115 protein-coding genes and 4 tRNA genes (2 of these 119 cut by a window edge) are annotated in these 112664 nt (G+C 62.5%); 36 read left to right on the plus strand and 83 right to left on the minus strand.

Annotated features, from left to right (window positions below; genetic code table 11):
- The 5 genes from BLT42_RS04060 to BLT42_RS04080 all read right to left on the minus strand — a co-directional run.
- Positions 1–1999, minus strand: the 5' portion of a protein-coding gene (locus BLT42_RS04060; protein ID WP_091767249.1) for an efflux RND transporter permease subunit. It extends 1085 nt beyond the left edge of the window; only the first 1999 of its 3084 coding nucleotides appear in the window; its start codon is at positions 1997–1999; its stop codon lies off the left edge, out of view.
- Positions 2000–2117: 118 nt separating this feature from the next.
- On the minus strand, positions 2118–2777 hold the full coding sequence (locus BLT42_RS04065; protein WP_091767559.1) for a CoA transferase subunit B: 660 nt from the start codon (positions 2775–2777) through the stop codon (positions 2118–2120).
- A 73-nt stretch (positions 2778–2850) separates the two neighbouring features.
- A complete protein-coding gene (locus BLT42_RS04070) occupies positions 2851–3414 on the minus strand; it encodes a hypothetical protein (protein ID WP_091767253.1) in 564 nt (187 codons plus the stop codon).
- Positions 3411–4115 carry a CoA transferase subunit A gene (locus BLT42_RS04075; RefSeq protein ID WP_091767255.1) on the minus strand — a complete coding sequence of 235 codons (705 nt, stop codon included), beginning with the start codon at positions 4113–4115 and terminating at the stop codon, positions 3411–3413. The genes BLT42_RS04070 and BLT42_RS04075 overlap by 4 nt, the downstream gene beginning before the upstream one ends.
- Positions 4116–4175: 60 nt before the next feature.
- Entirely contained in the window at positions 4176–5078 is a 903-nt protein-coding gene (locus tag BLT42_RS04080; protein WP_091767257.1) for a YihY/virulence factor BrkB family protein, read from the minus strand.
- Between the two features lie 87 nt (positions 5079–5165).
- Here BLT42_RS04080 and BLT42_RS04085 point away from each other — a divergent pair, with 87 nt between their 5' ends.
- A complete protein-coding gene (locus BLT42_RS04085; protein WP_091767259.1) occupies positions 5166–6158 on the plus strand; it encodes a helix-turn-helix transcriptional regulator in 993 nt (330 codons plus the stop codon).
- A gap of 4 nt (positions 6159–6162) precedes the next feature.
- Here the strand turns inward: BLT42_RS04085 and BLT42_RS04090 are convergent, their stop codons facing one another.
- A complete protein-coding gene (locus tag BLT42_RS04090; protein ID WP_091767261.1) occupies positions 6163–6414 on the minus strand; it encodes a hypothetical protein in 252 nt (83 codons plus the stop codon).
- 293 nt (positions 6415–6707) lie between these two features.
- Positions 6708–7802, minus strand: coding sequence for a CaiB/BaiF CoA transferase family protein (locus BLT42_RS04100; RefSeq protein ID WP_091767562.1), 1095 nt, complete (start codon positions 7800–7802; stop codon positions 6708–6710).
- A gap of 94 nt (positions 7803–7896) precedes the next feature.
- On the opposite strand from BLT42_RS04100, the gene BLT42_RS04105 reads away from it, so the two are divergent.
- A complete protein-coding gene (locus tag BLT42_RS04105) occupies positions 7897–9213 on the plus strand; it encodes a GGDEF domain-containing response regulator (protein ID WP_091767265.1) in 1317 nt (438 codons plus the stop codon).
- On the opposite strand, the gene mfd is transcribed toward BLT42_RS04105, so the two are convergent.
- Together mfd and BLT42_RS04115 are read right to left on the minus strand one after the other, a co-directional pair.
- Entirely contained in the window at positions 9210–12713 is a 3504-nt protein-coding gene (gene mfd / locus BLT42_RS04110) for a transcription-repair coupling factor (RefSeq protein WP_091767267.1), read from the minus strand. The two genes, BLT42_RS04105 and mfd, sit on opposite strands and share 4 nt — an antisense overlap.
- Before the next feature lie 45 nt (positions 12714–12758).
- On the minus strand, positions 12759–13052 hold the full coding sequence (locus BLT42_RS04115; protein ID WP_091767269.1) for a succinate dehydrogenase assembly factor 2: 294 nt from the start codon (positions 13050–13052) through the stop codon (positions 12759–12761).
- 76 nt (positions 13053–13128) lie between these two features.
- Here BLT42_RS04115 and recG point away from each other — a divergent pair, with 76 nt between their 5' ends.
- Positions 13129–15213: an ATP-dependent DNA helicase RecG gene (gene recG, locus BLT42_RS04120; protein WP_091767271.1), complete on the plus strand. Its 2085-nt coding sequence runs from the start codon at positions 13129–13131 to the stop codon at positions 15211–15213.
- On the opposite strand, the gene BLT42_RS04125 is transcribed toward recG, so the two are convergent.
- Positions 15210–15884 (minus strand): DUF502 domain-containing protein, encoded by a 675-nt coding sequence (locus BLT42_RS04125; protein ID WP_091767273.1) that lies wholly within the window; start codon positions 15882–15884, stop codon positions 15210–15212. The two genes, recG and BLT42_RS04125, sit on opposite strands and share 4 nt — an antisense overlap.
- Positions 15885–16033: 149 nt before the next feature.
- Between BLT42_RS04125 and BLT42_RS04130 the strand changes: the two genes are divergently transcribed.
- Positions 16034–17230 carry a DUF3089 domain-containing protein gene (locus BLT42_RS04130; RefSeq protein ID WP_233342306.1) on the plus strand — a complete coding sequence of 399 codons (1197 nt, stop codon included), beginning with the start codon at positions 16034–16036 and terminating at the stop codon, positions 17228–17230.
- 9 nt (positions 17231–17239) lie between these two features.
- On the opposite strand, the gene kdsA is transcribed toward BLT42_RS04130, so the two are convergent.
- Positions 17240–18133, minus strand: coding sequence for a 3-deoxy-8-phosphooctulonate synthase (kdsA, locus tag BLT42_RS04135; RefSeq protein WP_407657283.1), 894 nt, complete (start codon positions 18131–18133; stop codon positions 17240–17242).
- A gap of 82 nt (positions 18134–18215) precedes the next feature.
- On the opposite strand from kdsA, the gene BLT42_RS04140 reads away from it, so the two are divergent.
- Positions 18216–19691, plus strand: coding sequence for a cryptochrome/photolyase family protein (locus tag BLT42_RS04140; protein WP_091767279.1), 1476 nt, complete (start codon positions 18216–18218; stop codon positions 19689–19691).
- On the opposite strand, the gene BLT42_RS04145 is transcribed toward BLT42_RS04140, so the two are convergent.
- Complete coding sequence (locus BLT42_RS04145; RefSeq protein ID WP_091767281.1) at positions 19688–20254, minus strand: DUF6134 family protein; 567 nt, start codon at positions 20252–20254, stop codon at positions 19688–19690. The genes BLT42_RS04140 and BLT42_RS04145 overlap by 4 nt on opposite strands.
- A gap of 325 nt (positions 20255–20579) precedes the next feature.
- On the opposite strand from BLT42_RS04145, the gene BLT42_RS04150 reads away from it, so the two are divergent.
- Together BLT42_RS04150 and metC are read left to right on the plus strand one after the other, a co-directional pair.
- Complete coding sequence (locus BLT42_RS04150; protein ID WP_176780248.1) at positions 20580–21422, plus strand: sulfurtransferase; 843 nt, start codon at positions 20580–20582, stop codon at positions 21420–21422.
- A complete protein-coding gene (gene metC, locus BLT42_RS04155) occupies positions 21419–22567 on the plus strand; it encodes a cystathionine beta-lyase (RefSeq protein WP_091767285.1) in 1149 nt (382 codons plus the stop codon). Before BLT42_RS04150 ends, metC begins: the two co-directional genes overlap by 4 nt.
- A 78-nt stretch (positions 22568–22645) precedes the next feature.
- Here metC and BLT42_RS04160 read toward each other — a convergent pair whose 3' ends face one another.
- Positions 22646–23068: a Fur family transcriptional regulator gene (locus BLT42_RS04160; RefSeq protein WP_091767286.1), complete on the minus strand. Its 423-nt coding sequence runs from the start codon at positions 23066–23068 to the stop codon at positions 22646–22648.
- Positions 23069–23192: 124 nt separating this feature from the next.
- On the opposite strand from BLT42_RS04160, the gene BLT42_RS04165 reads away from it, so the two are divergent.
- Entirely contained in the window at positions 23193–25298 is a 2106-nt protein-coding gene (locus tag BLT42_RS04165; protein WP_091767288.1) for a TonB-dependent receptor, read from the plus strand.
- Positions 25299–25421: 123 nt separating this feature from the next.
- Here BLT42_RS04165 and BLT42_RS04170 read toward each other — a convergent pair.
- From BLT42_RS04170 to BLT42_RS04215, 10 genes are all read right to left on the minus strand, one after another.
- Positions 25422–25498: transfer RNA gene (locus BLT42_RS04170), tRNA-Arg, on the minus strand.
- 23 nt (positions 25499–25521) lie between these two features.
- Entirely contained in the window at positions 25522–25827 is a 306-nt protein-coding gene (locus tag BLT42_RS04175; RefSeq protein WP_091767290.1) for an ETC complex I subunit, read from the minus strand.
- 49 nt (positions 25828–25876) lie between these two features.
- A tRNA-Pro gene (locus BLT42_RS04180) sits at positions 25877–25953 on the minus strand.
- Positions 25954–25992: 39 nt separating this feature from the next.
- Positions 25993–26616, minus strand: coding sequence for a DUF192 domain-containing protein (locus BLT42_RS04185; protein WP_091767292.1), 624 nt, complete (start codon positions 26614–26616; stop codon positions 25993–25995).
- Between the two features lie 74 nt (positions 26617–26690).
- Positions 26691–27215 carry a cold shock domain-containing protein gene (locus BLT42_RS04190; RefSeq protein WP_091767294.1) on the minus strand — a complete coding sequence of 175 codons (525 nt, stop codon included), beginning with the start codon at positions 27213–27215 and terminating at the stop codon, positions 26691–26693.
- A 312-nt stretch (positions 27216–27527) separates the two neighbouring features.
- Positions 27528–28052: a 6-pyruvoyl trahydropterin synthase family protein gene (locus tag BLT42_RS04195; protein WP_091767296.1), complete on the minus strand. Its 525-nt coding sequence runs from the start codon at positions 28050–28052 to the stop codon at positions 27528–27530.
- Between the two features lie 119 nt (positions 28053–28171).
- Positions 28172–28246: transfer RNA gene (locus BLT42_RS04200), tRNA-Glu, on the minus strand.
- Positions 28247–28312: 66 nt separating this feature from the next.
- Positions 28313–30127 (minus strand): single-stranded-DNA-specific exonuclease RecJ, encoded by a 1815-nt coding sequence (gene recJ, locus BLT42_RS04205; protein ID WP_091767299.1) that lies wholly within the window; start codon positions 30125–30127, stop codon positions 28313–28315.
- A 25-nt stretch (positions 30128–30152) separates the two neighbouring features.
- On the minus strand, positions 30153–31109 hold the full coding sequence (gene glpX / locus BLT42_RS04210; protein ID WP_091767302.1) for a class II fructose-bisphosphatase: 957 nt from the start codon (positions 31107–31109) through the stop codon (positions 30153–30155).
- Between the two features lie 66 nt (positions 31110–31175).
- Positions 31176–31514 (minus strand): hypothetical protein, encoded by a 339-nt coding sequence (locus BLT42_RS04215; RefSeq protein ID WP_143024041.1) that lies wholly within the window; start codon positions 31512–31514, stop codon positions 31176–31178.
- Between the two features lie 83 nt (positions 31515–31597).
- Here BLT42_RS04215 and phaC point away from each other — a divergent pair, with 83 nt between their 5' ends.
- Positions 31598–33640 carry a class I poly(R)-hydroxyalkanoic acid synthase gene (phaC, locus tag BLT42_RS04220; protein ID WP_091767308.1) on the plus strand — a complete coding sequence of 681 codons (2043 nt, stop codon included), beginning with the start codon at positions 31598–31600 and terminating at the stop codon, positions 33638–33640.
- 127 nt (positions 33641–33767) lie between these two features.
- Here phaC and rpsI read toward each other — a convergent pair whose 3' ends face one another.
- Together rpsI and rplM are read right to left on the minus strand one after the other, a co-directional pair.
- Positions 33768–34262, minus strand: coding sequence for a 30S ribosomal protein S9 (rpsI, locus tag BLT42_RS04225; protein WP_091767311.1), 495 nt, complete (start codon positions 34260–34262; stop codon positions 33768–33770).
- 1 nt (position 34263) lies between these two features.
- Positions 34264–34728 (minus strand): 50S ribosomal protein L13, encoded by a 465-nt coding sequence (rplM, locus tag BLT42_RS04230; protein ID WP_091767314.1) that lies wholly within the window; start codon positions 34726–34728, stop codon positions 34264–34266.
- 215 nt (positions 34729–34943) lie between these two features.
- On the opposite strand from rplM, the gene BLT42_RS04235 reads away from it, so the two are divergent.
- Together BLT42_RS04235 and BLT42_RS04240 are read left to right on the plus strand one after the other, a co-directional pair.
- Positions 34944–36359 (plus strand): alkaline phosphatase PhoX, encoded by a 1416-nt coding sequence (locus tag BLT42_RS04235; RefSeq protein ID WP_091767317.1) that lies wholly within the window; start codon positions 34944–34946, stop codon positions 36357–36359.
- Positions 36260–37345 carry a hypothetical protein gene (locus tag BLT42_RS04240; protein WP_091767320.1) on the plus strand — a complete coding sequence of 362 codons (1086 nt, stop codon included), beginning with the start codon at positions 36260–36262 and terminating at the stop codon, positions 37343–37345. Before BLT42_RS04235 ends, BLT42_RS04240 begins: the two co-directional genes overlap by 100 nt.
- Before the next feature lie 84 nt (positions 37346–37429).
- On the opposite strand, the gene BLT42_RS04245 is transcribed toward BLT42_RS04240, so the two are convergent.
- The 7 genes from BLT42_RS04245 to BLT42_RS04275 form a co-directional block, all read right to left on the minus strand.
- Positions 37430–38452: a COX15/CtaA family protein gene (locus BLT42_RS04245; RefSeq protein ID WP_091767323.1), complete on the minus strand. Its 1023-nt coding sequence runs from the start codon at positions 38450–38452 to the stop codon at positions 37430–37432.
- Between the two features lie 168 nt (positions 38453–38620).
- Positions 38621–38697 (minus strand) — tRNA-Pro (locus BLT42_RS04250).
- Positions 38698–38803: 106 nt separating this feature from the next.
- Positions 38804–39250 carry a MerR family transcriptional regulator gene (locus BLT42_RS04255; RefSeq protein ID WP_091767326.1) on the minus strand — a complete coding sequence of 149 codons (447 nt, stop codon included), beginning with the start codon at positions 39248–39250 and terminating at the stop codon, positions 38804–38806.
- A 35-nt stretch (positions 39251–39285) separates the two neighbouring features.
- Positions 39286–39591, minus strand: coding sequence for an integration host factor subunit alpha (locus BLT42_RS04260; protein ID WP_091767329.1), 306 nt, complete (start codon positions 39589–39591; stop codon positions 39286–39288).
- A gap of 97 nt (positions 39592–39688) precedes the next feature.
- Positions 39689–40669 (minus strand): beta-ketoacyl-ACP synthase III, encoded by a 981-nt coding sequence (locus BLT42_RS04265; RefSeq protein WP_091767332.1) that lies wholly within the window; start codon positions 40667–40669, stop codon positions 39689–39691.
- Positions 40666–41721 (minus strand): phosphate acyltransferase PlsX, encoded by a 1056-nt coding sequence (gene plsX, locus BLT42_RS04270; protein ID WP_091767334.1) that lies wholly within the window; start codon positions 41719–41721, stop codon positions 40666–40668. Before plsX ends, BLT42_RS04265 begins: the two co-directional genes overlap by 4 nt.
- Before the next feature lie 95 nt (positions 41722–41816).
- On the minus strand, positions 41817–42350 hold the full coding sequence (locus tag BLT42_RS04275; RefSeq protein ID WP_091767337.1) for a ubiquinol-cytochrome C chaperone family protein: 534 nt from the start codon (positions 42348–42350) through the stop codon (positions 41817–41819).
- Between the two features lie 100 nt (positions 42351–42450).
- Between BLT42_RS04275 and BLT42_RS04280 the strand changes: the two genes are divergently transcribed.
- A complete protein-coding gene (locus BLT42_RS04280; protein WP_091767340.1) occupies positions 42451–42948 on the plus strand; it encodes an outer membrane protein assembly factor BamE in 498 nt (165 codons plus the stop codon).
- Between the two features lie 109 nt (positions 42949–43057).
- Here BLT42_RS04280 and BLT42_RS04285 read toward each other — a convergent pair whose 3' ends face one another.
- From BLT42_RS04285 to glyA, 10 genes are all read right to left on the minus strand, one after another.
- On the minus strand, positions 43058–45145 hold the full coding sequence (locus tag BLT42_RS04285; protein WP_091767343.1) for a sodium-translocating pyrophosphatase: 2088 nt from the start codon (positions 45143–45145) through the stop codon (positions 43058–43060).
- A gap of 190 nt (positions 45146–45335) precedes the next feature.
- Complete coding sequence (locus BLT42_RS04290) at positions 45336–45863, minus strand: hypothetical protein (protein WP_091767345.1); 528 nt, start codon at positions 45861–45863, stop codon at positions 45336–45338.
- 12 nt (positions 45864–45875) lie between these two features.
- The gene (gene thiL / locus BLT42_RS04295) at positions 45876–46844 is read right to left on the minus strand and encodes a thiamine-phosphate kinase (protein ID WP_091767347.1); all 969 of its coding nucleotides are present in this window, start codon (positions 46842–46844) and stop codon (positions 45876–45878) included.
- A 3-nt stretch (positions 46845–46847) separates the two neighbouring features.
- Positions 46848–47330: a transcription antitermination factor NusB gene (gene nusB / locus BLT42_RS04300; protein WP_091767350.1), complete on the minus strand. Its 483-nt coding sequence runs from the start codon at positions 47328–47330 to the stop codon at positions 46848–46850.
- Positions 47327–47758, minus strand: coding sequence for a 6,7-dimethyl-8-ribityllumazine synthase (gene ribH / locus BLT42_RS04305; RefSeq protein WP_091767353.1), 432 nt, complete (start codon positions 47756–47758; stop codon positions 47327–47329). The genes nusB and ribH overlap by 4 nt, the downstream gene beginning before the upstream one ends.
- On the minus strand, positions 47758–48876 hold the full coding sequence (ribB, locus tag BLT42_RS04310; protein ID WP_091767356.1) for a 3,4-dihydroxy-2-butanone-4-phosphate synthase: 1119 nt from the start codon (positions 48874–48876) through the stop codon (positions 47758–47760). Before ribB ends, ribH begins: the two co-directional genes overlap by 1 nt.
- Positions 48873–49484, minus strand: coding sequence for a riboflavin synthase (locus BLT42_RS04315; RefSeq protein ID WP_091767359.1), 612 nt, complete (start codon positions 49482–49484; stop codon positions 48873–48875). Before BLT42_RS04315 ends, ribB begins: the two co-directional genes overlap by 4 nt.
- Entirely contained in the window at positions 49484–50062 is a 579-nt protein-coding gene (locus tag BLT42_RS04320) for a RibD family protein (RefSeq protein WP_091767362.1), read from the minus strand. The genes BLT42_RS04315 and BLT42_RS04320 overlap by 1 nt, the downstream gene beginning before the upstream one ends.
- Positions 50059–50562, minus strand: coding sequence for a transcriptional regulator NrdR (gene nrdR / locus BLT42_RS04325; protein ID WP_091767365.1), 504 nt, complete (start codon positions 50560–50562; stop codon positions 50059–50061). Before nrdR ends, BLT42_RS04320 begins: the two co-directional genes overlap by 4 nt.
- Before the next feature lie 9 nt (positions 50563–50571).
- Positions 50572–51879, minus strand: coding sequence for a serine hydroxymethyltransferase (gene glyA, locus BLT42_RS04330; protein ID WP_091767367.1), 1308 nt, complete (start codon positions 51877–51879; stop codon positions 50572–50574).
- Positions 51880–52152: 273 nt separating this feature from the next.
- On the opposite strand from glyA, the gene BLT42_RS04335 reads away from it, so the two are divergent.
- A complete protein-coding gene (locus BLT42_RS04335) occupies positions 52153–52575 on the plus strand; it encodes a Ros/MucR family transcriptional regulator (RefSeq protein WP_091767369.1) in 423 nt (140 codons plus the stop codon).
- Positions 52576–52594: 19 nt separating this feature from the next.
- Here BLT42_RS04335 and BLT42_RS04340 read toward each other — a convergent pair whose 3' ends face one another.
- From BLT42_RS04340 to BLT42_RS04380, 9 genes are all read right to left on the minus strand, one after another.
- The gene (locus tag BLT42_RS04340; RefSeq protein ID WP_091767372.1) at positions 52595–52831 is read right to left on the minus strand and encodes a DUF6898 family protein; all 237 of its coding nucleotides are present in this window, start codon (positions 52829–52831) and stop codon (positions 52595–52597) included.
- A gap of 13 nt (positions 52832–52844) precedes the next feature.
- Positions 52845–54068 carry a 5-aminolevulinate synthase gene (hemA, locus tag BLT42_RS04345; protein WP_091767375.1) on the minus strand — a complete coding sequence of 408 codons (1224 nt, stop codon included), beginning with the start codon at positions 54066–54068 and terminating at the stop codon, positions 52845–52847.
- A gap of 125 nt (positions 54069–54193) precedes the next feature.
- The gene (locus BLT42_RS04350; RefSeq protein WP_091767378.1) at positions 54194–54685 is read right to left on the minus strand and encodes a MarR family winged helix-turn-helix transcriptional regulator; all 492 of its coding nucleotides are present in this window, start codon (positions 54683–54685) and stop codon (positions 54194–54196) included.
- Between the two features lie 66 nt (positions 54686–54751).
- Complete coding sequence (gene mmsB, locus BLT42_RS04355) at positions 54752–55645, minus strand: 3-hydroxyisobutyrate dehydrogenase (protein WP_091767381.1); 894 nt, start codon at positions 55643–55645, stop codon at positions 54752–54754.
- Between the two features lie 44 nt (positions 55646–55689).
- Positions 55690–56751: an enoyl-CoA hydratase/isomerase family protein gene (locus tag BLT42_RS04360; protein ID WP_091767383.1), complete on the minus strand. Its 1062-nt coding sequence runs from the start codon at positions 56749–56751 to the stop codon at positions 55690–55692.
- Positions 56748–57182: a type II toxin-antitoxin system VapC family toxin gene (locus tag BLT42_RS04365; RefSeq protein ID WP_091767386.1), complete on the minus strand. Its 435-nt coding sequence runs from the start codon at positions 57180–57182 to the stop codon at positions 56748–56750. The genes BLT42_RS04360 and BLT42_RS04365 overlap by 4 nt, the downstream gene beginning before the upstream one ends.
- Positions 57170–57433, minus strand: coding sequence for a type II toxin-antitoxin system Phd/YefM family antitoxin (locus BLT42_RS04370; protein ID WP_091767389.1), 264 nt, complete (start codon positions 57431–57433; stop codon positions 57170–57172). Before BLT42_RS04370 ends, BLT42_RS04365 begins: the two co-directional genes overlap by 13 nt.
- A gap of 52 nt (positions 57434–57485) precedes the next feature.
- Positions 57486–57890: a hypothetical protein gene (locus tag BLT42_RS04375; RefSeq protein ID WP_091767392.1), complete on the minus strand. Its 405-nt coding sequence runs from the start codon at positions 57888–57890 to the stop codon at positions 57486–57488.
- 71 nt (positions 57891–57961) lie between these two features.
- Positions 57962–59098, minus strand: coding sequence for an isobutyryl-CoA dehydrogenase (locus BLT42_RS04380; RefSeq protein ID WP_091767565.1), 1137 nt, complete (start codon positions 59096–59098; stop codon positions 57962–57964).
- A 109-nt stretch (positions 59099–59207) separates the two neighbouring features.
- Here BLT42_RS04380 and hemB point away from each other — a divergent pair, with 109 nt between their 5' ends.
- From hemB to BLT42_RS04405, 5 genes are all read left to right on the plus strand, one after another.
- Entirely contained in the window at positions 59208–60191 is a 984-nt protein-coding gene (hemB, locus tag BLT42_RS04385) for a porphobilinogen synthase (RefSeq protein WP_091767395.1), read from the plus strand.
- A gap of 42 nt (positions 60192–60233) precedes the next feature.
- Complete coding sequence (locus BLT42_RS04390) at positions 60234–60755, plus strand: hypothetical protein (protein WP_091767397.1); 522 nt, start codon at positions 60234–60236, stop codon at positions 60753–60755.
- Positions 60752–61918 carry a trans-sulfuration enzyme family protein gene (locus tag BLT42_RS04395; protein WP_233342310.1) on the plus strand — a complete coding sequence of 389 codons (1167 nt, stop codon included), beginning with the start codon at positions 60752–60754 and terminating at the stop codon, positions 61916–61918. Before BLT42_RS04390 ends, BLT42_RS04395 begins: the two co-directional genes overlap by 4 nt.
- Before the next feature lie 155 nt (positions 61919–62073).
- Positions 62074–62400 (plus strand): hypothetical protein, encoded by a 327-nt coding sequence (locus BLT42_RS04400; RefSeq protein ID WP_091767400.1) that lies wholly within the window; start codon positions 62074–62076, stop codon positions 62398–62400.
- A 245-nt stretch (positions 62401–62645) separates the two neighbouring features.
- The gene (locus BLT42_RS04405; protein WP_091767403.1) at positions 62646–63122 is read left to right on the plus strand and encodes a GNAT family N-acetyltransferase; all 477 of its coding nucleotides are present in this window, start codon (positions 62646–62648) and stop codon (positions 63120–63122) included.
- A 56-nt stretch (positions 63123–63178) separates the two neighbouring features.
- Here the strand turns inward: BLT42_RS04405 and BLT42_RS04410 are convergent, their stop codons facing one another.
- From BLT42_RS04410 to BLT42_RS04425, 4 genes are read right to left on the minus strand one after another with little or no spacing between them, the layout of a single operon-like run.
- Positions 63179–63808 (minus strand): trimeric intracellular cation channel family protein, encoded by a 630-nt coding sequence (locus BLT42_RS04410; protein WP_091767406.1) that lies wholly within the window; start codon positions 63806–63808, stop codon positions 63179–63181.
- Positions 63805–64359, minus strand: coding sequence for a hypothetical protein (locus BLT42_RS04415; RefSeq protein WP_091767409.1), 555 nt, complete (start codon positions 64357–64359; stop codon positions 63805–63807). Before BLT42_RS04415 ends, BLT42_RS04410 begins: the two co-directional genes overlap by 4 nt.
- Entirely contained in the window at positions 64356–65378 is a 1023-nt protein-coding gene (locus BLT42_RS04420; RefSeq protein ID WP_091767413.1) for a TIGR00341 family protein, read from the minus strand. The genes BLT42_RS04415 and BLT42_RS04420 overlap by 4 nt, the downstream gene beginning before the upstream one ends.
- 4 nt (positions 65379–65382) lie before the next feature.
- Complete coding sequence (locus tag BLT42_RS04425) at positions 65383–66312, minus strand: NAD(P)-dependent oxidoreductase (RefSeq protein ID WP_143024045.1); 930 nt, start codon at positions 66310–66312, stop codon at positions 65383–65385.
- Between the two features lies 1 nt (position 66313).
- Here BLT42_RS04425 and BLT42_RS04430 point away from each other — a divergent pair, with 1 nt between their 5' ends.
- The gene (locus BLT42_RS04430; RefSeq protein ID WP_091767419.1) at positions 66314–68641 is read left to right on the plus strand and encodes a penicillin acylase family protein; all 2328 of its coding nucleotides are present in this window, start codon (positions 66314–66316) and stop codon (positions 68639–68641) included.
- On the opposite strand, the gene BLT42_RS04435 is transcribed toward BLT42_RS04430, so the two are convergent.
- The gene (locus BLT42_RS04435) at positions 68623–69036 is read right to left on the minus strand and encodes a flavin reductase family protein (RefSeq protein WP_233342311.1); all 414 of its coding nucleotides are present in this window, start codon (positions 69034–69036) and stop codon (positions 68623–68625) included. The two genes, BLT42_RS04430 and BLT42_RS04435, sit on opposite strands and share 19 nt — an antisense overlap.
- 138 nt (positions 69037–69174) lie before the next feature.
- On the opposite strand from BLT42_RS04435, the gene BLT42_RS04440 reads away from it, so the two are divergent.
- From BLT42_RS04440 to BLT42_RS04470, 7 genes are all read left to right on the plus strand, one after another.
- Entirely contained in the window at positions 69175–70089 is a 915-nt protein-coding gene (locus BLT42_RS04440; protein ID WP_091767426.1) for a flagellar motor protein MotB, read from the plus strand.
- Between the two features lie 134 nt (positions 70090–70223).
- Positions 70224–72056: an SLC13 family permease gene (locus BLT42_RS04445; RefSeq protein ID WP_233342312.1), complete on the plus strand. Its 1833-nt coding sequence runs from the start codon at positions 70224–70226 to the stop codon at positions 72054–72056.
- Positions 72057–72126: 70 nt separating this feature from the next.
- On the plus strand, positions 72127–72900 hold the full coding sequence (locus BLT42_RS04450; RefSeq protein WP_091767432.1) for an arginyltransferase: 774 nt from the start codon (positions 72127–72129) through the stop codon (positions 72898–72900).
- A gap of 22 nt (positions 72901–72922) precedes the next feature.
- The gene (locus tag BLT42_RS04455; RefSeq protein ID WP_091767571.1) at positions 72923–74050 is read left to right on the plus strand and encodes a TRAP transporter substrate-binding protein; all 1128 of its coding nucleotides are present in this window, start codon (positions 72923–72925) and stop codon (positions 74048–74050) included.
- A gap of 5 nt (positions 74051–74055) precedes the next feature.
- Positions 74056–74838, plus strand: a complete 783-nt coding sequence (locus tag BLT42_RS04460; protein ID WP_091767435.1) for a TRAP transporter small permease subunit — start codon at positions 74056–74058, stop codon at positions 74836–74838.
- Position 74839: 1 nt separating this feature from the next.
- Positions 74840–76435, plus strand: coding sequence for a TRAP transporter large permease (locus tag BLT42_RS04465; RefSeq protein ID WP_091767438.1), 1596 nt, complete (start codon positions 74840–74842; stop codon positions 76433–76435).
- Positions 76436–76683: 248 nt separating this feature from the next.
- Complete coding sequence (locus BLT42_RS04470) at positions 76684–77820, plus strand: AI-2E family transporter (RefSeq protein ID WP_091767441.1); 1137 nt, start codon at positions 76684–76686, stop codon at positions 77818–77820.
- Positions 77821–77832: 12 nt separating this feature from the next.
- On the opposite strand, the gene BLT42_RS04475 is transcribed toward BLT42_RS04470, so the two are convergent.
- From BLT42_RS04475 to folK, 14 genes are all read right to left on the minus strand, one after another.
- Positions 77833–78861 carry a M48 family metallopeptidase gene (locus BLT42_RS04475; RefSeq protein ID WP_091767444.1) on the minus strand — a complete coding sequence of 343 codons (1029 nt, stop codon included), beginning with the start codon at positions 78859–78861 and terminating at the stop codon, positions 77833–77835.
- Positions 78862–78872: 11 nt separating this feature from the next.
- A complete protein-coding gene (locus tag BLT42_RS04480; RefSeq protein ID WP_091767447.1) occupies positions 78873–79424 on the minus strand; it encodes a LemA family protein in 552 nt (183 codons plus the stop codon).
- A 55-nt stretch (positions 79425–79479) separates the two neighbouring features.
- Positions 79480–81756: a DNA topoisomerase IV subunit A gene (gene parC / locus BLT42_RS04485; protein WP_091767450.1), complete on the minus strand. Its 2277-nt coding sequence runs from the start codon at positions 81754–81756 to the stop codon at positions 79480–79482.
- A gap of 164 nt (positions 81757–81920) precedes the next feature.
- Entirely contained in the window at positions 81921–83258 is a 1338-nt protein-coding gene (locus tag BLT42_RS04490; protein WP_091767453.1) for a S41 family peptidase, read from the minus strand.
- A 157-nt stretch (positions 83259–83415) separates the two neighbouring features.
- The gene (gene recO / locus BLT42_RS04495) at positions 83416–84147 is read right to left on the minus strand and encodes a DNA repair protein RecO (RefSeq protein WP_233342313.1); all 732 of its coding nucleotides are present in this window, start codon (positions 84145–84147) and stop codon (positions 83416–83418) included.
- A 20-nt stretch (positions 84148–84167) separates the two neighbouring features.
- On the minus strand, positions 84168–85118 hold the full coding sequence (era, locus tag BLT42_RS04500) for a GTPase Era (RefSeq protein ID WP_233342314.1): 951 nt from the start codon (positions 85116–85118) through the stop codon (positions 84168–84170).
- Positions 85105–85794, minus strand: a complete 690-nt coding sequence (gene rnc / locus BLT42_RS04505) for a ribonuclease III (RefSeq protein ID WP_091767461.1) — start codon at positions 85792–85794, stop codon at positions 85105–85107. Before rnc ends, era begins: the two co-directional genes overlap by 14 nt.
- Positions 85787–86200, minus strand: a complete 414-nt coding sequence (gene acpS / locus BLT42_RS04510) for a holo-ACP synthase (RefSeq protein WP_091767464.1) — start codon at positions 86198–86200, stop codon at positions 85787–85789. The genes rnc and acpS overlap by 8 nt, the downstream gene beginning before the upstream one ends.
- Positions 86197–86559 (minus strand): hypothetical protein, encoded by a 363-nt coding sequence (locus BLT42_RS04515; RefSeq protein WP_233342315.1) that lies wholly within the window; start codon positions 86557–86559, stop codon positions 86197–86199. Before BLT42_RS04515 ends, acpS begins: the two co-directional genes overlap by 4 nt.
- Before the next feature lie 17 nt (positions 86560–86576).
- The gene (locus BLT42_RS04520; RefSeq protein ID WP_091767470.1) at positions 86577–87323 is read right to left on the minus strand and encodes a pyridoxine 5'-phosphate synthase; all 747 of its coding nucleotides are present in this window, start codon (positions 87321–87323) and stop codon (positions 86577–86579) included.
- On the minus strand, positions 87323–87907 hold the full coding sequence (gene pyrE / locus BLT42_RS04525) for an orotate phosphoribosyltransferase (protein ID WP_091767473.1): 585 nt from the start codon (positions 87905–87907) through the stop codon (positions 87323–87325). The genes BLT42_RS04520 and pyrE overlap by 1 nt, the downstream gene beginning before the upstream one ends.
- On the minus strand, positions 87904–90132 hold the full coding sequence (locus BLT42_RS04530) for a RelA/SpoT family protein (RefSeq protein ID WP_091767476.1): 2229 nt from the start codon (positions 90130–90132) through the stop codon (positions 87904–87906). The genes pyrE and BLT42_RS04530 overlap by 4 nt, the downstream gene beginning before the upstream one ends.
- Positions 90133–90138: 6 nt before the next feature.
- Positions 90139–90510, minus strand: a complete 372-nt coding sequence (gene rpoZ, locus BLT42_RS04535; protein ID WP_091767478.1) for a DNA-directed RNA polymerase subunit omega — start codon at positions 90508–90510, stop codon at positions 90139–90141.
- 84 nt (positions 90511–90594) lie between these two features.
- A complete protein-coding gene (folK, locus tag BLT42_RS04540; RefSeq protein WP_091767480.1) occupies positions 90595–91116 on the minus strand; it encodes a 2-amino-4-hydroxy-6-hydroxymethyldihydropteridine diphosphokinase in 522 nt (173 codons plus the stop codon).
- A 36-nt stretch (positions 91117–91152) separates the two neighbouring features.
- Here folK and BLT42_RS04545 point away from each other — a divergent pair, with 36 nt between their 5' ends.
- Positions 91153–91704: a LabA-like NYN domain-containing protein gene (locus tag BLT42_RS04545; RefSeq protein WP_091767483.1), complete on the plus strand. Its 552-nt coding sequence runs from the start codon at positions 91153–91155 to the stop codon at positions 91702–91704.
- The gene (locus BLT42_RS04550; RefSeq protein WP_091767486.1) at positions 91701–92351 is read left to right on the plus strand and encodes a uracil-DNA glycosylase; all 651 of its coding nucleotides are present in this window, start codon (positions 91701–91703) and stop codon (positions 92349–92351) included. Before BLT42_RS04545 ends, BLT42_RS04550 begins: the two co-directional genes overlap by 4 nt.
- A gap of 85 nt (positions 92352–92436) precedes the next feature.
- Here BLT42_RS04550 and BLT42_RS04555 read toward each other — a convergent pair whose 3' ends face one another.
- A complete protein-coding gene (locus BLT42_RS04555; protein ID WP_091767574.1) occupies positions 92437–92649 on the minus strand; it encodes a glutathione S-transferase in 213 nt (70 codons plus the stop codon).
- A 53-nt stretch (positions 92650–92702) separates the two neighbouring features.
- Here BLT42_RS04555 and BLT42_RS04560 point away from each other — a divergent pair, with 53 nt between their 5' ends.
- Together BLT42_RS04560 and BLT42_RS04565 are read left to right on the plus strand one after the other, a co-directional pair.
- Positions 92703–93704 carry a GlxA family transcriptional regulator gene (locus BLT42_RS04560; RefSeq protein ID WP_091767489.1) on the plus strand — a complete coding sequence of 334 codons (1002 nt, stop codon included), beginning with the start codon at positions 92703–92705 and terminating at the stop codon, positions 93702–93704.
- A 146-nt stretch (positions 93705–93850) separates the two neighbouring features.
- A complete protein-coding gene (locus BLT42_RS04565) occupies positions 93851–95905 on the plus strand; it encodes a hybrid sensor histidine kinase/response regulator (RefSeq protein ID WP_176780251.1) in 2055 nt (684 codons plus the stop codon).
- Here the strand turns inward: BLT42_RS04565 and smpB are convergent.
- Together smpB and dapA are read right to left on the minus strand one after the other, a co-directional pair.
- Positions 95902–96366: an SsrA-binding protein SmpB gene (gene smpB, locus BLT42_RS04570; RefSeq protein ID WP_091767493.1), complete on the minus strand. Its 465-nt coding sequence runs from the start codon at positions 96364–96366 to the stop codon at positions 95902–95904. The two genes, BLT42_RS04565 and smpB, sit on opposite strands and share 4 nt — an antisense overlap.
- A complete protein-coding gene (gene dapA, locus BLT42_RS04575; protein WP_091767495.1) occupies positions 96363–97244 on the minus strand; it encodes a 4-hydroxy-tetrahydrodipicolinate synthase in 882 nt (293 codons plus the stop codon). Before dapA ends, smpB begins: the two co-directional genes overlap by 4 nt.
- Before the next feature lie 145 nt (positions 97245–97389).
- On the opposite strand from dapA, the gene BLT42_RS04580 reads away from it, so the two are divergent.
- Complete coding sequence (locus BLT42_RS04580) at positions 97390–99441, plus strand: lytic transglycosylase domain-containing protein (RefSeq protein ID WP_091767497.1); 2052 nt, start codon at positions 97390–97392, stop codon at positions 99439–99441.
- A gap of 55 nt (positions 99442–99496) precedes the next feature.
- On the opposite strand, the gene BLT42_RS04585 is transcribed toward BLT42_RS04580, so the two are convergent.
- From BLT42_RS04585 to BLT42_RS04595, 3 genes are read right to left on the minus strand one after another with little or no spacing between them, the layout of a single operon-like run.
- Complete coding sequence (locus BLT42_RS04585) at positions 99497–100807, minus strand: alanine racemase (protein ID WP_176780252.1); 1311 nt, start codon at positions 100805–100807, stop codon at positions 99497–99499.
- The gene (locus BLT42_RS04590) at positions 100800–102227 is read right to left on the minus strand and encodes a D-arabinono-1,4-lactone oxidase (protein ID WP_091767501.1); all 1428 of its coding nucleotides are present in this window, start codon (positions 102225–102227) and stop codon (positions 100800–100802) included. The genes BLT42_RS04585 and BLT42_RS04590 overlap by 8 nt, the downstream gene beginning before the upstream one ends.
- On the minus strand, positions 102228–102647 hold the full coding sequence (locus BLT42_RS04595; protein WP_091767577.1) for a c-type cytochrome: 420 nt from the start codon (positions 102645–102647) through the stop codon (positions 102228–102230).
- A gap of 88 nt (positions 102648–102735) precedes the next feature.
- Here BLT42_RS04595 and BLT42_RS04600 point away from each other — a divergent pair, with 88 nt between their 5' ends.
- Positions 102736–103341: a TetR/AcrR family transcriptional regulator gene (locus BLT42_RS04600; RefSeq protein WP_176780253.1), complete on the plus strand. Its 606-nt coding sequence runs from the start codon at positions 102736–102738 to the stop codon at positions 103339–103341.
- A 7-nt stretch (positions 103342–103348) separates the two neighbouring features.
- On the opposite strand, the gene BLT42_RS04605 is transcribed toward BLT42_RS04600, so the two are convergent.
- Positions 103349–104341 carry a threonine ammonia-lyase gene (locus BLT42_RS04605; RefSeq protein ID WP_091767580.1) on the minus strand — a complete coding sequence of 331 codons (993 nt, stop codon included), beginning with the start codon at positions 104339–104341 and terminating at the stop codon, positions 103349–103351.
- 164 nt (positions 104342–104505) lie between these two features.
- Here BLT42_RS04605 and BLT42_RS04610 point away from each other — a divergent pair, with 164 nt between their 5' ends.
- Together BLT42_RS04610 and BLT42_RS04615 are read left to right on the plus strand one after the other, a co-directional pair.
- Positions 104506–106149 carry a long-chain-fatty-acid--CoA ligase gene (locus tag BLT42_RS04610; RefSeq protein WP_091767505.1) on the plus strand — a complete coding sequence of 548 codons (1644 nt, stop codon included), beginning with the start codon at positions 104506–104508 and terminating at the stop codon, positions 106147–106149.
- A 160-nt stretch (positions 106150–106309) separates the two neighbouring features.
- A complete protein-coding gene (locus tag BLT42_RS04615) occupies positions 106310–106513 on the plus strand; it encodes a superinfection immunity protein (RefSeq protein WP_091767507.1) in 204 nt (67 codons plus the stop codon).
- A 7-nt stretch (positions 106514–106520) separates the two neighbouring features.
- On the opposite strand, the gene BLT42_RS04620 is transcribed toward BLT42_RS04615, so the two are convergent.
- Genes BLT42_RS04620 through BLT42_RS04630 form a run of 3 tightly spaced genes read right to left on the minus strand, consistent with a single transcriptional unit; the run spans position 106521 to position 108976 of the window.
- Complete coding sequence (locus BLT42_RS04620) at positions 106521–107210, minus strand: nitroreductase family protein (protein ID WP_233342316.1); 690 nt, start codon at positions 107208–107210, stop codon at positions 106521–106523.
- Positions 107207–108241: an L-threonine 3-dehydrogenase gene (gene tdh / locus BLT42_RS04625; protein WP_091767509.1), complete on the minus strand. Its 1035-nt coding sequence runs from the start codon at positions 108239–108241 to the stop codon at positions 107207–107209. The genes BLT42_RS04620 and tdh overlap by 4 nt, the downstream gene beginning before the upstream one ends.
- Positions 108242–108265: 24 nt before the next feature.
- The gene (locus BLT42_RS04630; protein ID WP_091767512.1) at positions 108266–108976 is read right to left on the minus strand and encodes a hypothetical protein; all 711 of its coding nucleotides are present in this window, start codon (positions 108974–108976) and stop codon (positions 108266–108268) included.
- A gap of 245 nt (positions 108977–109221) precedes the next feature.
- Between BLT42_RS04630 and BLT42_RS04635 the strand changes: the two genes are divergently transcribed.
- Positions 109222–109695 (plus strand): hypothetical protein, encoded by a 474-nt coding sequence (locus BLT42_RS04635; protein ID WP_091767515.1) that lies wholly within the window; start codon positions 109222–109224, stop codon positions 109693–109695.
- Positions 109696–109821: 126 nt separating this feature from the next.
- Positions 109822–110859: a hypothetical protein gene (locus tag BLT42_RS04640; RefSeq protein WP_143024044.1), complete on the plus strand. Its 1038-nt coding sequence runs from the start codon at positions 109822–109824 to the stop codon at positions 110857–110859.
- Positions 110860–110986: 127 nt separating this feature from the next.
- Here the strand turns inward: BLT42_RS04640 and BLT42_RS04645 are convergent, their stop codons facing one another.
- The 3 genes from BLT42_RS04645 to BLT42_RS04655 form a co-directional block, all read right to left on the minus strand.
- Positions 110987–112108 (minus strand): NAD(P)/FAD-dependent oxidoreductase, encoded by a 1122-nt coding sequence (locus BLT42_RS04645; RefSeq protein WP_091767521.1) that lies wholly within the window; start codon positions 112106–112108, stop codon positions 110987–110989.
- Positions 112109–112179: 71 nt separating this feature from the next.
- Entirely contained in the window at positions 112180–112620 is a 441-nt protein-coding gene (locus BLT42_RS04650; protein WP_091767524.1) for a DUF1330 domain-containing protein, read from the minus strand.
- A gap of 40 nt (positions 112621–112660) precedes the next feature.
- Positions 112661–112664, minus strand: partial view of an amidohydrolase family protein gene (locus BLT42_RS04655; RefSeq protein WP_091767527.1) — the 3' portion only. 1421 nt of this gene lie beyond the right edge of the window; only the last 4 of its 1425 coding nucleotides appear in the window; its start codon lies beyond the right edge, outside the window; it ends in the stop codon at positions 112661–112663.

Below are 112664 nucleotides of genomic sequence, written 5' to 3' on the forward strand. Positions count from 1 at the left end.
CGGAATCGGCGCTCTGGACATTGACCTGGATATTGCCGCCCTGAGCGAATCCACCAAACAGATCGCCCTGCTGGGCAAAGCCCATCACATCGGGGATCCCGGTGATGATCTCCTCGCGGACGATCCGCTCAAGCTCGCCGACCCGACTCTGGTCAAGCACCCGAATCCCCGCCGTCGCACCGCCACCACCGGGGAAGGTCCCGAAATAATAATTGCGCAGCGCCGGCTCGCGTTCGCCAGACATGTACGGAGCCAATCGCTCAATGATCGTCGCAGCGACCTCAGTCTCGATCCAGTCCATATTGGAGCCTGGCGGAAAAATGAAAAAGGCATCGACCGCATCGCGCTTGACGGGCGGCAAATAGTCCATCTGCGGCCGGATCGTCCAGGTCGTGGCGATCGGAATCGCGATCAGGCCCGCGATCACGCCAAGGCGAATACGCGGATTATCGCTCAGCGACAGGATGGCATCGGCGATGCGGTTGAGGATTGGCTGACGGGTCGCTGCCGGGCGATCCCGGATCCAGTATTTGGCGGCCACGGGCAGGATCGTGACCGCAACAATCATGGAAATCGCGACCCCGACGGCGATGGTGATGGCAAGATCGGCGAATAACTGCCCCTCGACATCACGGATGAAGATGATCGGCAGAAAGATCGCAACCGTAGTGACGGTGGAGGCCAGCAGGGCACCCCAGACCTGGGTGGCACCCTTCTCCGAAGCGGTATCGGCATCCTCCCCCATTTCACGGCGCCGGATGATGTTTTCCAGCACAATAATCGCCGCATCCATCACCATGCCGGTGGCAAAGGCGAGGCCCGCCAGAGAAATCACGTTCAGGGAACGATTGAACAGGAAAAGCACGATCAGGGTCGAGAGCAACGAAACCGGGATCGCCAGCGAGATGATCAGCGTGGCCCGCGAACGCCGCAGGAACAGCCAGAGCCCGAAAATCGCCAGCCCGACACCGAGCAGTAAATTGGTCCGCAGCAGATCGATCGCCCGCATGATGAACACCGAAGCGTCGAAGGACGGTGCCATGACGAGCTGTTGTTCAGCCAGGATGTTCTCATTGATTTGCGCGACTTCGGCTTTCACGGCATCGAGGGCCGCCAGTACATTGGCGCCAGGCTGGCGGCGCACTTCGATCCCCATTGCGGGATTGCCGTTCTGGTAGGTGAAATTCGTCCGCTCACCGTAATTGATCTCGACCGTGGCGAGGTCGCCGAGCCGGACCGGGTTTCCATCACGCCAGACGACCACCAGCTCGTCCATCTCGGCCGGTTCGAACTCGCCCTCGAAGCGCATCTGATAGGAGCGCCGGCCGATTTCCGCATTGCCGCCGGAGACATCCTGGTTGTTGACGATCGCCGCGGATATTTCCGGCAGCGTCACGCCCAGTGCGGCAGCGCGGTAGGGATCGACGGTGATTTGAAGCTCTTCGGGCTGCTGCCCCCATCCAATCTGGACGCTGGCCACGCCGGGGATCGCTTCCAGCCGCGGCACGACCTGGTCTTCGATCAGACTGGAGTAATCATTGATAGCGCGCGGATTGCCTGGCAGCGCCTGAACGAAGAACCAGATCAGGCTTTGCTGGGCATCGCCGCCAAAGCCGCCAATATTCGGCCCGACCGCATCGCGGGGCAGAGGCGGTAATTGCGAGAGACGATTCGAGATCTCGATCGCCGTTTGCGTCATGTCAGTTTCAAGCGCGAAGGTGAGATTGACGAAGGCGGAGCCCTCCCCGACGAAGACGCGCATCTCCTCCATGCCGGCCAGGCCGGCCAGCGCCTGCTCCTGCGGCTCGATGATCTCTGATTCCATTTCCTGCGGTGAGGCCGAGCGCCAGAAGGTCGCGATATTGACCTGCGGCTGCTGGGTGTCCGGAAATAGCTGGATCGGCAGGCGCGTAAAGGCGACCAGGCCGAGAACCACAATCAGGGCAATGCCGACAAAAACGGCAGCAGGATTGTTCAGTGACAGTCGTGTAAGTGGCATGTGCGTCTCCCTCGCACTTACCTCATACCCGTCGCGAACGTGCTAGAACGATGTAACAATGATTAAATATTGCTAAGGCGGCTCACAGTACAGTGAGCCGCCTCAATAATCAGCAGCGTCAGGCTGCTTCGTGCTTGAGAACATGGTCGCTGACCGAGTATTTCGCCTCGGTCTGGCCGGCAACAAGCTCCAGCGATGCGCCCGGTGCCAGTTCGATCAGCACCAGACCGTCCGGTGTCACGTCAAACACGCCCAGTGTCGTGATGATGCGGTCGACACAGGCCTGACCGGTCAGTGGCAGCGAACACGCCTTGAGGAGTTTGGATTCGCCGGCCTTGTTGGCGTGGTCCATGATCACGACGACGCGCTTGACGCCGGCGACCAGATCCATCGCGCCGCCCATGCCCTTCACGAGCTTGCCCGGGATCATCCAGTTGGCGATATCGCCATTTTCCGACACTTCCATCGCACCCAGGATGGACAGATCAATATGGCCACCGCGGATCATCGCGAAACTGTCGGCGGACGAAAAATAGCTCGTCCGGCGTAGCTCGGTAATGGTCTGCTTGCCGGCATTGATCAGATCGGCATCAACCTCGTCATCATAGGGGAAAGGCCCCATGCCCAGCATGCCGTTTTCCGACTGCAGGGTGACGTCGATATTTTCGGGAATGTAATTGGCAACCAGGGTCGGGATGCCGATCCCCAGATTGACGTAGAAACCGTCTTCCAGCTCTTGTGCGGCGCGGCGTGCCATTTCATCGCGTGTCCAGGCCATCTTCAGTCTCCAGTTCTGTGCCGCGGGGCGGCCGGTATCATTGTGTTCGTGCGGTTCCACAGGCAGCGCAGTCTCATTGCGGCCGCCCGTCGCTCATGCATTCGGCAGAATAGGCCCTGGCATATCCCTCGCCATAACAGGCCAGAAAACCGTCCCCGACATTGAGATTGGGGATCGCACCATTCTCTAATGGCGTCTGCAGCAGCAGGCGGGCGTAGGCGGAATCGAGGGCATCGCGGTCATCTTCCAGGAACGCGATGGTCGCATCGACATAGCTGTTCCAGTCGAGGCGATCTCCGTCGTGGTAGGGCGCGCTATAGGAGGCGCGGAAGAATTCCAGAGCTCGCCCGGTTTCGCCGGCGAAAGCGAAGAGCTGGCCGGCATGGAAGCGCAATACCCGCACATTATAGGCCTCCAGCGAGACATGCGAGTAGAGCAGATAGTCCGCGACGAGAGCGCCTGCAGCTGAGTGGCAGGCCTCCATCTCACCCAGCGGGCGCCAGCCCTCGCCCGGCGTCTGGTCGAAATCCTCATAGCTCATCGCGAGATAGCCGGCGCGTTGATCTGCGGAAATTTCGCAAACCGTGGCGGCGGCTGGCTGGACCAGCGCGAACAGGAGCGCAGCGATCATGCTCACGCGCTCTCACGCTGACGGACGGTCCGCTGCTCGATACGTTTCTCAAACGAACCGACAAAGACGCGCTGCACGAAAATGCCCGGCGTATGGATGTGATCGGGATCGAATGAGCCCAGCTCGACGATTTCCTCGACCTCGGCGATCGTCACTTTACCGGCCGTCGCCATCATCGGGTTGAAATTGCGGGCGGTCTTGCGGAAGATCAGATTGCCTTGCGGATCAGCCTTCCAGGCCTTGATGATCGAGACATCGGCCGTCAGCCCGGTTTCAAGGATATAACGCTCGCCGGCAAAAGTGCGGGCTTCCTTGCCTTCGGCGATCAGGGTTCCGACACCGGTCTTGGTGTAGAAGCCGGGAATGCCGGCACCGCCAGCGCGAATGCGCTCCGCCAGCGTACCCTGCGGATTGAATTCCAGCTCCAGCTCGGCGGCCAGGTATTGCCGTTCGAATTCCTTGTTCTCGCCGACATAGGACGAGATCATTTTCTTGATCCGCTTGGCGTCGAGCAAGACGCCGAGGCCGAAACCGTCAACGCCGCAATTATTCGAAATCACCGTCAGATCCTTGACGCCGGTGGCGAGCAGCGCGGCGATCGAATTTTCCGGAATACCACAGAGGCCGAAACCCCCGGACATCACTGTCATGCCGTCAAAGACCAAACCGTCCAGGGCAGCCTTGGCGTCGGGAAATACCTTTTTCATCGGGACCTCAGTCGAAAGTTGATGTTCGGTTCATGTTTATATCGCAGGCGCAGCAAAATACTAGCCGCTTACATCCGGTTCGGGAATCGTCTGACGCCGCGCATCGATCTCGATCGCCAGGGCGCCGCCGAAGAAGACGGCATAGGCAGACCAGTAAATCCACAGCAGGAATACCACAAGCGCGCCCATCGAGCCGTAGATACCAAAATCGAGCACCCGGCTGACATAGATGGAAAACCCTTTGGACAGGCTCAGCCACAAGCCGCATGACACCGCCGCGGCAATCAGTGACGGCCCCCAGGCAATCGCATACTCACTGCGGCGCATCGTCATGTGATAGAGCAGCGTCAGCGCCGCGAACATGGTCAGTCCGGTCGCCGACCACTCATTGATCACCGAGCGGATATCGAGCGGTTCCAGGCCCAGTGCCTCGAATAATTGCCGCATGAAGACCGGGATCACCAGCACCGCCAGATTCGCCGCGGTGATCAGAGCTCCCCCGATCAGCAGCGAGGTGATGGCGAGGAAGTTGAAATGGATGACATTGCGGATATCGCGATCTTCCGCGAGGTGATTGAGACCGGCAATCAAAGCCTTGGCGCCCCGCGCGGCCGCAAACAGGGCGATCAGAAGGGCGACGGCACCATTGAAGGACAGCGCCGAGATTGGCGCTTCGGTGATCCGCCCGATCTGGCCCATGACAAAAACCTGCGCGCCTTCCGGCATGATCTCGGCAAAACGCGCGATCTGGGCTTCGGCGTCAGCGGTCGAGAAAGCCAGGCCATAAATCGAGATGCCCAGCGCGATGGTCGGGAAGAGCGCCAGCATTCCAAAGAAGGAAACACCGCCGGCGAACAGCATGACATCGCGGGCCATGGAACGGCTGATCGCGGCAATAATGATCTCCAGCCAGGGCGGGAGATCGAGTTTGATCTTCAACAAGCGCTTGATTGATTGCAGCATGATGGCAGGAATGGGTCCGGTTCAAAGGGTCGCGATGCCTAATACGCCAAGATGGCGGTTTGCGCACCCTTGCTGTGAGGAGAGATCATGTCATTCGGCAAAGCCGTCGATCTATTGCGCCTGGCGCGCCTGGCCAGCGGGCATGTCGGCATCACGCTGAGCGATATCGAGGCCGAGTTCGGCGTGGTACGGCGGACCGCCCAACGCATGACCGATGCCCTCGCCCAGACCTTTCCCGATACCGAGGACTATATCGATTCAGACGGCCGCAAGCGCTGGCGGGTGCCGCGGCGCCGGGTTGCCGAATTCTTTGCCCCGACACCGGACGAGATCGCGACGCTGGAACTGGCGTGCGCCACACTCGAGCACCAGGGCTTGCCGACGGAAGCGGGACGGCTGCGTTCCTTGCGTGAAACCATCAAAATCCTGACCCCTGACAAACGCCATGCCCGGCTCGAGGCCGACGAAGAAGCCCTGCTTGAGGCCATGGGGCATGCGGCGCGTCCCGGCCCTCGCCCGGCCAGCGATCCGGCCGTCGATGCCGCCATCGCCGAAGCACTCAAAGGCCCGTTCGCGCTGGAAATTCTCTATCGCGGCCGGCAGGACAGTGCCGCCATGAAGCGACGGGTCGAGCCTTATGGTCTTCTGCTCGGTGCGCGCCGCTATCTCGTCGCCCGCGACCCGTCCAAGCCTGACGGGCATTTACGCCATTTCCGGGTCGAGGATATCGAACACGCCAGCGTCACCGAGGACTGGTTCGCCCGCGATGAGGGCTTTGACCTGGAGACCTATACCCGGCAGGCCTTTGGTGTGTTCCAGAACCAGGCGGAGTTTGGCGAGGTGGTCTGGAAATTCACCGCCCGCGCGGCGCCGCACGCGGCCCGCTTCCGCTTTCACCCCGACCAGACCAGCGAGGAACAGGCGGATGGCTCACTGATCGTGCGATTCTCCGCCTGTGGTTATCTGGAAATGTGCTGGCACCTCTATGCCTGGGGCGATCAGGTCGAGGTGATCGCGCCGCCTGCCCTCGCCGACATGGTCGCCGGCCATAGGCGCGGGGACTTCCCGGGATTTCCATAACCTCTCAGCGCACGGCGATCCGCACTGATTCCGATGGCAGCCAGGACGGCATGGAGTGTCCGTCAGATGCCGACATTGCCAGTCGATAGCCCTTGTGCAGATAGCGGCAAACCGAGCGCAAATCCTCGACATGCAGGCAGCTGATATCATCGCCGGGCTGTTGCATGCGGAAATAACCGTCACGAAAACGGTGCGGGGCCATTGAGCGCAGTGCGCCGCCGGCGCCTTCGACATATGCATTGATCGCGATTGCCATGATTGTTCTCCATCCGATTGGCTCGTTGGACATCATCATGGATCGCGCGGACGACAAAAACAGTCACCCACCCCGCCGGGCAGTCTTCAACGTCTTCGATATCGTCCAAAAAAATAAGACGCCGGTCGTTGGGGGCGACCGGCGTCTCGGGGTATTCGTATCACTACGAAGAGAAGCGGACTTGCGAGGGACAAGGGTGTCCGCTGATCTCGAGGATGAGAATGCCCTTCAGGCCCTGAACCCGGCATGAACGCATTCAGTCATCTTCATGACGGGTGAAACAGTGCCAGGTTTCAGCCACTTGCATTCCAGTCAGCGAGAATGGCGTCACGATCGGCACCGGGTTTGGATGCCGCGCCCTGCACTGCACCCGGCGTGCGCGAGAAGCGCGGTGCCGGGGCGGCCTGGCGCACACCGTCGATTTCAACATAGACGCCGCGCTGCGCCATGTGAGGATGGTCCGGCGACTCTTCGTAATTCAGGACCGGCGCAAAACAGACATCGCTGCCCTCGAGCAGGGCGCACCATTCATCGCGTGTCTTGCCAAGGAATATCGCCGCCAGCCGCGCCTTCGCTGCCGCCCAGTCCTCGCTGGTCCAGCTGGGCGGCATTGAGGCCGGGTCGATCCCGAGCTTGTCCATCAATTGTGCGTAAAATTGTGGCTCCAGCGGGCCGATCGAAACATGGCCGCCATCGGCGCAGGCATAGACGCCGTAAAAGTGCGCGCCGCCATCGAGCAGGTTTTCACCGCGCCTTGTATTCCACAACCCCATCGCCGCGAGCTGGTGCTGTGACGCCATCAGCGACGTCGCCCCATCGACGATTGCGGCATCGACCACCTGACCCTCGCCCGTAGCGCGGGCGTGCAGCAGCCCGGCCAGGACGCCGAACGCGAGATACATGGCGCCGCCGCCGAAATCGCCCACAAGATTGAGGGGCGGCACGGGCGTCTGCGTCGTGCCGATCGCGCCGAGCGCGCCGGTCAGGGAGATATAATTGATATCGTGCCCCGCCGCCTGGGCGAGTGGCCCGGTCTGGCCCCAACCAGTCATGCGGCCATAGACCAGCGCCGGATTGAGCCCGAAGGCGGCATCCGGCCCGAGGCCAAGACGTTCCATCACGCCGGGCCGGAAACCCTCGATCAGGATTTCCGCCTTGCTGATCAGGTCACGACAGATCGCCAGATCGCCCTCATCCTTCATATTCAGCGAGATCGACCGGCGCCCGCGCGCCAACACTTCGCTGGCGCCGCCACCATGAGCGCCGGGCCGGTCGATGCGTACGACATCGGCGCCCATATCGGCGAGCATCATGGCGCAGAAGGGCGCCGGGCCCAGGCCAACAAATTCCAGTACTTTAACCCCTTTTAGAGGTCCTTGCGCTTTCATGGGAACTTCCTTGCGAATCGGCAGTTTCGAAAGCGTGGCACTTGTGACAAACTCAAGAAACACCAAATCATCGGTGTCAGCGGCAGGGGGACGCATGGGGCGCGAATTGAACGTCCTGTTATTCGGGCATCCCGACCGTGTGGACGGTCTGGGCCAGGCGCTCGACTCCTTCACGCTCAGCACCCGCACCATCCGCGGCGACAGCCCGCCAGCCCGCAATCCGCGCCATTGGGCCTGCGGCGTCATCCTCGCCGAGAACGACCGCGATGTTGCGGACGGTCTGGCCGCACTGCAAGGTTTTGCGCCCGGTCGGCGACCGGTGATCGTCGTCCATCCCGACACGTTGTCAGGCAATGACGCCGTCGATTCCTGGATCCGTGAACCAACTCTGCCGGTACAGATCGCAGCCCGTATCCGCGCCCTCACCCGGTTGCATGCGATGGAGGAAGTCGCCAAGCGACGCACCGCTGTCACCGCGCTGTATGGCGATCGCGGCCGAAGTCTTGATCCGGTCGATCCAATGCCCTGCGTTCTGTATGTCGGCGATGCCTCACCGCGTTTCATGGCATTGCAGCACACGCTCAGGGGCGCAGATGCCGAAGTGATTGGCGCTTTCTCATCCTATTCCGCCTTCGACTATTTGCATGAACGTCCCTTCGACGCCGTAGTGCTCAATGCCGCGGGCAAGCGCGATGTGGCTTTCACCATTTCCTCGGCCATGCGGCGCAATGCGCGTCTCTACCATACGCCCGTATTGTTGATGGACACCGAGGACGACCCGCAAAGCGCTGAAGAGGCCTATGCGCGCGGTGTGTCCGACATCATCTCGCCGAGCACCGGCGACGCCGAAATGCGCGACCGTATTCTCGCCCTGGCCGCCGAAAGGCGTCGTCGCCGCCGGGCCAAGGCCGCACTGGAAGCGTGCCGCGAACCCCGCACCCTGGATATCGAGACCGGCCTGTTCCATGCCGCCTTTGTGACTTCGCATCTGCAGGACCTGATTCACGCCGCCGCCCGCGACGAGCTTTCACTGTCGGTGCTGGCGCTCAAAGTCGTCTCACCCCTGTCCGGTGACACAGGCGATACCGGCGCGACCGAAAAGGCCAAGCGCCAGTTCGCCGCCATGTTGCGCCATCTTTTGCGCACCGAAGATGCCGCGGCCCGGATCGGACCAGACACGTTTCTGGCCATCCTCCCTTTCACCGATACTGCCGGAATCGATTGCGTCGCCAAACGGGTCGCCGCGATCGCCGATTGCACCGCATTCGAGAGCGAGGATCCGCTACAGCCTTTCCGGCTCAGCGTCCTTTCAGCCTCCGTCGATCTACGCCCTGACGAAGCCGCCGAAGGCCTGATCGAACGTGCCGTCGCCAAATTACGGCGCAATGATCCGCTGGCAGCGCTGGGCTAACCGGCTGCTGCGCCCTGGCTGGCGGCTCTCACCGCAATATCGGCCAGCGGTCCCATGGCCCGCTCGATGGCGCGCAGACGATCATCCGGTGCATCCCACTCAGCCCGCAGGACCAGCTTGTGGTCGGGGCGAACCTTGAACAGGCCCTGGTTTTTCGAGATATGCTCGACCAGTCCTACCGGATCGACGAATTTGTCCGCCCGGAAATGGATCACGGCGCCCTTCGGCCCGGCATCGACTTTCTCGACCCCCGCCCGTTTGCACAGCGTCTTCACCGCGACGACCCGCAACAGGGTCTCCACCTCTGACGGCAATGGCCCGAAACGGTCAATCAGTTCGGCGGCAAAGCTCTCGCGATCCGTCTTGCTGTCGAGGGAGGACAGGCGGCGATAGAGCTGCAGCCGGACATCAAGATCCGAGACATAATAATCGGGGATCAGCACGGCCCCGCCGGCATTGATTTGCGGCGTCCACTCGCCTTCATCATGCTCCTCACCACCCTCGCGCAGAGAGGCTACAGCCTCCTCCAGCATGGATTGATAAAGCTCGACCCCGACATCCTTGATATGGCCGGATTGTTCCTCGCCGAGCAGATTGCCGCCGCCGCGCAGATCTAGATCATGGGAGGCCAGGGTGAAGCCGGCACCCAGCGCATCGAGGGAGTGCAGGACTTTCAGGCGCTTCTCCGCGCCGTCGGAGAGTTTTTGCCGTGCCGGCGTGGTCATATAGGCATAGGCGCGCGTCTTGGAACGCCCGACCCGGCCGCGCAACTGGTAGAGCTGCGACAGGCCGAAACGGTCAGCACGGTGGATGATCAGCGTGTTGGCGGTCGGGATGTCGATCCCGGACTCAATGATCGTAGTCGAGAGCAGGACATCATACTGGCCCTCATAGAAGGCCGTCATGATGTCTTCCAGCTGTGTCGCCGCCATCTGGCCATGGGCGGCCACAAAGGAGACTTCCGGCACGGATTCGCGCAGGAAGGTGATGATCTCCTCAAGGTCGCTGATCCGCGGTACGACGAAGAAGGCCTGGCCGCCGCGATATTTCTCGCGCAGCAGGGCCTCACGGATCGTGACCGTATCGAAGGGCGCGATATAGGTGCGTACGGCGAGACGATCGACCGGCGGCGTTGCGATGATGGAGAGGTCGCGGATGCCGGTCAGGGCGAGCTGGAGCGTGCGCGGGATCGGCGTCGCCGTCAGGGTCAGAACATGCACATCGGCCCGCAATTCCTTGAGCCTTTCCTTGTGCTTGACCCCGAAGTGCTGCTCCTCGTCGACGATCAGAAGGCCGAGATCAGAGAATTTCACCGTCTTGGCCAGCAAGGCATGGGTGCCGATCACGATTTCCACCTTGCCGTCGCGCAATTCATCCTTGGTCGCACTGGCCTGTTTGGTGCCGACCAGACGCGACAATTGCCGCACCTTGACCGGCCAGCCGCGGAAACGATCGACAAAGGTCTTGAAGTGCTGGCGCACCAGGAGCGTTGTCGGCGCGACGACAGCGACCTGGCGGCCGCTCATCGCCACAACGAAAGCCGCGCGCAGGGCCACTTCGGTCTTGCCAAATCCGACATCACCGCAGATCAGCCGGTCCATCGGGCGGCCGCGCGAGAGATCGCCGAGCACGTCCTCGACGGCATTGAGCTGGTCATCCGTCTCGGCAAAGGGAAAGGCGGTGCAGAACTCGTCCCAGCTGCCATGCTCCGGCACGATCGGATCGGCGGTGCGCGCCAGGCGTTTGGCGGCGATCTTGATCAGCGCGTCGGCCATGTCACGCAGGCGTTTCTTGGCCTTGGCCTTGCGCGCCTGCCAGGCGACACCGCCGAGCTTGTCGAGCTGGGCCGTATCGCTGTCAGCGCCATAGCGCGAAAGGAGTTCGATATTCTCGACCGGGAGGTAGAGCTTGGCCGCGCCGGAATATTCCAGCTCGAGGCAATCATGCGGCGCGTCCTGCACCGGCAGGGTTTTCAGACCGATGAAACGGCCCAGCCCGTGATCGGCATGGATCACCAGATCGCCCGGCGACAAGGCACCGGCCTCGACGATGATATCGGAGGATTTACGCCGCCGGCGTGGCCGCGCCAGGCGGTCCCCGAGAATGTCCTGCTCGGAGAGAATAGCGATGGTCTCGGTCTCGAAACCGCGCTCGACGGGCAGAATTGCACGCAAGACGGCTTTCGGCGGAGCCTTGGCGACCTCGTCCCAGTGCTCGACAGCGATGATCTTGCCGACGCCATGATCATTGAGGACCGAGGCCAGACGATCGGACGCGCCCGCGCTCCAGGAGGCGAGCACGACGCGCTTGCCTGATTTGACCAGCGCCTGGACATGCCGGGCTGCGGCGTCGAACACATTGGTATTCTCGGCAGCCCGCTCGGCGGCGAAAATGCGGCCCTGCTTGCCACCGACATCAATCGTTTGCGGTCCCGCCTCGTTGAAAGCGGTGAAACGGCGCACGGTGCGCCCGCTCAAGGTCTTGGCCCATTCGGCCTTGGCGAAATAGAGCTGGCTGGGCGGCAGGGCGCGATAGGTGGGCGCCGACAGGCTGGACTGGTGCGCCGTCTTGCTCGCCTCCTGGCGGGCATCGAAATAATCGGTGACCTGTTTGGCGCGTTCCGCAAAGGCATCATCGGCAAGATGATCAATCGCGATCAGGGCCGTGTCGGGCAAATAGTCGAACGGCGTCGCGAGCGCGTCATGAAAGAGCGGCAGCCAGTGCTCGACCCCTGCCGGCCGGGATCCGGCGCTGACCGCTTCATAGATCGGGTCTCCGCCCTTGGCGGCGCCAAAACTGCGCACAAAGGCGGCGCGGAAATGCGAAATACTCTCTTCGTCCAGCAGGACCTCGCTGACCGGATTGAATTCGATCGCGTTCAGCTGGCGCAGGGAACGCTGGGTCTCCGGGTCGAAGGAGCGGATTGATTCCAGCGTGTCGCCAAAGAAATCCAGCCGTACCGGTTCCGGTGCGCCCGGTGGATAGACATCGATGACACCGCCGCGCACCGCATAATCGCCCGGCTCCATCACGGTGGCAGCGCGGGCATAGCCATTGATGGTGAAATGCTGTTTGAGCATCTCGACATCCACACGATTGCCGGGCCGGGCGATGATGCCGGCAAGCGCCAGCACATCTTTCGGCGGACAGCGCTGGGCCATCGCATTGACGGTGGTGACGATCAGGCTGGTGTCCGGCAAATCTCCCGAGGCCAGCCGCGCCAGCGTCGCCGCCCGGCGGGCCGCGACACGCGGCGATGGCGAGATGCGGTCATAGGGCTGACAGTCCCAGGCCGGCAGGCGCAGGATTTCCAGACCGGGCGCAAAGAATCCCAGCTCGGCGACGAAAGCCGCCGCACGGCTGTCATCGCGCGCGATGAAGACATTGACGCCGCGCCGCAGCCGCGCTGTATCGGCAAAGACCAGCGCGTCGAGGCCTTCCGGGGCCCCGCAGACAGTGGCGGGCCCCTGAACCCGGGCAATCATCTCAATTTCGGACATATCGCCTGTTTTCAGCTTTGGGTTGGCTTCAGTATGCGGTGGGCTTCAGACTTTGGGACCGTCGCCGAAGGCGGCATCGCGATCGACACGGAAGGATTTCAAGGCGTCCATCACCGGCGTGTCAAAGGCCGCTGGCGTTGGCGCGCTACCGATCACCCAGCTATAGATATCGGCATCAAGTTGATCGAGCAGGCGATCAAAATCGTCGACATCGGTTTCCGACATCGTTTCGAGCGCTTGGTCAGCATAGCGCCCCAGGATCAGGTCGGCTTCCTTGAAGCCGCGCCGCCAGGCCCGGATACGCAGTTTCTTGCGGCGATTCTCGAGTGTTTCGGTCATGGTGGCGGATATAGTCCGCGAATGAGGCCGCGTCGACCAGTGGCAGATGCAGATGTTGGCGATAGAGTGAAAAATAATGCGACCCGAGATTCTCTTCCCCCTGTTCCAGGACGTGATCGTCCTGCCCGGCATCGGCCCGCGACTGGCGGCGCTGCTCTCGAAGGCCGCAGGGCCGCGCGTCAAGGACGTCCTGTTTCAACTGCCCACCGGCCTGGTTGATCGCAGCCAGACCACCACCATCGCCGAGGCGCCCGACGGCCAGATCATCACCCTGACCGCCAAGGTGGAGGAACATTTCCCCAGCACGCGTCAGGGCAAGCCCTACAAGGTGCGACTGTTCGACGGCACAGCCTTTCTCCACCTGGTCTATTTCCACGCCCGCCGCGAATATCTCGAAAAACTCCTGCCCGTCGGCGAGACACGAATAGTATCGGGGCGGGCCGAACGTTTCGGGTCGGAGATCCAGATCGTGCATCCCGATCTGGTGATGAGCGAAGATGAGGCCGCCGACACGGCCCTGCTGGAACCGGTCTATCCGCTCACTGCCGGGCTGACAGCCAAGGTCATGCGCAAGTCCGCGGCCGGGGCCCTGAGCCTGCTGCCCGTGATGCCCGAATGGCAGGATGAGGGTTTATGCGTCGAGCACGCCTGGCCGGATTTCAAGGGCGCAATGGACCAGGCGCATCACCCGCAGACCGCCGCCGATCTCGAGCCCTTGCACCCGGCGCGCGAACGGCTGGCGTTTGACGAACTGCTCGCGCATCAGCTGGCGCTGCAATTGGCGCGAGCGCGGCGCAAGGCACTGCCGGGGCGAACCCTGGATGGCGATAATGCCAAGATCGACGCCGTGCTGGCGAACGCCCCGTTCAAGCCGACCGGTGCCCAGACACGCGCCTTTGAGGAAATCCGCGCCGATATGGCCCTGCCCTCGCGCATGACGCGGATGCTGCATGGTGATGTCGGCGCCGGCAAAACCTTTGTCGCAGCCCTCGCTGCTGCCAAGGCCGCTGAATCCGGCACCCAGACCGCCATCATGGCCCCGACCGAGATTCTCGCGCGCCAGCACGCCAGGACACTGGCAGAGCTTCTTGCACCGGCGGGGATGCGCGTGGCCATCCTCACCGGACGCGACAAGGGCAAGGCCCGTGCCGAAATCCTCGAACAGATGCGGACCGGCGTGGTTGATGTCGTCTGCGGCACCCATGCCCTGTTCCAGGACGGGGTCGAGTTCGCCGATCTCGCCCTGGTGGTGATTGACGAGCAACATCGTTTCGGCGTCTCGGACCGTATGCGGCTCACGGCCAAGGGGCATCGCCCCGATACGCTGGTGATGACCGCGACCCCGATCCCGCGCACCCTCGCCCTTGCCGTGCACGGCGATCTCGATGTCTCCAGGCTCGACGAGAAACCGGCCGGCCGCATCCCGCCCGATACGCGTCTGGTGCCGATGGAGCGGCTGGACGATGTCATTGAAGGTGTGCGGCGGGCGATCTCGAAGGGTGACCGCGTCTATTGGGTTTGCCCGCTGGTTGAGGAATCGGAGGTGTCCGAGCTTTCCGCCGCCGAGGATCGCTGGCGCCATTTGCGCGCCGCACTGGGTGATGAGCGTGTCGGGCTGATCCATGGCCGCATGAAAGCCGCCGAAAAAGAGAGCGTCGCGACGGCGTTCCGCGAAGGCAAGATGGATGTGCTCGTGGCGACAACGGTGATCGAGGTCGGCGTCGATGCGCCGGATGCGACGGTGATGATTATCGAGCACGCCGAACGCTTTGGCCTGGCGCAATTGCACCAGTTGCGCGGCCGGGTCGGGCGCGGTGAAAAGCCCTCTTCCTGCCTGCTCCTCTACAAGGGCCCGATCGGGGAGACCGCCAAGGCGCGTCTGGAGATGATGCGCGAAACCGATGACGGCTTCATTATCGCCGAGGAGGACTGGCGCCTGCGCGGGGCCGGCGATCCGCTGGGTTTGCGCCAGAGCGGCCTGCCCGATTTTGCCCTCGCGCGGCTGGAGGCGCACGGGCACCTCATTGCCCTGGCCAATGACACGGCCAAGCTGGCGGTCCACCGCGATGCCGAACTGACAACACCGCGCGGCGAAGCCCTGCGCACCCTGCTCTATCTGTTCGAGCAGGATCGCGGCATCAGACTGCTCAAATCCGGTTAGGGTGCGGCCTCAGGCGCAGCCGTCACGTCAGGCGGCAGGGTGTCACGGACCGTCTTGGGCAATTTGTCAGCCGTGACCATGCCGAAGGAAATGATTAGCTTGGCGGCCTCCTCGACCGACATGTCGACATGGATCGTATTGGCGCGCGGCGTGTAAAGCAGGAAGCCCGAAGTCGGATTGGGCGTGGTGGGAACGAAAAGCCCGATCACATCATCCCCGATCACCTCCTGCATCGCTCCGCGCCCTTCGGCCGATACGAAGGCGACCACATAGAGGCCCTTCATCGGATACTCGATCAGCACGACTTCCTTGAAGGAATTGGTCTTGCCGGAGAAGACCGTCTCGACGATCTGTTTAAGCGCACCATAGACATGGCGCACCAGCGGCACGCCATCGACCAGCCGCTCGCCCACCGAGATCAGGGTGCGGCCGAACAGATTGGCGGCCAGTGCACCGACCATGGTCAGCAAGACGACGGCAATCACCACGCCCAGGCCGGGAATGGTGTAATCACCCGGCAGATAATTTTCCGGGTTATAGCGCGCCGGGATCAACGGCTTGACGACATTGTCGACAAAACCGACGAAGCTGATGATCAAAAAGAGTGTGACACCAAGCGGGGTCGCGATGGCGATCCCGGTCAGAAAACTGTTGCGAAGCCATCGAAACATTGTGTTCGTGCACCCAATCTGCGCGGTTCACGCGCCCGGCCGCCCTGCCCTCAGACGGGGTCACAATACGTGAAGCATCCGACCGCGCCAACCGGTTGCACACCCGCAATGCGACAGAGATGATAGGGTGTCGTTTCGATGGAGCTATTGTGAGTTTGAACCTTATCGCCCGACACGCCTTCCTGCTCGCCTGCCTCGTCCTGGCCGCGCTGCTGCTCGTGGCCGCCTGGGTCTTGCGTGACCAGGTCTATCGCACGTTCCAGGATCCCGGGGTCCCGTTTCAGACCTATACCCCGCCCGAGGGCGCCGATTACGCCGAGGCCGCGGGCTGGTATGTCCGTGAAGCCTTCGCCAATGACGATGAGCCGGCGGTCTTCTTCGTCCATCCGACGACCTATTCCGGCGGCGGCAACTGGAATGGCCAGCTCGACAAGCCCAGCTCGGTCGAAGCCGTCACAGAGATCGTCCTGCCCAATTATGCCGCGCCTTTCGGCAATGCCGGCGCCCTCCATGCGCCGCGCTACCGGCAGGCCTCGCTCTATGCCTTCATGAATAACCGCGAAGACAGCGTCCGTGCCCGCCTGTTTGCCTATGAGGATGTCCAGCGCGCCTTCGATGCCTTCACCGCACAGATCGGCGATAGCCGCCCGATTATTCTGGCGGGCTACGGCCAGGGCGGACTGGATGTGCTCGGTCTCTTGCTTGACCGTTTTGCCGGGGATGCAGACCTGCAGACCCGTCTGGTCGCCGCCTATGTCATCGAATCGCCGGTCCCGCTCGACCTGTTCGCCGGACCGCTCAACCCGATTGCGCCCTGTATCACGCCGGAGGATGTGCGCTGCGTCTATGCCTTCACCTCGGCCATGGCCTCCGAAGAGGACCGGATCCATATCATCACCGAACGCGCCATGAGCTGGACACCGGATGGCCAACTCGATTTTGTCGATGGGCGCGGCCTGCTGTGCGTCAATCCGCTTTTGTCGGCGGTGAGCAATGAATATGCCTCGGCCCGCCAGCATCGCGGCGGCGTGGCCGCGGAGGGGCTCGACCCCGATGCCGTACCCGCTCCCATCCCGGCCCAGACCGGAGCCCAGTGCGCCGATGGCGTGCTGTTCTTCGAGCAGCCGCGCTCGCGCGCCCTGCACCGCCCGCGCCGCCTGGTCGAGGATTACCGGCTGCCGCCTTTCAATCTCTTCTATGAGGATCTGCGTTTCGATGTCGCGCGGCGAAGCCTGAACCTGGCGACCATCCTGCAGGATGAACGCCAATGGGCACCGGCCTTCGATGCGCCCGAGGCCATCGAGGACGCTCCGGTGATCGCCATCCCGGACCGGCGCCGTTACTGACGGGTCGACCTAGACGCGCTTGGCGATGGCGTCGAATTCCAGCAGGGTTTTCAGCAGGCCTTCAAACTCATGCAGCGGCACCATATTGGGACCGTCCGACGGCGCGTTGTCCGGATCAGGATGGGTTTCCATGAAGACAGCAGCGACACCAATGGCGACGGCAGCCCGCGCCAGGGTCGGAACGAATTCGCGTTGACCACCCGAAGTTGCGCCCTGCCCGCCGGGCTGCTGGACCGAATGGGTCGCGTCAAACACGACCGGCGCGCCAAAGCTCGCCATGATCGGCAGCGAACGCATATCGCTGACCAGCGTGTTGTAGCCGAAGCTGACGCCGCGCTCGCAGGCCATCACATTGGGATTGCCGGCGCCGGCGATTTTCTCGAGCACGTTCTTCATGTCCCAGGGGGCCAGGAACTGGCCTTTTTTGACATTGATCACCTTGCCGGTCTGGGCGGCGGCGACGAGCAGATCGGTCTGGCGGCACAGGAAGGCCGGAATTTGCAGCACATCGACGGCCTGGGCGGCAATCGCGGCGTGTTCGGCAGTATGGATATCGGTCAGGACCGGCAGGCCAATGCTCTCACGAATCTCGGCGAACACCGGCAGCGAGGCCTCAAGCCCCATGCCACGCTGGCTGTTGACGCTGGTACGGTTGGCTTTGTCGAAAGAGGTTTTGTAGATCAGGCCGATGTCGAGCCGGTCGGAGATGGCACGCAATTCCGACGCCACTTCCAGCCCATGCTGACGGCTTTCCAGCTGACACGGACCGGCAATAATGGTGAGCTTGCGGGCATTGCCGATCTCGATCGGGGTGCGGCCGGGTCTGGCGAGGGAGATGACGGCATTGAGCTGGCTCACGGAGAATTCCTCTTGCAGGGGTCGAACGGTGCGAGGCCGGCCGATGTGATTTCTGGCATGCGTGACTGATCCGGTATCTGGTGCGCCACGTACCCAATTCAACCCGTTATCTGACCACAGGGCATTCATGGCAACCATTTCCGCCACCGGCGCCGCGCTCGTCTGGTTTCGACGCGACCTGCGCCTCGCTGACAATCCGGCGCTGCACGCCGCCATCGAGACCGGCCGGCCCCTCATCCTGGTCTTTATTGACCAGCGGGATCGCGCCCTGGGCACCGCCCCCGGCGAGGCCGCGGACTGGTGGCTGCACGGCTCACTGGCCAGCCTGGCGCGGGACATCACCGCTGCGGGCGGGCGTTTGAGCCTGCTGCGCGGCGACCCGGCCGAACTCATCCCCGGCCTCGCACGCGAACACGGTATCGCGGAGGTATTCTGGAATCGCTCGGGCGAGCCGGGGATCGATGTCCGCGACCGCACCATCGCCGCCACCCTGCAAGGCTCAGGCACCAAGCCGCACGCCTTTGCCGGCACGACGCTGATCAATCCCGATGCCCTGCTGACCGGCTCCGGTACGCCCTATAAAGTGTTCGGCGCCTTCTGGCGCGCAGCGCTGCGCGATCTGGCACCGCGTCCATCCCTGCCCGTACCGCAGCGTCTGCCTATGGCTGCGACGTTACCGGCGGGAGCGGCGCTGGAGGACTGGCGCTTGCGCCCGGCAAATCCCGATTGGGCCCAAGGCTTTCATGACAGATGGCAGCCGGGCGAAGCCGGCGCCGCGCAGCGGCTGGAGCGCTTTCTCGATGACGCCCTGGATGATTATGCCGACGGCCGCGACCGGCCGGACAAGCCCGGCACCTCCATGCTCTCCCCGCATCTGGGGTTCGGGGAAATCTCACCGCGCCAGGTCTGGCACAGCGTGCAGGCCCGCCTTGCGGCGGGCACCGGCTTCCAGGCCGCCGAGCGTTTTCTCGCCGAGATTGGCTGGCGCGAATTCGCCTATTATCTCCTGCACCATTTCGATGATCTGCGGACCGCCAATTTCAACCGCAATTTCGACCATTTTTCCTGGCGTAGCGATGCCGACGGTCTGGCCGCATGGCAAGCCGGGCAGACCGGCATACCCATGGTTGATGCCGGCGTGCGGCAATTATGGGCGACGGGCTGGATGCATAACCGGGTGCGGATGGTGTGCGCCTCCTTCCTGGTAAAGCATTTGCGCTGCGATTGGCGCGACGGCATGGCGTGGTTTGAACACACCCTGATTGATGCCGACCGGGCCGTGAATGCGGCCAGCTGGCAATGGGTCGCCGGTTCCGGTGCCGATGCAGCGCCCTATTTTCGGATTTTCAATCCGGTCCGCCAGGGCGAGCGTTTCGATCCGGAGGGCCGTTATGTGCAGCAATGGGTGCCGGAACTGGCGCGGCTGCCGCTTCGCTGGATTCATCAGCCCTGGAAAGCACCGGCCATCACGCGCCAGACGGCCGGACTGAAGCTGGGGGCGGGTTATCCATTCCCGGTCTGTGACCTCGCGGCCGGACGCGATGCGGCCCTGGCCGCCTATAAGGACATGAAAACGGTGAGTTCCGATACGCCGCCAGACTAGAGCAGGACGTAACGGACCGATTGCCCGTCGACCTCAAACTCGCACCCGATCCATTCGCCGTCTTCATCATACCAGAGGTCGACACTGAGACTGCCCGTCATCCGCACCCCGCGGGCCTCGATCGGGCCACGGCCGGTGATGATTTCACGGCGATCCAGTTGTGTGATCGTGACGGCCATCGGCTCGCCGGTTTCCGTGTTGAGAATTTGCTCCGTGCCTGGCTCATAACCGCGCCAGTGACTTGAAGGGATCAGATCGGCGAAGGCGTTGTCCCGGCCCAGGTCGATCGTGTATTCGCGGCCATTTCGCAAGGTAGCGCCGGCCAGCGAAATCAGATCCTCACCATCCCAGGCTTCCTCAATGCTCTGCTCATAGCGAAACACGGTCAGCGGCCCGAAACGGACGGTCAGCTCAATCTCGGTATCAACCCTGAGCTCGCCGGTAGAGGTGCGTGTGAATCTGACCCGATGCACACCAAAGGGCGTTCCGTTGCGCAGGACCTGAAAATGGATATCTGACGGCTCGGGCGGGGTCGCTGCATCGGTAGTGCCGACGGCGAGCATGGCCACGCAAAAACCTGCTATCCTGAACACTTCGAATATTGATCTCATACCGGATATACGCAGCCTCCCCGCCACCGGATCACAATCGCCATCGACCACCTTGCGCCTCACACCGCGCACACCGGCAGACGGCCAATCCAGGGACAGACATCGTGATTGAAACACCCCGCTATCGCCGGGCCGGCCACGCCGGTCCGCATCCGTGTGACAGTATTGCGAAATCAAGGTTCCCGTTATCATCCAAAGCTCTATAATATCCCTCAAAGCTCTATAACCCGGATTTCCGAAACGAAAAGGGGCTCCCAGTGCCCGCATGGCTCGCCACATGACCGACCCGCTTATTACTGCCGCCGATGCCCTGACCCGCCTGGGTCAGCCCGGTACAATTTTCATCGATGCCAGCTGGACTTATGATGGCGGACCGGTGGTTGAGAGCGAAGGGTTCATCCCCGGCGCACTGGCCTTCGACATCGACACCGTCAAGGACAAGCGCTCCTCCCTGCCGCACATGCTGCCGGAGCCGGACGTTTTCGCGCGCCATGTCGAAACCCTGGGCATCGGCAATGATAGCGAGTTGATCGTCTATGACCGCATTGGTCTGTTCAGTTCGCCGCGGGTCTGGTGGACTTTCCGGGTGATGGGGCATGACAATGTCCGCGTCATGGCCGGCGGCCTGCCCGCCTGGATCGCCGCAGGCGGTCCGGTCGAGGATCAGCCCGGCGCCGAGGCCGAAGAGCCCGGCGTCTACACACCCAGCTATCGCCGTGAACTCGTCGCAACCGTGACCGACGTCAAGATCGCCAGCCGCAACGCCTCGCATCAGATCCTCGATGCGCGTTCGCTGAGCCGTTTTGCCGGTCTGGAACCGGAACGCCGCGCCGGTATGCGCAGTGGCCATATCCCGGGCTCGACCAGCCTGCCCTATGAAAACCTGTTCGATGACGACAATAACCTGCTCGAGATCGATGAGGACCTGGCCTATGATATCGGCCTCGATCCCGACCTGCCGCTGATTGCCAGCTGCGGCTCCGGGGTGACCGCCTGTATCCTCGCCCTGGCGCTGGAACGCGCCGGACGCACGTCGGCGGTCTATGATGGGTCCTGGTCGGAATGGGGCTCGCGCACCGATACGCCGATCGTCAAGGGCGGCGGGCGCAGACCACGATGAAGGACGAAACCCGGCTCACGCGTCTGGGACGTCCGCATGACGCGCGCGGCCTGGTCAATCCCGGCGTCGAGCGCGGCTCGACCATTCTCGCGCCATCGGCGGCACAACTCTATGATTTCCCGCCGGGGATGCCGCATTACGGCCGCGTCGGACTGGAAACACAGAGCGCACTGCGCGAGGCGCTGAGCGGGCTGCAGGGCGGTGCCGGCTGCGCCCTCACCTCCTCGGGCCTGCTGGCCAATACGCTTGCCATCATGACCGTGGTTGAAGCCGGCGGCAGCGTGCTGGCCGCCGACTGCATCTACGGACCGGTGCGCAGCTTCCTGCTCAATACCCTGCCGCGCTTCGGCGTCACAGCGCAGTTTTTCGCGCCGCGCATGGGGGCTGAAATCGGCGATCTGATCACCTCCGATACCCAGGCCATCCTGCTGGAATCGCCCGGCTCCCTGACGATGGAATTGCAGGACATTCCGGCCATTACCAAAGTGGCCCGGGACAAGGGCGTCGCCACGATTATCGACGATACCTGGTCGGCCGGGCTGACGATGAAACCGCTCGCCCTGGGCGTCGATCTCGCCGCCCAGTCACTGACGAAATATGTCGGCGGCCATTCCGATTTGCTGATGGGCGCAGTCATTGCGCGCGACGAGGCCATGGCCCAGCGGCTGCAGACGACCGAGTGCGCCTTTGGCATTCACACCGCGCCGGATGACGCCTATCTGGCCCTGCGCGGCTTTCGCTCCATGGCGCTGCGCATGCAGCGTAGCGAGGCCACCAGCCTGGTCCTCGCCGACTGGCTCGCCACGCGCCCGGAAGTGGGTGCCATCCGCCACCCGGTGCGCACGGACCATCCTGATCACGCGATCTTCAAACGCGACTTCACGGGCGGCTGTGGTCTGTTCGCGGTGGAGATGCCGGGCTGGGACGTGGCAATGAGCGAACGCTTCCTCGATGCGCTGGATATTTTCGGTCTCGGCTTCTCCTGGGGCGGCTATGAAAGCCTCGCCATCCATTGCGACCCGCAACTCAGGCGCAGCGCGACAGCGCACAAGCATGAGGGCGCCCTGATCCGTTTCTCCTGCGGGCTTGAGGCACCGGAAGATCTGATCGCGGATATGGAAAAGGGTTTTGCGGCGCTGGGTTGAGGCCCGAACGCAAGCTTCGCCCGCCCCGCGAGGCCCGGCCGCGCCCCCACATCGCAATGGCGATTGCCGCGAAATGCCTTACGACATCGATGCCCCACACGTGGCACAGGCACCATAGTACTCAGACACAGTGTGCGTGATCCGAAACCCGGAGGGAGGCTGGTGGACCGCCACATCGAGCGGCCTCGTCTCGACGCCGCTGCATCGCTCACAGATGAATAGCGACACCGGCCCGCACCGGTCATGATCGCCCCAAAGCATGTAGGCATTGAGCCGTTCCACCCGCCGGGCCAAACCGATTGCCTGCAGGAATTCGAGCGTGCGATATATGGAATAAGGATAGTTTCTGCCACCGTGGCCGCTCAATTCTTCCATCAAGTCATAGGCTTTCAGCGGCCGTCCGGCACGGATAAGGGCTTCGAGCGTGCGCCGGCGCAATGGCGTCAGCTCCAGGCCCTGCTCGCGGCAACGCGCCTCGGCCAAATCAACCATCTCATTCATCGCCACCGCCCTGTTCGTTGATTTCCTGGGCCTGCATCTCGTGCCTCGACCGGGCTTGACCTCACGAATGTTATAACGTTTCTTACACGCGTTACAATATAACATTTAGGCGAGGATTGAAGACATGAAAAGACCCTGGTTGAGTACCGCCTCCGGCTTCGCGCTGGCCATCGCACTGGCGGCAGGCGCAGCCGCGCAGGTCAATGCCGGCCCCGAAGACGTCGTCGTCGTCACTGGCACGGCTATCGAGACCCTTAGCGCAGAGACCCTGCAGTCCGTCGATGTCATTAGTCTGGACGATGTCGTGGACTCCTTTGACGGTTCGCTCGGCGCATCGCTCGCCCGGCTGCCCGGCATCTCGACGACCTCCTTCGGCCCGGCCGTCGGGCGTCCGATCATCCGCGGTTTCGGCGGGGACCGGGTCCGGATCCTCAATAATGGCGTCGGACTGGTCGACGCATCCGGCGTCAGCGTCGATCACGCCACCACCACCGAAGTCCTCGATGCGGAACAGATCATCATCCTGCGGGGGCCCGCGGCGATCGCCTATGGCGGTGGCGCCATTGGCGGCGTGATCAATGTCATCGACGGGCGCATCCCCACCCGGCCTGTCGACGGCCTGTTCGAGGGCCAGGCCTATGCCGGGTATTCCTCGGTCGATCGCGGGCATCAGGAAGCGGCGCGAATCCGCGCCGGCGTGGGCCCCCTCGTCTTCCAGCTTGAGGCTTCCCATCGCGAAGCCGGAGATTTCGACATTCCCGGCTATGCGGAATCCCCACGATTGCGCGCGCTGGAGGAAGCGGAACACGACGCAGAACACGGGGAGGAGGATCACGAGCACGAAGAGGAAGAAGAGGTCCGCGGCACCGTTCCCAATTCAGGTCTGACCTTTGACACCATCGGCGCCGGGGCCTCACTGATCGGTGACTGGGGTTTCCTGGGTATATCGGTGCGCAATTACGACGCGGAATACGGCCTGCCGGCCCATGAACACCATCACGAAGACGACGAACACGAAGAGCACGAAGACGACGAACACGAGGACGAGCACGAGGACGGCGACCCTAAAATCGCAATGGAACAGACGCGTTGGGACATTCGCGGCCAGTTCAATTTCCAGCTGGGCCCGTTCGATCACCTCGATATTTCGTCGGGGATCGCTGACTATCAACATGTCGAGCTGGAACCGGATGGCGAAATCGGGACCCTGTTCGAAAGTGATGGCTGGGAAGCGCGTGCGGCACTGGTGAATGGCCATGGCGAAAGCCGGTGGACCGGGTCAGTCGGGATCCAGATGCTGCAAACCGAGTTGTCGGCCTCAGGCGAAGAAGCCTTCATCCCGCCGGTCAGTACGCATGATGTCGGAATCTTTGCGGCCCAACGCTACGACCTCGAGGGTTATGGGTTCGACATGGGTGCGCGGGTGGAACGGCGCGAACTGGATACGGCGATCGGGCCCGACCGCAGTTTCGACACGGTCAGCCTGGCCGCCGGCGCGTTTCTGAGGCCGGCCGATGGCATGTTTCTCGGCCTCTCGCTGGCCCGGACCGAGCGGGCGCCAACCGATGCGGAGCTCTATTCCGACGGTCTCCACGCCGCTACGGGCACGGTCGAGATCGGGAATTCCAACCTCAGCAAGGAAACCGGATGGGCGCTGGACGGCACATTCCGCTGGAGCGGGAACGGCTGGCGTCTCGAGACCGGAGCCTTCTATTCCCACTTCAGCGACTTCATCTACCTGGCCCCGACAGGCCTGGAAGACCCCGATGAGGAAGCACCGATCTATCGCTATCTGCAGGACGATGCCACGCTCTGGGGCGGCGAGCTCTATCTCGAACGCGATCTCGCGCAGATCGGGCCATGGGCCCTGGTGGGCGATTTCACCCTGGAATATGTGCAGGGCGAAACGGACAGTTTCGGCAGTCTTCCCCGCATGCCGCCACTATCCACCACGATTGGCGCGGAATTCCAGCGGGAGGTGGTCGATCTGCGCGGTGAAATCGTCTGGGCTGCCGACCAGGATGACACGGCAGGCTCGGAACTGCCGACCGATGGCTATACAATGGTCAACCTGTCCGCAGTCGCCCATCCATTCGGATCGGACACCCGGTTGATCCTTGAGGCAAGAAACATCACCGATGAGGAAGGGCGTTTGCACACCTCGCAATTGAAGGACACCATCCCGCTGCCGGGTCGGTCCTTCCGCATTGCCATCCTCCAGCGGTTTTGATGACTGGCCGGTGATCGCTCGCGCGCCGCCTTGCCGGGGGCGAGCGATCACCGGTCTCATCACCGGACGAACACGCAAATCCGGGCACACAAAGCCGGGCACACGAGATAATCTTCAGAGAAATGGTGCCCCCGACAGGAATCGAACCTGTAACCGTCCGCTTAGAAGGCGGGTGCTCTATCCGGTTGAGCTACGGAGGCGACGCGACCGGCGGCCCGTCCGGTCAGTGCGACCAGGGCTGTTTGCGGTTCGTGGAGAAATTGTCGGAATAGGATTTGACGTAGCGCTTGGCTTTCTGCGGCGTCGTCACCTGATAGGGAATGCCCTGCTGGCGAGCATAGGCGACGGCTGCTTCCTGGCTATCAAAGCTCAGGCGAACCTGGGCGCGCATATCCGTGCTCGAAGTCCAGCCCATCAGCGGATCCGGACGCTCGGCCATTTCAGGCGTGAATTCGAGAAACCAGTGTTTGGAGAGAGCGCGGCCCGATTGCATCGCATTGCGGGCTGGCTGGTAAATCTTCGCAAACATGCGGTTCTCCCCATCATGCTGCGGCCCTGCCTGTTGCGGGCCTTGTAAATGGTCGGGGCGGCAAGATTCGAACTTGCGACCCTCTGGTCCCAAACCAGATGCGCTACCAGGCTGCGCTACGCCCCGAGAGCGCCCTTATGAAAGCGCTTTTGCCGTTAGGCAAGTCTACTGAGCTTCTGAAGGCGATTCAGGTGCAGCAGATGTGTCCTCAAGCGTGGTTTCAAGCGGTTCGACAGCTGCTGTCTCAACCGCGAGTGAACCAAAAGATTCATCGCGCAGGATCGCGCCGGGGCGAATCCCCAGCTCGGCCGCACGCCCGCCGGCGATTTCAAGCACGGCCGCGACGTCGAAATCCGACCCCAGGCTGCGATGCGAACCGGGTTGGGCATTGGCGATCAGTTTAACCACCACGCCGTCTTCGCGAATGAAGAGAAGATCGAGGCTAATCAGCGTATCCTCCATCCACATCGAGGCCCGCCGCGGCGGCATATAGACGAACAGCATCGCCGCATCGGGGTCGAGCTGTTCGCGCCCCATCAGGCCACGCGCCATCTGTTCCGGGGTCGTGGCGATTTCGGCCATGAAGACGTGTTGTGTCTCGCCGGTATCGATGGTCAGGGCTTCGGGACCACCAAATTCGATCGGCGGCAGAGCCAGACCGGCCTCAGAGCCCGTATCGGACATCGTCGTGGATTGGGCGGCATCAGCCATTTCGGCCGGCACGGTATCGTCCTGCGCCCAGGCGGGCGCGGCGAAGATCAGGGCGGAGATCAGGATCAGGTTTTTCATGACGGCAAGCTAGCCAAGCCGGAGCCGCGGCGCAATCACGCCGCGCCGTCCGTAACAGGGGGAATTCACCCGCTCTAGTCGGCGGCGCCGGCACGGATTTCAGCCGCCAGCGCTCCCTTGGGTCCTTCCACGCAGCGGATATGCAGCGTCTCGCCGGGCTGGACATCTTCCAGGCCGGCCCGGCGCAAGGTTGCCGCATGCAGGAAGATATCGCCATCCACCGCCTCGCAGGTCACGAATCCGTATCCGCGCAGGGCGTCGAACCATTTGACCACCGCGGCATGGAAGGGCGTGTTGAGAACGGCGTGCGGATGAAAGCGGCGAGGCCGAATCTCGGCTTCGTCATCGCCACCGGTCATTTCAAGAATCTCGACCGCTTGCCGGCCCTTCTCGCCCTTGACGGCGTGGCAGACCACTTTCGCATCCGGCAGTGCCGGGCCATGGCCGTATCGGCGCAGGCAGCTGGCGTGGATGAGAATGTCACCGGATCCGTCACTGGCATCAATGAAGCCATATCCCCGGGCCGGGTCGTACCATTTTATGCGCCCCTCAAGGCGGACAATCACGGTGTCTTCAATCACGTCATGCGCCAGAACCATCACATCACTCGCTTCAACAACCCTACATGAACGTTTTTACACAAATTCATTCATGAAGAGAAGTCTAATCGAACAATTGGTTGCGTAAACGATCCGCAATATCTTGCCATTGCGACCCAATGGCATAACTGAACTCACTACATCTTGTGGCTAACGCCCGAATAACCCGCAACCAAATGCGTCTTTTCTGTGACAGACGCGGCCTGCATTTTTCGCGTATCAGGCGAGTTTTTGACGTGAAAAACGGACCGATTCCGCCTGTTCCGGCCGGCGCTACAGCGTTTCGACAGCGTCAGCGAGGCCTGGAACGAATCAATCCGCGTCGCCGGAGTTTGATTCCAGTGCACGGCGCAGCCGATCCGACTCGGCGAGCCGTTCAATCGCCGGCTGGCTGCGATAGATGGCGCTATTGGCACCATGTTCGGAACACTCGACCGATTCGACCCAGCACCGCCCCTGGGTCGCGTCGCGCACAATCGCGTCGGCACGCCGGAAGGTGAGTTCGGCCATGCGCTCGCAACTCGTCCCCTCAACGACCCGGACACGGGCAATGCCGCTGGTCCCGAGCGCTTCGAGCGCCGGACGTTCCGGATCATCGCGCGCGACCAGCAGGGTGTGATCGAACATTTCGTGCAGCCAGTTGCGAATCAGCCCGAAACCGCCCCGGCCGAAATCGAGGACCCAGCCGCGGGCATCCAGCTGTTCGGCCGCAAACACGAAGTGAAAACCAAAGGAATAGCCGTGCAGGAGGTGGCAGTCGCTATCGGCGGCCCATTGCCGCGAGCAGCAGGACAGTCCGCGATCATTGCCATAGGTCTTGGTTGAAAGATGGGCCATGCCCGGCTCTCCCTGCCTGACGGCCTCGTCGAGGCCATTACCGATATGTCTGTACCCGATACACCATTCCGGTCCCCGGAAGGGGTGATTTTGCACACATAATCGGGTGGAAGATCGCGTGGTAGGCCCTAGGGGAGTTGAACCCCTCTTTCCAGGTTGAAAACCTAGCGTCCTAACCGATAGACGAAGGGCCCAACGCGATGAGGGCCGTCTAATACGTAAGCCCGGGGCGTGTGGCAAGACGTTGATGTGAAAAAACTTCAGCGAATTGCTGTTGCCATGTCCTCGAGCTGGAATTGGGCCCGGTTTCGACCGTTCCATTGATCAAGTTTAACACGCCCTGCAACATGCCAACGGCGCTCATCAGCCGCCAGCAGCGCCTCACCGATCGGTCCGTCGGCGGTGCGAAAAGATATCCCCTGCAGGGTCGCGCCACCGCTATCGGTCAGGGTGAAGCGGACATGATCCTTGCCGACTCGCTGGGCAAAGCTCACCCGCAGGTCGGCGAGCGCGAATCGAGGCTCCGAATTGCCCTGTCCGAACGGACCGGCGGCCTGGAAACTGCCGGCCAGTTCCGGCGAGACACCGGCCGCCGTCAAAAGCCCGTCGAGCCGCAGCGCCATCGCATCGGTCGCGGCGGCCAGCTCCGGGGCCAGCCGCTCGTCGAGAAATGCCACCAGTTCGTGAATGCGTTCGGCATCCACCGTCAGGCCGCCGGCCATGGCGTGGCCACCGCCGGAAATCAGCAGACCGGCCTGCCGTGCCGCCGAGATGGCACCGCCGAGATTGACGCCCGCGACTGAACGCCCCGATCCCTTGCCGAGGACGGGCGAGACGCCGGTATCGAGCCCGATAATGATCACAGGCTTGCCATAGCGTTCCTTGACGCGTCCGGCGACAACGCCAATCACGCCGGCATGCCAGCCCTCGCCGGAGGCGACGAGAATGGCGCGGTCCTGGCCCTGGCGTTCGATCTGGGCCAGCGCCTCCTCCATTACCTCGGCCTCAATGGCACGGCGTTCGGTGTTCAGCGCGTCGAGTTCGGCGGCGATCCCTGCGGCCTCCTCCGCGTCATCGGTCGCGAGCAGGCGCGCGCCCAGATCCGAGCGTCCGACGCGGCCGCCGGCATTGATTCGCGGCCCAAGCAGGAAGCCGGCATGATAGGTCGACGCCGTGTCTTCCTTGATACCGGCCACGAGCGCGAGCTGTCTCAGGCCCGGATTATGCCAGCGGCCCATCGCCTTGAGCCCCTGGGCGGTCAGGGCGCGATTAATGCTGGTCAGCGAGACCACGTCGCAAATCGTGCCCAGCGCTGCCAGGTCGAGCCATTGCATCAGGTCAGGTTCGGGCCGGTCATCGAATCGGCCACGCCGCCGCCCTTCACGGTTCAGGGCGACGAGGAAGACGAAAGTAACACCCGCAGCCGCCAGATGCCCGCAGCCGGATATGTCGTCGGGCCGGTTGGGATTCACTAGTGCCGCGGTTGGCGGCAATTCGCCGTCCATCAGATGGTGGTCGATTACAATCACGTCGAGACCGATCTCGCGCGCATGTTCAAGCGGAGCCTGGGAGGTCGCGCCGCAATCGAGCGTGATCACCAGCTCGGCGCCCTGCCCGTGCAGGATGTCAAAAGCCGCCGCGCTGGGCCCGTATCCTTCCGCGACACGATCGGGGACATAGAGCATGGCCTCATGGCCCACCGCGCGCAGCCAGCGTCGAAGCTGGGCTGACGAGGTTGCGCCATCGACATCATAGTCGGCAAACACGGCGAGTGACCGGCCGGCATCGAGCGCGTCCCAGACGAGGCTGGCGGCGCGGTCCATATCCTGGAAATCCGACGGATCGGGGAAGCTGTCCTTGAGGCGCGGACGCAGGAATTGCGCTGCCGCGCCCGGTTCGACACCGCGCCCGGACAGGACGCGGGCCAGGCTGTCAGAGATCTGCTGCTGGCGGGCAATGGCCGCGATGTCGGGCTCACTGACCGGCCGCGCAATCCAGCGCCGTCCGGTCAGCGAACGTTCAACGCCGAGATAGGCGGCGGGCACGTCCTCGCGAGGCTCAGTGTCCAGGCTCATACCGTCCGCGTCCCTCCCGGCCCGATCAGGCCTCCGGCCGGGCGCTGCGGACGCGGCGCACGGAATGGTCGGCCGAATCCAGGATCAGCGTGTGGGTGTGCACCATGCCGTCGGCGCGGCGCACCGCGTCGACCAGATCCCCCTGGGTCACGCCGGCGGCCACGAACAGGCACTGGCCCGAGGCCAGTTCATCGAGTTCATATTTGCGGTCAAGATCGGTCACGCCGATGCGGCGCGCACGTTCACGCTCGTCATCGGTGCGGAAGAAGAGACGGGCCTGCATCTGGCCGCCGATACAGCGCAGCGCCGAGGCCGCCAGAACGCCCTCAGGCGCGCCGCCGCGTCCGATATACATATCGACCCCGGTGCCCAGTCCAGCGGCACCCATAATGCCGGCAACATCGCCATCGCTGATCAGCCGCACCCGGCCGCCAACGGATTTGACGCCGTCGATAATGTATTGATGGCGCTCGCGCTCGAGCACACAGACCGTGATTTCAGACGGCGAGACACCCTTGGCGCGGGCCAGGTTGACGACATTGTCCTGGGGCGACGCGTCGAGATCGATGACACCGGCCGGCAGGCCGGGCCCGATGGCGATCTTGTCCATATAAGTATCCGGCGCATTGAGCAGACCGCCACGCGGGCTGAAGGAGACCACGACCAGCGCATTATTCATGCCCCAGGCGGTCAGCGTCGTGCCTTCGAGCGGATCGAGGGCGATATCAATCTCCGGCCCGGTTCCGGTGCCGACTTCCTCACCGATGAACAGCATGGGCGCTTCGTCGCGCTCGCCCTCACCGATCACGATGCGGCCCCGCATCGGCATCGCGTTGAGGCCGGTACGCAGGGCATCAACCGCAGCCTGGTCCGCCGATTCCTTTTCACCACGGCCAATCCAGGCCGAAGAGGCGATCGCCGCCGATTCGGCTGCATTGACCGCCATCAGGGCCAGATCGCTCAGGGCGCGCGTATCACTCATGCTAACTTCTCCCGTGGGGCGCCGGCTCGTTGCGGCGCATGGATGGTCTACAGACTAGAAACTGGATTATTGCGGCGGCGTGGTCCGGGTGCGGCCCTCGGAGACAAAATCGTCAACAGCGCGCCGTCCCTCGGCCTCGATCGCCGCGATCTCGGCGGCCTGGTCGGCGCGGCGGCGCAGGACTTCGGCCGCATCGCGGTCAAGCTGGTCAGCATCGCCGGCGGTCATGCTGTTGGCCGGAACGGCCGGCGGCGCCTTGCGGCCCTCGACATCATGAACCAGCCGTTCGCGCACCCAGCCCGGCGTAGAGCTCTGATCAGCCATCGGCTCAAAGCTCGAACAGGCCCCCAGGGCGAGGCACACTGTCACAACCGGCAAAACCGCCAAGCGAAGGGGCGAAGTCATGCTATCTCCTGACGCTGGACGCGTGTATGGCTTTCTATACGCTCATCATCTCCTGAGTCACCACTCGAACACAAGGAATCGGCATGACCCACGGCTCCGGCAGCGACGACAAGGGTGATCCCACCCATCCCTGGGCCAATCTGACGGCGGCCGAACTCGATGCGCTCGACACGGTGTCACGCAATCTGATGCAGGCCTCGCTGCAGTCGCAAAAGCTGATGTCCAATGTGATGCAGAAGGCGCTCGAGGGCGAGGCCGTGATGCCGCAGGCCGATCCCTTTCATGCCGCTCCGGAATTCAAGGAAGTCTGGCAACATATTGTCACCCAGCCGGATCTGATGATGAAGGCCCAGGCCGAACTGGCCAAGGGTTATCTCGATCTGTGGAGCAATACGACAAGGCGGGTGATGGACAAACCGGTCGAGCCCACCATCAAGCCGGAACCGGGCGACAAGCGCTGGCGCAGCGATGACTGGACGGAAAATCCGGTTTTCGACGCGATCAAGCAATCCTATCTGATGAACCAGCATTTCATGATGGGGCTGGTCCAGGGCGTTGAGGGCGTCGATGAGCGCACCAAGCGCAAGGTGGAATTCCTCACCAAACAGATGACCGACGCCCTGTCGCCGACCAATTTCGCCCTGACCAATCCCGATGTCCTGCGCGAGACGATGCGAACCCATGGCGCCAATCTGACCCAGGGGCTGGAAAACCTGGTCGAGGATCTGCAGGCGGGCGGCGGTGGCCGTCTGGCCCTGCGCCAGACCGATATGGATGGTTTTCGCGTCGGCATCGACCTGGCCACCACGCCCGGCAAGGTCGTGTTCCAGAATGAAATCATCGAGCTGATCCAGTATGCGCCGACCACCGAAACGGTGAAGCAACGCCCGCTGCTGATCGCGCCGCCCTGGATCAATAAATTCTACATTCTCGACCTGCGCGAGAAGAACTCCATGATCCGCTGGCTGACCCAGCAAGGCTTCACCGTCTTCCTGATCTCCTGGGTCAATCCGGGCACGGAATTGAAGGACAAGACCTTCGAGGACTACATGCATCAGGGCCTGCTGGCCGCGATTGATGCCATCGAGGACGCCACCGGCGAGACCTCGGTCAATACGGTCGGCTATTGCGTCGGCGGCACCCTGCTCGCCTCGACCCTGGCCTGGCTGGAGGCGAACGGACAGCCGGAGCGCATCGCCTCGGCGACCTTCTTTGCGGCCCAGACCGATTTCGAGCTGGCCGGCGAACTCCTGCTCTTCGTCGATGATGAATGGATCGCCGAGATTGAGCGCCTGATGGACGCCCAGGGCGGTGTCCTCGATGGCCGCACCATGGCGGACACGTTCAACCTCTTGCGCTCGAATGATCTGGTCTGGTCCTTCGTCGTCAACAACTACCTGCTCGGCCGCCAGCCACAGGCCTTCGATCTCCTGTTCTGGAATGCCGACCAGACCCGCATGCCCAAGGCGTTGCACCTCTGGTATCTCAAGAACATGTATCGCGACAACAAGCTGGCCAAGGGCGAGCTGGATTTCAACGGCGTCAAACTGGAGCTCGGCTCGGTCCGGACACCGGTCTATATGCAGGCCTCACGCGACGACCATATCGCGCCCTACCCGTCGGTTTATCGCGGCGCCAGACTGTTCGGTGGCCCGGTGCGTTACATGATGGCGGGCTCGGGTCACATCGCCGGCGTCATCAATCACCCCGACGCGCATAAATACCAGTACTGGACCAATGACGCCCTGCCCGGCACGGTCGAGGAATGGCTCGAGGGCGCGACAGAAACCCCCGGCTCCTGGTGGCTCGACTGGCGCGACTGGCTTTACCAGCGCTCCGGCAAGGATGTAGCAGCGCGCCAGCCAGGTGGCGGCAAGCTAACGGCTATCCGGGACGCACCGGGCAGCAATGTTCTGGTCAGGAGCGATGCGAAGGATGCGGGGAAGGCTGAGGCGGCTGCGCCGACGCCGGCGGCGAAGCCACAAACCAAGGCCAGGCCCAAAGCAGCGGCAAAGGCGAAGCCCGCCACAAAACCGAAAGCCAAGCCTAAGGCGAAAACCGCCACCAGAACGCCGGTCAAAAAACCAGCCAAGGCACGAGCCAAAACACCAAGCTCGCCCTCCTGATTCAAGTCAAAATGACAACGGACATGGCAGCGTCGTCCGAACGAACATCGCCCCATCTCCAAACGAAAAACGGGCGGCTCCCATAAGGAACCGCCCGTAATTCTGTAGCCGATAATCGCTGGTGCGATTAGCGCTTCGAGAACTGGAAGCTACGACGGGCTTTCGCACGGCCGTATTTCTTGCGCTCGACGACGCGGCTGTCGCGGGTCATGAAGCCACCGGCTTTCAGGACGCCGCGCAGGCCTGGTTCAAAGGCGGTCAGAGCCTTGGAGATACCGTGACGCACGGCACCGGCCTGGCCGGACAGACCGCCGCCCTTGACGGTGGCGATGACGTCAAACTCGTTGACGCGTTCGGCACATTCCAGCGGCTGCTGCAGCAACATGCGCAGAACCGGGCGGGCAAAATAGGTTTCCTGGTCGCGGCCATTGACCGTGATCTTGCCGGAACCGCGCTTGATCCACACACGGGCAATCGCGTTTTTGCGCTTGCCAGTGGCGTAGGCACGGCCGAGGGCGTCGATCTGGGGTTCGACAGGAGCGGTTTCAGCTTCAACCTGGACGGCATCGGCTGTTTTCATGACGACCTTCAGGTCGTCGAGCGAGCGGGCTTCTTCAGACATATCAGCCTCTCGAATTCTTGGAGTTCATGGATTTGAAATCGATCAGCTCGGGCTGTTGGGCCTCGTGCTTGTGATCGGTCCCGGCATAAACACGCAGCTTTGAGAATTGCTGACGCGCGAGCGGGCTATCCTTGGGCAGCATGCGCTTGATCGCATTTTGCAGAACGCGCTCTGGGAAACGGCCGTCCAGCAGTTTTGCCGGGCTCGTTTCCTTGATGCCGCCCGGGTGACCGGTATGGCGATAATAGCGCTTGTCTTCACGCTTCTTGCCGGTAAAGACGCACTTCTCGGCATTGACGATGATGACGTGGTCACCGGTATCGGTGTGCGGGGTGAAATCCGGGCGATGCTTGCCACGAAGACGGGTTGCAACGAAAGCGGCGAGACGGCCGACAACGACCCCCTCCGCATCAATCACGATCCACTTGTGGACGACATCCGCGGGCTTTGCGGAAAAGGTTTTCATAATTATCCTGCCTCATGCCTGCTGGCGTGGGTTTGGTTTCGAGCGCGCGGTGTAGGGCGCGTTTTGCACCCGGTCAAGCGGTACGCGAATTTCCGCTGCGTTTTTATACAGCTAGGCATGCGGTTATATAATACCGCATCACGCTGTGATCGTCATCTTCCCGTCGTGATGCGCTTGTATTAGCAAAGAATTCCTGATCGACCCGGAGCATCCTCATGTCCCTCACCCGCCGGCTTTTTCTGCGTAACTCCATCGCCACATCAGCTGCATTTACAGGGCTGGCTACACTGGCTGGCTGCCAGTCGCGCGAGGTGGGCGGCTATATCAACCAGGTCACCGGCTACGGCCCGTTGCAGGCGGATCCGGCTGAATTATTCGATCTGCCCCGCGGCTTTTCCTATCAGGTGCTCTCGACAGTCGGAGACGAGATGACCGACGGTCTTCTCGCGCCCGGTGACTATGACGGCATGGGCTGTTTCGCCCGCGATGACGGCCGCATCGTACTGGTACGCAATCATGAGCTCAATCCGGGACAGGTCGAGGTCTCCCCGTTCGGCCCGGCCAATGAGCGTCTCGATCTGATCGATCGGACGCGCGTCCATGACTGGACCGCCGATGGCCTGCCCAATCTGGGTGGCACCAGCCATCTCGTCCTCGATCCGCAGACGCTGGCCGTCGAGGAAGAATATCTCTCCCTGATCGGAACCTATAATAATTGCGCCGGCGGGATCACGCCCTGGGGCAGCTGGATCACCTGCGAGGAAACCACGGTGGGAATCGGCGATGCTGCCCGCGTCGAGCATGGCTATTGCTTTGAGGTACCCTCCTCGGCCACAGGTCTGGTCACGCCGGTCCCGCTCAAGGCGATGGGCCGTTTTCGCCATGAGGCCGTCGCCATCGATCCCGATACCGGCATCGTCTATGAGACGGAAGACGAATATGACGGATGCTGCTTCTACCGCTTCCTGCCCGATGTCCCCGGTCAGCTGAGTCAGGGCGGACGGCTACAGGCGCTGGCGATCCGCGGCCGGCCCGGACTGGATATTCGCAACTGGGCCGAGACGGGCCCGAATGTGGCCGTCGGCGACTGGATTGAGGTCGAATGGGTCGATCTCGACGACGTCGAATCGCCCAATGCCGATCTGTGGATCCGCGCTGTGGCCGCCGGCGCGGCCCATTTCAGCCGTTGCGAGGGCCTGTATTGGGGGGATGGCGAATGCTATTTCACCAGTACGGACGGTGGCCCGGCCCATATCGGCCAGATCTGGCGCTACCAGCCCAGCCCGCTTGAAGGCCAGCCGGGCGAAAGCGCCCACCCGGCACGCCTGCAACTCTTCGTCGAAAGCGATGACCCGCAAATCATGGAGAAATGCGACAATGTCTGCGTCGCACCCTGGGGCGATCTGATCGTTCTGGAAGACGGCAGTGACGACCAGTACATCCGCGGCGTGACGCCTGCCGGTCAGATGTATACGATTGGCCGCAACGCTGCCTCCGGCCCGGACGGCAATAAGAGTGAGATTACCGGTCCATGTTTCAGTCCCGATGGTTCAACCCTGTTCTTCAACATTCAACGCTATCCCGGCCGCACCTTCGCGGTGCGCGGCCCCTGGGGCGATCGCTCCTTGTAGCAGCGGCGCTCAGCGCGCTGGCCGCCTGTGGCCCGACGCCGGAACAGGCGATCGAAGAGGCCGCAGCGGTCGAAGCCGCCAATCGCGAAGTCCTGGTCACTGCGGCCTTTGTCCGTGTCCAGGGCGGCGCGGCGGCCCTCGCCTTCCTGCCCAATCCTGATGCCGCATCGCTCGGTCTGATCGCCTCCGCGCCGCGCGAAGGCGGGCTCGACCTGTTCGATGCGGACGGCGAGCTTCGCACCCGCCATGCCGGCGTGCGGCTCTCCGGTCTGGCGACAGCCCCGGGCTTCCAGTTGCGTGGTGAGAACCTGCCCCTGATCTTTGGTGCCTCAGCCGACAGCAATGCCGTGCTCGGCTATGCCGTTGTCACCGATGGCATTCGCGTTCTCGATCTCCCACTCGCAGAAACCACACCGACAGACGGCGTTGCCGGACTTTGCCTGCATCGCGAGGGTGTCGGCTATGTCGACCTGGTCATTTTGGGCAATGGCCCCACCGCCCAGATATGGCGGATCCGCGATGCCGGCGAAGATGTCCTGCATGTCGAGCAGCGTCAGAGCTTCGCCCTCACCGCGCCGGCACGCCAGTGCGCGACGCTCGATGGCGACATCTATTTCGCCAGCCCGGCCAGCGGCATCACCCGCATCGGACCGGACGGCGTCATCGAGGCGGAGAATAATCAATCGGTGGTCAGCCTCGCTGTCGGCGATTTCAACGGTTCACGGCTGGTCCTGGCGACCGACGGTTCGACCGGCCAGGTGCACACATTCTACGCTCTGGATCTGATGCCCGCCTCGGAATTGACGATTGTCGACGGTCTGAGCACGCCGGGGATCGAGCAGCCATCGGCGATCGCGATCACACCGGACTCCTATGGCTTTACAGCCTATGTTGCAGGAATGATTGCCGTCTTCGATCAGGAAGATCAACGCATCAAGGTCATCTCCCATGATGCAGCCAGCCGGGCCCTCGTCAGCGCAGATTGATCGGGCCGCCCGATCCCGCAAGGGCCTATTCTCCACGCAATCAGGGCCTGTCCGGATCGGACGGGCCCTTTTGCATGGCAGGCGCTACATGGCGCGGCGCGCTGTCCAGGTGGCAATGAGCGTCGCAATGAAGAGCAAAATCGCCCCGCCCTGGTGCGCCAGCGACAGGCCAAGCGGGACAACCGCCAGCAGGGCCGCAATGCCGAGCCCGATCTGCGCAATCACCAGAGCTGGTAGAATGACCATGAAGGGTTTGAGAGCGACACGCGGCTCACGCCAGATCGCGACTGCAAATCCCAGCACGGCCAGCGCAACGAGATAGCCGGTCCAGCGATGGTTCATCTGCACCGCGGCGTGGCTCTCGAAAATCGCCTGCAGGAAAGGCAAGCCGGCGAGATAGTCCTCAGGCACCAATTGACCGTTCATCAATGGCCAGGTGTTGTAGATGCGCCCGGCATCGAGGCCGGCAACAAATGCGCCCAGCATGATCTGGAGAAAGACCAGCACCAGCAGTGCGGCGGCGGCGCCAACGAGGCGGCCCTGGCGAACGGGCGGCGGCCCGGTGCGGGCCGTCAATCCAAACCAGACACAGGCGCCAAGGATCAGAAAGGCCATCCCCAGATGCACGGCCAGCCTGTACTGGCTGACATCAAGCCGGTCGACCAGACCACTGGCGACCATCCACCAGCCAATACCCCCCTGCAAAGCGCCCAGGCCCAGCAGGGCCAGCAGACGGGGTTTGAGATGGCCGCTGATCGAACCGCGCAGCCAGAACACCAGTAGCGGCAGGCCATACACGAGACCAATCATGCGGCCGAGCTGGCGATGCGCCCACTCCCACCAGAAGATGGTTTCATAGTCGACCAAGGTCATGGTCGAATTCTGCTCCTGGAATTCCGTCGTCTGCTGATAGAGTCGGAAGGAGGCTTCCCAATCGGCCGCAGTCAGGGGCGGGATCGCGCCGGAGAGCGGCTTCCATTCCGTGATCGACAGACCGCTATCGGTCAGGCGCGTCGCGCCACCGACAAGGATCATGCCGCACACCATCAGGGCGACGATGAAAAGCCAGTTCGAGACCGCCTGGCTGGATGTGGAGCGATAGGACATGGAGCCTCCTGCGATGGAAGGCTTGGTAACGCATCACACGCCGGGGACAAGACGAAATGGCGGCGGTTTGATGTCGCAGGGCCAGCCAAACCGACCCGCTGGCCCACCGGCACGGGGAAATCTTCAGACTGGGAAATGATAGGTCAGGGTAATGACAGGTCAGGGAAATGGTCGGAACGGCGAGATTCGAACTCGCGACCCCTCGCCCCCCAGGCGAGTGCGCTACCGGACTGCGCTACGCTCCGACTTTCCTTGATCAGGCGGGCCAGAGCCAGCCTTAGCGGGGAAGCCGGTTATAGGCACAGCTCCCCGCCTCCGCAACTGCGCGTTCAGCGCAAAGGCAGGACGTGACTATCGCGGCTCGAGAACGGATTTGAGCTTGGCCCGCGCCTCTTCCAGGTCGCGCAGGACATCGGCAATCCCGCGCTCCGGCTCGCCCGGTGGGAGCGGTGGGCGGGGCGGTGAAGCCGGCGCTTCGCTATCAGCGGCATCCACTGCAACCGGTTCACGCGTCACGCTGTGCGTGGCGGGGTCGAGCAGCGCAGCGACGCCGTTGTCGGCGATGAATTTGCGGGCACCCCTTATGGTGAAACCATCTTCATAGAGGAGACGTTTGATCCCGCGCAACAGCGCCAGATCGGCGGGGCGGTAAAAGCGGCGCCCGCCCGCCCGCTTGAGCGGGCTGATTTGCGGGAATTTGCTTTCCCAGAAACGCAAGACGTGCGCGGGCACTTCAAGCTCTTCGGCAGCCTCGCCAATGGTCCGGAACGCGTCCGGAGATTTCTCTGTGACCGACATATTTGTCTCGCGCCGGCCTTCGGCTCAAACCGTGACTAGTCTTTCGACAGAGCCGAGTCGACGCGCTCCTTGAGCACCTGGGAAGGCTTGAAGACCAGGACACGCCTGGCTTCGATCGGCACTTCAATCCCCGTCTTCGGATTGCGCCCGACCCGGCCACGCTTGTCGCGCAACAGGAAAGACCCGAAGGATGAGAGTTTCACCGAATGTCCCGATGCCAGGGTGTCCGACATCAAAGCGAGTACCGACTGCACCAGGTCTGCCGATTCCTGTCGGGACAAACCGACTTCCCGGTAGACGGCCTCAGCCAGATCTGCACGCGTTAAAGTTTTATCTGACATAGTAATCCCCAAATCAGAGTCCTGAGTTAAGCCCGCATTGGCTTGCGGGTCAACGCCAAGGTCTTGGTTAGGCGTGTGAAACCAGTAATAATTGATATCACACCCGCGCCAGCACGGCACCCCAGGTGAATCCACCGCCCAGTGCTTCCATCAAAACCAGGTCGCCAGGCTTGATCCGCCCGTCCTGTACCGCGCGGTCAAAAGCGAGTGGTACCGAAGCTGCCGACGTATTGCCGTGATCGGCAACCGTGGAGATGACCTTGTGCGTCGGGATGGAGAGGCGCCGGGCGACGCCTTCCAAAATGCGCTGATTGGCCTGGTGCGGGACGAACCAGTCGATATCGGCAATCTTGATCCCGGTCCGTGTCGCGATCGTGCTCATGGACTCCGCGATATTGGTCACCGCATGGCGGAAGACCTGATTACCCAGCATGCGCAGATGCCCGACCGTGCCGGTCGAGGATGGCCCGCCATCAACGTGCAGCAAATCCTTGAAGCGGCCGTCTGAACGCAGATAGGTCGCCAGGATACCGGGCTCGGTGGCGGCATCGCCCCCGGGCTCCTGCGCCTGCAGGACCATCGCTCCGGCGCCATCGCCGAACAGGACGCAGGTCGAGCGATCGGTCCAGTCGAGAATGCGCGACATGGTCTCCGCGCCGACCACCAACACGTTTTGAGCCTGGCCCCGGGCGATAAAATTATCAGCGATGGTCAGCCCATAGATGAAACCGGAACATACAGCCTGGACATCAAAGGCAGCGCCTCCGCTGACACCGAGTCGGGCCTGGAGCAGGGTCGCGGTCGAGGGGAATGTGAAATCCGGCGTCGTGGTCCCGACGATGATCAGATCGATATCATCCGGGGTCAGGCCAGCCTGCTCAATCGCACGGCGCGACGCGATTTCCGCCAGGTCGCAGGTTGTCTCGTCGTCGGCCGCGATGTGGCGCTGACGGATACCCGTACGCTCACGGATCCAGCTATCGCTGGTATCAACCATGTTCGAGAGCTCGTCATTGGACAAAATCCGGTCCGGCAAATAGGAGCCTACCCCGGCAATACGCGCTCTCAATTCACTCATGACGCCGCAGCGATATCCTGTTCTTCGAAGCTCGCAAACTTATCCAGATTCTTGCGAATCTGGCTCATGAAATCACTCTTCGCCATCACCTGGGCCAGACCGAGCGCCGAGGCAAAGCCCTCGCCATCGGCGCCGCCATGGCTCTTGACCACAATCCCCTTCAGCCCGAGCAGGACACCGCCATTGATATAGCGCGGGTCCATCCGCCGCTTCAGTCGGTCCAGCGCGCCCAGCGCCAACAGGCCAGCTGCCAGCTTGGCGAAGAACGAGCTCGTCAACGCTTCACGCACCCAGCCCGCAACAAGGCGAGCGGTGCCCTCGGCGGTCTTCAGCGCGATATTGCCGGTGAAGCCGTCGGTGACAACGACATCAATGATGCCGGCGCTGATATCATTGCCTTCGATGAAGCCCTTATAGGCCATGTCGAGACCGGAATTACGGATCAGGCCGTCGGCTTCGCGGACGATATCATTACCCTTGAGCTCTTCCTGGCCAACATTGAGCAGGCCGACACTCGGGTGTTCGCCGCCAAAGACGGCACGGTGATAGGCCTCGCCCATAATCGCGAACTCGACCAGCTGGGTCGCTCCGCACTGCACATTGGCTCCAACGTCGAGCACGACGGTATGCCCTTTGGGGGTCGGCCAGTTCGCGGAGATTGCAGGGCGATGAATGCCCTTTTTCATCCGCAGGATAACTTTTGAAATCGCCATCAGCGCACCGGTATTTCCCGATGAGACAACGGCATGGGCCTCGCCAGACTTGACGCTCTGGATAGCGTTCCACATCGAGGATCCGCGTGCCCGGCGCACAGCCTCGGCAGGCTTGTCGGTCATCTGGACCAGGGTATCTGAATGACGCAATTCACATACAGCGGCCACCTTGGGATGCTTTAACAGCAAGGGCCCAAGCGCCGCTTCATCGCCGTGGAGCAAATAACGGGTCTGGCGCTCAGGCCAGCGCTTGAGCGCGTACCCGATCCCCTCGACCACAGCCTTGGGACCCAGATCGCCACCCATGGCGTCTACGGAAATGATTATTTCAGCGTTCATAGACAAACAAATCTGTCCCAAACGACGGCTTCAGCCGCCGGACGATGGCGGAACTTAGCCGATGACCGATGAGATGCAACACGTGAACTCGGTTGTCAGGGAGCAAGCAAAGCCGGCAATTCGCCCTGCGCCAGTGCCACCCCGCCTGTTTCATCAAGGGCGGCGACCACTGTCCGGACATACCGCGCAAGCGCTGCGGCCCGCGGATCAACGGAGTCAGCGGCCAGAAGGTTGCGCGACAGGGCCAGCTCAAGCGCCGCCGGATCCGCGTCGTCCAGTGCGCTGGCATAGCTTTGCGACCGACCATAAAAACCCTCGGCCATGAATCGCACCTTCTTGCCGACACCGGAATCACCGACACCGAGTTCGCGCATGGCGATATCGAAATCCTCGAACATGGTGTCAAACGCGATCTGGCTCACCGCCCGCCCGGCCTCACCGCCATCCCGTCGCAGGATTCGGATCGCCAGTGCCGTATGCAGCAGGATGAGTTCCAGCCGTCCTTCAAGCGTATCGGGCACACCCGCCTCGCCATACAAGGCCGGCTGCCGCGCCGCCTGTACAAGGGCAAGGTAGAGTGCCTTCCCGATCGCCTTTTCAGGCCGCCGCCTGAACCAGTTCCGCCACATGTGATCGGGGCTCCCTAATCTTCGGGCTTGAAGCTAAGCTGCACCTTGTTTAGGTCAAGGTTGGCATACAGACCGCCGGTGCGGTCTCGAGGAGTGTTTCATGAGCCGTCGCGTTCGCCTGTCCATTTTGATTGCCGCCTGCGCCCTGGGCGCTTCGGCATGCAATCCGATCCTTCGTTCCCACGGCTATCGCTACACGCTCGGCCAGGAACCCTCGATCATGCCCGACGAGGACTCGCGCGATTCGGTCATGCAGCGGCTTGGCAATCCATCCATGCGCGGTACTTTCGACGAGAACACCTGGTTCTATGTCTCGGCAACACGCGAATCCCTGGCTTATCTGCGCCCGGTGACACGCGACCGCCGTATCGTCGCCATCCGCTTCAATGACGAGACCGGCATGGTGACCGATGTCGTCGAATACACGCTCGAAGACGGTCGCATGGTTGATTATGTCAGCCGCGAGACCCCGACCCGGGGCCGTGAGCTGAGCCTGCTCGAGCAATTGCTCGGCAATATCGGCCGCCTGCCCGGTCAGCAATTCGGCGGCGAGGAAAACCTCCCCGGCGGCGCTGGCGGACCACGCCGCAACCAGTAACGGGTTCCAGAACCAGACATGAGAAAAGCCCCGGTCCTGCGACCGGGGCTTTTCTCTGTGTGATAATGAGCGTGCGGGCAGGACGCAAAGCGCCCTGCCCGGATCCGCTCTAGCGGGCCAGGAAGGCCAGCAGCAAGAGTGCCACGATATTCGTGATCTTGATCATCGGATTGACCGCAGGACCGGCTGTATCCTTGTAAGGATCGCCGACGGTGTCACCGGTAATGGCGGCCTTGTGGGCTTCAGAGCCCTTGCCGCCATGATTACCGTCTTCGATGTATTTCTTGGCATTGTCCCAGGCGCCGCCGCCAACAGTCATCGAGACTGCAACGAAGAGACCATTGACGATCACACCCATCAGCATGGCGCCGACAGCTGCGAGGGCCTGTTCCTGGCCGGCGAGCGCGTCGATCGCAAAGTAGAGCACGATCGGCGAGAGCACTGGAAGGAGGGACGGCACGATCATTTCACGGATCGCGGCCTTGGTCAGGATATCCACGGCGCGGCCATAATCAGGCTTTGCCTTGTATTCCATGATCCCCGGAATTTCCCGGAACTGGCGACGAACCTCGGCGACAACGGCACCTGCAGCCCGGCCAACCGCCATCATCGACATGCCGCCGAACAGGTAAGGCAAAAGCCCACCGAACAGGAGGCCGACGATGACATAGGGGTTCTTCAGGGAGAAGTCGGGTGCGAGGTGGAGCAGGTGTTCCACATCGGTCGTATAGGCCGCAAACAGCACCAGCGCGCCAAGGCCGGCGGAACCAATGGCATAGCCCTTGGTCACGGCCTTGGTGGTATTGCCGACCGCATCAAGCGTATCGGTGGTGTTGCGCACGCTTTCATCAAGCCCGGCCATTTCGGCGATACCGCCGGCATTGTCCGTGACAGGACCAAAGGCATCGAGTGCCACGATGACACCGGCCAGAGCCAGCATGGTGGTGACCGAGATCGCAATGCCGAACAGACCGGCCAGCGAATAGGTCGCGATAATACCGGCAATGATGATCAATGCCGGGATTGCCGTGGCTTCAAGCGAAACGGCCAGACCCTGGATGACATTGGTACCGTGACCGGAAACCGAGGCTTCCGCCACCGAACGCACCGGGCGGTATTCCGTGCCGGTATAGTATTCGGTGATCCAGATGATCGCGCCGGTGACGGCCAGACCAACGAGGCCGGAGAAGAACAGGTTCTGCCCCGTAATCATCAGGCCGGAGACTTCGGCGATATCACCCATCCCGTTTGGCAGGAAATAGTCAGTGACCAGCCACAGGCCGCCAACCGACAGAACACCGGCGGCGATCAGGCCCTTGTAGAGGGCGCCCATCACATTGGTGCCCTTGCCCAGGCGGACAAAGAAGGTGCCGATGATCGAGGTCACAATGCAGATCGCTGCGATGGCGAGCGGGTAAAGCATCATGATGACGCCGAGCTCGCCGGTGAAGAAGATCGAGGCCAGAACCATGGTCGCGACGATGGTCACGGCATAGGTTTCGAACAGATCCGCTGCCATACCGGCACAATCGCCAACATTGTCGCCGACATTATCGGCAATCGTGGCCGGGTTGCGTGGATCGTCTTCAGGGATACCTGCTTCAATCTTGCCGACCATGTCGCCGCCGACATCCGCACCCTTGGTGAAGATACCGCCACCGAGACGCGCGAAGATCGAGATCAGCGATGCACCGAAACCAAGCGCGACGAGGGAATCGACGACCATGCGGTCAGCCGATTCGAAGCCCATCAGATTGGTCAGGATCCAGAAATATCCAGCGACACCCAGCAGGGCGAGGCCCGCCACCAGCATGCCGGTGATCGCACCGGAGCGGAAGGCGATGTCCAGACCGGCCGCCAGGCTTTTGCTCGCAGCCTGGGTCGTGCGCACATTGGCGCGAACCGAGACCAGCATGCCGATAAAGCCGGCCGCGCCGGACAGGATGGCACCAACAAAAAAGCCGGCAGAAACCTGCCAGCCTAGGAAAAACGCGATCAGGACGCCAACGACAATGCCGACCATTGCGATGGTGGTGTATTGGCGCTTGAGATAGGCGTTAGCGCCTTCCTGGATGGCCGATGCAATTTCCTGCATCTTCTCTGTTCCGGCACTCTCCTTCATCAAACGTTGCGTCTGAACGACGCCGTAGATGAGCGCGAGAATGGCCGCTGCAATTGCTAGTAAAAGCATGTTCATGGCAGGTAGCCCCGTTTTTATTTCTGCGGATTGGTCGAGAAAGGAAACGGGAAAGCACAAACGTGAGAATCACGTCGACCTATTTCATACCTCCCCGATAGGCCGGACTATGCCCAAAGCCTTCGAAGGGCGCAACACGCCTTGTGGAGAGATTGGAATGTGGACGGCCAGGGCCGTCCAGACAGCAGGATTAGCGCCGCAGCATGCGGGTATCCTCGCCGCTCAACCGGATTTCGGCGATAGCCGATGCGCCATAATAATCACGGAGCACGGCCGTCCAGACCTGGGTGGCCAGATCACGGTTGAGACTGGACCCTTCAGCATTGGACAAGGATATTCTTGACGCTGCGCGCACCATGGCATCGAGGGCGAAATGGGTCCGCTCCTGCATGGTCCAGATATTCTGACCGTCCCCGGCGCGCACATGCACGCGCACATAGGCATAGCCGGTCAGTCGGCCATTGACCGAGAGCGGCGCAACAACAGCGGGAAGCGTGAAGACGCGAGGATCTTCCAGCATCTCATCCTCGGCTGCGGACTCCTCATCGGCTTCAGACGCAGGCAGATGAAACAGGGTCAAAAACCGGTTCACGGGGCCGGAATTGTCGGACCCGCCACCACCACCGCCGCCGCTCGCCAGCGCTGTTGAAGCGAAACAGGCAGACAGGACTATCGCCAGGAAAATACGCATGATCACCTCACCTTGAGCGTGGATCATGCCAGAGGCGCGTCAAAAATGCGTGAATCCGCCTGCGCCGGTCTCCATCACCTCACCATCCGCCCCCAGCAGGGCGATCCCCTGCCCTTGGGTGACGGCTCCGATCCGGGTCAGAACCAGGCCGATCCGGGGGCCGAGGGCCTCGATGGCGGCGCGGCAATCCTGCGGCGCGCAGAACAGTAATTCATAATCATCACCGCCCGTCACCAGCGCAGTGAGGCCAGCGCCGGGGGCTTCCTGCAGCCAGCGGCGAGCTTGAAGGGAAAGCGGGATTTCGCTCGCTTGAAGCTCCAGCCGAACGCCACTGACAGCGGCGATATGGCCACCATCCGCGATCAGCCCGTCGGAGACGTCCAGACAGGCCGAGGCCAGCCCGCGCAGCGCGACGCCAAGCTCCAGCCGCGGTTCTGGACGGCGATAGCGCTCAAGCAGAACAGGGTCTGCGGCCAGCTCGCCTCGGGCAATTGCCAGCCCCAGCATGGCGTCGCCGATCGTGCCAGAGACCCAGACATCCTCACCGGCCCGTGCACCGCGGCGTAGCAGCGCTGCCCCGACGGGAACCTGTCCCAGCAGGGTCAGGCTGATCGTCAGCGGGCCAGGGCCTGACGTTGTATCACCGCCGAGCAAGGCAAGGCCGAACCTGTCCTGGGCGCTGGCGAGGCCGTCAACGAAGCGGTCGCGCCAGGCCTGGGTGACGCCCCTTGGCCAGGCTATCGAGCTGAGATAGCCGAGCGGCTCGGCCCCCATCGCGGCGAGATCGGACAGATTGCTTCGCAGCGCGCGTTCGGCGGCGATTTCCGGCGGATCGGTTTTAAGGAAATGAACGCCCGCCACCAGCATGTCGGAGGCCGCCACAATCTGGCAACCGGGAGCCGGCGTCAGGACGGCCGCATCATCGGTCAGGTCAAGCGCGGCCGGATGGCCGCGGGCGAGCGGGGCCAGACGCGTTCGAATGAAACCGAACTCGCCGCTGCCCGCCATCCCTCAGAGCTCGCCGGGACGAGCCTGGCGCGCGCACTTGTCGAGCGCGGCATTGACGAATTTCGGCTCGGAACCCTCGAAGAAGGCATGGGCGACATCAACATATTCATCGATGACAACGCGGGCTGGCACATCGGTTTTTTCAAATAGTTCATAGCCGCCCGACCGCAGGATCGCGCGCACGGTCGCGTCGAGGCGCTCGAGGCGCCAGCCCTCGGCCAGCAGCGCATTGATCGCCAGATCAACCGTCGCCTGCCTGGTGACGACGCCCGCAACCAGGGCGTCGAAGAAGTCTTCGTCGGCTTCGACAAAATCGGCGCTCTCGCCTTCATGCCCGAAGCGGTGCTCGCGAAACTCGGCGATCACATCGGCGGCGCCGCGTCCGGAAATTTCCATCTGGTACAGGGCCTGGACGGCTGCAAGCCGGGCTGCCCGGCGCAGGCGCGCGCGGTTGTCCGACGGGGTCTCATTGTTCTGCGCGCTCATGGAGCTCTCCTGAACCGGTCTCTCAGCGCGATCAGTGCGAGGCAGGCCCCGGCCACATCTGCGCCCTTATCCTTGTCGATCGCCCGCTTGAGCGCCTGGTCACGATTTTCAACCGTCAGAATGCCATTGCCCACCGCGACACCGCGCAGGGACAGATCCATCAGGCCTCGCGCCGATTCGCTGCAGACATAGTCATAATGCGTCGTCTCGCCACGAATAACGCAGCCCAGCGCGACATATCCGTCAAAACCGGCTTCGCCAAGCACGGCCTGCGTGATCGCGCCCGGAATTTCCAGCGCGCCGGGCACTTCGACGATCTCAAAGCTGGCGCCGGCCTTTGTCAGCGACTGGCTGGCCCCGGTCACGAGGGCGTCAGCGATATCGCGATAAAAACTGGCGGCAATGATCAGGATACGCGGCTGGCTCATCACAGGGTCTCCGGGAAATGGCGCTCTTCGCTGACGCTCAGGCCATAGCCTTCAAGGCCGACAATGGTTTGCGGCTTGGTCGTCAACAGGATCATGTCCCGCACCCCGAGATCGAGCAGGATTTGCGCGCCGACACCGTATTCACGCAAGCGCCGGGCATGGCGCTCATCCTCTGGCAAGGCCGGATGCGCGCCCAGCCGCTCGACAATCGCCGTATGGCTGGTCTCGCGGATCAACACCATCACGCCAGGCCCGTCATGGCGGGACAGGGACCGGATGCCGGCCTCAACCAGACCACCGCGGCCGCCGCCATCATTGAGCACATCATCGACGAAGCTGACCTTGTGCATGCGCACCATGGTCGGCGCGTCGGCCGAAGGCTGGCCCTTGACCAGGGCGACATGCTCGGAACCATCAAGCGTGTTTCGGAACACGACCAGTTTGAACGGACCGCCCCACTCGCTCTCAAACTCGGTTTCAAGGCGGCGCTCGATGAAACGGTCATGCTTGCGACGATAGGCGATCAGATCGGCAATCGTACCGATCTTGAGGCCGTGCAATTGCGCGAAGGCGACCAGGTCTGGCAGCCGCGCCATCGTCCCGTCTTCATTCATGATCTCGCAGATCACGCCGGCCGAGCCGGCGCCGGCGAGGCGCGCGACATCGAGTGAAGCCTCGGTATGGCCGGCCCGAACCAGCACGCCGCCATCGCGGGCAACGAGCGGGAAGACATGACCCGGCGTGGCAATATCATCGGCGCCCAGCGCCGGATCGGTGGCGACCTGGATGGTGCGGGCGCGATCATGCGCTGATATGCCCGTGGTGACACCTTCGCGGGCCTCAATGGATACCGTGAAGGCCGTCTGGTGCCGCGAACGGTTATCCGAGGCCATCAGGGTCAGACCGAGCGTGTCGCACCGCTCCTGGCTCATCGCCAGGCAGATAAGACCGCGGCCATGCTTGGCCATGAAATTGATCGCATCAGGCGTGGCGAATTTGGCCGGAATGACCAGGTCGCCCTCATTTTCACGGTCCTCGGCATCGACCAGGATGAACATGCGCCCGTTGCGCGCATCCTCGATCACATCTTCGATCGGAGACAGGGGGATATCACTCACGCGGAAGCCTCCGGAAATTCGCTCAGACGGGCGGCGTAGCGCGCCATGAGGTCAACCTCAAGGTTGACGCGCGCCCCGGTGCGCAGCTGACCCAGTGTCGTTGCGCTTGCCGTATGGGGGATAATCATCACTTCGAAACTGTCGGGCGTCACCGCATTGACCGTCAGCGAGACACCATCAATCGTGATCGAGCCCTTGCGGGCAATGAAGCGATTGAGTGAAGCCGGCGGCGTCACGGTGAAGACAATCCAGCTGCCCTCCTCGCGCCGCGCGCCTATTTCGCCAACACCATCGACATGGCCAGTGACGAGATGCCCGCCCAGCTCATCGCCGATTTTCAGGGCACGTTCGAGATTGACCGCACTGCCAACTGTCCATTCGCCCAGCGTGGTCAAACGCAGCGTTTCCGGCGAGACTTCGACGGCATACCAGCCGCCGGACGAGGATGGCCCCTTGTCGACCACCGTCAGACAGGCGCCGGCATGGGCGATCGATGCGCCGAGTTCGATCCCCTCGGGCGCGTAAGGGCCCTCGATCTCGAACCGTTTGACGGCCTCGCCGCTGATCGCTCGGATGCGCCCAAGCGCGGTGACAATTCCGGTAAACATCAGGAAATCCGCTCATAGCTTTCGTGCAAATCAAGCCCGCGCTCGACCAGGCTCACACGTTGGAATGTGGGCGCAGCGCCCAGCCGCTCAAGGCCCAGAGCTGCGATTGCCGCCAGCCCGTCACCGCCAAGCACGACCGGCGCGCGAAACCATTCGATGCGGTCGACCAGACCGGTCTGCAGCGCCGCCGCCGCGATTGCACTGCCCGCTTCGATCATCACACTGGCATATCCCGCCATGGCCGCCCCCAGATCGCGATCCCGGAACAGGCGGACCCAGCGCGAGGTTTCGGCGTGCACAGCCGCTGTGGCCGGTGTGCGGCCCGCCGTGTCCATGATCAGGATATCCGGTTGGATCGGCCGGGCGACACCCTCGGGCCGCGCGGTCAATCGCGGGTCATCGGCGAGAATCGTGCCGATACCGGTCAGGATCGCCGCGTGGGCCGCACGCATGCGGTGAACCTCGGCGCGGCTTTCCGGCCCCGTAATCCACTGCGACGTCCCGTTGGCGAGGGCGATACGGCCATCAAGGGAGGTGGCGAGCTTGAGGGTGACACGCGCTGGGTTGCCAGCGCTCATTCGTCCTCAGCACCTTGTTCCGGCTGGTCTTCCGGGTCCGGATGACCGGGCGCGAGGTCCTCGTCGGTGATGAATTCCCGGAAATCCTGGACCTTGTGGAAGTCCTTGTAGACCGAGGCATAACGCACATAGGCGACGGCATCGAGATTCTTCAGGGCTTCCATCACCATTTCACCGACCCGGTCGGAGGTGACATCGCTTTCGCCGGTAGATTCGAGACGCCGGACAATGCCGGAAATCATCTGCTCGATGCGCTCCGGTTCGATATTGCGTTTCTGCATCGCCAGATGGATCGAGCGATTGAGCTTTTCACGGTCGAACTGGACCCGTCGCCCGGATTTTTTCAACACCGTCAGCTCGCGCAATTGCACGCGCTCGAACGTGGTGAAACGCGCCGAGCAGGCCGGGCATTGCCGGCGACGGCGAATGGCATTCCCGTCCTCGGCCGGACGGGAATCCTTCACTTGGGTGTCGAGATGACCGCAGAAAGGACAACGCATTGATCTACCCTAGGCCAATTCTGGATAGATGGGGAAGCGGGCTGTGAGCGCTTTCACCTCTTCGCGAACCTGGCCCTCCACTTCGGCATCGCCCTCAGGGCTTGCCACCAGGGAATCGAGCACCCGTACAATCATCTCGCCAACCTGGCGGAACTCGACCTCGCCAAAGCCGCGCGTTGTCGCCGCTGGCGAGCCGACCCGGAGCCCGGAGGTCACTGTCGGCTTTTCCGGATCGAAGGGCACGCCATTCTTGTTACACGTCATGTAGGCGCGCTCGAGCGCCTGCTCGGCGAGATTGCCCTTGAGGCCCTTGGGCCGCAGGTCGATCAGCGCCAGATGGCTGTCCGTACCGCCGGAGACAATCGCGTACCCGCCCTCGGTGACGGCCTGGGCCATCGCCTGGCAATTGGTGATCACATTGCGCGCATAGGTCTTGAATTCGGGCTGCAGCGCTTCGCCAAAGGCGACCGCCTTGCCGGCGATGACATGCATCAACGGACCGCCCTGCATGCCGGGGAAGATCGCCGAGTTGAACTTCTTGCCGAGCTCGAGATCATTGGAGAGGATCATGCCGCCGCGCGGTCCGCGCAGCGTCTTGTGCGTCGTGGTCGTACAGACATGAGCGTGCGGCGTCGGGCTGGGAATGGCACCGCCGGCGATCAGGCCGGCAATATGCGCCATATCGACCATCAGATAGGCCCCGACCTCGTCGGCAATGCGGCGGAACTCGGCGAAATCGATCTCGCGCGGATAGGCTGACCCGCCCGCGATGATCATCTGTGGCCGCAGTTCATTGGCCTGTTTGCGCAACGCATCATAATCGATGCGGGCATCCGCCTCGCGCACACCATAGGCATGGGCGTCGAACCATTTGCCCGACATATTCGGCCGCGCACCATGGGTCAGATGACCGCCGGCGCTCAGGGAGAGACCGAGGATCTTGTCACCCGGCTTGAGCAGCGCCAGGAAGACACCCTGATTGGCCTGGCTGCCCGAACTGGGCTGGACATTGGCGTACTGGACATCAAACAGCGCCTTGGCGCGCTCGATCGCCAGGGTTTCGACCACATCGACATGCTCGCAGCCGCCATAATAGCGCTTACCCGGATAGCCTTCGGCGTATTTATTGGTCAGCGGGGAGCCCTGCGCCTCAAGAACAGCGCGCGAAACAATGTTTTCCGACGCAATCAGTTCAATCTGGCTCTGCTGGCGGAGAATTTCCGCGTGGATCGCATGCGCGACCTCGCGATCGGAATCGACCACCGACTGGGTGAAAAAACGATTCCCTGGTTCGGCTGTCGCAATAGCTTCCGGCATGTTCTGTCCTCTTCAACGCACACAGGCTTGGCGGATTGATAAGGCCGGTCTGCGCCACAAACAAGCGTCGAGTTACCGCAGGGGCACATTGAAACTCAGAACAGGCAACTGGATTGGTACGTATTTTGATCGCCGGCCAACAAGAAACCTGATTACCGCTATTCATGGATTATTGCTTGAACTGGCGAACAGTTCACAATACAAACCAAGAGATAATTATTGATCCGGCGCAACTCCCCCCAAAACGCCAAGCAAATTCGAAAGGCTCAACAAATGTCAGAAGAAAACATCATGCTCGTCGACCAGGAAGAATTGCTTCGGATGACCACCGATGTCGTCGCTTCCTACCTGTCACACAATTCGATGCCAGCGGACAATGTGCCCGAGCTGATTCGTTCGGTTCACACCGCGATGAAAGAAGTTTCCGGTGTTGAACTGAAACAGGAAACCAAATCCAAGCCCGCCGTCCCGGTCGCGAAATCGATCAGCGATGATTACATCGTCTGCCTCGAAGATGGCAAAAAACTCAAAATGCTGAAGCGCTATTTGCGTTCGCAATACAACATGTCGCCAGACGATTATCGTCGTAAATGGAATCTGCCTTCGGATTATCCAATGGTGGCGCCGGCCTATTCTCGCAAGCGCTCGCAGTTTGCCAAGGATATCGGGCTGGGACGGGGCAAGAAGGACGCATAAAGCGCCCCTCACCTCACGATCAGACGGAAATACCACGGCCGGGCTTTTTGCCTGGCCGTTTTTCGTCCGGGGATTTGGCGGCGGCCTTGCCCATCTTCCACGCCAGTTTGGACAATGCCAATTGGTCGATTTCGGCCCTGGTGGTGCGCACAGGCACCTGGAACACAACCTCTTCGCCAGTCGCCGCGTCGACCGCGGCAACACGAACACTGCCGCCAACCTGCTGGATTTCGATGTAGATCTCGCTACCGCTCATCGAGCCACCGGCATCATCCCTTCACCGCCAGATCCTGCTGCGACGCCCGCTGCCAGACATCGCGCAGCGCCTCGATCAACGCGTCGAACATGGCATCGGTGTGCAGCGGCGTCGGTGTCAGACGCAGGCGCTCAGTGCCCTTGGGAACAGTGGGATAGTTGATCGGCTGCACATAGATGCCGTGATCGTCGAGCAGCATGTCGGTCATGCGCTTGCACAGGACCGGGTCGCCGACCTGGACCGGTACGATATGTGTCACCGACGGCATGACCGGGAAGCCGGCCTCGGCAAGACGTAGCTTCAGCGTCGCGGCGCGCTCCTGATGCTTCTCGCGCAGCTCATGCGCCGATTTGAGGTATTCGACGCTGGCGCGCGCGCCCGCGGCCAGCGCCGGCGGAAGCGCCGTGGTGAAGATGAAACCTGAAGCCAGCGAGCGGATCGCATCGATCACGATCTCATTGGCCGCAACATACCCGCCCATCACGCCATAGGCCTTGCCCAGGGTGCCCTCGATGATGTCGATCCGGTGCATCAGGCCTTCACGTTCGGCGATACCGCCACCGCGCAGGCCGTAGAGACCAACCGCGTGAACTTCATCGATATATGTCAGGGCGTTGTACGTGTCGGCGAGATCACAGACCGCCTTGATCGGACCGATATCGCCGTCCATGGAATAGACGGATTCAAAGGCGATCAGCTTTGGCGCGTCCTTGGGGGCCGCGGCCAGCAATTCTTCCAGATGCGCGACATCATTATGGCGCCAGACATGCTTCTCGCAGCGCGCGCCATTCACACCGGCGATCATCGAGGCGTGGTTCAGCTCGTCGGAAAAAATGATGAGGCCAGGCAGGATCTTGCCCAAGGTGGAGAGCGTCGCTTCATTGGCGATATAGCCCGACGTGAAGAGCAGCGCCGCTTCCTTGTCGTGCAGGTCGGCGAGCGAGCGCTCGAGCTCGACATGATAATGCGTGGTGCCGGAAATATTGCGCGTGCCGCCGGCCCCGGAGCCGACATCGTCGATGGCTTTCTTCATCGACTCAACGACGCAGGGCAATTGCCCCATCCCGAGATAATCATTGGAACACCAGACGGTGACATCCTTGACCTGGCCGTCCGGAGCGCGCCAGCGCGCAACCGGGAATTCACCCTTGCGGCGAAGCAAATCGGCGAACACACGGTAACGGCCCTCGGCCTTCACACGGCGTACGGCCGCCTCAAACGCGTTCTGGTAATCCATGCCGGCCTCATTTACGGTCTGCTGCGTCCATTCAGGTTTGAATCGACATATAGACCGTTAAGGCGTGCGCTGCGAATGGACGAAGCGCCGCACCCGGCAAAAAATCACAGTCGGCAGGAAATCGGCTACATGCGGAAGCGGATATGATCGGCCCAGAAACGCTCGACACGGGTCAGCGCCGTATTCACCGCTGGCAGGTTGCCATCGTCCACGCCGCCAACCGCGCCCAGTGAGGCACCCTGGCGATCAAACAGTGCCGACAGTTTGGCCCGCACGGCATTGCCGCTTTCGGTCAGGGACACCTTGACCGCGCGGCGATCAACGGCCGAGCGTTCATGGCGGATATATCCGGCATCCACGAGCTTCTTGAGATTATAGGAGACGTTGGACCCGAGATAATGACCCCGCGTTCGCAGCTCGCCGGCGGTCAATTCCTGATCTCCGATATTGAACAGCAACAGCGCCTGAACGCTGTTGAGATTGTCCATGCTGTCGCGATCCAGCTCGTCCTTCACAACATCGAGCAATTGCCGGTGCAGGCGTTCAACCAGTTGCAGCAATTCGAGATACTGTGTGTTCGTTTCCGGAATCGGGGCCAGATTTTCTGCCAATGCCATTATCACCACTCCACCTGATCGTTCTGATCGTTGGCGGCAGCCTAACAGCAACAGGCTAAAGAGCGTTTAATCCGCCTTCCAGCTTCCGTTAAGCATCTTGTAGATGGCCGAAAAGTCGAGATCCTGGCCGCCCAGATTGCCGAACATCGCGTAGAGCGCCTCGGCCTGGGCACCCAGCGGGGTCGAGGCGCCGGACGCCTGGGCCGCATCCTGGGCCAGCTTGAGATCCTTCAGCATCATCCCCGTGGCAAAGCCCGGCTTGTAGTCATGATTGGCCGGCGTGCCCGGCATCGGCCCGGCAACCGGGCAATAGCTCGTCATCGACCAGGACTGACCGGAGGCTTTGGAGGAAATGTCGAAGAATTTCTGCTGGTCCAGGCCCAGCTTCTCAGCCAGCGCGAACGCCTCACACGTGCCGATCATCGTGATGCCCAGCAGCATGTTGTTGCAGATCTTGGCGGCCTGCCCTGCCCCGGTATCACCGGCATGCAGAATTGCCTTGCCCATGGCCTGCAGGATGGGCTCGGCGACGGCAAAATCGGCCTCCGCGCCGCCGACCATGAAGGTCAGCGTGCCGGCCGCCGCAGCGGCAACTCCGCCGGACACTGGAGCATCGACGAAGCGGAAACCCTGATCGACGGCGGCCTTGCCGACGAAGCGGGCACTGTCGACGTCGATCGTTGAACAATCGAGGAAGAGCGTTCCGGGGGCGGCATTCGGGAAGACATCGCCGGCATAGACGGCGCGAACATGCTTGCCCGCCGGCAGCATGGTGACGACTGCAGCAGCGCCGGACACGGCGTCGGCGGTCGATTTCGCTGCCTTGGCCCCGCTTTCAACCGCGTGCGCCAGGGCGGTAGCGCTGAGATCGAAAGCCCGCACCTCATGGCCCGCCTTGACGAGATTGGCCGCCATGCCGGAACCCATATTGCCCAGGCCGATAAATGCGATGATCGCCATGTGAAATCTCCCGAATTATGTTGCTGTGCGCCGGGCCGTTGGCCTCAGTCGAGGAAAGTCATTTCATGCGCGTCGTCAAGCGGCGCGAATGCCGCAGCGACCGCCAGATCGTCGACTTCGCTCAAACTGGCCGGCGACCAGACCGGCTTATTGTCCTTCTCGATGATGACAGCGCGGACACCTTCATAGAAATCCGTGCCGGTCAGACACCAGGCGCTCAAGCGCAAATCCTGCCGCATCACGCCCTCAAAGCTCAGGTCCGCACCGGCGCGCAGGGCGGCCAGGGTGAGTTTGAGCGCCGTCGGTGATTTCCCCGCAAGGATTTTGAGCTGTTTAATCGACCAGGCATCACCGGCCGCCGTCATCCGTTCGATCATCGGCTCGACGCTGTCGCCAGCGAAGGCAGCGTCAATCAGCGTCCGTGTCAGCGCCAGATCGCTGTCACCGGGATCGCCGGAGAACTCCTCGAGCAGGACTTCCAGCGCGTCCTCACCGGTAAGATCAGCGCGCTCAAGCGCTGCAATCAGGGCTTCGGTCTGCGCCGACGGACAGTAATGCGTGGCCAGACCCGCCGCGATGCAATCAGGCGCCTTCAGGCGAGCGCCGGTCAGGCCCATCCAGGTGCCGATCTCGCCATCGAGTCGCGGCAGGAACCAGGCACCGCCGACATCGGGGTGAAAGCCGATGCCCGTTTCCGGCATGGCGAACATGGTCCTGTCACCAGCGACGCGGTGGGAACCATGCACTGAAACGCCAACACCGCCGCCCATGACGATGCCGTCAATCAGCGCGACATAGGGTTTGGGATAGTGATGGATCAGCGTGTTGAGCCGGTATTCATCGCGCCAGAACAGCCAGGCGTCATCATTCCCGGCCTTGCCGCTGTCATGAAGCTTGAGGATGTCGCCGCCGGCGCAAAACCCTTTCTCCCCGGCCCCGTCAACGACGATGGCCTGCACGGCATCGTCTTGCGCCCAGACCTGCAGCGCCTCGATCATCGCGAGGCACATGCCATGGGTCAGCGCATTGAGCGCCTTGGGGCGGTTGAGGGTAATGCGGCCGACATGGCCACATTTGCGGGCGATGATTTCGGGTTCTTGGGTCATGATCCACTCGGTTCGCTCAAATCATGACAAGGGATGGCGTTTGCCCGCGCCACCGTCAACAGGGCTTTGTCCCTCGATGCCAGTTCGCCGCCGGATTCGATGGCGAGCGCGAGATAGGCGGCGTCAAACAGGCTGAGCCCCGCGGCCCTTGCAAAGGCCGTCAGTTCAAAGATCTGGCCAGTAAAGCGCGGCGGAAGAACTGTGATATGCAGGTCATGGAGTTCGCCAAGGGTGGCCGCCAATTCGACGCTGCCGCGCGCCGCCGAACGGCGCAGCAAATTCCCGGTCTCCCAGGCGAAGACATCCGGCGCAATCAACCGATAGCGAGGCAGCTCATCGAGGAAAGCGTCACTGCGCGGCCCTGCCTGCGCCCGCAGCACCCAGGCGAGCGCGGCAGACGCATCAACGACGAGCGGTTTTAACTCCGCCACGCGTCAGCCCGGAACTCTTCCCAGCTCAGTCCGTCGAGCTCGGGACAGGGCTTTTGCGTTTCGCGGAATGCCTTCAGCTTTGCCACCAGTTCTGCGCCGGAAAGCTTTTTGTCGACATAGGGTTCTTCACGCGACAGTACGGCAATGCGCTTGCCGTGGCGGGTGATCACGATCGGCCCCTCGCCGCGCTCGACAGCATCGAGCAGCGCCGACAGGCGTGTCTTGGCTTCCAGAACACCGACTTCAAGCATGCCGCACCTCTGACCATAAACATAGTCAGAATAGCAAATCAGAGCGCGTGCGTCATTCGAAAAACTCGCGCACCACCCATTCGTCCTCGACCCATTCCGGCTCAAACGAGGCGAATACCAGACCGACCCAGCCGAAGCGGGCGTCGGGCGCACGGGCGGCGAGTTCGGCGTCCTGCTGCAGCGGCACCCAGCACACCAGATCACCGGGCTGCAGCGCCTGTTTCGGGGCAAAAGTGGTGCGAGAAATGACCACGAAACCACCGTCTTCCGATGCCACTTTCAGGGTCAGCTCCGCGCAGCCATCGCCTTCATCGCGCAGGCCACCCTCCGCGACGGATTCCAGCACCATGGCCAGCATCGGATGCTCCGGCACGATCAAGGTGTCGTGCTCGGCACAGGCATGTTCAAAGGCCTCCATGGAGGAGCCGAACGTCCGCTGGGGTGTGTCTTCAGTCATGCCGGCTCCTGCTCTTCGCCTGGTCACATTTCGAACCGCAAAACCGGTTCCCACTTTTGCGACAAACGCTCCTATCGCATCAAATCCTTGGCGATGATGACGCGCATGATTTCATTGGTGCCTTCCAGGATCTGGTGCACCCGCAGATCGCGCACGATGCGCTCCATCGGATAATCCTTGAGATAGCCATAGCCGCCATGCAGCTGCAGCGCCTGGTTGGCAATGTCGAAACAGGCATCGGTCGCAAAACGCTTGGCCATGGCGCAATATTTGGCGGCCGAGGGGTCATTCGCATCGACCGAGGCGGCGGCGCGATAGAGCATGAGGCGCGAGGCCTCCAGCTCGGTTGCCATGTCAGCCAGCTTGAATTGCGAGACCTGGAACTGGCCGATCGGGCGGCCGAATTGCTGCCGCGTCGAGACATAGTCCAGCGCCAGATCGAGCGCTTCGCTGGCGCCGCCAAGCGAACAGGCGCCGATATTGATGCGGCCGCCATTGAGACCCTTCATCGCCAGGGTAAAGCCCATGCCTTCGTCGGCCAGACGATTGGCGACGGGAACGCGGCAATCGGCAAAATTGACGATCCGGGTCGGCTGGGCATTCCAGCCCATCTTTTTTTCATTGGCACCGAAGGTGAGGCCGGGCGTGTCCTTCTCGACGACAAGGGTCGAGATGCCCTTGGGGCCATCGCCGCCGGTGCGGCACATGACGATGTAATAGTCGGATGTCCCGGCGCCGGAGATGAAGGCCTTGGCGCCATTGAGGATGTAGTGATCACCATCGCGCACGGCCTTGGTGCGCAGGCTCGCGGCGTCGGAACCGGCACCTGGCTCGGTCAGGCAATAGGAAGCGATCTTGTCCATCGACATCATGTCGGGGAGGAAGCGCTGGCGCTGTTCTTCCGTGCCCCAGGTGTCGATCATCCAGGAACACATATTGTGGATCGACAGGAAGGCCGCGGTTGCGACACATCCGCGCGATAATTGCTCGAAAATCAGGCAGGCATCGAGGCGCGACAGGCCGGAGCCGCCAACATCCTCGCGGGTATAGATACCGGCAAAGCCCATCGCCGCAGCATCGCGCAGCGCGTCGACCGGGAAATGCTTGTCCTCATCCCACTTTGCCGCATTGGGTTTGAGGCGGTCGTTCGAGAAATTGCGGGCGGCGTCCTGAATCAGTATCTGATCTTCAGTGAGAGCGAAGTGCACAGCGGGCATCCTGTCGGCTATGAGTGTTTGGCATGGCGTATCGTGACCGCGCCAAAGCCGCAAGTTCGTGCCGCAAGTTTGTGATGTTTGACGAGACAAGGACAGTATCATGGGCCTCTTCCCCGCCACCCGCCTTCGCCGCCTGCGCCAGCATGACTGGACGCGCCGCCTGGTGCAGGAAAACGCCCTCACCGCCAACGACCTGATCTGGTCAGTCGTCATCACCGACCAGGACACACCCGAGCCGATTGCCGCCATGCCCGGCGTCGAGCGCCTGACGCTGAAGGGCCTCGCCAAGGCGGCCAGGGAAGCGCAGGCGCTGGGGATACCGGCGCTGGCCATTTTCCCGCATATCGACCCCGCCAAAAAGGATGAGGACGGCACCGAAGCCGTCAATCGCGACGGGCTGATCCCGAACGCGATTCGCACCATCAAGGAGGCCGCGCCCAATCTCGGCGTGATCTGCGATGTCGCGCTCGACCCCTTCACCACCCACGGCCATGACGGCGTGCTCGATGGCGAGACGATTGATAATGACGCCACCATTGAGCGTCTGATCGAACAGGCCTTGGTCCAGGCCGAGGCCGGCTGCGATGTCTGCGCCCCGTCCGACATGATGGATGGCCGTATCGGCGCCATCCGCGAAGCGCTCGAATTCGAGGGCCATTACAATACGATGATCCTCTCCTACGCCGCCAAATACGCGTCGGGCTTTTACGGCCCCTATCGCGAGGCGATCGGCTCGGCCGCAGCGCTGAAGGGCGACAAGAAGACCTATCAGATGAATCCCGGCAATGCCGCCGAAGCCCTGCGCGAGGTCGAGCTCGACATCGCCGAGGGCGCCGACATGGTGATGGTCAAGCCGGGCCTGCCCTATCTCGATATCGTGCGCCTGCTCGCCGATAATTTTGACATCCCCGTCTTCGCCTTCCAGGTCTCCGGCGAGTACGCCATGATCGAGGCCGCTGCCGCCAATGGCTGGATCGATGGCGAGCGCTGCATGCTGGAAAGCCTGCTGGCCTTCAAGCGCGCCGGGGCGAGCGGGATTGTGACGTATTATGCGAAGCGGGCGGCGATGGCGCTCAATGGCTGATCAACAAGCATTAAGGCCAATTGTTGGGAACGTTCTAAGACCATGAGATATCTACCAACCGCATTTGCCCAACTCGCCTTCGCGTGGAAGCTCTACAACTACGCTCTCGACGGCAATATTGATTTCGGAAAACTAGATATTCCGGTCACCTTCCAGGAAGATGGTCAAATCCTCGTATTGCCTGATCGCATATTCGATAATGAGAACGATTTCATTTTGGCGTTCCAGAACCAGCTTTGCGTCGCGTTCGGCGCCGCTGCTATCACGTTGAATCGATCACGGGAGGAGGCTGGAATCACCCTCCCTGATCCGATCCAAAGTGAACAAGATCAGTGCGTCGCGCTAACATATCAAATTCGCAATGCTTTCGCCCATGACATCTCCGAGCCAAAATGGGATTTGAGGAAAAAACGGTACGCCCGGGAATACGAATTCGGGGGCATCCGAGTAGACCTCCGGAACGTCGGAGATAAAGCCTTCGAGTATCAAGACATCGGAGGACCCGACGTTCTATTTCGCATACGGGAGTATGCCGAAGCCAGTCTCTTTGCGGAGCTGAGATGACCAGTTTTGATCCCAAAATGATGACCTCCCCTTCCCGCGAATCCCTCACCGCCCAGGCGATGCACGCCATCGACGCCGCCACCGGTGCCGTGATCCCGCCGATCCATCCGGCGACGACCTTTGCGCGTGATGCCGATAATCAGCTGATCGGCGAGACGGATTATCGCCGCCCGGCCGGGCCGAATGAATTCCAGGCTGCCCGGGTGCTGGCGATGCTGGAGGGCGCACCGGAGGCCAAACTCTTCGCATCCGGCATGGCGGCGATTGCGGCGGTGGTCGAGAGTGTGCCGACGGACGGCCATGTCGTGGCGCAGAGCGAGATGTATTATGGCGCCAAGGCGCTGCTCCAACGCGCCGCCGCCAAGGGGCGGATCACGCTTGATCTGGTTTCGCCGGGCGATACCGCGGCGCTGAAAGCCGCCTGCAAGCCCGGCACCGATCTGGTGTGGATTGAAAGCCCGGCCAACCCGTCCTGGGCGATTGTCGATATTGCGGCGAGCGCCGAAATTGCCCATGCGGCGGGCGCGACGCTGGCGATCGACTCAACCTGTGCCCCGCCCTGCACCACCCAGGCGCTGAGCCTGGGCGCCGATATCGTGATGCATTCGGCGACGAAATATATCAACGGCCATTCCGATGTGCTCGCCGGCGTTCTGGCCACACGTGAGCTCAATGATCGCTGGGCCAAGATCACCGAGATCCATACCCGCACCGGCGCCATTCCCGGCGCTTTCGAGACCTGGCTGATGCTGCGCGGTCTGCGTACGCTGTGGGTCCGGTTTGCCCGCCAGAGCGAAACCGCGATGTTCCTGGCCGAGAAACTTTCCGGCCACCCGGCTCTGGACGCCGTGCTCTATCCCGGCCTGCCAAGCCATCCCGGCCACGCCATCGCGGCGCGCCAGATGACGGACGGGTTTGGCGGCCTGTTCTCGCTGCGGCTCAAGGGCGGCTATGACGCGGCGCGCAAGCTGGCTTCGGGCACAAAGCTCTTCATTCAGGCCACTTCGGTGGGCGGGGTGGAAAGTCTGATCGAGCATCGCAAGCCCATCGAGGGTCCCGCCAGTCCGACACCGGATGATCTGGTGCGCGTTTCGGTCGGGCTGGAACGGGCCGAGGATTTGCTCGCCGATCTGGAGCAAGCGCTGGCACCGGCGCAGGGCTGACCCAAAGGTCAGCCCTATATATTGAGAGCATTCCGTAGCATTCCACTACATGTTGACGGTTTAAGCTTGCGCCCCGATCAGCATCGGGCGTAACGTCTGCCCTATGTTGTGGTTCAAGTGCGTAGTTTTCCAATAAACACTCTGGGGAGAAACTCATGTCACTGGACAAGATCATCTGGGCCATCGGGGCCGTCGTCGCGATTATCTTCGCCTTCGTCAGTTTCGAAATGGCCGGCCTCATCCTGGCCATTCTCGGCCTGGTTTGCGGCTTCTTCATCAAGGGCGATCATCGCCGCGCTGTCATCCTGGCCGCCATTTTCCTTGCGGTCGGCGGGGCTTCAGCCCTGGGCGCCATCCCGACGGTTGGCACCTATCTGACCGCGATCTTCAGCAATTACGGCGCCGTATTGTCCGCCGCATCGCTGATGGTGATCGTCATGGCCACGGCCGAACGCCTCATTCCCGGCATGTCGAGCGAATAGGCACCGCCCCGGTCAGACCAAAGACCGCGAAGAGCTCCGGACCCCGGTCCGGAGCTCGTTTCGTTCCCGGTCCGGCTTGACTGCATCGGCGGCCAAGCCTATCCAGCCCGCTCAACCAACCGGAGCGTTTATGCGCCTCATACTTGAGTCCTGATACAGCCCGCTGACGCAGCGGGCTGGTTTGAAAACCCCATTCCGCCCGGCCGCCCCGGCGCGGATCGCTTTTCTATTTCAGGAACAGACCATTGAAAAACACGCAAAATATCCAGCTTCGTCCCGCCACGCCGGACGATGTCGAGCCCCTGACCGCCCTCTCCTACAAGACGATCCGGGTCAAATATCCCGATATCATCGGGGCCGATATGGTGGAGGGCTACATCGCCTCCGGGGCAGTGCCGCAATACTATCGTGATCGCAATACCTTCACCCGCGTCGCCGTTCTGGACGGCGAAGTGATCGGGGCCTGCGCCCTGCGCGGCAATGCGGTCGATCTGATGATGGTGACCCTCGACCATCATCGCAGCGGCGTCGGTTCGGCGCTCCTGTCCGAGGCCGAGACCATCCTGTTCGCCGATCATGGTGAGATCAGCCTCGAGAGCTTCCGGGATAACCGGCAAGCGGTCGACTTCTACGCCAAGCATGGCTGGGTGATGCAGGAAGCCTTCACCGACCCCGATTACGGGATCGCGATGGTGCGCATGACCAAGCAACGCAAGGACTAGGCAGAGGGACCCGGCCTCGCCGCAGGGCGGTGCCGGGTCTTGTCCTGCACCGGCGGCTAATCGCCAATCGTGATTGCCGGCAGCGACCATTTGAACTGGATGGCGCAGCCACGCAGAACGAAGGCGAACAGGGCCGCACCGATCGTCACCCAGCTCGGATCGAGCCCGAGCGCCATGCCAGTGACATAGGCGGCCGCGCCGGCCAGGGCCGCGAGCGCATAGATATCCTCGCGCAGGACCAGGGGCACATCATTGACGATGATATCGCGCAGCAGCCCGCCAAAGGCGGCACTCATCACGCCAGTGAGCAGCGCAATCGTCCAGTGGGCGCCGGCGTCCAGGCCTGCACGCGCGCCCAGAACACAGAACACCGCCAGCCCGATCGCATCGGCCCAGATCAGGACGATGCGGCGTGTCGCCAGCCATTGCGCACCGGGGGCGAGGAAATAGCCCAGCAAGGCGCCGCCGAGCGCGATCCAGAGATATTTCGGCTCGACAATCCAGTAGACCGGCAATTCGCCCAGCAACACATCGCGCAAGGTACCGCCGCCCATGCCGGCGACGGCCCCGAGGATCGCGGCACCGAAAGGGTCGAGTGATTTGCGCGCAGCCAGCATGCCGCCGGAGAAGGCGAAAAAGCCGATCCCGGCGAAATCGAGGATCAGGAAGACGGTGCCGACATTCATGCCTGTGACGTCCTGTGTGCACGGACCAGAACGCGCCGTGCCTGCTCGAAAATCAGCAGATCGGCCAGATCGCGGGCACGCCAGGCCGCCGCCATCAAAACCCCGACCGCGATCGCCCACACCCCCAAAATCACGATCACGGAATCGATTTGGCTGAAGCCGAGCCGGGTCCAGATTTCCGGATCGATCTCATTGATCCCGATGGTTGCACCAACTGGCAGGGTCACCATCAACAGGGCATAGGCTCGAAAGGTCCGGTCAACCTTTCCGGCATTCAGCTCGGCATAGGTCTTGAGAAAGTCGATCTGGGCGTCATCCAGCCCGCCAAGCAGGCCCAGTCCGATCTTCCAGTGGCTCGCCTGTGTGAGCGGCGTGAGCTGGTCATTGCCGAAATGGTGCAGGCTGCGCCGCGAGAAACCGGCAAACAGGATCAGGCGCAATGTGGTGAAGTTCCGGGTCAGCCGCTCCCACACGCCCATCGCCATGGCGTCGGTGCGGATCAAACCGGTCGCGTCAGCCGTCCTGGTTGAGGTCATCTCATCGTCTTTCATGACCGCGGCACACCCGGCACTTCGGGCACACCCGGAACCGTCAAATACACCGCCACTGCGGTCAGCGCCACGATCAGCACCGCCCAGACGGCAGCATTGATATAGACCGAGCGCTTGGCCGAGCGGCGCTCCAGCCAGGTGCGCGGCCGCACGCCCTTGAAGAAGAAGACCAGCAGGGCTGCCAGATTGACGCTGACAATATTGATCATCAGCAAGAGGCCCGCGCGCGCGGCGAGGGAGAACTCACCCGAGCCGGCAAACAGGCCGGTCGATGCCGCGGGCGGCAATAGCGCCACGGCAACCATCACCCCGACCAGGGTCGACGGCAGGCCGGCGACGATGGAGAGCGCCGCAGCCGCACCGGAGGCCAGCGCCAGCGCCGTCGAGTCGAGCCCGACTATCGTGCGATTGGTCAGTTCGGCCGAGCCGAGATTGACGTCGAAGACCAGACCGATCACGACCGAGATCGCCATGCCGAGAAACAGGCCCGACAGCGCCGTGCGCGTGGCCTTGGTCATCAAGGCGAAATCACCCAGCGCCGAGCCAAGGGCGAAGGCCAGAATCGGTCCCAGCAGGGGGGCAATCACCATCGCGCCAATCACGGCGGCGACATTGTCGGCGGCGAGGCCGAACACGACCACAATGGTCGAGAGCGTGGTCAGGATCAGGAAATCGCGATCGAGCTTGGTGCCGGCCTGGATGTCCTGATAAATCTCCTCGCGCAGCGCGACCGTACGGATCTTTTTCTTCACCTCGGGATCGGGCTCGGCCTCGAGCTTCGGCAGGCTGGCCTCGACCGGCAAGACCACCAGGCGCCAGCCCTCCTGATGCTCCAGCATGGTGGAAATCGTGTCGAGGGCCTTCTGGCCGTCGCCTTCATTGAACACCATACGCATCAGCCGCCGTCCGCCGCTATCGACATCGGTCAGGCTGCAATCGAGCGGATTGGTCGCGAGTACCGCCTGATGCACAGGCCCGACCCGGTCGCCATCGTCCATGCTCAGTTCAAACAGGCGCATGGCGTCAGCCCTTCCCTGGGAAATCGAGGCGGAAGATCAGGCTCGACGTGTCCCAGCGACTGCCGCCCGCGTCCTGAATTTCGGCGTAGAACTGGTCGACCATGCCCGTGACCGGAAGTTCGGCGCCATTGCGGCCCGCCTCATCCAGCGTGATGCGCAAATCCTTGCGCATCCAGTCAACGGCGAAGCCATAGTCGAACTTGCCGGCGACCATCGTCTCCCAGCGATTTTCCATCTGCCAGGACTGGGCTGCCCCTTTCGAGATCGCACCGATCACCTTGGCCGGATCGAGCCCCGCACGCTTTGCGAAATTGAGACCTTCCGACAGGCCCTGGACGATGCCGGCGATGCAGATCTGGTTGACCATTTTGGCCAATTGTCCCGAACCGGCCGGGCCGATCAGCGAGGCCGCCTTGGCATAGGCGGCCATCACCGGCTCCGCGCGGGCGAAATCAGCCTCGCTGCCGCCACACATAATGGTCAATTGCCCGTTCTCGGCGCCGGCCTGGCCCCCCGATACCGGCGCATCGACAAAGCCGATACCGGCCTCGCGGGCCTGGGCATCAAGCTCGCGCGCCAGTTCCGCGGAGGCAGTCGTGTGATCCACCAGAATGGCGCCGCGCTGCATGGCCGGAATCACCTGCTCAGCGACAAGGCGTACATCGGGATCATCGCCCAGGCAGAAGAAGACGAAATCGGCACCGGCGACAGCGGCCTGCGGCGTCGCTGCGGCCTGCCCTGCATGGCGGCTCGCCCAGGCATCCGCCTTGGCGGCGGTCCGGTTCCAGACTCTGACCTCATGCCCGGCCTTCACCAGATGGCCCGCCATCGGAAAGCCCATCACGCCAAGACCCAAAAATGCGCACCGTGCCATTGACCACTCCCAATTCAACTTTCCCCTTGCTAGTCTCCCGCGCACAGGGGAGCAAGTCATCATGATCAAATCCGTATTGCGCATCGGCGGCATCGCTGCCGGCCTTCTTGTCGCGGCGATAATCGTCTTCGCGCTCGTCTTCGCCAACCGGCTCTACGCCTCGCTGCCACAGACCAGCGGCACGCTTGAACTGGCGGGACTGGACGCGCCCACCGATATCGTGCGCGACAGCTATGGCGTGCCCCATATTTTCGCGAGCAATTCCCACGACGCCTATTTCGCCCTCGGCACGGCCCATGCCCAGGACCGGATGTGGCAGATGGAGATTACCCGCCGCGCGATTCGCGGTCGGCTTGCCGAAATTCTCGGCCCCGATGCGCTGGATACGGATATTTTCTTCCGGACCATGGGGCTGGCCAGTGTTGCCGAGGAAACGATCGGTAATCTGCCCGCCGACGTGCAGGCCGCCCTGGACGCCTATAGCGATGGCGTCAACGCCGTCATCACCGCACCGGGCTATGTTGCCCCGCCGGAATACCAGATCCTGATGGTCGCACCGGAGCCGTGGACACCCGCCGACACCGTCACCGTCTTCAAGGCCATCGCGCTCGACCTGTTCGGAAATGCCTTCCAGGAACCGGCCCGCAGCGCGCTCGAAGCCGCGCTCGGCGCCGAGCGCACCGAGGAATTCATTGGCCGCTATCCCGCCGACGCGCCGCGTTCGCTAAGCATGGCCGATCTGGGCCTGACGGATGCGCCTGCCCCGGCTGCTGTCGAGAGCCCGCCGCCCGCCATCGGTCCGGAAGATCCCGGCCGCGACGGTTCCAATAACTGGGTTCTGGCCGCCAGCCGCACCACGACGGGCGCGCCCATCCTGGCCAATGACCCGCATCTGGGCCTGCGGGCGCCGGATATCTGGTATCTGGCCCGCGTGACCACGCCGCAGGGCTCCACCGTGGGTGCCACCCTGCCCGGCACGCCTTTCGTGACGCTCGGACGCAATGACCATATCGCCTGGGGTTTTACCAATACCGGGCCCGATGTAGGTGATTTGCATCCCGCGACCCAGGCCGATGTCACCGGCACGCGCGACGAGATCATCCAGGTGCGCTTTGGCGATGATGTCACCATCACGCGCCGCGAAACCGCCACCGGCCCGGTGCTCGACCCCGAACATTTCGACTACGCCCTGCCCGATGGTGCCGATTTCTTTGCTCTGCAATGGATGCTCGACGAGCCCGATGACGGCACGCCCGGCGTCGGCATGGCAATCGCCGATGGTCGCGGCTGGGATGATTTCGTGGACGCGGTGCGCAGTTTCGTGGCGCCGCAACAGAGCATGGTGTTTGCCGCCACGGATGGCGATATCGGCTTCTACGCCCCGGCCCGCATTCCGGTCCGCGACGCCGCCGGCGCGTGGGTCTCGACCATTCCCTTCGATGAACTGCCGCACACACGCAATCCCGGGCGCGGCTTCATCGCCACGGCCAACAACATGATCGTGCCGGACAATTACCCGCATCACCTGTCCAGCGAATGGTATGGCGTCAGCCGCATTCGCCGGATTTATCATGGCATCGAAGCACAGCCGCGCCATGATCTCGACAGCCTGCAGGCGCTGCAGGTCGACACGGTCTCCGACATGGCCCTGCGCATCCTGCCGGTCCTGCGGACCGCCGAACCCCTGACGACCGCCGGGCAGGACGCCCTCGCCCTGTTGCAGGACTGGGATGCCGACATGGCCGTCGACCGGCCGGAACCGCTGATCTATTCAGCCTGGATGGTCGAGTTGCAGCGGCGCGTCTATGCCGATGAACTCGGGACGCAATTCAATCGCTGGTATGCGGATCGGCGTGTCTTCATGATGGATGTCCTGACTGGCGATCTGGGCCATTGGTGCGACAATATCCTCACCGATGATATCGAGACCTGCCATGAATTGCTGGGGGCTTCGCTCGACGATGCCGTCGCCAATACGGTGGCCTCCCAGGGCCGCAATATCGCGTCCTGGCAGTGGGGCGATGTGCATTATGCGCGCAGCGACCATACGCCCTTCTCCAGCTTCCCGATCCTGAAGGACTGGTTCACCATCACCACACCGGTGCCGGGCGACGGGTCGACGGTCAATGTCGCGCCCTTCTCCTTCCGCCAGTCCGGCTATGCCGTGACCCACGCTGCCTCATACCGCTCGCTGTATGATCTGTCGGATCTGGACAATTCGCGCTTCATGATCACGACCGGCCAGTCGGGCAATGTGCTCTCACGCCATTATGACGATCTGGCACCGCTTTGGGGCCGGGGCGAATATGTCCAGGTGCGCACAGACTGGACGCCGGAGACAATGCCCGACGGTGCCCGTCGGCTGCGGCTTCAGCCCGCCTCGCCGTAACCGCCGCGCACGAAGACCAGCGAGGGCACGCTCCGCGGCGTATCGAGGGCGATGACCTCACCAATGATGATGTCGTGATCACCGCCGGCATGGACAGCATGCTGGCGGCAGACCAGCCGCGCAACGGCGCCGTCAATCAGGGGCGCGACATCGCCGCTCCAGCTCGCACCGCACAGAGCGAGATCCGCGTCCTGGGCGCAGGCCTCGGCCATTTCGCGCTGATCATGGGCGAGGATATTGATCGCGTAATCGCGGGCATTGCGCAGCAGGTCATAGCGATGCGTTGTGCGCTCGATCGACCATAACACCAGCGGTGGGTCGAGCGAGACCGAGGCGAAGGAATTGACCGTCATGCCCAGGGCCGCGCCACCGGAATAGGTCGACACAATGGTCACGCCTGTCGGGTAACACCCCAGTGCGTCTCGGAATGCGCGGTTATCAATCAAAGTCTTCCCTTCGCAGTCCGGCTCGAAACCTGCCCTTAACGTTAACGGTCTACAGGAGTTGGGTTAGATTAAACAAGGTGGGTAGACATGGCGGCGAATGACAGGCCGATCATCATCAAGAAGATCACCAAGGTCGCAGGCGGACACCATGGCGGCGCCTGGAAGGTCGCCTATGCCGACTTCGTGACCGCGATGATGGCCTTCTTCCTGCTGATGTGGCTCATCAACACCACCACACCAGAACAAAAGCGCGGCATTGCCGACTATTTCGCTCCGGCCAGCGTCAGCCCCTCCACCTCCGGTTCCGGACAGCCCTTCGGCGGCACAACGCCCGGCCAGGATGGCGTGCAGGGCAATGGCGACGCCTCCATGGTGCGCCGACTCGCCCCGACTGTGCCCCAGGATAATGACGACAGCCAGCAGGCCACGCCGGCTTCGACATCGGAAACCACCGACTCGCCGGATGTCACTCAGTCCGCCATGGCGCAGGCGCAACAGCGCCGCGAGGACGCCCTGTTCCAGAGCGCGGCCATGTCGCTGCGCCAGGCCATGCAGTCCATGCCGGAACTGGCCGAACTGTCCAACCATGTCATCATGGACATCACCCCGGAAGGTCTGCGAATCCAGCTGATCGACCAGGAAGGCCGGCCGATGTTCGCCCCCGGTGCGACCGAGCCGAACCCCCGGGCCATCACCCTGCTCAACGCCATCGCCGCCATCGCCGAACGCCTGCCGAACCGGCTGTCCATCTCCGGTCACACCGATTCGGGTCCCGCCGGCAGCGGGAATTATACCAACTGGAATCTCTCCGCCGACCGCGCCAATGCCGCGCGGGCCGTGGTCCAGGAATCCGGGATCAGCGATGACCGCATTTATGAAGTGCGCGGCAAGGCTGGCTCGGAACCGCTTTATCCCGATGATCCTTTCATGCCGGGCAATCGCCGCATCTCGATCGTCCTGCTGCGCGAAGCGCCGATCCTGCCGGCCGGTCACGAACTCTGATCAGCAATGCCGGCACTGCGCCCGGATGGTAGCGGCTTGCACCAAAAGGGCTTCGCAAGCGCGCGGGGCATATGCTAGCCTTGCGTCAGGGCCAGATCGGGCCCGATGCTTCCTGAAACGACAATATGCCGGAAATGACGTCTGTAGATGATTGGCAGATGTGGGCCGTACTCGGCGGCCTGTGCATCGCCATCGTTTTCTATTGCTGGGAACGCTTCGCGATCGAAATGGTCTCCGCGGCTGTCGTCGCGGTCCTGCTGGTATTCTTCCACCTTTTCCCGCTCGAGAGCGATAATCCCACAGTCAGCGTCCTGTTGGCCGGGTTCGCCAATCCGGCCCTGATCACCATCATGGCGCTGCTGATCGTCGGCCAGGGCATCTTCCAGACCGGTGCGATGGAAGGGCCGACACAGGCCTTGCTGCGGTCCTTCGATCAATACCCCAAGGCGACGCTGCTGGGCATGTTCGCCTTCGTCTTCGTGATCAGCGCCTTCATCAATAATACGCCAGTGGTGGTGATGTTCGTGCCGATCCTCGGCGCGATCGCCAAGCGGATGGAGCAAAGCCCGTCCAAACTGATGATCCCGCTGAGCTATATCTGCATATTCGCCGGCATGACGACGCTCATCGGCTCCTCGACCAATCTCCTGGTCGCTGATTCGCTGATGTCGACATCGGGCATCCATCTCGGCTTTTTCGCGCCGACAGCGCCCGGGCTCTTCCTGGCCGCGATCGGCGTCGTCTACGTGATGTTCGTCCTCCCCAAACTCCTGCCGGACCATTCCTCGATGGAAGCGGAACTGGCCGGCGCCGGTGGCCGCCAGTTCATCGCCCAGCTCGATGTCACCAGCGATCACCCCCTGGTCGGCAAGAAACCCGTCGCCGGCATGTTCGTCGACCTGCCCGATATGACGGTGCGCATGATCCAGCGCGGCGAGCACGCGCTGCTGCCGCCCTTCGACCAGATCGAGCTGCGGCCCGGTGACCTCGTCATCGTCGCCACCACCCGCCAGACCCTGACCGCCCTGCTGTCAAAGAATGCCGATTTCATGCGCGGCCTGCTGCAGACCTCCGGCCATGGCGAGGAACCCAGCCCGGGCGACCAGCTGAAAATGACCGAGGCGGTCGTCGCCCCGGGCTCACGCCTGATCGGCCGCACCATCGCCCAGATCGGCTTTCGCCATGCCACCGGTTGTGTCGTGCTGGGGATCCAGCGACGCAGCCGCATGATCCGCTCGCGCATGGGCGAGATACGGCTCGAGGCCGGTGACACATTACTGTTGTTCGGGACCTCCAATTCGATGCGCTCCATGCGCGCCGACCGCGACCTCCTGCTGATGGAATGGTCCTCCACCGCCCTGGCCGATCCCCGCCGCGCCAATATTGCGCGGGTGATTTTCGGCGGCGTCGTCCTGTTTGCCGCCACCGGCGCCATGCCGATCGCCGTCGCCTCATTCCTTGGCGCGGTCGCAATGATCGCCGGCGGCTGCCTCAATACTCGCCAGGCGGCGCGCGCCGTGGACATGCGGGTCTATCTGCTGATCGGCTCCGCGATCGCGCTGGGGACGGCCATGCAGGCCACCGGTGCCGCGGATCTGCTGGCGCTGGGCGTGGTTTCGGCCTTCTCGCCCTTCGGCCCGGTCGTGTTGATGTCGGCCATGTTCATCCTGGTCGCGATCCTGACCAATGTCCTGTCCAACAGCGCCACCGCCATCCTGTTCACACCGATCGCCATCGGCGCCGCCAATCAGATGGGCCTGGACCCGACCCTGTTCGCGATGACCGTGCTGCTGGCCGCCAATACCTCCTTCGCCACACCGATCGGCTATCAGACCAATCTGCTCGTGATGGGGCCCGGACATTACCGCTTCGTCGACTATCTGCGCGCCGGCACGCCACTTATCCTCTTGTTTTGGGCCGGATATACGGCCTATATTGCGTTACATTTCGCGCTCGGTGGGGCTTGAGCGCGCCTCTGGCAGTGAGCTGAAACGACTGACCTGAAACATCTGGCTTGAATCAACCCAAGGCGAAAACGTGACCCACCCGTTTGCCACCCAGCAGATTCCATTTTTCCTGACCGCCTCCGCGCCCTGCCCCTATTTGCCGGACCGGATGGAGCGCAAGGTGTTCACGCGCATCGAGGTCGGCGAAGGCCCGGCGCTCAATGATGCCCTCACCCATGCCGGATTTCGCCGCAGCCAGGCCGTGCTCTATCGCCCCGCCTGCGAGAAATGCGATGCCTGCCGCTCCTCGCGCATTGATGTCGGGAATTTCAACTGGAAACGGCGTTGGCGGAAAATCCTGTCGCGCAACAGTGATTTGCGGGTTTCCACAGACGCCGTCGGCGCCACGCTGGAGCAATATGAACTGCTCGACCGCTATCTCGACAGTCGCCATCATGACGGGGATATGGCGGGGATGTCGTTCAGCGAATACGTGATGATGGTCGAGGATGGCGCCCAGCGCACGCACGTCACCGAGTATCGTGACCGCGAAGGCGACCTGATTTCTGCCGTCCTCACCGACGTGCTGCGTGACGGAATTTCGATGATTTACAGCTTTTTCGACCCGGAGGCCGAACGCCGCAGCCTGGGCGCCTATATGATCCTCGACGCGATCCGCCAGGCAGAACTCGCCGGCCTGCCCTTCGTTTATCTGGGCTATTGGGTACGCGGCAGCCGGAAAATGGCTTACAAGGCCGAGTTCCAGCCCCTGCAAGTGCTGACCCCCGCCGGGTGGCAGCCGCATGCCGAGCTGGAATTCGACGATGAGGACGACATAGACTGCAATCCGCAACACGACGACTGACGCGCTCTTGGGGGAGACCAGCATGGATCGACGCACATTTCTCAGCGGTGCGAGCATCGCCGCGGCAACCGTAGCCACGGCTTGCGGTGACAGTACGTCAACGAACACGCAAACCGGATCGCCGGCCTCACCCGCCATTCTGCGCGGGGTCAAGCAATTGCGCATGGTCACGACCTGGCCGGCCAATTTCCCGGGCCTTGGCACGGCAGCCAATAATGTCGCCGCCTTCGCCAATGCTGCCTCGGGCGGCTCGCTCGACGTGCGCGTCTATGCCGCCGGCGAACTGGTCAGCGCTTTCGAGGCCTTCGATGCGGTCTCCGAAGGCACCGCCGACATGTATCACGGCGCCGAATATTACTGGCAGGGCAAGTCGCAAGCCTTCAATTTCTTCACCGCCGTGCCCATGGGCATGACGGCCTCGGAAATCATGGGCTGGGTCGAGTTCGGCGGCGGCCAGGCCCTGTGGGACGAGCTTTCGGCCCAGTTCAACATCAAACCCTTCCAGGCCGGAAATTCCGGTCATCAAATGGCGGGCTGGTTCAAGCGCGAGATCAACACGCTGGAAGATTTCCGCGGCCTGCGCATGCGGATGCCAGGCCTCGGCGGCTCGGTGCTGCGCGAACTGGGCGCGGCGGCCGTCACCCTGTCAGGCGGCGAGATCTATCCGGCCCTGCAATCGGGCGCCATCGACGCGACCGAATGGGTTGGCCCCTGGAATGACCTCGCCTTCGGCTTCTATCGCGAAGCGCCCTATTATTACGGGCCAGGCTTCCATGAGCCGGGCTCGAGCCTGGCGGTCGGGATCAATCTCGATGTCTGGAACGGCCTCGAGGCCGACCACAAGGCCATCCTGAAACAGGCCTGCTGGGCCGCGAATAATCAGTGTCTGGCCGAATTCCAGTATCAGAATGCCCTCGCCCTCGATGTGCTGGTCAATCAGCATGGCGTGCAATTGCGCGCCTTCAGCGACGCGATCTGGGACCGGATCGGCACGATTTCCGAACAGGTTGTCGCCGACACCGGCAATAGCGATGCGATGACGCGGCGGGTCTTTGACAGCTATCTTGGCGCGCGCAATGCGATGCGCAGCTGGGACCGGATATCCGAAATGCCCTATATGGCGCAGCGCGAACGCGTGCTGGGCGGCTAGGGCTCATGCGGGCGGGCGACAGACTCATCCTGACCCTGAGCGTCCTGGTTCTGGCGCTCACCCTGGTCGACATTCTCACGGGAGGCGGCGTCGCCGCCTGGTCAGCGGCACATCTGGCGAGCAGCGCCCATGCTGCCGGCAGCGTTCTGGGCGTGCTGGGGCGGATCGGCTGGCCGCTTCTGATGGTCCCGCTTCTGGCCGCGCTGGCCGGCCGTTTCATCACCCTGCCCGGCGCCCTGACCAGCGGTCTTCGCCGCGCAATCACCTTCATCGACACGATCAATTCCAGCATAGGCGGCGCCGCGCGCTGGTTTGCCTTGGGCCTGGTGATCGCCACCGCGACCGTCGTCGTGCAACGCTATGTGTTCGGCTATGCCTCGACCAAGCTGGCCGAGAGCGTGATCTATATGCACGCCTTCCTCTTCCTGTTCGCTTCGGCCTCGACCCTGCTGGCCAATGGCCATGTCCGGGTCGATATTTTCTACGCGAAGATGGATGAGCGCGGCAAAGCCTGGGTCGATCTGATCGGCACCTATCTGGCGCTGATCCCGATGAATATCCTGATCCTGTGGACCTCGACCGGCTATATGAATTCAACCTGGCGCATCCTGGAGCGGTCGCGCGAAGCCGATGGCCTGCCGCTCGTCTTCGCCCTGAAAACCGCCATTCCGCTGTTCGCCGTGTTGATGATCCTGCAGGGCATTTCGATGGCCGCCCGCGCCGCGTTGACGATTGCCGGCGACAAGGCACCTGCCACGCCGGCCAATGCCAGCGCCGGGGAGCTGTGAGATGAGCCTCTTCATCGAACTCCTGCCCTTCCTGATGTTCCTGGCGGCCTTTGCCGCCCTGCTGCGCGGCTATCCGGTGGCCTTTACCCTGGCCGGTGTGGCGCTCGGATTTGCCCTGCTCGGCCTGACGCTGGACCTGTTTGACCCGGTGCATTTGCGCGCCTTCCCGCAGCGCATTTACGGCAATCTGATGGAGGTGGACCGCTCCATCCTCGTCGCCGTGCCGCTCTTCGTCTTCATGGGCGTCATGCTGGAAAAATCGCGCATCGCCGAGGAATTACTCGAGGCCATGGGGGCCCTGTTCGGCACCATGCGCGGCGGACTGGGGATATCCGTCATCATTGTCGGCGCCCTGCTGGCCGCTTCGACCGGCATTGTCGGCGCCACTGTCGTGACGATGGGCCTGCTCTCCCTGCCCACCATGCTCAAGCGCGGCTATTCACCCGAACTCGCCGCCGGCTCGATCGCCGCCTCCGGCACGCTGGGCCAGATCATCCCGCCCTCCATCGTGCTGGTCCTGCTCGGTGACCAGATCTCCAATGCCTATCAGGAAGCCCAGCGCGCCCAGGGCATTTTCTCGCCCGACATCGTCTCGGTCGGCGATCTCTTCGCCGGCGCGCTGATCCCCGGCCTGCTTCTGGTGGGCATGTATATCCTCTACCAGGTCGGCATCGCGATCTTCCGCCCCAAGGACGCGCCCGCAGCGCCCGCCAGCGAAGGTGCCACTGACTGGGGCAAGCTCTTGCACGCCCTGCTGCCGCCACTGGCGCTGATGACCGCCGTGCTCGGCTCCATCCTCACCGGGCTGGCCACCCCCACCGAAGCGGCCGGTGTCGGCGCTGTCGGCGCGACCTTTATCGCCGGGGCGCGCAATGCCGGCGCCGCCAAGAACCCCTTGCCGGGACAATTGATCGCCTTTGCCGGCCTGGCCGCGCTGATCGGGCTGATTGCCCTGGTGGTGGTCGCCAATATCGGTTCGGACCGGCGTCTCTATGTCGCCGATCTCGGCACCGCCGGCAGCGTGTTCGCCTTCATCCTTGTCACCATCACCGTGATCGGCGCGGCACTCAGCCTCGTGCGCCTGAAACGCTCCGGCGTGCTCGATGATGTCATGGCCTCGACCGCCAATATCTCGGCCATGGTCTTCGTGATCCTGATCGGCGCGGCCCTGTTCTCGCTGATCTTCCGCGAGCTTGGCGGCGACCTCGTCGTCCAGCACGCCCTCGCCGCCGTTCCCGGCGGCAAGTATGGCGCGCTCGCCGTGGTGATGCTGGTGATGTTCCTGCTGGGCTTCTTCCTCGACTTTATCGAGATCACCTTTGTGGTGGTGCCGATCGTGGCGCCCATCCTGCTGATGATGGGCATCGATCCCGTCTGGCTCGGCGTGCTGATGGCGATGAATCTGCAAACCAGCTTCCTCACCCCGCCGTTTGGCTTCGCCCTCTTCTACCTGCGCGGCGTCGCCCCGCCTTCGGTGACCACGGCCGCCATCTATCGCGGCGCGATCCCGTTTGTGATCATCCAGATATTGGCGATCGGCGCGGTGGTGTTGCTGCCCTGGCTGGCGACCGGGTTGCCGGAGTGGCTTTACGGGTAGCGGCCGGGCCTGCCACCACGCCCTCCTCTTCCTTGATGGAAGAGGAGCCACCAAAAGGGGGCGGGGCTGGTGAGGGTCGTAGAATGACACCCCCGAGCCTCGGCGCTGCCACCTCTCCCGTCTCGACACTGCGCGTCGATCCACCCTCCCCATCAAGGTGAGGGAAACTACCCCGAAATCAGGCTTGGTGCATCTGCGGGAAGCGCTAGTATCATGCTCACGCTTAGCCCGCCGCCTCCAGGAGCCCCATGACCCCGATCCGCAAAATCGCCCTCGAGCGCGGCTTCATCATTATCCTCGCACTTGTCGTCTCCTGGATCTTCCTGTGGATGATCCGCGATTATCTCGCAGCGCTCTTCCTCGCCGCCGTGCTGACGCTCTTCCTGCAGGCACCGCAGGACTGGCTCAGCGCCAGGTTCGGTGGCCGCAAGGGGTTGGCCGCCGGACTGCTGGTCACCGGCTCGGTTCTCGCCTTTGTGATCCCGGCCTCCATCCTGCTCGGCGTCGTGGCGGAACAGGCGATCGAGGTCACCTCCATGGTGACGCCCTGGGTGCAGGAACAGGTGGGGCTGATCCGCGAGAACGGGCTCGACAGCCTGCCGGCCTGGCTGCCGTTTCGCGATGAGATGATCCAGTATCAGGCCACGATCGCGACCCAGATCGGATCGCTGGCCGGATCGGTCGGGCGCATCCTCGTCTCCAGCCTGCGCGCCGGCACCGGCGGCGTACTGATCGCGGCGCTCAATCTCTTCATCCTGATCTATGCGCTGTTCTTCTTCCTGCTGACCGGACGCGAGACCGGCCGCAAGGCCGTCGCCCTGATCCCGATGGTGCGCGAGGATCGCGAACTCCTCGCCGAGCGCGCCATCTCCACCATTCGCGCCACGGTGAAGGGCTCCTTCCTGATCGCCCTGGTACAGGGCTCGCTGACGGGAATTGGCCTGTTCGCGGCCGGCGTGCCGGGCGCGATCTTCTGGGCTGCGGTCGCAACCCTGCTCTCCATCATCCCGATGATCGGGCCGCCGCTGATCTGGGGGCCTTCCGCCATCTGGCTGATCGTCTCGGGTCATCCCATTGCCGGCATCGCGCTGGCCGTCTGGGGCGCCGTCGTGGTCTCGACCTCGGATAATATCCTGCGGCCGATGCTGGTCGGCAAGGATGCGAAAATGTCGGATCTGATGGTGCTGATCTCGACCCTGGGCGGGCTCGGCCTGTTCGGCGCTGTCGGCATCATTCTGGGGCCGGTGATCGCGGCGCTCTTCACCTCGGTCTGGTTCATCTTCCGCGAGGCCTTTGCCGGCTTGCTGGAGGAAGAGGCAGCGAGCGGCAATGCAATAGACGGCGAAGAGACAACCAACGGCAAGTCAGCCGAAGACGAACCCTAGGCCTGCCAGTGCCTAGACCTGCGGCACGCTCGACATCCGCTCCGGCCGCCTGCCGCCAGCATATTCGACCAGCGCCTCGATGCGTTTCTCGATCGGGGGATGCGTCGCGAACACGCCCATGAAACCGGTCGAGGCGTTTTCGATAAACATTTCACGCACTTCTTCCGGTGCCTTCTCAATCTCCGAATGACCGGAGATTTTCGACAGCGCCGAGATCATCGCATCGGGATTGCGGGTCAGTTCGACAGCGCCGGCATCAGCCATGTATTCGCGCTGCCGCGACAGGGTGAAACGTATAGCGATTGCAAGAACATAGGCCAAGGCGATACAGGCAAAGGCGATCAGGATCAGCGCCCCGCCATTGCGCGAACCACTCCGGCGTCCACCACCGCGCATACCGCCATACAACATCCCCCGAAAGGCAATTTCGGCGGCGAAGGAAATAATGCCGACAAAGATGATCGAGATCACCAGAAGGCGGACATCCCTGTTGCGGATATGCGAGAGTTCATGCGCCAGAACGCCTTCCAGCTCTGCATCATTGAGGGTCTGCATCAGGCCGCGCGTGACCGTGACGGTGTATTGGCTCTCGGTCAGACCCGAGGCATAGGCATTGAGCCCGGCGGTCTCGATGATGGCCATTTTCGGAACCGTCATCCCGCGCGAAATGCACAGATTTTCCAGCAAGTTGTAGAGCCGCGGCTCCGCCTTGCGGGTGACCGGGCTGGCCCCGGTCGCCAGATTGATCATCGCCTGATGTCCAAACCAGGCGATGATGAACCAGATACCCGCACCGATCGTCGCGAAGACGGCAATTTCAGGCAGGAGATACACCGCCGCCATCATCGATTGTCCCAGCGAGGCCTCGCCATATTGACCCTTGGCGGTCATGTAATCGGCCTCGCCGGTCATCGCGATGACAAGCAGGGCAATGGCATAGCCAAGCAGGGTCAGCAGGACCGGAAACCCGGCCAGAAGCAGCATGGATTTGAGATTATTGTTCCAGATATGGCTGCGCAGTCCCGCCGCCCCGAACATCATGGCTCAGAATCCTAGAATTTGACCTGTGGTGCGGCGCGCTCGCCTTCACCGACTTCAAAGAAGTCACGCTTGGCGAAACCAAACATGCTGGCCATCAGAACCGCCGGGAATTGCTCAATGGCAGTGTTGAATTCAGCGACCGCATTATTGAAGAAGCGGCGCGCGGCAGCGATCTTGTTTTCCAGGTCCGACAATTCATTCTGCAGCGACAGGAAGTTCTGATTGGCCTTCAGGTCGGGATAGGCTTCAGACAGCGCAAACAACTGGCGCAGCGCACCGGACAGCATGTTTTCGGCACCGGCGAGCTCTTTCACATTCGGCGCAACAATCGCGGCCTGACGGGCCTTGATGACGTTTTCCAGCGTGTCGGTCTCGTGGCTGGCATAGCCCTTCACGGTCTCGACCAGATTGGGGATGACATCATGGCGCTGCTTGAGCTGAACATCGACATCGCCCCAGGCCTGGTTACAGGTCTGCCGCAGGGCGACAAGGCGGTTGTAGATTCCGACGAGGATGAACCCGACGACGATGACAACGATAAGAAGGATGATTGACGCGTCCATGCTCTATTCTCCAAGGCGGGCCCACAAGGGCCGAAATCGCGAAACGATAATCTATTTATTCAGCTTTCGCCTGTGAAGCGAGGAATTCTGACCCACGCGGTGCAAAACGCAGGCTGCGCGGGAAACCACGCGGCGCGATTCGACCGGCCTGGGCGCGCTTGCCGCACCACATTTTCCAGTCCTCGAGCGCGTGGCGGCGGCCGGCGCCGTCGAGCCAGGTCAGACCTTCCTCGCCACTGAACACCATCACATCGGCAACCCGGGCACCCTTGCCGCCCAGCAGGCGCACGCCCTTGCCGCGCGTCATCACCGAGATTTCCTCGAGCGGGAAGACCAGCATTTTCTTGTTCTCGCCGATCACCGCGACCTGGTCGCCCATGGCCGGAATGCACAGCAAGGCCTCATCACCCTCGACCAGGTTGAGGATCTGCTTGCCGCCCTTCTTGGCCGCCATGCAATCCTTCTCCTGAACGCGGAACCCATGCCCCTCGCCCGAGGCGATCAGCAAGGTCCGGTCGGGATCGTATTTGAACAGGCCGATTGGCGCGGCATCATCGGGCAGATCGACATGCAGGCGCACCGGTTCGCCATGGCCGCGTCCGCCAGGCAGATTATTGGCATCGAGCGTATAGAATTTCCCGTCCGTCGCGAACATCAACAGCTTGTCCGTGGTTTCGCATTTGACGGCGAAGGCGGAGCGGTCGCCTTCCTTGAATTTCAGTTCGGTGACGTCGGAACTATGGCCCTTGAGCGCCCTCACCCAGCCCCGCTCCGAGAGCACGGCGGTGATCGGTTCGCGCACGATGAAGGCTTCGATCGAAGTCTCGGCCGAGACCAGCGGCGCATCGGCAAACACTGAACGGCGGGCGCCGATTTCGGTTTTGGGACCGTAGAATTTCTCGACTTCGGCGATCTCGCCATCGACCTTGGCCCATTGCAGCTCGGCCGAGGCAATGAGATCGGAAAGGCTCTGGCGCTCACCGCGCAAAGTGTCGTCTTCCTTGCGGATTTCCAGCTCTTCCAGCTTGCGCAAACTGCGCAGCCGCATGTTGAGGATGGCTTCGGCCTGCCGGTCAGACAGTTCAAATGTCTTCATCAACAAGTCTTTGGGCTTGTCCTCGAAGCGGATGATACGGATCACCTCATCCAGATCGGCATAGACGATGAGATAGCCAGCCAGCACTTCGAGCCGGTCTTCAACCTTGGCCAGGCGCGTCTCGGCGCGGCGCACCGCAACCTCGCGCCGGTGCTCCACCCAGATGGCGAGCACATCCTTCAGGCTCATCACCCGCGGCGTGCCTTCAGGATCGAGCACATTGAGATTGAGCGGGAAACGGGTCTCCAGATCGGTCAGCTTGAACACCGACTCCATCAGCAATTCCGGATCGACCAGCTTGCTCTTCGGTTCCAGCACGAGGCGGATATCCTCGGCGCTCTCGTCGAGCACGTCTTCCAGCAGCGGCAGACGCTTGGCTTCCATCATCAGGGCGATGCGTTCGACCAGTTTGGACTTTTGCACCAGGTAAGGGATCTCGGTAATGACGATGCGCCACATGCCGCGGCCGACATCCTCGATCTCCCATTTTGCCCGCACCCGGAATCCACCACGCCCGGTCTCATAAGCCTCGCGGATCGCCGTTTCCGGCTCGATGATGATGCCACCGGTCGGGAAATCAGGGCCCTTGACGTATTTCAGCAGGTCGACCGTCTCGGCCTCGGGCTTCTTGATCAGATGCCGCGCGGCCTTGCACAACTCGTAAGCATTATGAGGCGGGATCGAGGTCGCCATGCCGACGGCAATGCCGGTCGAGCCATTGGCCAAGAGGTTCGGGAAAGCGCCTGGCAGCACCAGCGGTTCGCGCTCGGAACCGTCATAAGTGTCCTCGAAATCGACCGTGCCGTGCTCGATATCCTGCAGCAGCAATTCGGCCGCCTTGGTCAGGCGGGTCTCGGTGTAACGCATGGCAGCAGCGCTATCACCGTCAATATTGCCGAAATTGCCCTGACCTTCGACCAGCGGATAGCGCGAGGCGAAGTCCTGGGCCAGACGCACCAGCGCCTCATAGACTGACTGGTCGCCATGCGGGTGATATTTACCGATCACATCACCGACGACACGGGCGGATTTCTTGAACGCCGATTCCGGGTTCAGCTTCAGCTCGCGCATGGCATGCAAGAGCCGGCGATGGACCGGTTTCAGACCGTCGCGGGCATCGGGCAGCGCCCGCTGGGTGATCGTCGACAGGGCATAGGCCAGATAGCGCTTGGACAGCGCCTCATCGAAGGGTTCTTCAATGATATGACCGGCATCAGGATCGAAATTATCGCCCATGGAATAGCGCCTCGTGATTCGTGGGCTTCAGTATAGGGCGATTGGCTTGTGGGACAGGGACGGGGCGCAGGCGGATCGGGGAAAACCGGGTCTGAGCCCGGCTTATCAACGGTTGATATGGCCCGCATACGGGGCGGGGTCGAAACCCCGCCCCGTCTACCGGATTACCGGACGACTGGATTGAGCTCGGTCCGGCCGTCAAGCAGGCGCACTTCCAGCGCTTCTACCCGCCCACGACGGTCCAGCTGGAAGACGAGGCGATAGTCATCCTCGTTGGCGAATTTGAACCGGTGCTCGCCCAGGGCGATGAGCGGGACCGGGTCGCGGCCCTCGCGCTGATAGATCAGTCCGCCAGTCTCGACCCGGATATCTCGCGGCCCGAAATCGCCAGCATAGACAGCCAGTTCGTCCGCGGACAGGACAACCGGATTTTGCGCAACCTCGAGCGCTTCCCGCATCCAGCCCAGCTCACGGAGACGCCCCTCATCCTCTGTCAGCCGCTCCAGCGCGCCATAGGCCTCCATCAAGGCCCGGTCGAGGGCCTGGTCGGCATCAATTTCGATATCGGGCGTGACGCCGGTGCCTTCCCAATTCGTGCCGGTGATAGGATTGCGGGCGGAACCGGTCGAGACGAACACCCCATAGCCCTCGGGAACGATCTGAACGCCGCCGGGATTGCCCGCGCCATAGGTCGTTTCACCCACCAGTGTGCCGCGCTCCATGGCCTGGAGGTGATAGGAGAAGGCCTCCCCGGCCGATGCGGTGTTGCCGCTGGTTAGCACATAGACCGGCACGTCGGGGCGATGGCCCGCCGGATGGCTGGGCAGGGACCACATCTGGTTGGGGTAATCGTAATCGCGCGACACGAAGGTATTGATTAGCGTCTCACCGCCGGGTTCGAGGAAATGGCTGGTGAGATACTGCACCATGGTCGGGTCGCCGCCGCGATTCTCGCGCAGGTCGAAAATGACCGCGTCGGTATGGGCAACGAATTCGAGCGCCGCGCGAGCCGTCGGCTCGGCCGGGTCGATCGGTGCGAAGCCACGCAGCTCGATATAGCCGATATTGCCCGGCAGGATCTCCACCGCATCGAAGGCGAAATTGCGCCGGGCCATCTGGGCCATCTGCTCGGCATAGGCGGCATCGCGCGCGGCACGATCCTCGGACGCCTCCCGCGCCAATTGCGCAGCCGCCGCTTCCGGCCCGATATAGCGAACGGAGAAATGGCGGTCCTGCTCGTGCAGATGTGCCGTCAGTGCTTCGGCCAAATCCTGGGCGGTGGTGGCCTCGTCAAAGGCGCCATCATCCTCGGCGGCCCGCATGCCGGATGCGATGTTCGCGGCACGCTCCGCATCGAAGAATTCGTCTTCAATCACCTGGGCCAGAGCGGTAACAGCCGCATCGCGTTCAGCGGCATCAATGGCGTCCTGCGCCCAGGCCGGAGCCTGTGTCACGGCCATTGCGGCAATGGCAATCACACTCACCTTGTTCAAAAAAATCATAAAACCGTCCTCCCAAGAAGCCCGAAGAGGTGAAGTGCAACCGCTTTTGGATCAACTTAATTTCGGGCAATTGATTGGCAAGACGGGCGTCATGAAGGCAGGCCATACGCTGTCCAGACAGGTCGGGACAGCCCCAAATCCGCAGGGCCACTGCCCCCTAAAGCCGCCCCACCCGCTCCAGCTCGGCGATCATGCGGGTGCGCGCTTCGGGCAATTGCCTGTCGATCGGCCACAACACGCGGCGGTCGATGAAATAGCCGGTCAGGGCCAGGCCCATGGCGATATCGCCGGGCTCGATCGTGCCGGAACCCTGCATGAAGCCGGGAATTTCCAGCAATTTGGCCAGGTAGGGCGCGGCCTCTTCGCGGCAGACCGCACGGCCCGTGCGCGGGCTGACATGGGTGAGGTCGTCGACGACGCCGGTGACGGCACAAGTGTCGAGATCGAGGCCATAGCCCAGATCGGACAATAACCCCGCCTCCCAGCTGACATAGAGCGCCGGCCAGACATCCTCATGCTCGAGCGCCGCCAGGAAGATCCCGAACCCGTCATAGACCTGTTTGTGAGCCTCACGCTCCGGCAAGGCCATCACCGCGACAGCGCAGGCGGAATTCAGCCCGGCCAGTGCGGCGCGGTCTTCCATCACGGCACCGGCGCCCAGATGCTCAGCCTCCACGGTGAACGAGCCCAGATGATCGGCCAGACGCGCGCGCCAGGTGACGGCGATACGATTGCCCGGCTGCAGCACCGGCCGAAGGACACGCGAACGCCCGCCGCGAACGAGACCGGCATGACGGCCATTCTGCGCCGTCAGCACCTCGATAATCGCGCTGGTCTCCCCGTGCGGCCGAACCGCCAGGACTATGCCGCTATCAGACCATTCCATCATGGCCCTCAGGCATCACCAGCCTAGGCATCGAAATCAAGCCCGACATCGGAGAAGTGGGAACGCCGTGCCATCCAGCGCGGGTCGACCTTCACATTGATGAAGAGGTGGACGCGGCAGCCGAGCATTTCTTCCAGTTCGCGCCGGGCGGCCTCGCCGATCGCCTTGACCGCGGAGCCATGCTTGCCGAGCACGATGGGTTTCTGGCTGTCGCGCTCGATGATGATGGATTGCTCGACGCGCACCGATCCGTCACGCAGTTTTTTCCAGCTCTCGGTCTCGACCATGGAGGAATAGGGCAATTCCTCGTGCAGGCGCAGATAGAGTTTTTCGCGGGTGATCTCGGCGGCGAGCAGGCGCTGCGGCAGATCGGCAATCTGGTCTTCGGGATAGTGCCAGACACCTTCCGGCATCAACGTCGCCAGATGCGCTTTCAGCAAGGGAACGCCGAAACCCTTTTTGGCTGAAATCATGAAAACATCGGAATAAATGCCGGTGTCATAGAGCTCTTTCGACATCGCCAGCAAATGATCGCTATCGATGGTGTCGATCTTGTTGAGCACGAGCGTCGCCTGGCGATTGGCCAGTTTGAGGCCTTCCATGACACGGTCATCATCATCGACCATCAGCCGGTCGCCGGGCTTGCCATTGCCCTGTTCGATACGGTCGCGGGCGCCGACATCGATGACGTGAACGACGCAATCGGCATCATCGGCGCCGCTCCAGGCGGCGCGGACCATCGCCTTGTCGAGCCGGTTCTTCGGAGCAAAGACGCCGGGTGTGTCCACCAGGCAGATCTGCGTCTTCTCCTCGATCGCGACACCGCGCACAGCAAAGCGCGTCGTCTGCACCTTGTGGGTGACGATGGAAATCTTGGCGCCGACGAGCGCATTGACCAGGGTCGATTTGCCGGCATTGGGGGAACCGATTACGGCGGCAAAGCCAAATCGGGTTTCAGGTTCAGCCGACATCATGGCCCTCTCTGTTCAACAGGTTTTTTGCAGCGGCACGTTCGGCCGCCTGTTTGGTGCCGCCCTCGCCGATAGCCGGCTCAAGCGGTGAAATTGTGACCTGGACGGTGAAAACCGGCCGGTGATCGGGGCCGGAGCGCCCGGTGAGCTGGTAACGCGGCACGGCATGACCCGCCTTGGCGGCCCATTCCTGCAACATGGATTTGGCGTCGCGCGGCTTCTGCTTCAAGGCTTCAAGCTTGTCCGACCAGTGGGCGTCGTAGAAGGCCTGCACACAAGGCCGGCCACCATCGAGATAGAGCGCCGCCATCAGCGCCTCGCAGGCATCGCCGAGGATAGAGGTCTTGGCGCGGCCGCCGCTCTTCTCTTCCGAGCGTCCCATGCGCAGGGCCGAGCCGAGATCAATGGCGCGGGCGACGTCGGCACAGGTCTCCTTGCGCACCAGCGCATTGAGCCGCGGTGCCAGGGCACCCTCGGCCGCTGTATCGAAGGCCTGGTAGAGCGCTTCCGCCGTCATCATCCCGAGCACGCGGTCGCCGAGAAACTCCAGCCGCTCATAGCTGCGAAAGCCCGGCCGGCCATCGCCAAAGCTGGAATGGGTCAGCGCCCGCTCGATCAGCTTGCGGTCCTTGAAGACATAGCCGATGCGGGCCTCCAGATCGGCGGTCGGATCAACCATGGACGGTACCGATCAGACGGGCCTCGATCACCACGAAAGCCTGGGCGTAAGGATGGTCATCGGTGATGGTGATATGGGCATGGGCTTCCATCCCCTCCGGCGTCAGCGCGATCAGGCGTTCCAGCGCCCGGCCGGTAAAGGCCAGGGTCGGCTTGCCGCCGGGCAGATTGATAACGCCGATCTCTTTCCACGACACGCCGCGCGCAATCCCGGTACCGAGCGCCTTGGCACCGGCCTCCTTGGCGGCGAAACGCTTGGCATAGCTGGCGGCGCGCATACGGCGCGCTTCGGATTTGGTTTGCTCGGCCTCGGTAAAGACACGCTGCACGAAGCGGTCGCCGAAACGGTCGAGTGAACGCTCGATGCGGCGAATATCCATCAGGTCGGAACCGAGGCCGAGGATCACAGGCGCACCTCATCCTGCGGTAGTCTGTGGAACAGAATCGCGGCCCGCAAGCTCACCAGGCAGGCCCCGAATGTGACGAGCCCTTCAAGGTAGAAAGGAGTTTGACTCCAGCTGCGCCACAAAAATGCCGCTGATGCCGTAAACGCGAAGACGATGGCCGACGCCCACAAAGTCTTGCGCGGCCATTTCAACGAAGCGATGAAAAGGGCGGAAAACAGCAAGGCCAGTCCAGCCCACAGTATCCCAAGCGGCAAACCGCTCATCACGGCCCGAACTGTCAGGTAAGCCGTTGCGACAAGCAATGTGATGCGCGAGAGACCCATAGCGGTCTTGGCCCCGGCATCGAGATTCCACTCCAAATGTCGACGAAACCAAGTCACTCTACTGCCTCTTCCCGCGCCTCGACGATCAGCCCGCGCATGGTCGTCACCGCTTCGCGCAGACCGCGGAAGATCGCCTCGCCGATCAGGAAATGGCCGATATTGAGCTCCAGCAATTCCGGGATGGCGGCGATGGGCTTCACGGTGTCATAGGTCAGGCCGTGGCCGGCATGGACTTCCAGCCCGCGGCGAAAGGCTTCCGAGGCACCGATTTTGAGCAATTCCAGATGCCCGGCCACCGCTTCAGTGTCGCCGCGCAAGGCGGCTTCGCAATAGGCGCCGGTATGGAGTTCGATCACGCTGGCGCCCATCGCCTCGGCGACGGCGATCTGGACCGGGTCGGCCTCGATGAAGAGCGAGACCCGAATCCCGGCCTCGTCGAGCTGGCGCACATAGGGAGCGAGATGATTATGGCCGGCAGCGATATCGAGCCCGCCTTCGGTCGTGCGTTCCTCGCGCTTTTCCGGCACCAGACAGACCGCATGCGGCTTGTGGCGCAGGGCAATGTCGAGCATTTCCGGGGTCGCGGCGATTTCAAGATTGAGTGGCAGATCGATCTCGGCCATCAGCCGGTCGATATCGCCATCGGTGATATGGCGGCGATCCTCGCGCAGATGCGCGGTGATGCCATCCGCGCCGCTTTCGGCCGCCTGGCGCGCCGCGCGCACGGGATCAGGGTGCGCCCCGCCGCGGGCATTCCGGATGGTGGCGACATGGTCGATATTGACGCCGAGCCGCAGCATCAGGCCAGACCCCGGCTGCCGGGCTTGATCGCCGGAATGGCGGCCAGTTCGGGCGGCAATTGGTCGGCGGGATAAGCGGGAACCTTGTATTGGGTCAGCGCGATCAGCGGCACGCCGACATCGGCTTCGCCGCCGGAGCGATCGACCAGGCAGGCCTCGGCGATCACGGTTGCGCCGGTCGCCTGGATCGCCTCGATACATTCACGCGAGGACAGGCCGGTGCTGACAATATCCTCGACCACGAGGACGCGATCCTCTGGCCCGAGCTCAAAGCCGCGGCGCAGGGTAAACTCGCCATTCTCGCGCTCGACATACAAGGCCTTGAGCCCCATCTGCCGTGCCGTCTCATAGCCGGGCACAATGCCGCCAACCGCCGGCGAGACGATAATGGTCGGTTGTTCAGGCAGTTCCGCTTTCACCTTCTGCGCCAGGGCTCGGCATAGGCGCTCCGTGCGCGCCGGGTCGGCAAAGACTTTCGCCTTTTGCAGGAAGACCGCGCTGCGCAGGCCGGAAGAGAGAATGAAATGTCCCTCGAGCAGGGCGCCGGCGGCGCGGAATTCATCGAGCACTTCGTCGCGTGTCATTCGTCTTGTTCTCCGGGCTCGGCCCGCATCCGCTCCGCCGAAACCACGGATGAACACATCCGGATCGCCGCGAGCACATTGGCCAGATGGCGGGTATCGATCACTTCGATGTCAAATTCCATCTCGAAGAAATCGGCTGCCCGCTTATAGGTTTTCACATTGGCAATATTGCCGCGATTCTCGCCGACGGTTTTGGCAATCTCGGCCAGGGCGCCAGGCTCATTGTGCATCACCGCCTTGATGCGCGCCATCGAGACGGCCTTGGCGCCGGCCTCATCGGTCCAGTCGAGATCGAGCCATTGATCCATCTCGCCCTGTTCGAACTGGGCCAGGCGTTCACAATCAATCGTGTGGATCTCGATGCCGCGTTCGGGCACCAACAGGCCGACAATGCGGTCGCCCGGCAGCGGCGAACAACACTCAGCGAAATGCAGCGTCACGCCCGGCGTCAGCCCGCGGCCTCGCACATAGAGGCGTGCCTTCTTGTCCTCAATAAGATCACGCTCGACCGCATCGCCGCGATCATCGAGCCGGCCCGGGAAGACCGCATTGAGCAGGCCGGTCGAGGTGATGCGCCCGCGTCCGAGCGCTTCATACAGACCCTCGACATCCTTCAGCTCGAGCCGGCTGATCGCCTCGGTGAGATCCTTTTCAACCAGCGCGCGGCCCTCACGGCGGAAGGCGTGATCGGCCATGATCTTGCCGATACGGGAGAATTCCTCGCGTTCGGATTCGCGGATCAGGCGGCGGATCGCGGCGCGGGCCTTGCCGGTCACGGCCAGGCTTTCCCAGCCCTGCGGTGGCTGACGCACTCCGCCTTTGACGATCTGGACGACATCGCCATTGTGCAATTCGGTGCGCAGTGGACGCTCACGTCCATTGACCCGGGCCGCGACGGTGGTGTGGCCGAGCTCGGTATGAACCGCATAGGCAAAATCAAGCGGCGTTGCGCCCGAGGGCAACGCAATCAGATCGCCGCCCGGCGTGAAGCAATAGACCTGGTCGGCGAACATTTCGAGCTTGGCGTGCTCAAGGAATTCATCGGGATCGCCGCCCTGGTTGAGAATTTCAACGAAGGGCCGCAGGCGCTCCAGCGGATCACCGCCGGCAGCCTGGGCCGCGTCCGGGTCATAGCGATAAGTGCTGTCCTTGTAGCGCCAGTGCGCGGCGACACCACTCTCGGCGACCGCTTCCATCGCCTCGGTCCGGATCTGCAATTCGATACGCACGCTATTGGGACCAACGACCGTGGTATGGAGCGACCGGTAATTATTCGGCTTGGGCACGGAGATGAAATCGCGAAACCGCTCCGGCACACTGCGCCAGGCTTGGTGGATCACGCCGAGCGCGCGGTAACAATCATCGGGCTGATCGACGATGACGCGAAAGGCATAGATATCGGCGATATCATCGAAAGTGAGGCCCTTGCGCTCCAGCTTGCGCCAGATCGAATAGGGCCGTTTCTGGCGCCCGAACACGCGCGCCTCGATATCGGCCGCGCCGAGCTTGTCGGTGATCGCCCCGGAAACCACGGCGACCTCCTGCGAATGCTGGTCGCGCAGCAATTGCAGCCGCCGCGTGATCGATTCATGGGCCGCCGGATTGATATGTTTGAAGGCCAGGTCCTCGAGCTCGACACAGACCCGGTTGATCCCGATCCGGCGCGCCAGGGGCGCGTAGATTTCCAGCGTTTCGCGCGCGATACGCTCGCGCTTTTCCGGCCGCGGAATGGCGCCCAGCGTCCGCATATTGTGCAGGCGGTCGCACAGTTTGACGATCAGGACACGGACATCAGAGGAGATCGCCACGACGAGCTTCTGGAGGTTTTCCGCCTGTTTGGTGCGTTTGGAGCGAAGCTCCATCTGGCCCAGCTTGGTGACGCCATCGACCAGGCTGGCCACCTCACCGCCGAACAATCCCTCCAGCTCGGTCAGCGTGGCGGGCGTATCCTCGACGGTGTCGTGCAGCAGGCCGGTACAGACGGTGGCGACGTCCATGCGCAGCTCGGTCAGGATGACCGCGACAGCCGCGACATGCCCGAAATAGGGCTCGCCCGACTGGCGGCGCTGTGGCCGGTGGGCTTCTTCGGCAAAATCATAGGCGCGGCGCACATAGTCCGCATCGACGGTCGGAAAATATTTCCGAATCCGTTCGATCAGCTCGTCCGCGCTCGGTATGGCGGGCGGCGGCGAAACCGGATCAGAGATATTCGCCCCGGCAGTCAAGGCGCACTAGAGGCGGCCGTCAGGCGCGCCGTCCCGATCGTTCTGAAGCGCTTTGAGCATTTCCGACTCGTCGAGCTCGACAGGCGGAGCCGGCAGGGCTTCGAATTCCTGGCGACCTTCGGCCTTGCGGGCCTCTTCCTCGTCTTCGCTCGGCAGAACGCGCTGCAAGCCATTGACAAGGCTCTCACGAAGAACGTCGAGATCAAGGGTCTCATCAGCGATTTCGCGCAGGGAGACAACGGGATTTTTGTCGTTATCGCGCTCAATTGTCAGCGCGGAACCGGCGGAAATATTCCGCGCACGGTGCGCTGCCAGGAGAACCAGGCGAAAACGGTTAGGGATCTTATCGATGCAATCTTCGACGGTGACGCGGGCCATACGCGCGATCTCCTTGAACAAGCGCTGCAGTTTGAACCGCGTGTCCTATCGGTACTGCCCCGGTCTGGCAAGGCCTGAGCGCGCTCAGCGCAGTCCGGTGTGCAGCTTGCGGGTCGCCGCCAAATCCTCGGGTGGCAGGGCGGCGATCATTTCGGCGATCGGGCGCGGGTTTTCCGGCTGACACCAGTGCGGCGCGATCTCGGCCAGGGGCAGCAGGACAAAGGCCCGGTCGGCCAGGCGCGGATGCGGCACGTCGAGGCCGGCCTCATCGGTAAAGCGACCGCCACGATAGTCCAGCAGATCGAGATCAAGCACGCGGGATTCCCAGCGGATATGGCGGACACGCCCGAACTCGGCCTCGACGGCGTGCAACAGATCGAGCAGCGCGCGTGGAGACAGATCCGTCGCGATTTCGGCGACGGCATTGACATAGGCCGGCGCTGACGGATCGGGCCAGGCGGGGCTGTGCCAGTCGGATGAGCGCGCCACCACGGCAATGCCGCGCGCCTCGAGCGCCTCGAGCGCCAGCGCCAGCGTCTGTGCCGGGCTGCGTCCCGCCGATGGCAGATTCGCCCCAAGCGCGATATAAATTGGCGATGTTTTCAAGTCTTAAGCCCGCCTGTCTCAAAGGATATTTTTCCAATGACCTTCTACCCTGATGAGCGCATCGGCATTTTCATCGATGGCGCCAATCTGTTCGCGACCACCAAAGCGCTCGGCTTCGATATCGATTTCAAACGCCTGCTTGCGGAATTTCGCAAGCGCGGCCGGCTGATCCGGGCCAATTATTACACCGCCCTGCTCGAGCATGAAGAGTATAATCCGCTGCGCCCGCTGGTCGACTGGCTCGACTATAATGGCTTCCACGTTGTCACCAAGCCGGCCAAGGAATTCACCGATGCCGACGGCAATCGCCGCGTGAAGGGCGATATGGATCTCGAGCTCGCCGTCGACATGATCGATGCGTCGGACTATCTCCAGCACATCATCCTGTTCACCGGCGATGGTGATTTCTGCCCCGCCATCGCAGCCGCGCGGCGCCGCGGCGTTCGGGTCAGCGTCGTCTCCTCGATGAAGACCAAACCGCCGATGATCGCCACCGAGCTGCGCCGTCAGGCCGATGATTTCATCGAATTGCTCGATCTCCAGCCGCTGATCGGCCGACCGGACAATCGGGTGGATGACACGATATGACCCTCCAGCCCGAGCCCCCGAGGAATTGTCCGCTCTGCCCGCGCCTGGTCGAGTTCCGCGAACGCAATACCGCCCTTTTCCCCGACTGGCACAACGCCCCGGTCGGCTCCTTCGGCCCCGACGATGCTCGCCTGCTGATTGTCGGTCTGGCGCCGGGCCTGCGCGGGGCCAATCGCACCGGGCGTCCCTTCACCGGCGACTGGGCCGGCGACCTCCTGTTTGCGACCCTCGCCAATCATGGTTTCAGCCGGGGGACATACGGGCTGGATGCCGATGACGGACTGACGCTCAAGGACGTGATGATCACCAATGCGGTGCGGTGCGTGCCGCCCGAGAACAAGCCGGTCGGGGCCGAGGCCAATGCCTGCCGCCCTTTCCTGGTCGACCGCATCGCCTCCCTGCCCCGCCTGAGCGCTATCCTGGCCCTGGGCAAGATCGCCCATGACAATACGCTGCGCGCGCTCGGCCACCGCCTCGTCAGCGCGCCCTTTGGCCACGGCGCGGCCAGCGATGTCGAAGCGCCCGGCGGCCCGGTGCGCCTGTTCAGCAGCTATCATTGCTCGCGCTACAACACCAATACGGGCCGCTTGACCGAACCGATGTTCAGCGCGGTTTTCGCCGATATCCGGGATTATCTGGGCGCCTGATCGCAAAACCCGTCAACTGTGGACAACATGGTTAACCCACGGAAGCCACGCAGGTTAACTTTGAATGCCCGGTGCGGCAGCACGCTCAACCCGCATTTTCCGCCAAGGCCGCGAGGGCAGCGTCGAACGCCGCACTTGCGCGTGCAAACTTGTCACGGCAGCCCGGATTGCAAAAACCGACAACCGCGCCGCGATAGCGCATCAGGCTGTCGGCGCGGACCGGTTCGCCCGACCACGGGCATATCGCATTTATGACATGTTTCAGTTCTAGTTTTTCCATTCCGGTTCCCGCCTCCATGCCGCGACACATGGCTCTGGCTATTCGCTTTCACTAATGGCACAAATGACAACATGCCGACTTTTCCTGCCAATACGCCCCTGATCGAACGTCACATCGCCTTCTTCATCTTCGAGGAGGTGAAACTGCTGGATGCGACCGGCCCGCTCCAGGTTTTCGCCGACGCCAATGAGGTGCTGGGCTATGACGCCTATATCACCACCCTGGCCTCCCATCATGGCGGCCCCGTCAAGACCGATACCGGGATATTGCTCAATACGCGCCGCGTCGCCGGTGTCGGCCTGGACGAGACCGACACCCTGATCGTGTGCGGCGGCGGCGGCGTCGATGCCGCCAGCCGGGACCACCGCCTGGTTGCCTCCGTCTTGCGGGCGACGGAACGATGCGGCCGGATCGCGTCAACCTGCACCGGCGCCTTCCTGCTCGCCGCCGCCGGCCTGCTCGATGGACGCCGCGCGGTGACCCATTGGCGCCGCTGCGACGAGCTGGCGGAAAACTACCCCAAGGCCGAGATCGATCCCGACCCGATCTATATCGAAGACGATGGCGTGTGGACCTCGGCCGGCGTCACTGCCGGAATCGATCTGGCGCTGGCCATGGTGGAAGCCGATCATGGCCGCGAAGCCGCCCTGGAGCTGGCCCGCAATCTTCTGGTCTATGTCAAACGCCCCGGCGGGCAGTCCCAGTTCAGCGAAGCCCTCAAGGAACAGACGCGCTCGGCAAGCGGCAAGTTCGACGCGCTGCATTTCTGGATGCGCGACAATCTCACGGCCGATTTGCGCATCGAGGCCCTCGCCGAACGTTCCGGCATGAGCGCCCGCAATTTCGCCCGCCTGTATATCCGCGAAACCGGCCATACCCCGGCGCGGGCCGTCGAGCAGTTCCGCGTCGATGCCGCGCGGGTGATGCTGGAAGACGTCAAATTGAGTATCAAGACGATCGCGACAGCCTGTGGTTTCGGGAATGACGAACGCATGCGGCGCAGTTTTGCCCGTCTGATGGGCGTCACACCGCAAGCCTACCGGGATCGCTTCGCCGCAGTCGAGCCCGACTAAGCCTAAGATTTCACTTACGGCGCCCGGATAAGTAAATCACTGACACCATCATATGCATGCGCGATACCGGGGCCATATCCTGGCGGTCCGGCCTGAAGAGGCGGCGGCGGCACGGAACCTGGCAAACACCGGATTGGTTGCAGCGAATGATATCCCAAGACCGCGCGCCCATCCTGACGCTGCTCCAGTCCCGCAGTTTTCTGGCTGTACTGGCCCTGACGCTAATCCCCGCCGCCCTGATGTCCGCCGGTCTGGATTTCACCGCCGTCACAGCGACCGACACGCCTGGAGCTGATCAATACCAGGTGATGCGCGGCGCCATTATCCATACCCTGCTTGAGTGGAGTTCGGTGGCGTTCGCCCTGATCATCGCAGCGCTGGCCTACGTGCATTACAGGATTACGGGCGAGATGACGGCCCCGATTATCGGGCTCGCCATGCTGTTGTCCGGGGCGATGGACACTTTTCATGTCCTCGCCGCGATGCGCCTGATTCATGCGGCCGCGCCGGACACGGGTTTCATCCCCTTCACCTGGGCCCTGTCGCGCAGTTTCAACGCGGTTATCCTGCTGGTCGGGACCCTGGTCGCCTTGCGCGCCTCGCATGCCGGGGCAAACTGGTCGCCGCGCACCCTGGCGGTGATGGTGATGGTGTCCAGCCTCGTCGCCATCGCTCTGATGATTGCCACCGCCATGGCGCGGGAACTGCCAACCACGCAGTTCGACGACGCGCTCATCAGCCGGCCCTATGACCTGTTTCCACTGGTCGTTTTCCTCGGCACCGCGCCCATCCTGGCCCGGCTTTACCGGCGATCGCCGAATCCGATGACGGCCTCGCTCCTGCTGGCGCTCCTGCCGGCGATCGCGCTTGAGATCCACATGGCCTTTGGCTCGCGCGTCCTGTTCGACTCGCATTTCAATGTCGCCCACGGCTTGAAAATCCTCGAATATGCCCTGCCCTTCGTCGGCGTGGCCGCGGAATATGTGCGCCAGAACAGCCAGCTGGTCCGGGCCCGCGAGGACGCGATCCTCGCCAACAAGGCCAAGAGTGCTTTCCTGGCCAATATGAGCCATGAAATCCGCACGCCCCTGAATGGTGTCCTCGGCATGGTGCAGGCGCTCGGAGAAACCCCGCTGACCGCCGAGCAGACCAAAATGCTGGACCTGGTGACGAGTTCCGGCCGCAACCTCACCGACATCCTCAATTCCATCCTCGACCTCTCCAAGATGGAAGCCGGAAAGTTCGAACTCGACGAGCAGGATTTCCCACTCGAGGACTGCCTGCAAAGCTCAATCGCCCTGCACCGTTATGCGGCCACCGAGAAAACGCTCAGCCTCGATCTGGAAATCGATGAGAATTGCCGCGGCCTGTATCGCGGCGATGCGCTCCGGATCCGGCAAATCATCCAGAACCTGATCAGCAATGCCATCAAATTCACCCCGAGCGGTTCGATCACCCTGAGCGCCATTTGCCGGCCGCCCGCGGATGGCGCGGATCGCAGCGTGCTGGAATTGCGCGTCAGCGACACCGGGATCGGGATTGCCCCGGAACACCTGGGCAAGCTGTTTAATGCCTTCAACCAGGGCGATAATTCCACGACACGCCGTTTTGGCGGCACCGGGCTTGGCCTGTCGATCATCAAATCACTGACCGACCTGATGGGTGGTAGCGTGCGCGTCGAAAGCGAACTGGGCCAGGGCGCCAGCTTTACGGTGGAGATTCCGTTGATCCGGCTGGAGAGCGCCGGCCTCGCCGAGCCGGGCAAGCCAGCAACGCTCGCCGCCGCCCCGGATGGCACAGAGGGCCCGGGCCTGGCGGATATGCGGGTGCTCGCTGTCGAGGACGTCAAGACCAACCAGATCGTACTGCAGGCACTGCTGGGCGCGCGCTGCCAAACGCTTGACCTGGCCGATCACGGCGCGGCCGCAATCGAACGCTGGCGTACCCTGCAGCCCGATCTCATCCTGATGGACAAGCATATGCCGGTAATGGACGGGCTGACCGCCATCCGTGCCATCCGCGCGGCCGAGTTGCAGGATGATCTGCCGCGCACGCTGATCATCGCCCTGTCCGCCGACACGCTGAGCCATCATGTCGGCGAGATGCTGGACGCCGGCGCCGACGCGCATGTCGCCAAGCCGATCAATCTCGATCTCCTGCTCGCCACCATCCAGTCGCAGCGCACGGCACGAGCGGCCTAGCCGTGATCCTTCATCAGCCGTGACTTCTGCTTGTTCCACTCACGATCCTTGATCGTCTGGCGCTTGTCGACATTACGCTTGCCCTTGGCCAGACCGATCTGGAGCTTGGCGATCCCGCGATCATTGAAATAGAGCTTCAGGGCGATGATCGTACGGCCGTCGCGTGTGACGGCACCGATCAGGCGGCTGATTTCCTTCTTCTTCAGCAGAAGTTTGCGATGCCGCCGCGGATCGTGATTGAAACGGTTCGCGGGCGCGTATTGCGGGATATCGGCATTGATCAGCCACAGACCCTCGCGCTCCGGGCTGACATAGGATTCCGCGATATTGGCGCGGCCTTCGCGCAGGGATTTGACCTCCGAGCCCATCAGCATCAGCCCGGCCTCGAAGGTTTCCTCGATCTCGTAATCATAGCGCGCGCGGCGATTGAGCGCGACGGGCCGCGTATCGGGCTTGCTCATGAGTTGTCCAGCAATCCGGCGATCACCATCGCCTTGCGCACCGCCAGTTTCGAAGCCTCATCGGGTTCGGTCAGCGGCAGGCGCATTTCCGTGCCGGTCACGCCGAGCAATTGCATGGCGTATTTGGTCGGCCCCGGACTGGCCGAGGTGAACAGGGCGTGATGCAGCGGCGTCAGCCGGTCATTGAGGCGGCGCGCGGATTGCCAGTCGCCGGCCAGCATCGCGTCCTGGAATTGCGCACACAGTTCGGGCGCCACATTCGAGGTCACCGAAATCATGCCGGTCCCGCCACAGGCATTAAAGCCAAGCGCCGTCGGGTCATCGCCGGAAAGCTGGATGAAGCCCTCGCCGATCAACCGGCGATGACCGGAGACCCGGGACATATCGCCGGTCGCATCCTTGACGCCGACGACATGGGTCAAGCCGGCCAGACGCGCCATGGTGGAGACGGAGATATCGATCACCGTGCGTCCGGGGACATTGTAGACGATGATCGGCAGATCGACGGCATCATTGATCGCCTGGTAATGACAGAACTGCCCCTCGGCATTGGGCTTGTTGTAATATGGCGCAACCACCAGTCCCGCATCGGCACCGATTTCCCGGGCACGCGCCTGGTTCTGGATCGCGACGCGGGTCGAATTCGAGCCGGTTCCGGCGATCACCGGCACGCGGCCCGCACTGGTCTTCACCACCAGTTCGACGACACGCATATGCTCCTCAAAGCTCAGCGTCGCGGATTCGCCCGTCGTACCGCATGGAACCAACCCATGACTACCGGCCGCAATCTGGCGTTCACACAGTTCGATTACTTTGTCCTCGTCAACGGCACCATTCTTGAACGGTGTGACGAGTGCGGTGATGGAGCCCTTGAACATGTTTTGGTCCCGAATTCCCGATTGCAAGCGGGCGACCATAAAGGTGGCGCAGCGCGCGGCCAAGTCTCCTCAACAAGACTGGACAGTGAGGGCCATTCAGGGGGATGATGACGGCGTTCACCCATCAGGATCCGAGTTACCCTTCATGATCACGCGTTGTTTTTCAGCGTTACTGCTTCCAGCCCTGCTGTCGCTGGGTCTTGCCCTGCCCGCGCAGGCCCAGACCCCGACCCCGCGCATGCGGCCGGAACCCCATAATTACTCTTCCTATCTCAGCGACGGCGATTTCGCGCTGTTCCGCCAGGGGCTCGATGCCGCCGATGACGAGGATTGGGCGCTGGTCGCCGAGACCCGCCTGCGTCTTAGCGACACAGCGGCGCGAAGCGTGCTGTTATGGCGCACCGTGCTCAGCGATCCACGGGCCAGTTTCCTGGAACTCAACCTCGCCCTCGATGAACTCGACAACTGGCCGCGCGACAGCTTCATCCGCGCCGAGGCCGAGGCGAAAATCACCGATTCCGGGCTCAGCGCCCCCTTCATCATCAACTGGTTCGTCGATAATCCACCGACAACCGGTCGCGGCCAGATCGCCTATGCCGAAGCCCTTCTGGCCGATGGCCGTATCGAGGAGGGTGAAAGCCTGCTGCGCGAAACCTGGCGCGCGGAATACCTGCCGCTGAGCGTCCAGAGCGCCGTCCATCGCGATCATGGCTCCGTCCTGACCGCCGACGATCACCAGGCCCGGATTGACTATCTGATCTGGTCCAACCAGACCTCCGCCGCCCGGCGCGTCCTGCCCTTGCTGCAGGGCACGGATCGCGACCTCGCGGATGCCCGCCTGCGCCTGGCCGGACGCCAGAGCGGTGTCGAGCGCGCCGTCAACCGCATTCCGGTGAGCCTGCAATCCGATCCTGGCCTGACCTATGAGCGCGCCCGCTGGCGCCGCCGTGCCGGCATGACCGACACCGTCCTGCCGCTCTTGCTGCAATTGCCCGATGCCCATGCCAATCCCAATGCGCTGGGCCTGATGTGGACCGAGCGCAAGTTGATGATCCTCAACCTGATCCGCGATCAGGACTTCGTGACCGCCTATCAGTTGGCGCGGGCCAATGGCATGGATTCGGGCGGCGATTTCGCCGATGCGGAATTCATCGCCGGCTGGCTCGCCCTGGTGCATCTCAATGAGCCGGACCAGGCGATGGAGCATTTCACGCATCTGCGCGACAATGTCGGCACCCCGGTCTCGCTCTCGCGCGCCGCCTACTGGATGGCCCGCGCCGCCGATGATGCCGGCAATCCGGAACTCGCCGCGACCTATTATGCCGAGGCCGGCGTGCACTCGACTGCCTATTACGGTCAGCTCGCCCTGGCCCAGCTCTCCGACGCGCCGAACGCCTTCTCGCTGGAACGCGAGCCGGAGCCAAGCGATGAGCAACGGATCGCCTTCGAATCCCGCCCGGAAATCCGCGCCATGCGCCTGCTCGCCGAGCAGGGCGAGGAGTATTATTTCCGCCTCTTCATGTACCGGCTCGACGACCAGGTCGAAGATCCGGTCGAGGGCGTCTTGCTGGCCAATCTCGCGAATGAATATCTGCAGATGCGCCAGGCCGTGCGGGCCGCAAAACAGGCGCGCCTACGTGGTATCATCCTGCCACAGAGCGCCTATCCAACCATCAGCCTGCCGCAAACCAGCGGTGGACGTCCGGAAGACGCGCTGGTGCATTCCGTGATCCGCCAGGAAACCGAATTCGCCCAGGACGCCGTCAGCGGCGCCGGTGCGCGCGGCATGATGCAGATGATGCCCGCCACCGCCCAGGCGACGGCCCGTTCAATGGGCGCGCCCTATCGCTTCAACTGGCTGACCGATGACCGCGACTATAATCTCACCCTGGGCATGCACCATCTCGAGGAGGTCGTCGATCAGTATGACGGCTCCTATATCCTCGCCCTGGTGGCCTATAATGCCGGCCCTCACCGCGCCAATCGCTGGATCGAGAATTATGGCGACCCACGTGATCCCGATATCGATCCGATCGACTGGGTCGAGAGCATCCCCTTCTCTGAAACCCGCAATTACGTGATGCGCGTGCTGGAGAATGTGCAGGTCTACCGCACCCGCCTGATCGATGATGCCCCGACGCCGCTGATGATTGACCAGGATCTGCGACGCGGATCGCCGGCAACGGTGCCGGAATAGGCGGGAAGAACTTCGGCCAACCTGATTGATCGGCCCGTAACTCGGCCAGCGCACGTCAGGCAGACGCCGCGAAGACGGACCAGCGATCGGTAATGGCCCCGCCGTCATAGACCGCGATATCGCCGAATTGCAGAAAGACGGCTTCACTCTGGCTTGGCCGGAAGAAGACGAAATCATCGGGCGCGATATCCAGCCCGGTGCCCGCATTGAGCATTTCCTGATTGCTCGAACGGCCGAAGGTCTCGTTGAAGGCCAGTCCGGGTGGATCGACCGGGTGGGCGAGCCAGTGACCGCCATAGATGAAAACGGTTTCAGCGCGATTGGGATCCCACAACCGCATGGCCGGTCCGGCGAATTCAATCCCCGGAATGCGCACGCCCGCTGCCGTCTTGAGAACCGGGGTTGCGATAAAGGCCGCCGGTTGATGCGGGGCCAGAAGCTCGGTGTCGAAATCGGTGGGTTTCACCAGCGCCGACCCGACGGACACCTCATTGGCGATATGGGTGTCGTGGTAAAGGCGATAGGTCGGGCTACCCGCCGCATTGCGGGTGATGGCCGCCATGGCATCGGCATCAAACACCGTCGCGGCAATCTCCAAAGCCTCGTTATAGGCTTGCCAGGCTGAAGCGCGGGCGCGATCGCGCAGGCCGAAAGCCTTGGGCAAGGCGGGGATATGCGGCTCATAACCCATGAAGCCGGCAAACCGCAGATTCGGGTTGTCCCGGAGCGTTTCCAGCGCCGTGCGCAGAGTTTCGCCGGCCACAAAACCGCCCCGGTGAAGGCCGACATCGAGCTCGATATTGATCCGCAGAACCACATCCCGGCTGGCGGCGAGCTCTCCATACTGGGCCAGGCGGGCCGGCGTATCGATCAGCCATTGCACCCGCTGGGCCGCACCGTCCGGGGCCGCATCCGATCCGTCGAAACAGGTCGCGGCCGCGGCGACCGGTAGCGGTTTTCCGAGCAATTGATCGGTGTCGGGCATGCGCGTCATCAGACTCTTGAGCATGGGCAGGTTGAACGTCATCAGACGGTGCGTGCCCGAACGCTGGCGTACATGCTCGATCAGGCCTGGCGACGGCAGGGATTTCGTGACGATGCGATAGCCCATCCCGGCCGGAAGCGCGGCCATCAGCGTGTCGATATTCGCGTTCAGCCGCGCCTTGTCCACGACCAGTGTCGGGGTCGTGATCCCGGCGCCGATCAGTGCCGATTGCAGGTTGAGGAAATAGCCATCGCGTGGACCGCTGTGATCGCGGGGCCGCGCCAGTGCTGCCGCACTGACAGCGGCCAGACCCGCACCGCCGATAATGAGGCGGCGCCGGGTCAGGTTGTTCTTGATGCGTGCTGCCAGGGTTTCAGACATCAGCTTCCTCACCAAACAGCGTCGCGAGATGCGGGTTGAGGAATTTCCCCTCCGGATCGAGCTCGCGGCGCAATGCGTTGAAATCGCCCAGTCTCGGATAGAGGGCGCTGAGCTCACCCCCATTCATGTCGTGCAATTTGCCCCAGTGCGGGCGCCCGCCATAACACCGGAAGACGGGGCCGATCTCGCTGAGCAGATAGCGATAGTCTTCGGTATTGGCGGCATGCACGGCAATGGATATGTCGCTGGCGCTCTTGAAGGGTGACAGCCAGGCATCATCACCGCGCACGAAGCGCACTTCCATCGGAAAGAAGGCGTCCTTGTGTCGCTCGAGGATCGCCAACACTTCACGCACAGCGGCGAGCCCGTTTTCGTGCGGCAGATGGTATTCCGTTTCGTTGAACTTGGTGACCCGGCTGGTCGACAGGAGACGCCAGGATTTGTCGGTATAGTCCTCCATCATCCCGGGCCGGATCTGCGTGCCGGCAATCCAGCGCCGCAGCCGGGGCGACCAGCCGAACATGTCGCGCAACTGGCGCAGGCTGGCGAGTGAGTCCTCATCCTCGCTCGGTGCACGGCCCTCCGGCTCCCCGTCGAACAGGTCATGGGCAATGGCGGCAGCGAAGCCGGTATGGGGAAGGCAATAGAATTCGAAATTGCGGTGCTCACGCGACAGGGTCTCGGCCTGGTCGAGCAGGTTTTCCACCCGGTCGACCCAGACCCGGCGGCGCAGCGCGAAGGCATCGGTAACGCGCAGCGTGTAGCGGGTGATCACGCCGAGCGCGCCCAGCGAGACCTTTCCGGCCGCGAACAGATCGGGATGGCTGTCAGCGGTCACGTCCAGAATCGCGCCCTGCGGGGTCACCAGGCGAAAGCCGAGGACCGCCTCGTGCAGGGCCGGCAGATCGCGCCCGGTTCCATGGGTTGCCGTGGCAAAAGAACCGGCCAGTGTCTGGACCGCAATGTCGGGCAGATTGGGCAGGGCCAGGCCGACTTCATCGAGCAGGCGCGAGGCTTGCTCGAGCCGGGTTCCCGCGCCCATCGTCACGGTCCGCGCCTGGCTGTCATGGGAGACCAGGCCCGACAGGCGGCCGATATCAATCATCACGCCATCCGTTGGCGCCAGCGCGGTGAAAGAATGCCCGGCCCCGACCGGGCGGACGGAGCCATGCGTGTTGCGGATCAGCGCCGCCAGCTCGTCCTCACTGGCGGGGCTGGCGATTTGCCGCGGCATCGCCGATTGCAGCCCCGACCAGTTGCGCCAGACCGGTCCGCCTGGCGAGCTCGCGGGGGCCGGGATCACCCCCTCCGGGGCCTCGAAGGATTTTGCCGACCAGGCCAGGTGCGACCCCATCGGATAGGCCACCGCCAGGGCGGCCGCGGCAGCGCCGAGTTTGAGAACCGTGCGTCGCGTCGCCATTTATTCGGCCTCCCCGGCATTACCGTTTGTTGTTGCCATGAAGCGGATCAGGTCTTCGAAATCGGCATCGTCGCAATCCAGGCACATGCCCATCGCCGGCATGGCGCCCAGACCGCTCCGGGTGTGTTCAACCAGCACATCCAGACCCTGCGCCAGGCGCCGGTCCCATTCCGCGCCATGCCCGGCCAGGGGGGCGCCTGAATCGACATAGGCGTGGCAGGAACGGCAGGAGCGATCATAGATACCGGCCAGCGCCGCGTCGGGAGGCACGAGCATTTCCGCCCGTGCGGTAATCGCCGCGGAGGGTGGCACAGACGTGCTGGCGGCCGGCATGGCATCGGGCCGGGAACAGGCCCCCATCACCAGAAGGAGGAGCACGGCGGCGCACGGGCCCACCCGATTGATCCAAGACGCTGGCATGGCGACCTCCAAAACAGTAGTCATTGCTACTTTTTGTGATAAAGCTCGTCCGGTCAAGCGAGAAAATAAACAAAGCGAAATCGAACCCATGCCAAAGCCGTCCCACCTCCCCCTGCCCAAGCAGGCCCGCGCCCGGGCGACCTATCGCGCCTTGATGCTGGCCGCGGCCGAACAACTCGCCGAGGGCGGTCTGGAGGCGCTCACCACCAATGGGATCGTGGCGCGCGCCGGCCTCTCACCGCCGGCCTTCTACCGGTATTTCCAGGACAAATTCGATATCCTGCAACGCCTGGCGCGGGAGCTGATGCAGGCGCAGAACGACCAGATCGCGCCCATCCTGCAGAGCCAGAGGCTGGACTTGCCGGCCTTGATCGCCCTGTTGCGCGCGACCGTCGATGTGACCCGGAGCTATCCGGGCGGGGCCGCACTTTTGCGCGCGATGCGGGCGGACCCGCAATTGCAGGCTATTCGCCTGAAATCGCACCGCGGTGTCGCAAGCGGCCTGGCCCGGCAATTGAACGGCCTCAATCTCGACCTCTCCGACGAGGCCGCCTACCGCCGCGCCCGACTGGCCGTGGAAATAGGCTATGCCGCAGTAGAACTGATCTTCGAGGACCCGCCGGACAGTGAAGCCGACATCCTGAAACAGACAGCCCGCGCCATCCTGGCCTTCGCGGACAGCCCGGAAAGCTGAACGCCCCTCAGCCCAGCTCCAGCGCCCGCGCAAACACCGCCCGGTCGACATTGCCGCCGGTGGCCAGCACGCACACCGTCTTGCCGGCGACATCCAGCTTGCCGGACAGCACACCGGCCAGGGCGACGACGGCGCCCGGTTCGATCACGATCTTGAAGTGGCGCCAGGCGAAAGCCATTGCGGCCAGAACTTCATCATCGCTGACGGCGACGCCGCCGCTTAGCTGACGGGCATTGAGCTGCCAGGTCAGTTCGCCGGGCGTCGGCGTGATGATGGCGTCGCAGATCGAACCCGTCAGGCGCGCATTGGCGACACGCTCGCCGGCCTCGAGCGAGCGGCGGTGATCATCGAACTCCGCCGGTTCAGCGGCCCAGATCTGCGCGTCCGGGTGGGCGTGTTTGACCGCCAGCCCGGTGCCGGCGATCAGCCCGCCGCCACCGGCCGGGGCCGCGACGATGTCGGGCGCCAGGCCAAGCCCGGCCATTTCCTCGACCATTTCCAGCCCCGCCGTGCCCTGGCCGGCAATGATGAAGCGATCCTCATAGGGCGGCACAAGGATGCGCCCCTCCTCGGCCGCGATACGGGCACCGATCGCCTCGCGCGACTCGCTGACGCGGTCATACGTCACCACCTTGCCGCCCCAGAAGCGCACGCCCTCGACCTTGGCGGCGGGCGCATCGGTCGGCATCAATATGGTGGCATGCGTGCCCACCAGCCGCGCCGCCGCGGCCACGCCCTGTGCATGATTGCCGGAACTATAGGCGATGACACCGCGCTGTTTTTCCTCGGCATTCAGCCGGGAGATACGATTATAGGCGCCGCGAAACTTGAACGATCCGGTGCGCTGCAGGCATTCGGCCTTCACGAAGATGCGGGCACCGACTTGTTCATCGAGGACATCATTGCGCAGCAGCGGCGTCCGCACCGCATGACCGGCCAATCGCTGCGCCGCATCAAGAATATCGCTGTGGCCAGGCAGGTTGAACACCGGTGATGACATCGTGCAAACACTCCAGATCAGGCCGCAACCGGCCGCCAAACACATGCAAAACGCATAGGCATTTCAGCTCCGCCGCGCAAAGGGATTGCGCCGCGACGCGGGAAGCCTTTTGATAAGAAAAAAACAAACACTGCGAAACTGGTTGATATCCAAGGGGAGACAGAATGACCTTGCGCGCACACATGATGGAACGTCCGTTGATGATTTCGGACATTCTGGCCCACGCCGCCCGATGCCATGGCGATCAGGAGATTGTCACCCGCTTGCCGGAAAGCGGTCAGATCCACCGCCAGGGCTATGCCGCCACCCACCAGCGCACCAAGCAATTGGCCAATGCGCTGATCAAAAAGCTGAAAGTGCGCGAAGGCGACCGCGTTGCCACCATTGCGTGGAATTCCCACCGCCATTTCGAACTTTATTACGCGGTGTCGGGAATCGGTTCGGTGATCCACACGGTCAATCCGCGCCTCGATCCGAAGCAATTGATCTGGATGCTCGACCACGCCCAGTCGAAAGTCGTCTTCTTCGACAAGACCTTTGCGCCGCTGATCGATGCGATTTCGAAACACTGCAAGTCGGTGCGCCATTGGGTGCTGATGACCGATGCCAGCCACAAGGATGGCGTGGCCACCAAATGCCAGAGCTACGAGGAATTGATCGCCGATCAGAGCACGCAATATGAGTGGCCGATGTTCGACGAGAACACCGCCGCCGGCCTGTGCTACACATCGGGCACGACCGGGGACCCCAAGGGCGTGCTGTATTCACACCGCTCCAATGTCCTGCACGCCCTCGCCTGCTCGGCCTCCGACGTGATCGGCGTCGGCGCGCGCGGCACGCTTCTGCCGGTGGTGCCCATGTTCCACGTCAATGCCTGGGGCATCCCCTATGCCGCGCCGATGAATGGCGCCAAGCTGGTCATGCCGGGCGCCCAGATGGACGGACCAAGCATTCACGAGCTGATCGAGAGCGAAGGCGTCAATTACGTCGCCGGCGTGCCGACCGTCTGGCTTGGCCTGCTGCAATACCTGCAGAAGAGCGGCAAGCGCATCGACAGCGTCGAACGGGTTCTGATCGGTGGGTCGGCATTGCCCGAAGCCCTGCTTCGCGCCTATGAAGACGAGTATGGCGTGGTGATGCAGCAAGGCTGGGGCATGACGGAAATGAGCCCGCTGGGCACCGTCAACAATCTCCTGCCCAAGCATGACGCGCTCGACCGCGAAGCCCAGATCAAGGTCAAGCTGAAACAGGGCCGGCTGGTCTTTGGTGTCGGCATGCGTATCGTCAATGATGATGGCGAGGAATTGCCCTGGGACGGCAAGTCATCGGGCCATGTCCAGGTCCAGGGTCCCTGGATCGCCTCCTCCTATTATCGCGGCGCCGGTGCCGAGAGCTTTACCGATGATGGCTGGTTCAAGACCGGTGACGTGGCCTATCTCGACGGCGATGGCTTCATGACCATCACGGACCGCTCCAAGGACGTCATCAAGACCGGCGGCGAATGGATTTCATCGATCGATCTGGAAAATGCCGCGATGGGGCATCCCTCCGTTGGCATGGCGGCCGCCTTCGGCATGCCGCATCCGAAATGGCAGGAACGCCCCCTGATGGTGGTCCAGCTCAAGGAAGGGGCCGAGCCTGACGCAGCCTCGATCATCGAATACCTTCGCGGCCAGGTCCCCAAATGGTGGTTGCCCGATGCAGTGGAATTCATCGAGGAAATGCCGATCGGCGCGACCGGCAAGATCCTCAAGACCAAGTTGCGCGAGATTTATGCCGGCTATGAATTTCCCCCCGTTGATGGCTAGCGCCTGACAGGGACACTCAGAACGGACAGGCCCCGGCGAGACTGCCGGGGCCTGTTTGTGTTGGGCGGGACGCGAGCGCGCATAATCCCGCCCCGGACATATTGCGTGAATGGGCGGCGCGGCATAACTTCATATCGAAAGTCGATAAGGACACTTTGATATGGAGTATCATCTGATGGGCCCCGAAGGCGCGATTGCATTTTTGATCATCGGCTTCATGCCGACCTTGATCGCCCTGCTGCGCGGTCATGACAACAGCTTCGCCATCTTCCTGACCAACCTGCTTCTGGGCTGGACCGGGATTGGCTGGCTGGTCGCCCTGATCTGGAGCTTCACGGCCATCCGCCGGCGCGTGCGCAACTAGGCCTGGCTCAGAGCCAGCTGGAAATCTCGCCCACAGTCTTCTTGATCAACGCGTGCTCCGGCACCGTCGCATCATCAGCGGGATAGCCGGCGACGATCAGCATGAAGGGCTTTTCGTCGGCCGGACGCTCACAGATCTCGGTGAGGAATTTCATCGGATTGGGCGTGTGGGTCAGCGTCACCAGACCGGCCTCGTGCAAGGCCGCGAGCATAAAGCCACAGGCAATGCCGACGCTCTCATTAATGTAGTAATTCTTCTTCGATTGCCCGATTTTCTCGCCACCACGCTTTTGCGCAAACACGGCGATCAACACGGGCGCGGTTTCCAGGAAGGGCTTGGAACTGTCGGTGCCCAGCGGTGAGAGAGCCTGCAGCCATTCCTCACCGCCCTTGCCTTCATAGAAGGCCTTTTCTTCCTTCTCGGCCGCCTCGCGCAGAGCCTTGCGGCGGGCCGGATCCTGGATCACCACGAAATGCCAGGGCTGGTGATTGGCGCCCGACGGTGCCGTTCCGGCCGCATCGATGGCGTGTTTCACGATTTCCGGGTCAACCGGCCGGTCGGCGAAATCGCGGACCGTACGGCGGCGTTTGAGATGTTTGGCGAAGGCCGCCGCGCGGCTGAGCATTTCCGCCGGACCGTACTCGACATAATCGGTCAGCGGCACACGTTTGGCGTCGTCGCGATGTCCCGCGTTCATGACTGGCTCCAGTCCAGGATCACCTTGCCCGACTTGCCCGAGCGCATGGCGTCAAAACCCTTCTGGAACTCATCGGCCGCATAGCGGTGGGTGATGACGCGGCTGACATCGAGCCCGCTCTCGAGCATGGCGATCATCTTGTACCAGGTCTCGAACATTTCGCGGCCATAGACGCCCTTGAGCGTGATCGCTTTCAGCACCAGCGAGCCGAAATCGACCGGGATCGGCTTGGATGGCAGGCCGAGCATGGCGATTTTGCCGCCCATCACCATGCTCTCGAGCATGGCACCAATGGCACTGGGCGCGCCGGACATTTCCAGCCCGACATCAAAGCCTTCGCTCATGCCCAGTTCGGCCATCACGTCTTTTAAGCCAACCTCGGCGACATTGACGGTGTGGACGCGCGGCACGACCTGGCTGGCCAGGTGCAGGCGGTGGGTATTGATGTCGGTCAGCACGACATGGCGCGCGCCGACATGGCGGGCAATCGCGGCGGCCATGATGCCGATCGGCCCGGCGCCGGTGACCAGCACGTCCTCGCCGACCAGATCGAATTGCAACGCGGTGTGGACCGCATTGCCGAGCGGATCGAGAATTGCGCCAAGCTCGTCGGTGACTTCTTCAGGCAGTTTGACGACATTGAACGCCGGCAAGGCGAGATACTCGGCAAAAGCGCCGGGAATATTGACGCCGACGCCCTGGGTATCCGGATCGAGATGGAAGCGCCCGGCGCGCGCCGCCCGTGAGAGCGTGCCAACGACATGGCCTTCACCGGAGACGCGCTGTCCGATCTCGACGCGCTTCACATTGGCACCCTTGTCGACGATTTCGCCGGAATATTCATGTCCGACCACCATCGGCGTCGGCACATTCTTGGCAGCCCAGTCATCCCAGTTATAGATGTGGATATCGGTGCCGCAGATCGCCGTCTTGTGGATCTTGATCAGCACATCGTCCGGGCCGATTTTCGGCATCGGCACGTCCTGCATCCAGATGCCTTCTTCCGGCTTGGCTTTGACCAGGGCTTTCATCGCAAATTCCTCGACCGAGTGATGTTACGTTGCGCCCGCTTCGGGCGGCGCAGATTTGCCGCGAAGATACATCAGTGCCGCCAGAGGGAAAGTGAGCATGAAAGGAATGAGCAGCGCGGCCATGATTTCAGCCAGCTGACCATTGGACCCGCTCAGCCATGTGGCGGCGATCGCCAGCGCCGCGACGACAGCGGGAATGGCCAGCAGGCGGCGTTTGTCCTGCCACATCAGCACAGCGAACAGAGCCGCATAGAGGCCGATCAGCCCCCATTTGATCCAAGTATGGCCGTACAGCGCTGCCAGCAGGCCCGGCCTCGGCTCCGCCCCGGCGCCAAGTTCTGCGAGCAGGCGATTCATGACCGTATTCTCCGCCCAGTCCGCCCCGATCGTCATCACGGCGACAGCCAGTGCTGCCCAGGCCAGCCAGCGCCCGGGATTGCGCAGGCCGAGCGCCAGGAAGACCATCGCCGCCATGCCGGCATAGGCGAGCGGGAAAAAGCGATCGAGCGACTGGGTATGGACGAGAAAGGCGCGCAGGGCATCGGCGCCCTCACCCTGCAGGAAAGCCAGATCGGCGGCCGAGCGGGCAAATTCGAGCGCCAGGATCGGTGTGACGAAACCATCCGCCATCGGCGCTGCGCCGAGATCGGGCGGCGAGCCGAACAGGATCGGAAAGACCAGCGTTGCGACCGCTGCGGCGATCGCCGCGATGAAGGCCAGATTCGAAATGCGCATATCGGCTTATCCCCGCCCGTTATGACCGCGCGGATCAGGCCGCAGCCGGCGCGCAAGGTCAAGGGTGGCTGTGTTCGGGGGATTGCGGCGGTTCCTCCCGCTTCCGCATGGAACGTGCAGAGCCACTGCATCCGAAGCCCGGGAAGCGTCCTTGACCCTGGTTTGGGCATTAATTATGCTGTCCCTTCACTTCAAACCCCTGAAAAAAGGCGGGGAAATGGTCAAGTACAAAGCGGGGAGCAATCATGTTTGGAGCAAAAGTTGTTGAGGTCAGCGGGCGCTTGGTCGCCACAGGTGCTTATTCCCAGCAGAACGCCAAGCTGATTTACGACTATCTAGATTTCGAGACCGATAATGGGCGCTTCAAGACGGGCAAGGTCGTGGTCGCCACCAATATGGGCAAGCACATCGAAATCGGTGAAGAAGGCATTTTCGTCTTTACACGGTTTCTCGGACGAGCACTGGCCATGGTGATCACATCGGACAATGTAGAAGTGAACCCGATGTTTCGCGGCTTTAGCCTTTTGCACCTTCTCTGGCCACTGGCGCTCTTCCTAATCGGCCTGTTCTTCGCCCCATTGTGGCTGGTAACAGCCCCGATCTGGGCGTTTGCCGCCTATTTTCTGATTTTGCCACACCTTGTAAGCGGCAAGCTGAAAGCCATCGCCCGCAAACACGGTGTCGATTGGACGACCGCAAGAAAAAGCGTCAATTTCTAAGCAGGCAACACTGCCCTGACTCCCCCGAACCGCGTCATCGCGCGGCGCGTCAGCCCGCGTTCAACAGCTATTGAACCGAGGTTCCGAACCTTGCACGGAAAATACGACCCCGAGACACTGCAGAAGTTGCGCCTGATCTACGGCCCAGCTTTTGTCAAATACCTGAGCCGCATTGGCACGCTGAACTACGGGGCCCTTGCCAGGTCACTACTTATCATGGCCGCACCACCTCTAGCGATCGCTGGAGCATTCGGCGTATTCGACCTGATTTTCACACTGAATTTCGTGGATTTTGGCGAGAGCGGTAGCGTTTATCTGGTCACATTTGCTCCCGCCCTGATTTTCACCCTCATCTTGTTGTACAATTGGCTGGACATCGTCGTCATCCGCGTCCTGTTTTGGCCCTTCAATACGATCCGCGTGATGTGGCTGACACGGCAATTGAATGAAACGCTCGACAAAGTCGGCCTTGCAGAGGCTGGAAAACCAGTAGTCATACGGTCTGCATTTGGAGACAAATTCGTCATCTCGACCCCAATACGTAATTATTATGGTTACTTTCACACGGGATTTTACTCAACACTATGCGGCAAGAGCGAGTTTCAAATTTCGAGAGTTGTCACGCCGAGCGACCTGATTTTCAAATGGATTCTGCCCACCATTTTTGCACCGATCTACATCCCGTTGATTTTCGTAAAAACCTACATCCCAAAAATAAAACTATCCAAAATACCACTGCTGGGAAAATTGTTGGATTTATACATAGCACCATCCTTTACCTCAGCCGGCGTCGCCACTCCCCGCTTACCCAAAACTTCTTCTGACGGAGAGGAGGGCAAATTAATTGACTTCCCGCTTTGGTACGACGGTCTCGGCGGACAAACATTTAAAGCTGAAGATATTTACTCAATTGTGCCCTTCGCGCTTAATCCGAAGAAGTTCAATCCATGGATCTACCCAAAAAATTTTACAAAAGACATGAACGTCTTTGCTGAAACAAAAGATGACGTGATAAGAACCCATCACAGATTCAGGGAGTTCATGAAAAGAAAGCGTCGTTCAAACACTAGGTTTGTCGCTTGGGTGCTAATTTGGTTTGGGTCGCAGACGGCTGCCGCAGTTATCTACTGGCAACATTTCTTTGGCTGGACCCAAACACTGTGAGTACAATCGAGCCGACCCAGTTTCCCGCAAGGCTGTGCGTCCTCCAGAGGCGGATTTCGGCCAAAGGTCGGACCAGACGGGAGCGGCAGAAAGTCATCACTGCACAAAGAGCAAGCTCTAGCCTCGATCAGGACGCCCCGGTCAGGCCCAGGCGCTGGCAAACGGTTTCCCCAATCGCCAGCGACGAAGTCAGGCCCGGACTTTCAATCCCGAACAGGGCGATCAGACCGGCCAGCCCGTGGGCCTCGGCACCGTCGATGCGGAAATCGGTCTGCAGTTCGCCGGGCCCGTGCAGTTTGGGGCGGATGCCGGCATAGTCGGGCACCAGGGCGTCACCCTTGAGGCCGGGCCAGAAGCGGCGGATCGTGTCGTAAAAGGCGCCGGCGCGGGCCGGGTCAACGGTGTAGTCCGGTGCCTCGACGAAATCGAGATCGGGGCCAAAGCGCGCCTGGCCGCCAAGATCGCGGCGATAATGCGTACCCAGCGCGCCGGGGATCGGCAGCGGATAGACCAGGTGTTTGAACGGCGCCTTGCCGGCACTGGTGAAATAGACGCCCTTGCCATAATGCAGTTGCGGGATCTGCGCGGCGGGGAAGCCGTCGACCATTGCGGCCGCCTCCTGGGCTCCGAGCCCGGCGGCGATCACAAGATAGCGCGTTGTCACCTCCGTTGCGGCCTCGCCGCCGGTCCGGACGACAAAACCGCCACCTTCCAGCGCCGTCGCTCCGGCAAAGGGCGTATTGACCACGACCGCACCGCCCAGCGCGGCAATCTCGCCCGCCATATTCGCCATATAGCCATGGGCATCCATCACGCCGCTATCGGGCGAGAGGATAGCCGCGACGGCGCTGAGCTCAGGCTCCATCGCCTGGGCCTGCGCACCGGTCAGGCGCTGCAGGCCGTCAACGCCATTCTCCTCAGCCTGGCGGAAGATCGCCTCGAGCCGCGCCGCTTCATGCGGCTGGGTCGCCACGATCAGCTTGCCGCAGCGCTCATGGGCGATGTGATATTTGTCGAGATAGGCATAGAGCAATTGCCGCCCCAGCACACAGAGCCGCGCCTTCAGCGAGCCGGTCGGGTAATAGAGGCCGGCATGGATGACTTCCGAATTGCGCGAGGAAATCCCCTGCCCGATCGCGCCCTGCGCCTCGAGCACCAGGGTTTCATGCCCGCGCAGGGCAAAGGCCCGCCCCGTCGCCAGACCGACGGCGCCGGCCCCGATCACGATCGCGTCTGTCTCAAATGCCATGCCCGCCGCTCCGCCGCCTCCCCCCTGCATCTGCGAGCCGGCCGAAGCTGTCAACACCGGGCCGCCAAGCCTCAGCCCTTGGCGAGGCCCGCCAGCAGGGCTGGCGGCATCACCGTCTCGATATTGAGCTGGCCCTTGAGGCCGGCCTCGCGATGCACGGCGATCTCCTGCCAGGCCGGCGAGAGCGACATGCGCAAAAGCGCGCCGCGATCGGGATACATGATGATCGCCACCTCATCCCAGAGCTCCTCGGCCCGGCCGAGGGCGAGAAAGGTCGTATTGCCCACGAAGACCAGCTTGCCGCCAAATTCCGGCAGGACTTTCATGATCGCCTTGCCGTAAATATTATACGCCTCGCGCCCGCTCAGCGCGCACTCGCGCCCGTCGGCATATTCGGCCTTGTCCTTGAATTTCAGCAGATTGACCATGAAGACCGGCCCGGCAGGACCGGGCTGCATCATTTCCTCGATCTGTTTTGGATCGGTGGGCAGGACTTCGTTGGTGACTTGCATGATGGCATTCCCTGTCTGGAAGCAAACCGCGGCTGCCGCGCTAT

The organism is Maricaulis salignorans (genome assembly GCF_900103475.1).
Taxonomy (GTDB): domain Bacteria; phylum Pseudomonadota; class Alphaproteobacteria; order Caulobacterales; family Maricaulaceae; genus Maricaulis; species Maricaulis salignorans.

Bases quoted from the DNA above. Each gene is read 5' to 3' on its own strand.
- ribH (WP_091767353.1), bottom strand. From the start codon at position 47,758: ATGAGCCAGCCGCGTATCCTGATCATTGCCGCCAGTTTTTATCGCGAT.
- BLT42_RS04520 (WP_091767470.1), bottom strand. From the start codon at position 87,323: ATGCTGCGGCTCGGCGTCAATATCGACCATGTCGCCACCATCCGGAAT.
- BLT42_RS04285 (WP_091767343.1), bottom strand. From the start codon at position 45,145: ATGAACATGCTTTTACTAGCAATTGCAGCGGCCATTCTCGCGCTCATC.
- BLT42_RS04165 (WP_091767288.1), top strand. From the start codon at position 23,193: ATGAAAAGACCCTGGTTGAGTACCGCCTCCGGCTTCGCGCTGGCCATC.
- BLT42_RS04190 (WP_091767294.1), bottom strand. From the start codon at position 27,215: ATGGTTCTGGCGCATGACGTGATTGAAGACACCGTGATTGTCCGCCTT.
- BLT42_RS04350 (WP_091767378.1), bottom strand. From the start codon at position 54,685: ATGGCATTGGCAGAAAATCTGGCCCCGATTCCGGAAACGAACACACAG.
- BLT42_RS04395 (WP_233342310.1), top strand. From the start codon at position 60,752: ATGACCAGTTTTGATCCCAAAATGATGACCTCCCCTTCCCGCGAATCC.
- BLT42_RS04175 (WP_091767290.1), bottom strand. From the start codon at position 25,827: ATGTTTGCGAAGATTTACCAGCCAGCCCGCAATGCGATGCAATCGGGC.
- era (WP_233342314.1), bottom strand. From the start codon at position 85,118: ATGATGTCGGCTGAACCTGAAACCCGATTTGGCTTTGCCGCCGTAATC.
- BLT42_RS04150 (WP_176780248.1), top strand. From the start codon at position 20,580: ATGACCGACCCGCTTATTACTGCCGCCGATGCCCTGACCCGCCTGGGT.
- tdh (WP_091767509.1), bottom strand. From the start codon at position 108,241: ATGAAAGCCCTGGTCAAAGCCAAGCCGGAAGAAGGCATCTGGATGCAG.
- BLT42_RS04595 (WP_091767577.1), bottom strand. From the start codon at position 102,647: ATGCCAGCGTCTTGGATCAATCGGGTGGGCCCGTGCGCCGCCGTGCTC.
- BLT42_RS04085 (WP_091767259.1), top strand. From the start codon at position 5,166: ATGTCATTCGGCAAAGCCGTCGATCTATTGCGCCTGGCGCGCCTGGCC.
- BLT42_RS04145 (WP_091767281.1), bottom strand. From the start codon at position 20,254: ATGCTCGCCGTCGGCACTACCGATGCAGCGACCCCGCCCGAGCCGTCA.
- mmsB (WP_091767381.1), bottom strand. From the start codon at position 55,645: ATGGCGATCATCGCATTTATCGGCCTGGGCAATATGGGTTCCGGCATG.
- hemA (WP_091767375.1), bottom strand. From the start codon at position 54,068: ATGGATTACCAGAACGCGTTTGAGGCGGCCGTACGCCGTGTGAAGGCC.
- recG (WP_091767271.1), top strand. From the start codon at position 13,129: ATGCGACCCGAGATTCTCTTCCCCCTGTTCCAGGACGTGATCGTCCTG.
- BLT42_RS04245 (WP_091767323.1), bottom strand. From the start codon at position 38,452: ATGTCCTATCGCTCCACATCCAGCCAGGCGGTCTCGAACTGGCTTTTC.
- recJ (WP_091767299.1), bottom strand. From the start codon at position 30,127: ATGAGCCTGGACACTGAGCCTCGCGAGGACGTGCCCGCCGCCTATCTC.
- BLT42_RS04610 (WP_091767505.1), top strand. From the start codon at position 104,506: ATGACCTTGCGCGCACACATGATGGAACGTCCGTTGATGATTTCGGAC.
- BLT42_RS04140 (WP_091767279.1), top strand. From the start codon at position 18,216: ATGGCAACCATTTCCGCCACCGGCGCCGCGCTCGTCTGGTTTCGACGC.
- BLT42_RS04430 (WP_091767419.1), top strand. From the start codon at position 66,314: ATGATCAAATCCGTATTGCGCATCGGCGGCATCGCTGCCGGCCTTCTT.
- BLT42_RS04620 (WP_233342316.1), bottom strand. From the start codon at position 107,210: ATGAACGCGGGACATCGCGACGACGCCAAACGTGTGCCGCTGACCGAT.
- BLT42_RS04255 (WP_091767326.1), bottom strand. From the start codon at position 39,250: ATGTCGGTCACAGAGAAATCTCCGGACGCGTTCCGGACCATTGGCGAG.
- BLT42_RS04440 (WP_091767426.1), top strand. From the start codon at position 69,175: ATGGCGGCGAATGACAGGCCGATCATCATCAAGAAGATCACCAAGGTC.
- BLT42_RS04265 (WP_091767332.1), bottom strand. From the start codon at position 40,669: ATGAGTGAATTGAGAGCGCGTATTGCCGGGGTAGGCTCCTATTTGCCG.
- BLT42_RS04315 (WP_091767359.1), bottom strand. From the start codon at position 49,484: ATGTTTACCGGAATTGTCACCGCGCTTGGGCGCATCCGAGCGATCAGC.
- BLT42_RS04360 (WP_091767383.1), bottom strand. From the start codon at position 56,751: ATGACCCAAGAACCCGAAATCATCGCCCGCAAATGTGGCCATGTCGGC.
- BLT42_RS04115 (WP_091767269.1), bottom strand. From the start codon at position 13,052: ATGACCGAAACACTCGAGAATCGCCGCAAGAAACTGCGTATCCGGGCC.
- BLT42_RS04370 (WP_091767389.1), bottom strand. From the start codon at position 57,433: ATGCTTGAAGTCGGTGTTCTGGAAGCCAAGACACGCCTGTCGGCGCTG.
- hemB (WP_091767395.1), top strand. From the start codon at position 59,208: ATGGGCCTCTTCCCCGCCACCCGCCTTCGCCGCCTGCGCCAGCATGAC.
- BLT42_RS04480 (WP_091767447.1), bottom strand. From the start codon at position 79,424: ATGGACGCGTCAATCATCCTTCTTATCGTTGTCATCGTCGTCGGGTTC.
- BLT42_RS04590 (WP_091767501.1), bottom strand. From the start codon at position 102,227: ATGGCGACGCGACGCACGGTTCTCAAACTCGGCGCTGCCGCGGCCGCC.
- BLT42_RS04470 (WP_091767441.1), top strand. From the start codon at position 76,684: ATGACCCCGATCCGCAAAATCGCCCTCGAGCGCGGCTTCATCATTATC.
- BLT42_RS04400 (WP_091767400.1), top strand. From the start codon at position 62,074: ATGTCACTGGACAAGATCATCTGGGCCATCGGGGCCGTCGTCGCGATT.
- BLT42_RS04410 (WP_091767406.1), bottom strand. From the start codon at position 63,808: ATGAATGTCGGCACCGTCTTCCTGATCCTCGATTTCGCCGGGATCGGC.
- metC (WP_091767285.1), top strand. From the start codon at position 21,419: ATGAAGGACGAAACCCGGCTCACGCGTCTGGGACGTCCGCATGACGCG.
- nusB (WP_091767350.1), bottom strand. From the start codon at position 47,330: ATGAGCGCGCAGAACAATGAGACCCCGTCGGACAACCGCGCGCGCCTG.
- BLT42_RS04090 (WP_091767261.1), bottom strand. From the start codon at position 6,414: ATGGCAATCGCGATCAATGCATATGTCGAAGGCGCCGGCGGCGCACTG.
- BLT42_RS04475 (WP_091767444.1), bottom strand. From the start codon at position 78,861: ATGATGTTCGGGGCGGCGGGACTGCGCAGCCATATCTGGAACAATAAT.
- BLT42_RS04600 (WP_176780253.1), top strand. From the start codon at position 102,736: ATGCCAAAGCCGTCCCACCTCCCCCTGCCCAAGCAGGCCCGCGCCCGG.
- smpB (WP_091767493.1), bottom strand. From the start codon at position 96,366: ATGAGCAAGCCCGATACGCGGCCCGTCGCGCTCAATCGCCGCGCGCGC.
- BLT42_RS04185 (WP_091767292.1), bottom strand. From the start codon at position 26,616: ATGAAAAACCTGATCCTGATCTCCGCCCTGATCTTCGCCGCGCCCGCC.
- glpX (WP_091767302.1), bottom strand. From the start codon at position 31,109: ATGAGTGATACGCGCGCCCTGAGCGATCTGGCCCTGATGGCGGTCAAT.
- BLT42_RS04605 (WP_091767580.1), bottom strand. From the start codon at position 104,341: ATGTCATCACCGGTGTTCAACCTGCCTGGCCACAGCGATATTCTTGAT.
- BLT42_RS04645 (WP_091767521.1), bottom strand. From the start codon at position 112,108: ATGGCATTTGAGACAGACGCGATCGTGATCGGGGCCGGCGCCGTCGGT.
- BLT42_RS04460 (WP_091767435.1), top strand. From the start codon at position 74,056: ATGCGGGCGGGCGACAGACTCATCCTGACCCTGAGCGTCCTGGTTCTG.
- BLT42_RS04565 (WP_176780251.1), top strand. From the start codon at position 93,851: ATGATATCCCAAGACCGCGCGCCCATCCTGACGCTGCTCCAGTCCCGC.
- BLT42_RS04420 (WP_091767413.1), bottom strand. From the start codon at position 65,378: ATGCGCCTGTTTGAACTGAGCATGGACGATGGCGACCGGGTCGGGCCT.
- BLT42_RS04335 (WP_091767369.1), top strand. From the start codon at position 52,153: ATGTCAGAAGAAAACATCATGCTCGTCGACCAGGAAGAATTGCTTCGG.
- BLT42_RS04320 (WP_091767362.1), bottom strand. From the start codon at position 50,062: ATGAGCGCTGGCAACCCAGCGCGTGTCACCCTCAAGCTCGCCACCTCC.
- BLT42_RS04340 (WP_091767372.1), bottom strand. From the start codon at position 52,831: ATGAGCGGTAGCGAGATCTACATCGAAATCCAGCAGGTTGGCGGCAGT.
- BLT42_RS04240 (WP_091767320.1), top strand. From the start codon at position 36,260: ATGTTTCAGTCCCGATGGTTCAACCCTGTTCTTCAACATTCAACGCTA.
- BLT42_RS04160 (WP_091767286.1), bottom strand. From the start codon at position 23,068: ATGAATGAGATGGTTGATTTGGCCGAGGCGCGTTGCCGCGAGCAGGGC.
- BLT42_RS04615 (WP_091767507.1), top strand. From the start codon at position 106,310: ATGGAGTATCATCTGATGGGCCCCGAAGGCGCGATTGCATTTTTGATC.
- rpsI (WP_091767311.1), bottom strand. From the start codon at position 34,262: ATGTCTGAAGAAGCCCGCTCGCTCGACGACCTGAAGGTCGTCATGAAA.
- BLT42_RS04275 (WP_091767337.1), bottom strand. From the start codon at position 42,350: ATGTGGCGGAACTGGTTCAGGCGGCGGCCTGAAAAGGCGATCGGGAAG.
- BLT42_RS04455 (WP_091767571.1), top strand. From the start codon at position 72,923: ATGGATCGACGCACATTTCTCAGCGGTGCGAGCATCGCCGCGGCAACC.
- BLT42_RS04125 (WP_091767273.1), bottom strand. From the start codon at position 15,884: ATGTTTCGATGGCTTCGCAACAGTTTTCTGACCGGGATCGCCATCGCG.
- BLT42_RS04555 (WP_091767574.1), bottom strand. From the start codon at position 92,649: ATGGAGGCGGGAACCGGAATGGAAAAACTAGAACTGAAACATGTCATA.
- BLT42_RS04075 (WP_091767255.1), bottom strand. From the start codon at position 4,115: ATGAAAAAGGTATTTCCCGACGCCAAGGCTGCCCTGGACGGTTTGGTC.
- BLT42_RS04280 (WP_091767340.1), top strand. From the start codon at position 42,451: ATGAGCCGTCGCGTTCGCCTGTCCATTTTGATTGCCGCCTGCGCCCTG.
- BLT42_RS04080 (WP_091767257.1), bottom strand. From the start codon at position 5,078: ATGCTGCAATCAATCAAGCGCTTGTTGAAGATCAAACTCGATCTCCCG.
- pyrE (WP_091767473.1), bottom strand. From the start codon at position 87,907: ATGACACGCGACGAAGTGCTCGATGAATTCCGCGCCGCCGGCGCCCTG.
- dapA (WP_091767495.1), bottom strand. From the start codon at position 97,244: ATGTTCAAGGGCTCCATCACCGCACTCGTCACACCGTTCAAGAATGGT.
- mfd (WP_091767267.1), bottom strand. From the start codon at position 12,713: ATGTCCGAAATTGAGATGATTGCCCGGGTTCAGGGGCCCGCCACTGTC.
- phaC (WP_091767308.1), top strand. From the start codon at position 31,598: ATGACCCACGGCTCCGGCAGCGACGACAAGGGTGATCCCACCCATCCC.
- nrdR (WP_091767365.1), bottom strand. From the start codon at position 50,562: ATGCGTTGTCCTTTCTGCGGTCATCTCGACACCCAAGTGAAGGATTCC.
- plsX (WP_091767334.1), bottom strand. From the start codon at position 41,721: ATGAACGCTGAAATAATCATTTCCGTAGACGCCATGGGTGGCGATCTG.
- BLT42_RS04100 (WP_091767562.1), bottom strand. From the start codon at position 7,802: ATGAAAGCGCAAGGACCTCTAAAAGGGGTTAAAGTACTGGAATTTGTT.
- glyA (WP_091767367.1), bottom strand. From the start codon at position 51,879: ATGCCGGAAGCTATTGCGACAGCCGAACCAGGGAATCGTTTTTTCACC.
- BLT42_RS04635 (WP_091767515.1), top strand. From the start codon at position 109,222: ATGTTTGGAGCAAAAGTTGTTGAGGTCAGCGGGCGCTTGGTCGCCACA.
- BLT42_RS04650 (WP_091767524.1), bottom strand. From the start codon at position 112,620: ATGCAAGTCACCAACGAAGTCCTGCCCACCGATCCAAAACAGATCGAG.
- BLT42_RS04235 (WP_091767317.1), top strand. From the start codon at position 34,944: ATGTCCCTCACCCGCCGGCTTTTTCTGCGTAACTCCATCGCCACATCA.
- BLT42_RS04065 (WP_091767559.1), bottom strand. From the start codon at position 2,777: ATGGCCTGGACACGCGATGAAATGGCACGCCGCGCCGCACAAGAGCTG.
- BLT42_RS04290 (WP_091767345.1), bottom strand. From the start codon at position 45,863: ATGATCCACGCTCAAGGTGAGGTGATCATGCGTATTTTCCTGGCGATA.
- rplM (WP_091767314.1), bottom strand. From the start codon at position 34,728: ATGAAAACCTTTTCCGCAAAGCCCGCGGATGTCGTCCACAAGTGGATC.
- BLT42_RS04630 (WP_091767512.1), bottom strand. From the start codon at position 108,976: ATGCGCATTTCGAATCTGGCCTTCATCGCGGCGATCGCCGCAGCGGTC.
- parC (WP_091767450.1), bottom strand. From the start codon at position 81,756: ATGGGCGATAATTTCGATCCTGATGCCGGTCATATCATTGAAGAACCC.
- BLT42_RS04585 (WP_176780252.1), bottom strand. From the start codon at position 100,807: ATGTCTGAAACCCTGGCAGCACGCATCAAGAACAACCTGACCCGGCGC.
- BLT42_RS04445 (WP_233342312.1), top strand. From the start codon at position 70,224: ATGACGTCTGTAGATGATTGGCAGATGTGGGCCGTACTCGGCGGCCTG.
- BLT42_RS04390 (WP_091767397.1), top strand. From the start codon at position 60,234: ATGAGATATCTACCAACCGCATTTGCCCAACTCGCCTTCGCGTGGAAG.
- BLT42_RS04195 (WP_091767296.1), bottom strand. From the start codon at position 28,052: ATGGCCCATCTTTCAACCAAGACCTATGGCAATGATCGCGGACTGTCC.
- BLT42_RS04105 (WP_091767265.1), top strand. From the start codon at position 7,897: ATGGGGCGCGAATTGAACGTCCTGTTATTCGGGCATCCCGACCGTGTG.
- rpoZ (WP_091767478.1), bottom strand. From the start codon at position 90,510: ATGGCCCGCGTCACCGTCGAAGATTGCATCGATAAGATCCCTAACCGT.
- BLT42_RS04580 (WP_091767497.1), top strand. From the start codon at position 97,390: ATGATCACGCGTTGTTTTTCAGCGTTACTGCTTCCAGCCCTGCTGTCG.
- BLT42_RS04465 (WP_091767438.1), top strand. From the start codon at position 74,840: ATGAGCCTCTTCATCGAACTCCTGCCCTTCCTGATGTTCCTGGCGGCC.
- BLT42_RS04550 (WP_091767486.1), top strand. From the start codon at position 91,701: ATGACCCTCCAGCCCGAGCCCCCGAGGAATTGTCCGCTCTGCCCGCGC.
- BLT42_RS04490 (WP_091767453.1), bottom strand. From the start codon at position 83,258: ATGATTTTTTTGAACAAGGTGAGTGTGATTGCCATTGCCGCAATGGCC.
- BLT42_RS04215 (WP_143024041.1), bottom strand. From the start codon at position 31,514: ATGACTTCGCCCCTTCGCTTGGCGGTTTTGCCGGTTGTGACAGTGTGC.
- BLT42_RS04415 (WP_091767409.1), bottom strand. From the start codon at position 64,359: ATGAAAGACGATGAGATGACCTCAACCAGGACGGCTGACGCGACCGGT.
- thiL (WP_091767347.1), bottom strand. From the start codon at position 46,844: ATGGCGGGCAGCGGCGAGTTCGGTTTCATTCGAACGCGTCTGGCCCCG.
- BLT42_RS04260 (WP_091767329.1), bottom strand. From the start codon at position 39,591: ATGTCAGATAAAACTTTAACGCGTGCAGATCTGGCTGAGGCCGTCTAC.
- BLT42_RS04560 (WP_091767489.1), top strand. From the start codon at position 92,703: ATGCCGACTTTTCCTGCCAATACGCCCCTGATCGAACGTCACATCGCC.
- BLT42_RS04545 (WP_091767483.1), top strand. From the start codon at position 91,153: ATGACCTTCTACCCTGATGAGCGCATCGGCATTTTCATCGATGGCGCC.
- rnc (WP_091767461.1), bottom strand. From the start codon at position 85,794: ATGGTTGATCCGACCGCCGATCTGGAGGCCCGCATCGGCTATGTCTTC.
- recO (WP_233342313.1), bottom strand. From the start codon at position 84,147: ATGATGGAATGGTCTGATAGCGGCATAGTCCTGGCGGTTCGGCCGCAC.
- BLT42_RS04375 (WP_091767392.1), bottom strand. From the start codon at position 57,890: ATGACTGAAGACACACCCCAGCGGACGTTCGGCTCCTCCATGGAGGCC.
- BLT42_RS04425 (WP_143024045.1), bottom strand. From the start codon at position 66,312: ATGACTTGCTCCCCTGTGCGCGGGAGACTAGCAAGGGGAAAGTTGAAT.